This window comes from Actinopolymorpha rutila (assembly GCF_013407855.1).
Lineage (GTDB): Bacteria > Actinomycetota > Actinomycetes > Propionibacteriales > Actinopolymorphaceae > Actinopolymorpha > Actinopolymorpha rutila.
On record NZ_JACBZH010000001.1, the window covers coordinates 4,991,372 to 5,106,714 of the forward strand.

The window sequence follows — 115,343 nt, forward strand, 5'->3', positions numbered from 1 at the left end:
TTACTTGAGGATCTTGGTGACCTGACCCGCACCAACGGTGCGGCCACCCTCACGGATGGCGAAGCGCAGCTGCTCCTCCATCGCGATGGGCTGGATCAGCTCGACCCGCATCTCCGTGTTGTCGCCCGGCATGACCATCTCGGTCCCTTCCGGAAGGTGGACGACACCAGTGACGTCCGTGGTCCGGAAGTAGAACTGCGGGCGGTAGTTGTTGAAGAAGGGCTTGTGACGGCCACCCTCCTCCTTCGAGAGCACGTAGACCTGGGCCTCGAACTCCGTGTGCGGGGTGGTGGTGCCCGGCTTGGTGATGACCATGCCGCGCTCGACGTCCTCGCGCTTGATGCCGCGCAGGAGCAGACCGACGTTCTCGCCGGCACGCGCCTCGTCGAGGATCTTGCGGAACATCTCGACCGCGGTCACCGTGGTCTTGGGGGCGGTGCCCGTACGGATGCCGACGAGCGCCACCTCCTCGTTGACCTTGAGGACACCGCGCTCGACCCGGCCGGTGACGACCGTGCCGCGACCGGTGATGGTGAAGACGTCCTCCACCGGCATCAGGAACGGCCGGTCGATCTCACGCTGGGGCTCGGGCACCGACTCGTCGACGGCGGCCATGAGCTCCATGATCTTGTCGGCCCACTCCGGGTCGCCCTCGAGCGCCTTCAGCGCCGAGACCCGTACCACCGGGGCGTCGTCGCCGGGGAACTCCTGCGACGAGAGCAGCTCACGGACCTCGAGCTCGACGAGCTCCAGGATCTCCTCGTCCTCCACCATGTCGGCCTTGTTCAGGGCGACCACGATGTAGGGAACGCCGACCTGACGGGCGAGCAGCACGTGCTCACGCGTCTGCGGCATCGGGCCGTCGGTCGCCGCGACCACGAGGATCGCGCCGTCCATCTGAGCCGCACCGGTGATCATGTTCTTGATGTAGTCGGCGTGACCAGGGCAGTCGACGTGAGCGTAGTGCCGCTTCTCCGTCTGGTACTCGACGTGGGCAATCGTGATCGTGATGCCACGCTGCTTCTCTTCCGGCGCCTTGTCGATCTGGTCGAAGGCGTAGAAGGGATTGACGTCCGGCATCTTCTCGTGCAGCACCTTGGTGATCGCCGCGGTGAGAGTCGTCTTGCCGTGGTCGATGTGCCCAATGGTGCCGATGTTGACGTGCGGCTTAGTGCGCTCGAACTTCGCCTTCGCCACTTCGGGCTCCTCCTGGTTTCTTACTATCTACGCCGTTCGGACTAGGCGCGGAACTATACGGACTGATGGCGTGGGCGGGTTATTCGCCCCGTACCTTCTTCACAATCTCTTCCGCCACGGTCCTGGGAACCTCGGCGTAGGAGTGGAACTCCATGTGGGGTACGGCACGACCCTGGGTCTTGCTTCGCAGGTCGCCAACGTACCCGAAGGTCTCCGACAGCGGAACAAGCGCCGTGATGACCCGGTTACCGGCGAACTCGTCCATCTTCTGGACGTGCCCGCGACGGCTGTTGATGTCGCCGATCACTTCACCGAGGTAGTCGTCCGGTGTCGTGACCTCGACCTTGAAGATCGGCTCGAGCAAGGTGGGCTTGGCGCGCCGCGCCGCCTCCTTGAACGCCATCGAGCCGGCGATCTTGAAGGCCAGCTCGGAGGAGTCGACGTCGTGGTAGGCGCCGTCCTGCAGGGTGACCTTGATGTCGACCATGGGATAGCCGGCGAGCACGCCGAACTCCATGGCCTCCTGGATGCCCTCGTCGACCGCGGGGATGTACTCCCGCGGGATCCGGCCACCGCTGACCGCGTTGACGAACTCGTAGCCGCCGTCGCCTTCACCGCCGGTGGGCTCCAGGTCAATGATGACCCGGCCGAACTGACCCGAGCCACCCGTCTGCTTCTTGTGGGTGTACTCGACCTTCTCGACCTTGTTGCGGATCGTCTCGCGGTAGGCCACCTGCGGCTTGCCGACGTTGGCCTCGACGCGGAACTCGCGCTTCATCCGGTCGACCAGGATGTCCAGGTGCAGCTCACCCATCCCGGAGATGATCGTCTGACCGGTCTCCTGGTCGGTGCGCACCTGGAAGGTCGGGTCCTCCTCGGCCAGCCGCTGGATGGCGCCCGACAGCTTCTCCTGGTCGCTCTTGGTCTTCGGCTCGATCGCGACCGAGATCACCGGAGCCGGGAAGTTCATCGACTCCAGGATGACCGGGGCCTCCGGGCCGCAGAGCGTCTCACCGGTGGTGGTCTGCTTCAGACCCATCACCGCGACGATCTGGCCGGCGGACGCCTTCTCGATCTCCTCACGCTTGTTGGCGTGCATGCGGTAGATCTTGCCGATCCGCTCCTTGCGGTCCTTGGTGCTGTTCAGCACCTGGGTGCCGGCGGTGAGCGTGCCGGAGTAGATGCGCAGGTAGGTCAGCTTGCCGAGGTGCGGGTCGCTCATGATCTTGAACGCCAGCGCGGCCAGCGGGCCGTCCTCGTCGGGCTCGCGCTCGATGATCTCGGACTCGTCCCGGAGCGAGTGCCCCTGGACGGCGCCGACGTCGAGCGGCGACGGGAGGTAGTCGATCACGGCGTCGAGCAGGGGCTGCACGCCCTTGTTCTTGAACGCCGTACCGCAGAGCACCGGGGTGATCTTGTCGGCGATGGTCGCCCGGCGGATCGCCGCCTTGAGCTGCGGCACCGAGGGCTCCTCGCCCTCGAGGTAGAGCTCCATGATCTCGTCGTCGGCCTCGGCGACGGTCTCGATCAGCCGGTCGCGCCACGCGGCCGCGGCCTCCTTGTGGGACGCCGGGATCTCCTCGATCGCGTAGTCCTCGCCCTTCTGCGTCTCACCGCGCCAGGTGAGGGCACGCTGCTCCACGAGGTCGATGACCCCGATGAAGTCGGCCTCGGCACCCAGCGGGAGCTGCAGCACAGCGGGGACGGCGTTGAGCCGGCTGACGATCATGTCGACGCAGCGGTGGAACTCCGCGCCCACGCGGTCCAGCTTGTTGACGAAACACATCCGCGGGACCTTGTACCGGTCGGCCTGCCGCCACACCGTCTCCGACTGTGGCTCGACGCCGGCAACGCCGTCGAACACCGCGACCGCGCCGTCGAGCACCCGGAGGTTGCGCTCCACCTCGACGGTGAAGTCGACGTGACCCGGGGTGTCGATGATCGTGATCGTGTTGTCTTTCCAGTGACAGGTCGTCGCGGCGGACGTGATCGTGATGCCGCGCTCCTGCTCCTGCTCCATCCAGTCCATGACGGCAGCGCCCTCGTGGACTTCACCGATCTTGTACGTGATACCGGTGTAGAACAGGATCCGTTCGGTGGTGGTGGTCTTGCCCGCGTCGATGTGGGCCATGATTCCGATGTTGCGGACCTTGGCCAGATCAACGGTGCGAAGGTTGGTCGCCATCAGGCAGTCGGTTCTCTCGGGTCTCGGCAGTTCAGTCGGCAGATGGGAGCAGGAGCGGCCGGTGTCGGCGTGTCCTGCCCGTAGCAGGCGCCTGGTCTACCAGCGGTAGTGCGCGAACGCCTTGTTGGACTCCGCCATCTTGTGGGTGTCCTCGCGACGCTTGACACTCGCGCCGAGCCCGTTGGAGGCGTCCAGGATCTCGTTCATCAGCCGCTCGGACATGGCCTTCTCGCGGCGGGACTGGGAGTAGCTCACCAGCCAGCGCAGCGCCAGCGTCGTCGAGCGGCCCGGGCGGACCTCGATCGGCACCTGGTAGGTCGCGCCACCAACGCGGCGGCTCTTCACCTCGAGCGCCGGCTTCACGTTGTCGAGCGCGCGCTTGAGAGTGATCACCGGGTCGGTGCCGGTCTTCTCGCGGCAGCCCTCGAGCGCGGTGTAGACGATGCGCTGAGCGAGCTGCTTCTTGCCGCTCCGGAGGATCTTGTTGATCAGCTGACTCACCAGCGGCGACGCGTAGACCGGGTCGACGATCGGCTGACGCTTCGGAGCCGGACCCTTGCGCGGCATTAGCTCTTCTCCTTCTTGGCGCCGTAGAGGCTGCGGGCCTGCTTGCGACCCTTCACACCCTGGGTGTCGAGGGAGCCGCGGACGATCTTGTAACGCACACCGGGGAGGTCCGCCACCCGGCCACCGCGCACGAGCACCATCGAGTGCTCCTGCAGGTTGTGGCCCACGCCGGGGATGTAGGCCGTGACCTCGATCTGGCTGGTCAGCCGCACACGGGCGACCTTGCGCAGAGCGGAGTTGGGCTTACGAGGGGTGGTGGTGTAGACGCGCATGCACACGCCACGCCGCTGGGGCGAACCCTTGAGCGCCGGCGTCTTGTTCTTGGACACCTTGTCCTTGCGGCCCTTGCGGACCAACTGCTGGATCGTGGGCACCGCGTCGTTCCCTCTTCTGCTCGGTGGACTGTCTCTCCGGTGTGACTGTCTTCGCGGCGGCGACGTCTCCTGGGCTCACCGCGCGACCCCCGCGGTCGGGTGTGTCGCCGCGGGGCCCAGTCGCCGAGATCACCTCGAACGACGGGATCTGAAGACCTCACGCACGCCCGGCAAGGGGCACACATGAATGCCCAGCTACAGCCAGGCACGACGTCGAACATTACCCGCATGGCCCTCGAAGGTCAAAACGGATCGTTCCCGGCCCCGTCGCACACCCTACACACCCGGGGAATGCTACGCGTCAGCCGCCGCGCCGAGCCGACCGGCCCCGCCGAACCCACCGGGAGTCACCCGGACGGACCGGCTGGCGAGGCCCGCCCGGACCGGCCGGGAACCCGAGATCGGGACCTGGTTGGCCGGGCTGCCCGGCAATCGTCGCGGGCGGCCGTCCGGCCCGTCACCGAGCCCGGACGCCGCCCGCGGCGTCGTACAAAGACGGCGCTGTTGTGCGTTTGGGACCAACCCCGGTCAACGGGGTCAACTCCGACGAGAATCGACGAGAGCCGACCGATCCGTCCGACCCGACCACTTCGGCCGGGTCGGACGGATCGAACTGGTCAGCTGGTGTAGCCGCCGAAGTCGAAGTCCTCCAGGCGGACCGCTTCGCCGGAGCCCGCGCCGAACGAGTAGTCGGCGTCGTAGCCCTCGTAGCCCACCATGGAGTACATCGCGGCCTTCGCCTCCTCGGTCGGCTCCACCCGGATGTTGCGGTATCGGTCCATGCCGGTACCAGCCGGGATGAGCTTTCCGATGATGACGTTCTCCTTCAGACCCCGCAGCGAGTCGCTCTTGCCGTTGATCGCGGCCTCCGTGAGGACCTTGGTGGTCTCCTGGAAGGACGCGGCCGACAGCCACGAGTCGGTCGCCAGCGACGCCTTGGTGATGCCCATGAGCACGGGACGACCCGAGGCCGGCGTGCCGCCTTCGGCGACGACGCGACGGTTCTCCTCCTCGAACCGGATCCGCTCGGCCAGCTCGCCGGGAAGGAGGTCGGAGTCGCCCGACTCGATCACGGTGACCCGCCGCAGCATCTGCCGGACGATCGTCTCGATGTGCTTGTCGTGGATTGCCACACCCTGCGAGCGGTAGACCTCCTGGACCTCGTCCACGAGGTGCTGCTGGACGGCGCGCATACCCAGGACGCGGAGCACGTCCTGCGGGTCGGGCGTACCGTGCGTGAGCTGCTGGCCCACCTCGACGTGGGTGCCTTCCTCGACGAGCAGACGGGACCGCTTGGAGACGGGGTAGGCCTTCTCCTCGCTGCCGTCGTCGGGAATGACCACGAGCTTGCGGCTCTTCTCGGAGTCCTCGATCCGAACCCGGCCCGAGACCTCCGCGATGGGCGCCTTCCCCTTGGGCTGGCGCGCCTCGAACAGCTCGACCACACGCGGCAGACCGTGCGTGATGTCCTCACCGGCGACACCGCCGGTGTGGAACGTACGCATGGTCAGCTGGGTACCCGGCTCACCGATCGACTGGGCGGCGATGATGCCGACCGCCTCGCCGATGTCGACGAGCTTGCCGCTCGCCAGCGACCGGCCGTAGCAGGCCGCACAGGCACCGACCCGCGAGTCGCAGGTGAGCACGCTGCGTACCCGCAGCTGCTCGACCCCGGCCTTGACCAGCTGGTCGATGACCTGGTCGCCCAGGTCGGTACCGGCCGGAGCCGCCACCTGGCCGTCGCCGCCGATCGCTTCCTCGGCCAGCACCCGCGCGTAGACCGAAGTCTCGACGTTCTCCTCCTTGCGGAGGGTCCCGTCGGGCTGGCGGGTGGCGATCCGCTTGATCAGGCCGCGCTCGCTGCCGCAGTCGTCCTCGCGGACGATCACGTCCTGGCTCACGTCGACCAGTCGCCGGGTGAGGTAACCCGAGTCCGCGGTCCGCAGCGCCGTGTCGGCCAGACCCTTGCGGGCGCCGTGCGTGGCGATGAAGAACTCCACCACAGACAGGCCTTCACGGTAGTTGGACTTGATCGGACGCGGGATGATCTCGCCCTTGGGGTTGGCCACCAGACCACGCATCGCCGCGATCTGCCGGACCTGCATCATGTTTCCGCGGGCGCCGGAGTGCACCATCATGTAGATGGGGTTGATCTTGTCGAACCCCTCCTCCATCTCGCGGTGCACCTCGTTGGTGGCCTGGGTCCAGATCTCGATGAGCTCCTGGCGACGCTCGTCGTCGGTGATCAGGCCGCGCTCGAACTGCTTCTGGACCCGGGCGTCCTTCTCCTCGTAGCCCGCGAGGATCTCCGGCTTGCGTGCCGGTGTGATGACGTCCCCGATGGAGATCGTCACGCCGGAACGGGTCGCCCAGCGGAACCCGACGTCCTTCAGGCCGTCCAGGCACGCCGCCACGTCGACCTTGGAGTACCGCTCGGCGAGGTCGTTGACGATCACTCCGAGCTGCTTCTTGCCGACCTCGTAGTCGACGTACGGGTAGTCGGCGGGCAGCACCTCGTTGAACAGCGCCAGGCCGAGGGTGGTGTCGAGGATGATCGGCTGACCAGGCTCCCAGCCCTCGGGCACGGTCACACTGGGCGGCGGAACGATGTCCTTGAGCCGGATCTTGATCCGGCTCTGGATCTGGATCTCGCCCCGCTCGAACGCCATCATCGCCTCGGCCACCGAGCCGAACGCACGTCCCTCACCGGACATGTTGTCCCGGGCCATGGTGAGGAAGAAGATGCCGATGATCATGTCCTGCGTCGGCATCGTCACCGGCCGGCCGTCGGCCGGCTTGAGGATGTTGTTGGTCGAGAGCATCAGGATCCGGGCCTCGGCCTGCGCCTCGGCCGACAGCGGCAGGTGCACCGCCATCTGGTCACCGTCGAAGTCGGCGTTGAACGCCGAACACACGAGGGGGTGGATCTGGATGGCCTTGCCCTCGATCAGCTGCGGCTCGAACGCCTGGATGCCGAGCCGGTGCAGCGTCGGCGCCCGGTTGAGCAGGACCGGGTGCTCGGCGATGACCTCCTCGAGCACGTCCCACACCACAGGACGGGCGCGCTCGACCATCCGCTTGGCGCTCTTGATGTTCTGGGCGTGGTTGAGGTCGACCAGCCGCTTCATCACGAACGGCTTGAAGAGCTCGATCGCCATGCCCTTCGGCAGGCCGCACTGGTGCAGCTTCAGCTGCGGGCCGACCACGATGACCGAACGGCCGGAGTAGTCGACACGCTTACCGAGGAGGTTCTGGCGGAACCGGCCCTGCTTGCCCTTGAGCATGTCGGACAGCGACTTCAGCGGACGGTTGCCCGGCCCGGTGACCGGACGGCCGCGGCGGCCGTTGTCGAACAGCGCGTCGACGGCCTCCTGCAGCATCCGCTTCTCGTTGTTGACGATGATCTCGGGCGCGCCGAGGTCGAGCAGCCGCTTGAGGCGGTTGTTCCGGTTGATCACCCGGCGGTAGAGGTCGTTCAGGTCGCTCGTCGCGAACCGCCCACCGTCGAGCTGCACCATCGGGCGCAGGTCCGGCGGGATGACCGGCACGCAGTCGAGCACCATGCCGAGCGGGTTGTTGTTGGTGGTCAGGAACGCCGAGACGACCTTCAGCCGCTTCAGGGCGCGGGTCTTCTTCTGCCCCTTGCCGCTGCGGATGATCTCGCGGAGGTTGATCGCCTCGGCCTGGAGGTCGAACGACTCCAGGCGCTCCTTGATCGCCGCGGCGCCCATGTTGCCGGAGAAGTACTTGCCGAACCGGGACCGCATCTCGCGGTAGAGGATCTCGTCGCCCTCGAGGTCTTGGACCTTGAGGTTCTTGAACCGGGTCCAGACCTCCTCGAGCCGGTCCAGCTCGCGCTGGTTCCGGTCGCGGGTCTGGCGGATCTCGCGCTCGGCGGACTCCTTGACCTTGCGGCGCGCGTCGGCCTTGGCGCCCTCGGCCTCCAGCTGGGCGAGGTCCTCTTCCAGCTTCTTCATCCGCGTCTCGACGTCGTTGTCGCGCCGCTGCTCGATCTGCTTGCGCTCGACGTCGATCCGCGCCTCCAGGGAGGGCAGGTCGCGGGACCGGGCCTCGTCGTCGACCCGGGTGATCATGTATGCCGCGAAGTAGATGACCTTCTCGAGGTCCTTCGGGGCAAGGTCCAGCAGGTAGCCGAGGCGGCTCGGCACGCCCTTGAAGTACCAGATGTGGGTGACCGGCGCGGCCAGCTCGATGTGGCCCATCCGCTCACGCCGCACCTTGGTGCGGGTGACCTCGACGCCGCAGCGCTCGCAGATGATGCCCTTGAAGCGGACACGCTTGTACTTACCGCAGTAGCACTCCCAGTCGCGGGTCGGCCCGAAGATCTTCTCGCAGAAGAGGCCGTCCTTCTCGGGCTTGAGCGTGCGGTAGTTGATGGTCTCCGGCTTCTTCACCTCTCCGTGTGACCACTGCCGGATGTCGTCGACCGTCGCAAGGCCGATTCGAAGCTCGTCGAAGAAGTTGACGTCGAGCACTGTGTTCTCGAACCCCTTAGTTGTTGAAGGCCTACTCAGATTCGGGGTGAGCGGGTGCGGCCCGAGTCACCGGACCGCACCCACTCGTCACCTCAGACTTCCTCGACGCTGCTCGGCTCCTGCCGGGTCAGGTCGATTCCGAGTTCCTCCGCGGCGCGGAAGACGTCCTCCTCGCTGTCGCGCATCTCCACGGCCATGCCGTCGCTGGAGAGCACTTCGACGTTGAGGCAGAGCGCCTGCATTTCCTTGACGAGCACCTTGAACGACTCCGGGATACCCGGTTCAGGGATGTTCTCGCCCTTGACGACTGCTTCGTAGACCTTGACCCGGCCTGTCACGTCGTCGGACTTGATGGTGAGGAGCTCCTGCAGCGCGAACGCCGCGCCGTAGGCCTCCAGTGCCCAGACCTCCATCTCACCGAAGCGCTGACCACCGAACTGCGCCTTACCACCCAGCGGCTGCTGGGTGATCATGGAGTACGGGCCGGTCGACCGCGAGTGGATCTTGTCGTCGACCAGGTGGTTGAGCTTCAGCATGTAGATGTAGCCGACCGCCACCGGCTCGGGGAACGGCTCGCCGCTGCGGCCGTCGAGCAAGGGAGCCTTGCCGTCGGCGCCGACCATGCGGACGCCGTCCCGGTTGGGGAACGTCGAGGCGAGCAGGCCGGTGATCTCCTCCTCGCGGGCACCGTCGAAGACCGGGGTCGCGACGTTGGTGCCCGGCTCCGCCTCGCCGGCACCGATGCCGGCCAGTCGGGTCTTCCACTCCTCGTCGTCGCCCTCGACCTTCCAGCCGGCCTTCGCGACCCACCCGAGGTGGGTCTCGAGGACCTGGCCGACGTTCATCCGGCCCGGTACGCCGAGCGGGTTCAGGATGATGTCGACGGGGGTGCCGTCCTCGAGGAACGGCATGTCCTCGACGGGCAGGATCTTGGCGATCACACCCTTGTTCCCGTGCCGGCCGGCGAGCTTGTCACCGTCTTGCACCTTGCGCTTCTGGGCCACGTCGACCCGGACCAGCTGGTTGACGCCCGGCGGCAGCTCGTCGCCTTCCTCGCGGTCGAAGACGCGGACACCGATGACCGTGCCGCTCTCGCCGTGCGGAACCTTCAGCGACGTGTCGCGGACCTCGCGGGCCTTCTCACCGAAGATCGCCCGGAGCAGCCGCTCCTCCGGCGTCAGCTCGGTCTCGCCCTTGGGCGTGACCTTGCCGACGATGATGTCGCCGGGGACGACCTCGGCGCCGATCCGGATGATGCCCCGCTCGTCGAGGTCGGCCAGCATCTCCTCGGAGACGTTCGGGATGTCCCGGGTGATCTCCTCCGGTCCCAGCTTGGTGTCGCGGGCGTCGACCTCGTGCCGATCGATGTGGATCGAGGTGAGGACGTCCTCCTGGACGATCCGCTGGGACAGGATGATCGCGTCCTCGTAGTTGTGGCCCTGCCACGACATGAACGCGACGAGGAGGTTGCGACCGAGCGCCATCTCGGCGTTGTCGGTGCACGGTCCGTCGGCGATCACCGAACCGACCTCCACCCGGTCTCCCTCGGAGACGAGCGGACGCTGGTTGATGTTGGTGCCCGCGTTGGACCGCCGGAACTTCGCCAGCCGGTACGTCTGGTACGTACCGTCGTCGCAGGCGACCTCCACGAAGTCGGCGCAGGCCTCGCGGACCACACCGGCCTTCTCGGCGGTCACGACGTCACCGGCGTCGACGGCGGCGCGGTATTCCATCCCGGTGCCGACGAGCGGCGACTCCGAACGGATCAGCGGCACCGCCTGGCGCTGCATGTTGGAACCCATCAGCGCGCGGTTGGCGTCGTCGTGCTCGAGGAACGGGATCATCGCCGTGGCGACCGACACCATCTGCCGGGGCGAGACGTCCATGTACTGGACCTCATCGCGTGCGATCGCGTCGACCTCACCGTGCCGCTTGCGGACCAGCACGCGGTCCTCGGCGAAGGTTCCATCGTCGTTGAGCACCGCGTTGGCCTGGGCGATGACGAAGCGGTCCTCCTCGTCGGCGGTCAGGTATTCGACCTCGTCGGTGACCCGGCCGTCGGCGACCTTGCGGTAGGGCGTCTCCACGAACCCGAACGGGTTGACCCGGCCGTAGGTGGCGAGAGACCCGATCAGACCGATGTTCGGCCCTTCCGGCGTCTCCACCGGGCACATCCGGCCGTAGTGGGAGTGGTGGACGTCGCGGACCTCCATGCCGGCCCGGTCACGGGACAGACCACCGGGGCCCAGCGCCGAGAAGCGACGCTTGTGCGTCAGCCCGGCGACCGGGTTGGTCTGGTCCATGAACTGGCTGGACTGGGAGGTGCCGAAGAACTCCTTCAGCGCCGCCACCACGGGGCGGATGTTGATCAGGGTCTGCGGCGTGATCGCCTCGACGTCCTGGGTCGTCATCCGCTCGCGGACCACCCGCTCCATCCGGGCCAGGCCGGTGCGGAGCTGGTTCTGGATCAGCTCGCCGACCGTGCGGACACGGCGGTTGCCGAAGTGGTCGATGTCGTCGTCCTCGACGACGATCTGACCCTGCGGCGCGTCGAGCTCGGTCCGGCCCTCGTGCAGCGCGACGAGGTAGCGGATCGTGGCCACGATGTCGTCGATGGTGAGCACCGACTGGTCGTGCGGCAGCGTCAACCCGAGCTTCTTGTTGATCTTGTGCCGGCCGACCTTGGCGAGGTCGTACCGCTTCGGGTTGAAGTAGTAGTTCTCCAGCAGCGCCTGCGCCGCCTCCCGCGTGGGGGGCTCGCCGGGCCGCAGCTTGCGGTAGATGTCGAGCAGTGCGTCGTCCTGGCCGGAGGTGTGGTCCTTCTCCAGCGTGAGACGCATGGACTCGTAGTCGCCGAACTCCTCCAGGATCTGCGCGTCGGTCCAGCCGAGCGCCTTGAGGAGGACGGTTACGTTCTGCTTGCGCTTACGGTCGAGCCGGACACCAACGGTGTCGCGCTTGTCGACCTCGAACTCCAGCCAGGCGCCCCGCGAGGGGATCATCTTGGCTGTGAAAACGTCCTTGTCGCTCGTCTTGTCGAGCGAGCGCTCGAAGTAGACACCTGGCGAACGCACGAGCTGGCTGACCACGACACGCTCGGTGCCGTTGATCACGAACGTTCCCTTGTCGGTCATGAGCGGGAAGTCGCCCATGAACACGGTCTGGGACTTGATCTCGCCGGTCTCGTTGTTCATGAACTCCGCGGTGACGAACAACGGGGCCGCGTAGGTGAAGTCGCGGTCCTTGCACTCGTCGACGGAGTTCTTCGGCGGCTCGAACCGGTGATCGCGGAACGAGAGGGACATCGTTCCCGAGAAGTCCTCGATCGGAGAGATCTCCTCGAAGATCTCCTCCAGACCGGAACGGTCGGGAACGTCGTGACGGCCCTCTGAGAGGGCCTTCTCCGCGCGGGCCTGCCACCGCTCGTTGCCGACCAGGGTGTCGAAGCTCTCGACCTGCAGCGCGAGCAGGTCGGGAACCTCGGCGGGTTCCTTGATCTTGGCGAACGAGACGCGGTGTGGCGCAGCGACGCGATCGGAGGTGGACGTGCGGGCGGACGTGGTGGACGCAGTGGAACGCGAAGCGGCCAAGAGGGGTCCTTCCGAGGCTTGCGGACTCGTCTCTCACATGCCGGACCGACCTCAGGGTGAACCCAGGCACGGTCGGAAGGCAGGGCAAAGCGACAGTGTAGCCCGCTGGCGCACTGCTGTCTAGTACCTCGGATTACGCGGAGAATTCGCCGCCGAAGCTCCATCGCCATCGGCGAGCTCTTGCCCGGCCAGCCCCCGGCACGGCCTTCCCGGAAGCATGGACCGAGCGCGGTGCCGAGTCAAGGAGGCAACGGCCGGATTGGCGATCTTTCCCGGGACGAACCGGCAGATCACAGGCCTTTCATCCCACTGACCAGCCACCGGTCGCCCACCCGGCGCATGGTCATCCGGACGCGGTTGAGGTCGGTGCGGGGCTCGGCCGTCCGGTTGCTGGTGGTGGTCTGGTTGACGAACAGCAGCATGACCACCTGGTCGGGGGTCGCGGACACCACCGACACCGACCGGACCTCCGCGACCACGACCGCGTGTGTCTGGGCCGCGGTCGGCCTGACCAGGGTCGTTGCGGTCTGGGTGTACTTGTCACGGAAATCACCGGTCAGCAACGCCCGGGACCGGCCGAAGTCCGCGTCGAGGTGGCGGTAGTCGTAGCCGAGTACGACCCGGGCCGCGGTACGGGCGGCGCTCGAAGCCCCGGTCCGGGCGGACTCCACCTCCCCCGCAGCCTTCACCCGGTAGCCGAGGACCGCGGTCGCGGCCAGCACGACGGCCACGGCGCCGGCGAGGACGGCCACCGGCCAGGTGCGCCGGCGGGGCTTCGCCGTGGTGCCGTTCGGGTCGGCCGCGTTCGGGACGGCCGCGTTCGGGCCGGTCGCGTTCGGGCCGGTCGCGTTCGGGTCGGCCGGGTGGGTCTCGCCGGCATTCGTGTCGGTGGCACTCATCGTTCGGTACTCCTGCTCTCCCCGTCCCCTGACAACTCGCCTGGTCTCGGCCGGCCTCGTCCTGCTCCCCCGCTGTCCCGGTCCCCGGGTGTCACTCAGCCGACGAACTGCAGCTCGACCACCCGCCAGCCCGCCTTCTCCCGGCTGAGGTCGAGCTGGAGCCGGTACGTGCGAAGCTCGGGCTTGTCGGCACCGACGTGCTTCACCTGGGCGTCGGCGACGACCAGCACGCGGGCGGAGTCCTGGTCGAAGCTGGCGATTCCGGCCTCGAGGATCTGCCCGCGCGAGACGGTCCTGTTCTGGGTGACCAGGGTCCGCAGCTGCTTCGCCGCGTGGGAGTACTGGCTGCGGAAGTCGCCCGAGGCGAGGTTCAGCACGTCCCCCGACTGCCGGTCGAACTTCCGGTAGTCGACGGTGGTGAAGTCGGCCACCAGCTGGCGCGCCGCGTGCAGCGCCTGCGCGCGTGAGCGGTCCTCCTTCTGCGCGGCGAGGACCCGGGAGCCGAGGAAGCCGGCGGCCACCAGCCCGGCGAGGAGCAACGCCGCCAGTACGGCGACGGCCGGGGCGAGCGACCGCGGCCGGGCCGGGTCGTGTGCCGGGTCGTCGTCGACGGTGTGCTCGACGGTGTGCTCGATGGCGTCCGGTGGCTCGTCCAGCACGTTCGTCATCGCGTCATCGGTCCGATCAACAGCCACTTCCACGACTCCTTTCCGAAGGCACGTTGCTCTCCCCCCAGTGAGCCGATCCGGGCCGGCTCTCCCCCTGGGAGCCGGACCACTCCGGTCGACGGGTCGTACGCCGCCGGCCGTACCCCTGACTGCGGAGCGCCCGATCCCGTTCGCGGCTCACCGGCACCGGCGCTGGCTCCAGGAGCGTTCTGGGCCCCGCGCTCGGTGGTCGTACGGTCGGTGCACCGCGCGTCGTGGTTCACCGGTGCCGGCTTCAGGTCCTGCGGGCTTCGCCGTTTCGTCCCCTGGTAGCCCTCCCGGCAGGCCCCGGGCGAGGTCGCGAGCTGGAGCCCGAAGTGCGCGGTGTAGTGGCCGGTGCCGGGGTCGCGGGCGACCACGGTGTAGCCGCCGCGGACGACGTACGGGTAGAGGATCAGCGCCTGCTGGACGCCCCGAAGCCGGACCCGGACGAGCTGTCCGGTGCTCGCGAGGTTGGCCAGGAGTACGGGCACGTCGCCGGCGTTCTCGTCCACCAGGCCCTGCACCTGCTCGGCGGTCAGGACGCCGGACGCCAGCACCTCGCGTACGTCCGGGTCCGCCTGCACCAGCGTGTCGGACAGGTCGGCGAGGTCGCCGGCGAAACTCCTGATCGCGCTGCCCGAGTCCCGCTGCGTGTCCAGAACGGTCCCGCCGCGGTCGATCAGGTCGACGGTCTGGGCGAGGTTGGCGTCAGCGGTCTCGACCAGGGAGTTCCCGGCGTCGACCAGCCGGCCGAGGTCCGGGCCGGTGCCGGCGAACGCGGTCCCGAGCTCGTCCAGGACGGTGACCAGGTCCTTCTTGGGCACCGACGACGCGAGCCGGTCAAGGTCGAGCAGCAGGGTCGTCGTGGGCAGCGGCGTCCGGGTGTCGGCGCGGGCGATCCGGGTGCCGTCGCGCAGGTACGGTCCCGCGCGCCGCCTGGGCTGCAGGTCGACGTACTGCTCGCCGATCGCCGAGCGGTTGGCGACCACGGCGAGGGTGTCGGCGGGTACGCGGGTGCCGGCGTCGAGGGTGAGCGCCACGTCGACGCCGGACCTGGTGGGGCGCAGCCGGTCGACCCGGCCGACGGCGACACCTCGGTAGGTGACCTCCGCACCGGTGAAGATCCCGCCGGCGTCGGCGAAGTCGGCGTGCACGACGTACGTACCGCCGACCAGCGCCCGGCCGAGTCCGGCGTACCTGATCCCGGCGACGGCGGTGCCCACCAGCGTCAGCGCCAGGAACACCACCAGCTGGACCCGGACGGTGCGGGTGATCACAGCACACCTCCGACGAGCAGCCGGCCGAGGTTCGGGTCGTAGGTGGGTGCGACGTACGCGGCGCCGTTCGCGCAGTTCAGCGGCGGCAGGCAGCCCGGCGCCGGGCTCTTCGGGTGCGGCACCGGCAGCGTCGGCTTCGAGGTCGGCAGAGTGGGCAACGCCGTCGGCAGGGGGACCGTGGGCAGCGCCGTCGGGACCGGGACGGTCGGCAGGGCGGTCGGGGCCTTCGTGGGAAGCGGCACCTTCGGCAACGGCGGCACAGGCGGCAGCGGAGCAGGCGTACGACCGGACAGCAGATCCTGCAGGTCGACGTCCAGGGAGAGCTGGAGGTTGGTGTAGTCCCCGGCGACCGCGTTCGCCGTCGCGTCCGAGAACGGATAGGTGAACAGCAGCTGCAGTGACTTCGGCAGGCTGTCCCCCGCGCGGGCCAGTTCGGTGAGGATCGGGTCCAGCGCCCGCAGGTTCGCCAGCAGGTCCTCACGTGAGGCGACGATCACCCGGGCGCCCACGTCGCCGAGCCGGGACAGCTCCACCAGCATCCGGGTGAGGTCGCGGCGCTGGTCGGCGAGGACCTTCAGGGCCGCCGGCAGCTGGTCCACCGCCGCGGCCAGGGTGGTCTTCTGCGCGGCGAGTGACGCGGACAGCCGGTCCAGTTCGTCGATGGCCCGGGTGATCTCCTGCTTGTGGGCGTCGAGCTGGCCGAGGAAGGTGCTCAGCCGGGCCAGCAGCCGGCGTACGTCCGGTTCGCGCCCCGACATCGCCTTGTTCAGCTCGACCTCGATGGTCTTCAGCTGCGCGACGCCCCCGCCGTTGAGCAGCAGCGACAGCGCCGAGAGCACCTCCTCGACCTCGACGTCGCGGCCGGTGCGGGCGAGCGGGATCACGTCGCCGTCGCCGAGCCGTCCGTAGCCGGCCTGGTCGGTGGGCGGCGACAGGGAGACGAACTTCTCCCCGAGCAGGCTCGTCTGCCGGATCCGCGCGGTCGCGTTGTCGGGCAGCCGCACCGTCCGGGCGAGCCGGAGTACGACGTCGGCGGTGTAGCCGTCCAGGCGGATCTTCTCCACCTCGCCGACGGTGACGTCGTCGACCTTCACCGCGGAGCGGGGCACCAGGTCGAGCACGTCCCGGAACCGCACCGTCACCTGGTAGGCGTCGCCTCCGGCTCCCCCGCCGCCGGGGAGGGGGAGGTCGTAGACGGTGAACCCGCAGCCGGTGAGCAGGACGCCGACGAGGAGGAGTACGGCGGTCCGGCGTACGGTCGCGAACGCTCCGGCGCTCATGGGCTGCGCGCTCATCGGAGGATCCCGCCGAGCGTGCGGTCACTGGTCGCCGCGGGCCGTCCGGCGGCCGTACCGCCTCCACCAGCGGCACCCCCCGGTCCGGCCGTGCCGTTGACCGCCGGACCGCCCGGCACCTGCGGCAACGGCAGGTCGTCGAGCACCTTGGTGAGGTCGTCGCACACCGACTTCGGCTGCCCGGACTGGCGCAGCAGCGCGCACAGGTAGGCGCCCGGGTCGTCGGTCTGGGCGAAGTTGTTCCGCGTGTCCAACGTGCCCGTACCCGGGTTGTAGGTGTGGTCAAGGTTCGACAGGGCGACCGGCGCGGTGTCCAGCACCTCGCGCAGGGCATCCTGCTGGCGTACGAGCGTCTTCGACAGCTCGGTGAGCCCGTGCACGTTGGCGCGCACCTCGGCGCGGTTGTCCCGGACGAACGCCGCCACGTCGGTGAGGGCGGCCGCGAGCTGGGCGAGGGCGGCCCGCAGGTCGCCCCGCTCCCCCGCGAGCTGGTCCGCGACGCCGGCCAGGTCGGTGTTGAACGCGCGTACCTGCGTGTCGCTGGCGGCCAGCGCGCCGGTGAACTCCTGCAGCTGCCGTACCGTCGCGAACAGGTCCTCCCGCCCACCGGACAGCGTCTGCGTCGCGTCGGCGAGGTCGCCGACCGTGGTGTGCAGCTTCCCGCCCTGCCCCCGCAGGTTGTCCGCGCCCACGGTGAGCAGCCGGGACAGCGAGCCCTTCCGGTTCGCGCCGTTCGGGCCGAGGGCCACCACCAGGTCGTCCAGGCTCTGGTAGATGCGGTCGAGCTCGACCGGAACGGCGGTGCGCGGCAGGGCGATCTCGGCGCCGTCGGCGAGTACGGGCCCGCCGCGGTAGACCGGGGTGAGCTGGACGTACCGGTCGCTGACCAACGACGGCGAGATCACCACCGCCCGGGCGTTCGCGGGCACCTTCTGCTTCGCGTCGTACGACATCTCCACCCGCACCGCGGTGCCCTCCGGGCGGACCTGGTCCACCCGGCCCACCGGTACGCCGAGGATGCGTACGTCGGAGCCGGCGTAGAGGCCGACGGTGCGCGGGAAGTGCGCCACCAGGTGCCTGCGCGGAGCCTCCGGCCACACGGCGTAGGTGACTCCGGCCACGGCGGCAAGGGCGAGGACGACGGCCACGGCCCGCCCGCGCGCCCGGGCCCACTCCCACCCGTTCGACGGCACTTTCGCCGTACGCGCCGTCGATCGCACCTTCCTGCGCAGCCTGGTGAGCACACGGGTCATCGGCCACCTCCGGGTAGCCGGGGCGCGGCGGGAAGCGGCACCAGGTTGGGAATGTAGGTGTCGAACCACGGCCCGGTGCCGAGGGTGTTGGTGAACACCCGCAGGAACGGCGCCAGCAGCCGGATGCTCTGGTCCAGGCTGTCCTGGTTGGCGCGGAGCATGCCGACCACGGAGGCCAGCCGCTTCAGCGCCGGCTCCAGCCGGGCCTGGTTGTCCGCCACCAGGCCGCTGATCTGCGCGGACAGCTCCTGCGCGGTGACCAGCAGCTGGTGGATCAGTGCCCGCCGGGCGCGCACCTCCCGCAGCACCAGGTCGCCGTCGCGGACCAGCGCGACGAGTTCGGTGTCGCGGTCGGCGAGGACCCGGGACACCTGGTTGGCGTGCGCGAGCAGCCGGTGCAGCTCCTCGTCGCGTGAGGCGATGGTGCGCGACAGCCGGGACAGTCCGTCGAGGGAGCCGCGGACCTCCGCCGGCGTACCCGCGAACGTCGTGCTCAGCGTGTCCAGCGCGGTGGCGAGCTGGGCGGTGTCGATCCGGCCGGTGGTGGTGGCCAGGTCGCTGAACGCCTCGACCACGTCGTACGGCGAGACCGTGCGCGACTGCGGGATCTCCCTGGCCGGGTCCAGCCGGCCAGGCCCCGCCGGCACCAGGGAGAGGTACTTGCGGCCGAGCAACGTGCGGATCCGGATCGCCGCACCGGTCTCGCGCCCGAGCCGGACCCGGTCGTCGGTGATCCGGAACTCCACCCGGACGTGCGACCCGGCGAGCTCCACCGCGCGGACGTGCCCGACCTTCACGCCCGCGACGCGTACCTCGTCGTCGGCCCGGAGCCCGCCGGCCTCGCCGAACCGCGCGGCGTACGTCGTACCGCCGCCGATCAGCGGCAGGTCGGCGGCGTGGAACGCGCCATAGACCAGCGCGGCGAGCACGACCAGGCCCACCACGCCGACGGTGATGTAGTAGCGCGGCGTCCGCGACCTCATCGTTGGCACCTCGCGTCGGTGACGTGCAGGCCCGCGCGGGGCAGCTCCTGGCCGGTCGGCAGCACGATCCGCCCGTCGAAGTCGCACAGGTAGAAGTTGAACCACGAACCGTACGTCGCGGTCCTGGTGAGCCGGTCGAGCTTGGTGGGCATCCGCCGCAGCGTGCGCTCCACGAGGGCGGAGTTGTCGTCCAGGGTTCCGGCCACCTGGCCGAGCTGGGTGACGTCGGTACGCAGGTCCGGGCGGGCGTCGCGGAGGAGTCCCGCGGTCTGCCGGTTGAGTGCGACGATCGAGTCCAGCGAGCCGCCGATGGCCTTCCGGTCCTCGGCCAGGCCGGACACGAACCGCTGCAGCTGGACGACAAGATCGGACAGCTTCCGGTCGCGTTCGGCGACGGTGGCCAGCACGGTGTCGAGATGGTCGATCAGGTCGCCGATCACCTTGTCCCGGTCGGCGAGGGTGCTGGTGAGGGACGCGGTGTGCGCGAGCAGGCTCTCCACCGTGCCGCCCTCGCCCTGCAGCACCTGGATGATCTCGTACGCCAGCTGGTTGACGTCCTGGGGCGACAGTGCCGCGAAGAGCGGCTTGAACCCGTCGAAGAGCACGGTCAGGTCGAGCGCCGGGCGGGTCTGGGCGACCGGGATGGTGCCGCCCGCGGGCAGCGGCGCGGCGCCGCCCGCTCCCTCCGACAAAGCGATGTAGCGCTGCCCGACGAGGTTGCGGAACCTGATCGTCGCCAGGACGCTGCGGGCGAGCACCTGGTCCGCGGCGACGGTGAACGTCAACCGGGCCAGCGCGCCGTCGCCGCCGGGTTTGGGCAGCACGTCCACGGCGCGTACCTCGCCGACCCGGACACCGGCGATGCGTACGTCGTCGCCCTTCTCCACGCCGGTCACGTCGGTGAACACTGCGTGGTACTCCCGGGAGGCGCCGAGCCCGACGTTGGCGATGGTGACCGCGAGCAGCGCCGTGGCCAGGGTCGTCACGGCGACGAACACGGCGAGCTTGGCCGCCGCGGCCGCCGTCGTACGGTCCGAGATCCGCGCGCGGCGAAGGAACGAACGGCTCATCCGACGCTCACCTGGGTCCCACGGACCAGCGGGCCGAACAGCAGCGTGGCGACGTCGGGCACGTCGCCCGGCGGGGTACGCAGGACCGGTGCCACCAGGGCGTCGACCACCCGCTGCTCCTGGGCGGTGCCGGCGTACCCGCTGGACAGGTCGAACACCGGAGCCCGCGACCCCGCACCGGTCGCCGCCACGCCGGAACCAGACCCGGAACCGGAACCGGAACCGGATCCGGAGTCGGACCCGCCGACCCCCTCCCGTACGCCGCTGCCCGGCGCCGGGTGTGCCTGGGAGTACGGCGGGTCCGGCAGCGAACGGCAGCCCGGCCCGCGGTCGTCGTCGTACGCCGGCCGGTCCTGCGGTCCGTACCCGCGGTGCTGGTCGACGATCTCCAGCGTGATGTGCAACGAGGGCGCGCTGCCCGGGTAGTGCTCGCCGCCGCCGAACGCGTCGTCGATGCGGGGCACCCAGTTGGCCAAGCCCTCCAGCAGGCAGGAGTACTCCGGGGAGTACGTCGCCAGCAGGTCCAGCGTGGGCCGGCTCACTTCGCCGACCCGGATCAGGCCGGCCTCGTTGTCGGCCAGGAACCTCCGGGTGGACGCGCTGGTGCCGGCGAGGTCGGTGAGGAAGTCCTCCAGCACCCGCTGCTTGACCACGACGGTGTTCCCGGTCTTCGTGGCGTTGCGCAGCAGCCGCACCAGGTCGGGGGTGGCGTCGGCGTAGATGTCGGCGACGTCGGCCAGGGCGGACACGTCGTGGGTGAGCTGCGGCAGGTGCGGGTCGAGCTTGCCGAGGTAGGCGTTCAACCGGGTGAGGTTGCCGCCGATCCGGTCACCGCGCCCCTCCAGCGCGGTGGCGAGCGCGGCCAGCGTCGCGTTCAGCTGGGCCGGGCGGAGCGTGCGCAGCAGCGGGTAGACGTCCTCGAGCACGGCGGCGAGTTCGATCGCCACGCTCGACCGGTCCGGCCCGATCACGTCGCCGGCCGCGAGCCTGCGCGCGGACTGCCTGGGCGGCAGGACGAGTTCGACGTACTTCTCCCCGAACAACGTCTTGGGCACGATCCGGGCGGTCACGTTGGCGGGGATCGCGGCCAGGCTGTCCGGCGTCAGCGCGAGGTCGACCCGGGCCCGGCGGCCGTCGGAGGAGACGTGGCGTACCTCCCCCACGATCAGGCCGCGGACCTTCACGTCGGCCTGCCGGTTGAGCTCCAGCCCCACGTGGTTAGTCTCCAGGGTCACCTCGGCGGTGTCGGTGAACGCCTGGGTGAAGAACGCGTACGTCAGACCGCCGAAACCCACCAGCAGCGCCAGGAAGACGATCCCCAGCGCCCGCGGCCCGAGCCGCCCCGAGCGCCTCGCCTGCCGCGACCGCCGGGTCGGCTTCCCGACCTTCGCGACCTTCGCGACCTCCGCGAGCTGCGTCCGACCGGTCATCGCCTACCCCGCCAGCCGCACGGTCGTGCTCGCGCCCCAGATCGCCATCGACAGCGCCAGGTCGACGACGTTGATGGCCACGATGGAGGTACGCACCGCCCGGCCGACCGCCACGCCGACTCCCGCGGGGCCGCCGGTGGCGTGGTAGCCGTGGTAGCAGTGGATCGAGATGATCACCACCGCGAAGACCAGCACCTTGCCGAACGACCAGAGCACGTCGTGCGGCGGCAGGAAGAGATGGAAGTAGTGGTCGTAGGTACCGGAACTTTGGCCGTAGCCCGCGGTGACGACGAGGCGGGTCGCGAAGTACGACGAGAACAACCCGACGACGTACAACGGAACGACCGCGAGCAGCCCGGCGACGATCCGGGTGGTCACCAGGAACGGCAGCGACGGGACCGCCATCACCTCCAGGGCGTCCACCTCCTCGCTGACCCGCATCGCGCCGAGCTGGGCGGTGAAGCCGCAGCCGACCGTCGCGGCCAGGGCGATGCCGGCGATCAGCGGCGCGATCTCGCGGGTGTTGAAGTACGCCGAGACGAAGCCCGCGTAGGCGGAGGTGCCCAGCTGGTTGAGCGCGGCGTACCCCTGCAGGCCGACCTCGGTGCCGGTGAAGAACGCCAGGAACGCGATCACCCCGACGGTGCCGCCGACGACCGCCAGCGCGCCGGTGCCGAAGCTCACCTCGGCCAGCAACCGCAGTACCTCGCGCCGGTAGCGGCGTACGGTCGCCGGCATCCACCCGGCCGCCCGCAGGTAGAACGCGAGCTGGTCGCCGAGGGTGTCCAGGCCACGCAACGGAGCGCGCACCTCAGGCACCCTTCGGCGGAACGAGCTGGAAGTAGATCGCCTGCATCACGAAGTTCGCGAAGAACAGCAGCATGAACGTGATCACCACGGTCTGGTTGACCGCGTCGCCGACGCCCTTCGGCCCGCCGCCGGCGTTCAGGCCCTTGTACGACGCGACCACCGCGGCGACCAGTCCGAACACCAGCGCCTTGACCTCACCGGCCCACAGGTCCGGCAGCTGCGCCAGGGCGGTGAACGACGCGATGTAGGAGCCGGGCGTACCGCCCTGCAGCACGACGTTGAAGACGTAGCCGCCGATCACACCGACCACGCTCACCAGGCCGTTGAGGAACACGGCGACGAACATCGCGGCGAGCACCCGGGGGACGACCAGCCGGTGCAGCGGGTCGATACCGAGGACCCGCATCGCGTCGATCTCCTCCCGGATCGTGCGCGAGCCGAGGTCGGCACAGATCGCCGAACCGCCCGCCCCGGCGATCAGCAGCGCGGTCGCGATCGGCGACGCCTCCCGCACCACGGCGAGCACCATCGCCGCACCGGCGAACGACTGGGCGCCGAACTGCCTGATCAGGCCGCCCACCTGCAAGGCGATGACGGCACCGAACGGGATCGCCACCAGCGCCGTCGGCACGATCGTGACTCCGGCCAGGAACCACGCCTGGCGGACGAACTCCTGCCACTGGAACGGCCGTCGCGGCAGCCCGCGTACGACGTCGAGTCCGAACGCGAACAGCCGGCCGCTCGCCTGCAGTGGCGCCGTCGGCTGCCAGCTCACGATTCGTCTCCCGCCGCCATGCCCGCCGCGGCCGGGACGGCCGGCGCGGCCGGGACCGCCGGCGCCGCGCCCGGGTCGCACCCCTCGAACGACCCGGGCGGCGGCGTCACGTCGTTGTCGGCACACCACTGCCCCGGCGGACGCTGGCTGGGCCGAGGTTCACCGTCGGACGGCCCGAGCTGGAGCGGGATCGGCGGCAGCGGCGCCAGCTCGGCACCGGCGGCCGCCTCGGCCGCGAGCTCGTCGGCGTCCTTCTCCTCCGACATGCCGATCGGGCCCACCCGCTGCGCGTTGAGGAACTGCCGTACGACGGGTTCCTGCGAGCACAGGCACATCTCCCGCGGACCGAACATCGCGAGGTGCCGGTGGTAGAGCAGGCCGATGTTGTCGGGCACCGTGCGGGCGGTGTTGATGTCGTGGGTGACGATGAGGAACGTCGCGCCGGTCTGCTGGTTGAGGTCGACGATCAGCTGGTTGAGGTACGCGGTCCGCACCGGGTCCAGGCCCGAGTCGGGCTCGTCGAACAGGATGATCTCGGGATCGAGTACGAGCGCCCTGGCCAGCCCGGCCCGCTTGCGCATCCCGCCGGAGATCTCACCGGGCAGCTTGCGCTCGGCGCCGAGCAGCCCGACCATGTCGATCTTCGACATCACGATCGAACGGATCTCGTTCTCGGACTTGCGGGTGTGTTCACGCAGCGGGAACGCCACGTTGTCGTAGAGGTTCATCGAGCCGAACAACGCGCCGTCCTGGAAGAGGACGCCGAACAGCCTGCGGACGCGGTACAGCTCGCGCTCCCGGCAGGTGGCGATGTCGTGGCCCTCGATGAGGATGTGGCCCTGGTCGGGCTTGAGCAGACCGACCAGGCACTTCAGGAAGACCGACTTGCCCGTGCCGGAAGGCCCCAGCAGGACGCTGATCTCACCGGACGGAAGCGTCAGGCTGACGTCGCGCCAGACCGGCTGACCCCCGAAGGACTTGGTGAGTCCGTCCACTCGGATCTCGACGCCCACCAGAACTCCTCACAGCCGGTCTGGGTGCGTACCGGCCGCCGCAGACCCCCCGGTGGCGGCGACCGATACGCACGCCCCCTCAACGAGCAGAACTTCGGGAGGTTACGGGCGCGCGGACGACAAAGTTTCCGGCCCGCGGACGCGAAAGAGGGCGGCCACCCCCGGTGGGGTGACCGCCCTCTTCGCAGCCGGCCGACCGCGGTCGGGTCGCGGCTCGGGAGTGCGGTGTGCGTACTTCCCGGCCGCGCGGACCGCGTGCGACGCGTCGCTTACTTCAGGGTGACCTTGGCGCCAACAGCCTCGAGGGACTCCTTGGCCTTCTCCGCGGTCTCCTTGTTGGCCTTCTCCAGGACGGGCTTCGGCGCGCCCTCGACCAGGTCCTTGGCCTCCTTCAGGCCGAGGCTGGTGAGCGTGCGCACCTCCTTGATGACCTGGATCTTCTTGTCGCCGGCAGCCTCGAGGATGACGTCGAACTCGTCCTTCTCCTCCTCGGCCTCGGGCGCGGCACCGCCGGCCGCGGGGCCCGCCGCGACGGCGACCGGAGCGGCCGCGGTCACGCCGAAGGTGTCCTCGAACTGCTTGACGAACTCGCTGAGCTCGAGAAGCGTCATCTCCTTGAACGCGTCGAGCAGCTCGTCGTTGCTGAGCTTAGCCATGAGTGGCGTACCTTCCGTGTGTCGTGCAGTGGTGACGGTCAGTCCTGGTCAGGTCAGGACTCGCTGGACTCGCCGGCGTCCGACGCGTCGGAGCTGGCTTCCGGTGCGGCCTCGGCGTCGGCCTCGGGGGTGGCGTCGGCAGCACCAGCGGCCGGGCCCTCCTCCTCGACCTTCTGACGCAGCGCCTCGGCGAGCCGGGCGGCCTGCGACAGCGGGGCCTGGAACAGCGAGGCGGCGCCCGAAAGCGACGCCAGCATCGCGCCCGCGAGCTTCGCGAGCAGGACCTCGCGGGACTCGAGGTCAGCGAGCTTGGTGATCTCGTCGACGGCGAGGGACCGGCCCTCGAGCACGCCGCCCTTGATGACGAGATTGGGGTTGGCCTTGGCGAAGTCACGCAGACCCTTGGCGACCTCGACCGGGTCACCGCTGATGAACGCGATGGCCGAGGGACCGACGAGCAGCTCGTCGGCGATCTCGACTCCCGCCTCCTTCGCCGCGATCTTGGTCAGCGTGTTCTTCACCACGGCGTAACTGGCGTTGTCACCGATGGAGCGCCGCAGTTCCTGCAGCTGCTTCACGGTGAGTCCGCGATACTCGGTCAGGACCGCGCCGGCGGAGTCGCGGAACTGGTCCGTGAGCTCTGCGACGGCGGTTGCCTTGTCCGGCTTCGCCATGGGTCTCCTTCTCCTCTGGGTGGCCTGCGACCGCGGCCTGGAAGGAACACACACACAATGCGAAAAGCCCCGTACGCATGCGTACGGGGCGAACACGAACTCGAGGGCCAGGACTCCGCTCGCGGTGGACCCGCGACCCAGAAACCTGATCTTGACTTCGCTACCACGTGACGCCTGCGCGGGCCGCCCGACGTGCGGGACCTTCAACCACCCCGGAGGGAGGCAAACCAGCGGTCTTCGGCAGCCGCCAGAATACGGGACGCCTCCCCCGGCCGCCAAATCGCCCCCGGCCTCCTCCCGCGGCCGGCCGGAGATCTCAGCAGAAGGAGCGTTCCCTGCGATTCTTCAGCGGAAGAATCGCAGGGAACGCTCCGGCTATCGTCCGAGCACCGGGTGGGACTCGACCACCTGCACGTTGGCGTCGACGCCGAAGGTGACCGGCACGATCGGCTGCGGCGGGACGGAGTCCACGACGACCGTCCCCGTCCAACGCACCTGCAGATGGACCTTGCCCTCGCCGGCCGTGCCGAAGGTGTTCGTCACGTAGTAGCCCGGGTGCCCGTCCGGCAGCGTGCCGTCGAACTCCCGACCTGCCCCCTCGACGGTGTGGGTTCTTCCGTTGGCGTCGGAGAAGGTCCAGGTGTACTCCGGAGTTGCGGTGATCTGCCCGTGCAACTCGAAGTGGCGTCCCTGCGACGGGGGCACCGTGATGTCGAAGGTCTGCGTGCCCGGGTCGTCGACCGAAACGATGGTCGGCAGGTTGACCAACGTCTTGGGCGCCGGATGCAGCGAGATCTTCGGCCTGGGCAGGTTGCGCTGGATCTCGTACTTGAAGTCGTAGCTGAGCTGCTCGATCGGGACCCACTCCGGGGTGGGGTAGCACTCTGCCGTCCCGTGCCACTTCGCGCGGTCGCCACGGTCCTTCCACTGATAGCGGAGGACCGAACGAACGTAGATCGGCTCACGCGGATTCGGTGACAGGTCCGGGTTGCACCAGATGGCCAGCGGGGAGCAGTCGCCGATCCCGGCGCCCTGGCAGTCCCACTCCGGCTGGTTGATCAGGACCTCCTCCACCCAGTCGTTCGGACCGGGTGGCTGGGAGGGAACAGGCGTGCCCTTGGGCGGCTGGTAGTAGCCCCGGCCGGACTCGCTGTACTGCCATCCGACGTCCCCTCGCGGGATGTCGGCGTACGCGTCCGGGACCACCACCCCGAACGCCATCAGGAGAAAACCGCCCAGCGCGATGCCGATGCCTCTGCTCGTTGCCCTCATTGCGACTTCCCCCCGGCTGTCAACTGCCAGTTGCCGCTGATCTTCCGAACGCCGTACGAGTAGGTCACTCGCTCCGCCGGCCCCTGGTTGGTCACCGTGCCGGAGGAGTTGTACTGCTTCCAGGCGGTGGACAGCGACCGTACGCGGACCATGTAGGTCCCGCCGGACTCGGAGAACACCTCGACGTGGTTCTGGGTGTAGAGGCCGCCGACGAACTTCCCGCCACCGCTGTACGTGGACCTGATGCTGGCGACGAGTTGTACGCAGTCCAGGCATCCGCTGGTGTACATCGGGCGAAGCCTGGAGACGTCGCCGTTCTCGATCGCCTTGTTGACCGTGCTGACGTACCTCGTCACGAACGCCCTCACGGCCGCGGCCTCCGGTCCGGTGGGCGCCGGACCGAACGTCTCGACCCTGCCGGACTTCGCCGGGCTGGCCGACGGGCTCGGAGTCGGGGTTGGTGTGGCCGACTTCGTGGGGGTGGACTTGGCAGTCGGGGTGTCCATCGTCGTCGGCTGCGGAGAGTCCCCGCCACACGCCGTCAGCGACAGCCCGAGAACGACACCCGCGACGACCGCGACCGCCCTGGTCGCCGATCGTCTGTTGGTCAGCCCAGCTGCGCACCGCACGACCGCGTACCCCCATGTGTGCCCGTCGCCTCGTCACCCGTCCGCGACAAAGCGCCCACATCATAACCGCGTGTGATCGGCGCCCGGAAGCGTCGAACGATGGTCCGACGCACAAATGTCACCGGGCGTTGCCCCGGAAAGGCGACGACTTCCGCGAGTCGAGGTGGACTCTCGCCTGCCGGACACAGCAGAACGCCCCCGCACCGAGTGGTGCGGGGGCGTTCTGGACGGATCGCGGATCGCGTCAGGCCGAGGCCTCGGCGGTCGAGACGGTCTTGGCCGGGTCGATCGGAACGCCCGGGCCCATCGTCGTCGACATCGTGACCTTGCGGATGTAGCGGCCCTTCGAAGCGGACGGCTTCAGCCGGAGCACCTCGTCGAGAGCGGCGCCGTAGTTCTCCGCGAGCTGGTCCTCGCTGAAGGAGGCCTTGCCGACGATGAAGTGCAGGTTGGCGTGCCGGTCGACGCGGAACTCGATCTTTCCGCCCTTGATGTCGGTAACGGCCTTGGTGACGTCGGGGGTGACGGTGCCGGTCTTGGGGTTCGGCATCAGACCGCGGGGGCCGAGCACCCGGCCGAGGCGGCCGACCTTGCCCATCAGGTCCGGCGTGGCGACGACGGCGTCGAAGTCGAGCCAGCCGCCCTGGATCCGCTCGATCAGGTCGTCCGAGCCCACGTAGTCGGCGCCGGCGGCGGTGGCGTCCTCAGCCTTCTGACCGGTGGCGAAGACCAGGACCCGAGCGGTCTTGCCGGTGCCGTGCGGAAGGTTGACGGTGCCGCGCACCATCTGGTCGGCCTTGCGGGGGTCGACACCGAGACGCATCGCGACGTCCACGGTCTCGTCGAACTTCTTGCTGGCGTTCTGCTTGGCCAGCGCCACCGCGTCGCGGGGGTCGTGCAGAGCGGCCTGGTCGACCTTCTCGGCCGCGGCGCGGTAGGACTTGCTGCGCTTCATGATCACTCCTGGAATCGAAGGGTGGAGTCGTGGTGCGGGCCAGCGCGGGCCCTCCCACCAGGACGCCGGACCGAAGCCCGGCGGGTCGTACGTCGTGCTCGTGCGTACGGACTACTCGGAGACCGTGACGCCCATCGACCGCGCGGTGCCCTCGACGACCTTCATCGCGGCCTCGATGTCGTTGGCGTTCAGGTCGGGCATCTTCATCTCGGCGATATCCCGCACCTGGGCGCGCGAGATGGTGCCGACCTTCGCGGTGTGCGGAGTCGGCGAGCCCTTGTCGAGGCTGATCGCCTTCTTGATCAGCTCCACGGCCGGAGGGGTCCGGGTGACGAAGGTGAACGTCCGGTCCTCGTAGATCGTGATCTCGGCGGGGATGACGTTGCCCCGCTGGGACTCGGTCGCGGCGTTGTAGGCCTTCGTGAACTCCATGATGTTGATGCCGGTCGGGCCGAGCACCGTACCCACCGGCGGGGCGGGGGTGGCGGCGCCAGCCTGCAGCTGGAGCTTGAGTACGGAGGCGATCTTCTTCTTCGGAGGCATGGTGTTCGGGTCCTCTTGGGTGGTGAAAAGGGGCGAGAGTCCGGCCGGGCCGTCAGACCTTCTGGATCTGCGTGAAGGACAGCTCCACCGGGGTCTCCCGGCCGAAGATCTCGACGAGGGCCTTGACCCTCTGTGCGTCGGGGTTGAGCTCGGTGATCGTCGCGTGCAGGGTCGCGAACGGCCCGTCGACCACCATGACCGAGTCGCCCACGGCGAAGTCGACGACCTCGGCCTTCTTCTTCTTGTCCGGCTCCTTGGTTTCCTCGACCGCCGGGGCCAGCATCTTCTCAACCTCGTCGAGGCCGAGCGGCACCGGCTGGTGGGCGTGGCCGACGAAGCCGGTCACCGAAGGAGTGTGCCGGACAGCTGCCCACGACTCGTCGGTGAGGTCCATCCGGACCAGCACGTAGCCGGGGAGGACGGTGCGCCGCACCATCCGCCGCTGGCCGTTCTTGATCTCCGCGCGCTCCTCCTGGGGGACGACCACCTCGTAGATGTAGTCCTCCATGTTGAGGGACTGGATGCGGTTCTCGAGGTTGGTCTTGACGCGGTTCTCCATGCCCGAATAGGTGTGGATCACGAACCAGTCGCCGGGCTTGGACCGCAGGGCCGCCTGGAACTCCGCGAGCGCGTCCTCCGCGGTGGGCTCGGCGTCCTCGTCGGCCTCCTCGGCCGCGGTGTCGCCGGACTCGCCGGCGCCGGCCTCGGCCGCGCTCGGCTGCTCCTCGGCGCCGGACCCGCTCTCGTCGGAGCCGGGCTCGGAGTTGGTCTCGGAGCTCGCTTCGGGGCTGGTCTGCTCGGAGTCGGCGGAGGCCTCGTCGGCAGGCTGGCCGGCCGAGGCGTCGGCGGCGGCTGCTGCCTGCTCCGAATCCGCGCGCTGCAGGTCGCGGATCTCGTCGTCGAGGTCGGACACTCTTGGTACTCCGTCTTCTTCAGCGATTTCTTGATCGTCCGGCGGTGTTGCGGGGGTCTCGGGCGGCGTACTCGCCGTCAGCCGAAGATCTTGAACATCAGCTGGCCGATGCCCAGGTCGAGCAGCGAGACGATCGCGATCACCACGAGCACGAAGACCAGCACCACCGACCAGTAGGTCGTCAGCTGGTCACGCGTGGGCCAGATGACCTTGCGAAGCTCAGCCACCACCTGGCGGTAGAACAGGCCGACGCGCGCGACGCGACTGCCGCCGCCTTCGCCCTTCTTGTCCGGGCGAGCACGCTCCGGGGTCGCGGTGGATCCGCGGGTCTCCGTCACTTTCGTCCTCACCGGTCCTCTGGCCCGGCCGGACATTCCGTCCGGGCTGGGAGGTCGCACTACATGGGGAACGAACGAACGTCCCCGTTAGTGCTACCACCCACGCATCGTCCGCCGGGGGCGACGCGCGCGACTTCGGCCAGCCGGCCGAGGCCTGCAGGGCAGGAGGGACTCGAACCCCCAACCGCCGGTTTTGGAGACCGGTGCTCTACCAATTGAGCCACTGCCCTACGGAGATCGGAAAGCCTCCACGTGGCGCGCTCGGGACCGAGTCGCCCCGGGCACACTTCGGAGAGGTCCTCAGACCACCGATGGAAGAGTGTACGGGGTCACGCCGCCGAAGGTCGAACCGACCCGGGCGGTTTGTACCGCCCTCGACTTGCCAACACCCTCGCCCCGCCACCGCGCGTACGCACGCGAGGTGCCACGATAACTCTCATGACCAGCCCTGAGAGCGGCCCGCCCATGCCGGCCGCAGACGAGTCCCTCGCAGCGCCCGCGAGCGACCGGGCAAGGATCGCCGCCCGGGTCGCCGCCATCGCCGAATCGGCCACGTTGGCGGTCGACGGCAAGGCGAAGGCGTTGAAGGCGGCCGGGCGCCCCGTGATCGGTTTCGGCGCCGGCGAGCCCGACTTCCCCACCCCCGACTACATCGTCGACGCGGCCGCGCAGGCCTGCCGCGATCCGCGCAACCACCGCTACACCCCGGCCGGTGGGCTGCCCGAGCTGCGCAAGGCGATCGCCGCGAAGACCGAACGCGATTCCGGGTACGAGGTGACGCCGGCCCAGGTGCTCGTCACCAACGGCGGCAAGCAGGCGGTCTACGAGGCGTTCGCCCTGCTGCTGGACCCGGGCGACGAGGTGCTGCTGCCCGCGCCGTACTGGACGACCTACCCCGAGTCGATCGGCCTGGCCGGCGGTGTGACGGTGCCGGTGCTCGCCGACGAGACCCAGGACTACCTCGTCACGGTCGAGCAGTTGGAGGCCGCCCGCACTCCGCGGACCAAGGTCCTGCTGATGTGCTCGCCGTCCAACCCCAGCGGTGCGGTCTACCCCGTGGAGCGGCTGCGCGAGATCGGCAGCTGGGCCGCCGACAACGGCCTGTGGGTGATCACCGACGAGATCTACGAGCACCTCACCTACGACGACGTGAAGTCCGCGTCGCTTCCGGTGCTGGTGCCCGAGCTCGCCGACCGCTGCATCGTGGTCAACGGCGTCGCCAAGACGTACGCCATGACCGGCTGGCGGGTCGGCTGGCTGATCGGGCCCACCGACGTGGTGAAGGCCGGCACCAACCTGCAGTCCCACGCCACCGGCAACGTCAGCAACGTCGCGCAGCGGGCCGCACTGGCCGCGGTGTCGGGCGACCTGTCCGCGGCGGCGAAGATGCGGGAGGCGTTCGACCGGCGCCGGCGCACGATGGTCGAGCTGCTCTCGGAGGTGCCCGGCTTCACCTGCCCCACGCCGAAGGGCGCGTTCTACGCCTACCCCTCGGTGAAGGGCGCGCTGGGCAAGCTGATCCGCGGCCGGCGGCCGACCACCTCGGCCGAGCTGGCCGAGCTCATCCTGGAGGAGGTCGAGGTCGCGGCCGTACCGGGCGAGGCGTTCGGCACGCCTGGCTACCTGCGGTTCTCGTACGCGCTCGGCGACGACGACCTGGTCGAGGGCGTCACCCGGATCCAGAAGCTGCTCTCCGAGGCGCAGAGCTGAGGTGAGCGGAGCCCGGCTCGGGGTGCGCCCGCTCGACACGCTGCCGAAGGCGCACCTGCACCTGCACTTCACCGGGTCGATGCGTCACGAGACGCTGGTCGAGCTGGCCGAGCAGCACGGCCTGCACCTGCCGGAGGCCCTGCGGGACGACTGGCCGCCGCAACTGCTGGCCACCGACGAGAAGGGCTGGTTCCGCTTCCAGCGGCTGTACGACATCGCCAGGTCGGTGCTGGTCACCCCCGACGACGTACGCCGGCTGGTGCGGGAGACCGTCGAGGACGAGGCGCGCGAGGGGTCGGGCTGGCTGGAGATCCAGGTCGACCCCTCCGGCTACGCGAACCGGTTCGGCGGCATCACCGCGTTCACCGAGCTCGTCCTGGACGCCGTACGCCAGGCCGCCGACCGGACCGGGGTGGGCGTCGGGCTGGTGATCGCCGCCAACCGCACCCGGCACCCGCTGGACGCGCGCACGCTCGCCCGGCTGGCCGCGCAGTACGCCGGGCACGGCGTGGTCGGGTTCGGGCTGTCCAACGACGAGCGCAGGGGGCGACCGGAGGAGTTCGCCCGGGCGTTCGCCATCGCTACCGGGGCCGGGCTCGGCTCGATGCCGCACGGCGGCGAGCTGTGCGGCCCGGACAGCGTGCGCGGCTGCCTGGACCGGCTCGGCGCGACCCGGGTGGGCCACGGCGTGCGCACGGTGGAGGATCCCGCGCTGCTGGACCGGGTCGCCGCGGCCGGGGTGCCGCTGGAGGTCTGCCCGGCGTCCAACGTGGCGCTGGGCGTCTACCCCGAGGCCGACGTCGTGCCGCTGCGGAAGCTGTTCGACGCCGGGGCCCGGATCGCACTGGGTGCCGACGACCCGCTGCTGTTCGGGGTGCGGCTGGTCGGGCAGTACGAACTGGCCAGGGGGCTCGGCTTCACCGATGCCGAACTCGCGGAGCTGGCCCGGATGTCGGTGCGTGCCTCGACGGCGCCGGTGCCCGTGCGGGACCGGTTGCTGGACGGGGTGGACCGCTGGCTGGCCGAGCCGGAGGACGGGAACGCCCGCCCGGAGCAGCCGGAGGGTTCGGAGCGGGCCGAACGCGAGCGGATCCGGGCGGGCGCGCCTTCGGCGGACGCGAGCGGGCCGGAGTGGTGGGTGGACCGGCTGAAGGCGCTCGGCCTCCCGGTCGACGAGCCCCTCGGCGCCGGGATGGACGGCGTCGTCTACGCCGTGGACGACGACACGGTGGCGAAGGTCTGGTTCCGGCACTCGCCGGGGGCTCTGCACCGGCTGCGGGACTTCCACGCCGACCTGGACGCCGCCGGCCTGCCGTTCGCCACGCCGTGCATCCACGCCGTCCGGGTCGTCGACGGTACGCCGGTCACGATCGAACGCCGGCTGCACGGGCGGCCGTTGTCGGAGTTCGTCTCCGCGCACGGCCCGACCGAGCCGGCGCTGCGTACGTTCCTCGACGTGCTCGAGGCCCTGCGGGACACCAAGGGCGGGCCGTCGGCCCGGGCGTTGCCGGTGATGGCCGAGCCGGACGCCTTCTACCGCGACGCCGGCTCGTCCTGGCCCACCGCGCTGCGCGCGCTGGTCGACCGCAGGGCCGAGGCGTACGGCGACGTGCTGCGGTCGGCGGTGCCCGCGTTCGACACCCTGCTGGAGCAGGTCAGGGCGGGTCTGCGTGCGCTGCCGGACGGCGAGGCCGCGGTCGTGCACGGTGACCTGTGCCCACCGAACGTCCTGGTCGAGCAGGTGGGCGACGGCGGCGACCTGCGGGTGACCGCCGTACTGGACTGGGCCTTCCTGACCACGGCCGGCGACCCGGCGTTCGACGCCAGTCTGGCCGCGGGATTCTTCGACATGTACGGCCCGAAGGCCCGGGAGATCGACCAGACGCTGAGCGGGTGGATCGTCGCGGAGTTCGGCTACCCGCCGCCGCTGCTGCACCTCTACCGCGCCTGTTACGCGATCACCGGCGCGAACGCCTACGACCCGGCCGGCGGCGACGGGCACTTCGCCTGGTGCGCGGACCAGTTGCGCCGGCCGGACCTGCGGGCCGCCCTCGGCATCTGACCGGGGCCGGGATCGCGAGGTCTACAGCTCGCAGCCGACCAGGACGGGCTCGTTCACGAGGTCGACGCCGAACCTGCCCAGGACGCCCGCCCGGATCTCCCGGGCCAGCGCCAGCAGGTCGGCGGTGGTGGCGGTGCCGGTGTTGGTGAGCGCCAGCGTGTGCTTGCTCGACAGGCGGGCAGGCCCGGTGCCGTATCCCTTGCCGAACCCGGCGTGCTCGATCAGCCAGGCGGCGCTGGTCTTGACCAGCCCGTCGCCGGCCGGCCAGCGGGGCGCCTTCGCGGGCAGCCCGGCCGCCGCCTCCGCCGGGATCACCGGGTTGGTGAAGAACGACCCGGCGCTCCAGGTGTCGTGGTCGCCGGCGTCGAGCACCATGCCCTTGCCCGCCCGCAGGCCCAGCACCGCGGCCCGCACGTCGGCCGACGGTGCCCGCGCGCCGAGCTCGACCCCGAGGGTGCGGGAGAGTTCGGCGTACTGCACCGTCGCGCCCAGCTCCCCGAGCCGGAGCTGGAACACCACCTCGAGGACGACGTACCGCTGGGGTGAGCGCTTGAACCTGCTGCTGCGGTAGCCGAAGCCGCACTCCTCCGCCGCGAACGTGCGTACGGCCGAGTCCTCCCGGTCCCACACCCGCACCTGCGCGAGGGTCTGGGCCACCTCCTGGCCGTAGGCGCCGACGTTCTGGATCGGTGCGGCGCCGACCAGCCCGGGGATGCCCGACAGCGCCTCGACACCGACCCAGCCCTCGGCGACGGCGCGGGCGACCAGGGCGTCCCAGTTCTCCCCCGCCGCGACCCGCACGACGGCACCGCCGCAGGCGTCCTGCGACTCCACTCGTACGCCCCGGGTACACACGTGCAGGGCGGTCCCAGGGAAGCCCTCGTCGGCGACCACGACGTTGCTGCCGCCGCCAAGGACCAGCAGCGGCTCGCCGGCCGCGTCGGCGCCGCGCACCACCTCGAGCAGGGCGGCCTCGTCGTCGACCTCGACCAGCCGCTTGGCCGGGCCGCCGAGGCGGAGCGTGGTGAGCTCGGCGAGCGGGATGTTCGTGCGTTCGGGCACCGTCAGTCCAACCGGACCATGGCCCGGGCGGCGCCGAAGACCTTCGCGCCGTCGGCAACCGCTGTGAGGTCGACCCGCACCACGCGGTCGGGCAGCTTGTCGGCGACCTTTCCGCCGAACGTCACCGCCACTCCCTCGTCGTCGTCGGGCACCGTCACCGGACGGGTGAACCGCACGGAGTACTCCACCACCCGGGCCGGGTCGACCGCCCACTCGGTGAGCACCCGGGCACCGGCACCCATCGTGAGCATCCCGTGCGCGATCACGTCGGGCAGGCCGACCTCGCGGGCCACCCGGGCGTTCCAGTGGATGCGGTTGAAGTCTCCGGAGGCACCGGCGTAGCGGACGAGGTCCTCCCGGCGCACCTGGACGGTGACCGAGGGCAGCTCGGTGCCCTTCTCCACGTCGTCGTACGCCGGAACGCCGCCGGCGCGCACGGCGGACCCGGTGTGTTCGGCGTTCATGCGGCCTCCTCGCGGTGGACCACGCTCGCGCGCGCCGTGCAGACAGGTGCGCCGTCGGCGGTCGCGATGTCGGTGCGGGTGAGGATCAGGTCGGTGCCGGCGACCTGGCGCACGCTCTCGATCGTGAGCGTGGCCACCAGCTCGTCGCCGGGGTGGATGGGCCGGTCGGCGGCGAACTTCTGGTCGGCGTGCACGACCCGGTGCAGCGCGAGCCCGGTGGTGGGATCGGCGAACAGCTCGTTCAGCAGCTGGAACGCCACCACGATCGGGAACGTCGGCGGGGCCACCACGTCGGGGTGGCCGAGCGCGCGGGCGGCGTCGGGGTCGCGGTAGGCGGGGTTGGGGTCGCCGACGGCATCGGCGAACTCGCGGATCTTCTCGCGGCCGACTTCGTACGGCGTCTTCGTCGCGTAGGTTCGGCCGACCAGCGTGGAGGCGACGGGCATGTACGCGACCGTACCGGAGCCGACCGGCCGGAGTCCGCGCGCCCGGTCAGGTGTCCGAGTGCACTCCGGACGCACTCCGGACGCACTCCGGACACGCGAAAAGGGCCGCTCCCACCAGTCGGCGGGGCGGCCCTTTCGACGATGCGTCGAGAACCTATCGAGTCTCGCGGTGCGCCCGGTGGGTCCGGCAGCGCGGGCAGAACTTCTTGATCTCGAGCCGGTCGGGGTCGTTACGACGGTTCTTGCGCGTGATGTAGTTGCGCTCCCGGCACTCAGTGCACGCCAAGGTGATCTTGGGGCGGACGTCGGAACTCTTGCTAGCCACGGGATGCCTCTTGTGATCCGTCGGGACAGTCGGTCCTGCAATGGTACGCAGTCATGCAAGAACGGCCACGCCGGTGGTCTCCCACCGGCTGGCCGCGGTCGTAGCGGTGGCCGGACTCGAACCGGCGACACAGCGATTATGAGCCGCTTGCTCTACCGTCTGAGCTACACCGCCGCCGGACCGGTTGGCCGCCCGAGTGGGCGGCTCCGGCCACAGAGCCCCAATACGGAATCGAACCGTAGACCTTCTCCTTACCATGGAGACGCTCTACCGACTGAGCTATTGGGGCGAGCGACAACCGAGGATACAAGAGCCCCGAACCCCCTCGACACCGGGATACCGCCGAAGCGGTGTCCTTGGTGCGAGCCGCCCGATCCGGGCAGGACCTGACCTTTCGGTCACATCCTGCTCAGACCGCGCGGACCGTGCCGACGACAGGCGTCGCCGACCCGCCGGGCTTCGATCTCCCTCGGCAGCCGGAGATACTTTACGCGGTCGGCTCGTCGACCGCGACGTCGACCACCACCCCGTCGGGCCGGTGCAGGGCCACACTGTTGCGGCCGTGGGCGAAACCGGCCCCGGACGGCTCGGCGAAGTAACGGGCGGAACCGCCCGGGCGTCCTCCCTGCCGGCCGTCCTGGGCGCCGTCGTGCGCGCCGCCGCGGCCGGGACCCGAGTGCACCTCGAGCGTTTCGCGCGCCGGGATCGTCACCCCCGGGGCGATCGGCAGCCGTACGCCGGGGTCGTCGCGTACGTACCATCCGCCCAGATCCACCGGCTCGGCGGTCAGGTTGCGCAGAACGGCGTACCGGCCGCTGTCCGCGGCCTCGGCGGGGCCGTCCACGGGGGCGTCCGCGACGCGTTCGACGACCACCGTCTGCGCCGGGAAGGCCGGCTGGCCGTCGAGCACCGCCCGGGCCACCCCGGGGTAGTTCTGGATCACCGCGGTCGCGCCCTGCGCGGCCAGCGAGGCCACCGCCGCCGGGTGGTTCGGGCACCAGAACGCCGGCCGCATCCCCGCCGCCCGGATGCGCACCAGGTCGCCGGGACGCAGCCGCCGGAAGTTGGGGATGAAGTAGTCCATCCAGCCGCCGACCTGGCGCAGGGTCTCGTCGTCGGGGACCGACTCGACGATGCCGCCCAGCGGGACCGCGTGGTCGATCTCGGCGGCGAACTTCGCCAGCGGGTCGAAGTAGAACGACGTGGCGACGAACCGCCGATGCCGGTCGGGTGCGGTCAGCCAGCCGCCCGGAGTGTTGCGCAGCACCTCGGTGACCGCCGGCACGAAGTCCGGATGCCGGTTGGCGCCCTTGAGCTCGGCCCACAGCCCGATGCCGTACTCGTCGAACGCCGCCAGCGCCTCGGCCAGCGTCGGGATGCGTTCACCGGCGAAGCTGTCCGCGAACCACGAGCCCGCGTCGAGGCGGCGCAGTTCGGCGAGGGTGAAGTCGCCGGGGTGCCAGGGCGCCCGGTCGGGGAAGACCGTGGCGGCGTCGGTGGTGCGTACCAACGTGTTGTCGTGGAACAGGACCGGCACGCCGTCCCTGGTGAGCACCACGTCGACCTCGGCGAAGTCCGCGCCCTCCCGTGCCGCCGCCCGGATCGCCGCGACGGTGTTCTCCGGCGCCACCCCCGACGCGCCGCGGTGGGCGACGACGAGGACGGGCGGCGACTCGTGGCCGCTGCCTGCGCCGGCGTTGTCGTCGTGGGAAGGAGCGGGCGTACGCATCGAGGGAATCCTCCTGGCGGTGCACCGGTGCCGGACATGGCGAAGCGGGCCCGGACGAGCGGGGCCCGCTGGTCTCCTGCTGATTTCGGCCGATCGCTTGATGATCGTTGCCGATCCCTGCGCATCAAGATTGTCCGACACCCACCGGGAACGTCCAGTCAGGTGCCCAGGTGTCGGCGACCGAACCAGGCGCCGAAGGTCCCGAACCACTGGCGGGGTCGGCGACTGGCGCCCTCGGTGAATCACGGAGTCGCGAGTCGGACGCCCGCTCATCCCCCGCCGATCATCCCCGCCGATCACCGGATCCGCTCGGCCCGGCGCGCCGAGGCGGATCCGGTGGGCGGCGGCTCACGCCGGGTTCAGTGCTTCGAGCGGCGCGCCATCGCCGCGGTGGCGGCGGCAACGCAGATCAGACCGGCCACAACGCCCATGGCCTTCAGGGCGCGACGCGGACGGCGAGCGCCGCCGCGCATGTCCTTCATCCGGGACCTGGACCCCATCGTGCACCTCTCTTCGAGAAACCACGGCACACCCGTGGACTTCGGCCGACAGTCCCTTTACCCGGTCAACGGCACATCCCCCACCGAGGGTGAATATTTCGTGTCACCGGGCCGGTCGGCGATCGGGCCACCGGATGCCTCACCGTTCCCGGCCGGCAGGTCGTGCAGCCACCGCACCGCCGCCACCGGATCGCCGGCCCCGAAGACCAGCGAGCCCGGCACCACGCCGTCGGCACCGGCCCGCGCCAGGGCCGGGACGGTGTGCGTACGAATGCCGCCGTCGACCACGATCCGCGGCGTCGAGCCGTGAGGTCCGCCCTCCGGACGGGCGGCGACCAGGTCCTCGACCCGGGCCGCCGTCGCCGGGTCCTGGTCGCACCCCTTCACCCCGACCACGGTGCCCATCACCAGCACCCGGTCGGTGTCGTCGAAGTGTGCGACGGCGTGCCCGGTGGGTTCGTGTGTCTCCAGTCCGAGCCCGGCCCGTACGCCGCGGGACCGAATGTTCCGCAGGGTCGTCCGAACGTCGGGGCAGGCGCCGGTGTGCACCGTGATCAGGTCCGCACCGGCGTCGGCGAACCGGTCGATCCAGTCGTCGGGGCGGGCGACCATCAGGTGCACGTCGAGCAGTGCGTCGGTGCGGGCACGCAGCGCGGCCACCAGGTCGGGGCCGAAGAGCAGGTCCGGCACGGCGTGCCCGTCGAACACGTCGAGGTGGAACCCGTCGGCGACGCCGGTGAGCCGGTCGACGGCGGTACCGAGGTCGAGCAGATCGGCGGACCAGAGCGAGACGTAGGCCTCCACGGGAGCTCCTTCGGCGAGTGGCGAGTAGTGGAGCGAGGGAAGAGGGTCGGCTTCACCTCGTACGGCAGGGTCGTCATCGCCGGTGGTGGTCTTCGATTAGACTCGTTTCGAGTACGCAAACGAAGCCGACCGAAGCGACCCGAACCGAAGGGTACCCGGATGACGAGCCCCGCCGCACCGCCGCCTCCACCCACGCCCGCATCCCCCTCCACCCCGCCGCTGCGGCTCGGGGTGATCGGCTGCGGCCGGATCAGCCAGGCCGTCCACCTGCCCGCGATCGCCAAGACCGACGCGTTCACCCTGGTCGGCGTCGGCGACACCAGCCCGCGCCTGGCGCAGGGGGTGGCGGCGAAGTACGCCGTGCCCGCCTTCGCCACCGTCGAGGACCTGCTCGACCAGGCGCGCCCGGACGCGGTGCTGGTCGCCGTACCCGACCGGTTCCACCAGCCCGTCGTCACCGCCGCGCTGAACGCCGGCGCGCACGTCCTGGTGGAGAAGCCCGCGGCGGCCACCAGTGCCCAGGCCGCGGAGCTCGCCGACCTGGCCGACACCAGGGGGCTCAAGCTGCAGGTCGGCGCGATGCGGCGGCACGACCCGGGGATCGCGTACGCCCGAGCGGCCGTACCCCGGCTCGGCACCCTGCTCAGCGTCAGCAGCTGGTACCGCATCCAGTCCCGGCTGCGTCCCCCGACGGAGGCGGCGTTGTTCCCCGCCATGGTCGTGGACGAGGACGTACGCCGGACCGAGGCGGGGTTCAAGTCCGACCGGGCGCACTACCTGCTGAACACCCACGGGGCACACGTCTTCGACGCCCTCGCCAACCTCGTCGGGGCGCCGTCCACGGTGCGGGCGCAGTTCGCCGGCCACGGGCGCGACTGCAGCTGGCACGGGACCGGACGGCTGCCCGACGGCGGGCTGGCGTCGTTCGAGATCAGCGCCGACATCCACGCGGACTACGCCGAGGGCATGGACATCCACGGCGAGTACGGCCAGGTCAGCATCCGGTCGACGTTCCCGTTCTTCCGCCGGGCCAGCACCGTCCGGGTCCACCTGGAACGCGACGGCGAGACCCGCAGCCCGGTGTTCGGGGCCGCCGATCCGTACCAGCTGCAGCTGGAGGCGTTCGCCGCGGCGATCGCGACGGACGGACCGGCCAACCCCTCCGGCGCGGACGGCGTGACCGCGCTGCGGCTGATCGAGGCGGTCCGGGACAGCGCCGCTGCCGACGGCAAGGAGGTGGCCCCATGAGCGACCCCGGGAGCAAACCCGTGGCCACTCCCGCGAACGAGCCGGCCGAGCTGGGCATCTTCGCGCGGATCTTCCCGCGGCCGACCGCGGCCGAGGTCGCCGCCGCCGTCGCCGCGAACGGCTTCACCGCGACCCAGCTCAACCTCTCCGCGGTCGGCCGGCCGACCATCCCCGACCCGCCGACCGACCCCACGCATCCGGACGGCCCGCTCGACCACCCGCGGGTCGGGACCGACTTCGCCGCCGCGGGCGTCCGGATCTGGGGCGTGTCCGCGACGTACAACACGATCCATCCCGACCTCGCCCTCCGGCGCCGGCAGACCGCCGCCGCGGCCGCGTTCATTCCGTACGCCGCCCAACTCGGCGCGGAGGTGGTGACCCTGTGCACCGGCACCCGCGACCCCGGCGACATCTGGAGGCAGCACCCGGGCAACGACGAGCCGGCGGCCTGGCACGACCTGCGGGAGACGCTCGACGTGCTGCTGCCCGCCGCGGAGCAGGCCGGCGTCCGGCTCGGTGTGGAACCCGAACCCGGCAACGTCGTCACCGACGCCGCCCGGGCCCGTCGGCTGCTCACCGAGCTCGACTCCGACGCCCACCTCGTCGGCATCGTGCTCGACCCGGCGAACCTCCTCGACCCGGTCACGGCCGGTGACCAGAAGCGCATCCTCACCGCCGCGTTCGGCACCCTCGGCGACTCGATGGTGTGCCTGCACGCCAAGGACGTGGTGACCGCGGGCTACGCCGCCGCGGGCTCCGGGCTGCTCGACTACGACCTGGTGCTCGCGCTGCACGCGGCCCTCCCCCACCGGGTGCCGGTCATCGTCCAGGACGCCACCGAGGACGACGTGCCGCGGGTACGCGACTTCCTGCGCGCCCACGAGCCGGTTCGATGACCGGTACCGGCAGCAGGGCGTTCACCGAGGAACGCCGCACCCGGATCCTGGAGCTGGTCGAGTCGCGCGGCCGGGTGCGGGTCGCCGAGCTCGCCGAGCTCCTCGGGGTCGCCGAACCCACCGTCCGCAAGGACATCGCCGACCTGGACCGCCAGCACCTGCTCCGGCGTACGCACGGCGGCGCGCTCGCGATCCGCCCGACGTACGACCCGGAGCTGGCCACCAGAGCTCGGCACAACGTCGAGGGCAAGCGGGCCATCGCGAAGGCGTGCCTGGCCCGGATCGCCGACGGCGACGCGGTCTACCTCGACAGCGGCACCACGATCCTGGCACTCACCGAGGAGCTGCGGCTGGCGCTCACCGGACCGGCCGGCGGGCGGGGCGAGCCGGCCGAGGGCCGCCATCCGCGGCAGGTGAACGTGCTCACCAACGCGGTCGGCGTGGCGCAGGTGCTGGCCGACGTACCCACCGTCCGGCACACCGTGCTCGGTGGGCAGTACCGCACGCTCGGCGGCTGCTTCGTCGGCCCGCTCGCTCTGGAGGCGGTGCGGCAGTTCACCGTCAACACCGCGTTCGTCGGGGTCACCGGGCTGTCCACGGTCGGGTTCACCGTGTCCGACGTCGCCGAGGCCGAGCTGAAGAACGCGGTGATGGACCAGGCCCGCCGGGTGGTCGTGGTGATGGACCACACCAAGGTCGGCGCGCACGACTTCCGGAAGGTCTGCGACCTGGACCGGGTGGACGCGATCGTCACCGACCGGCACCACGACGACCTCGCCCGGCAGTGCGCCGACGCCGGCGTCGAGCTCGTCGTCGCCTGACGGAGCGCTCGCTCGCCGGTCACGTCGGTTGCCGGCACGCCGGTCGCCGGTTGTCGGCAAGTCGCCGACAACCCATCGACGTAAGGTCCCGACGGGGCTAGCATCATTTTCGAGCCGGACGCTTAGTTCGGCTCACCAAACTACCGGCGCGGCCGCCCGTACTCCTTCCGGGCCGGCCGCGCCGATCGTCGTGGCGACAGAGCCGCTGATGCGGTCCACGAGCGCGGTCACGGGTGCCACGTGGGCGTACAACCCGGCGAACGTCACCACCACCATCGCCAACGCGAGCAGGTGCTCGTACCACCGGCCGGTGGTCAGCAGACCTCTCCCCATCCGGTTGGGCCGTCCGTCCAGCCAGCTGAACGGCTTGGGGATCGACCCGACGGTGAGCGCGTCCGCCCCGATGTGCACCAGCACACCGACCATGGCGGCGAACGGCAGCCAGCTCGCGTCGGCCGCCGCTCCGTTGCGCACCAGCCACCAGCCGGCCCCGGCGGAGACCAGCAGGTTGATCGGCCAGGACTTCTCGTACTGACCGGGAATCACGAAGTGGCACGCCCGCAGTGCCAACCCGACGGCCAGGGCGAGTACTGCCATCAGGGCCCACTGGTTCAGTCCGGCGAGGAAGACCAGCAGCGCCCAGAACAGCGGCGCGACGACGAAGTCGTGGGTCCCGCCGCGATGTCCGCGGCCGAGCCAGCAGACGACGACACCGAGGGCGCGGGACAACGGGCCCCACATCCGGGTCACGGTCGAGGAGTGGTGGTCCAGGTCGGGAAGAAGTGCCATGCCACCGCAGCAGGCGACCCAGGCGAGCTGACCGGCCATCCGGTCGAGGGGTACCAGCGGCAGGGCCACGGCACCGACGGCCATCCCACAGACGGCGTGCGTATGTCCCATCACCGCCGAAACGATCTCACTGCCGCAGCGACGCACCCGCACTGGGTCGAGGCCGAAGATCGTCCACGGAGTCCACCGCGTCCACGGCGTCCACCGCCGAGCCCGCCGCGGGCGCCACCGTGGGCGACACCGTCCGCGGACCGCCCGCACGGCCCCGGTGACCGGGGCCGCCCAACGCGACGACGTTGCCCGCGGCGGGTGCCTGCTGGGCCGCGGGGACATGCTCCGCGGGCGCCTGCTGGGCCGCGGGTGCGTGCTCACGTACGACGACGGAGCCGGGGTCCAGCGCGGCCGGCCGTTCTTGGTCGGCCGGGCGTTCGTGGTCGGCCGGGCGGTCGCCGTCGGGAGCGTGGATGGCGTCGGTGCCGGGTGCGTCGACGCCGCCGTAGGTGTGCAGCAGCTTCACGCGGTACATCGCCTGGTCGGCCGTACGCAGCAGCTCGTCCACGCTGGCCGTCCCTGCCGTGGCCGCGCCGAGCCCGATGCTGACCGCGACCTGGACCTCGCGCTGGCCGAACCGGACCGGGCGGCGGACGTCCGCGGCCAGCCGGCGGGCCAGAACGGCCGCCTCCTCCTCGGTCGTGTCGCGCAGGGCGAGGACGAACTCGTCGCCGCCGATCCGTGCCACCACGTCGTGCTTGCGGACGAGCGCCCGCAACCGCCGCGCCACCTCGACCAGCACCACGTCGCCGACCTCGTGCCCGTGCTGGTCGTTGATGTGCTTGAACCGGTCGATGTCGCAGAACAGCACGCACACGTCGCGGCGCTCGGCGACCAGCTGGTGCAGCCGGGACCGCAGCTCGACGCGGTTGGACAGCCCGGTCAGCGGGTCGTGGGCGGCGAGGTGGGCCAGCTGTTCCTCACGGTCGTGGCGCTCACTGACGTCCTCCAGGTGGACGAGCTTGAAGTCGGGTACGCCGGTGGGGTCGACCACCACCGAGCAGTTGGTGGACACCCAGACCACCCGGCCGTCGCGCCGCACCATCCGCAGGTCGCCGCGGTAGGTGCGGCGGGCGTTGGACCACAGGTGCCGGTCCTTCGGATGGGTGACCTCGGCCAGCCCGCGCCGGCGCAGCTCCTCGTCGGAGTAGTCGAGCATGTGGCACAGCGCGGTGTTCACCCGGCGCAGCACGCCCTCGTCCGCGGGGGCCAGGCTGACCACGGCCATCCCGCTCGGAGCGCTCTCGAAGACCTGCCGGAAGCTCTCCTCGCTGGCCTGCAGCGCCCGGTGCTCCTGCTCCAGCCGCTCCATCGTGGTCAACACCTCGGAGTGCAGCCGGGCGTTGTCGACAGCGACGGCGGCCTGGGCGGCGAACATCTCCAGCAGCTCCCGCTGCAGCTCACCGGGGACCCGGCCGTCCGTGGGCAGGTCGACGCTGAGGACGCCGACCAGCTCACCGTCCGGCGCGTACAGCGGGGCGACGAGAGCGTCCTCGGGGTGCCAGGCACCGGGCGTCTCCTCCGCGCCGGCTCCGTCGGAGACCCAGACCGGCACCTCCGACGGCACCTCGACGCCGTGGGGGACGAATCGCAGGGTGCCCCACGGCACGGCCGAGGCGAGCAGGTCCTCCCACGCGTCGCGCGGGCCGCTCTGACCCTCCAGCGCCGCGCGGACGTCGGGCGGCCCGGCCACCGCCGCGACCCGCAGGCTGTCGTCGTGGACGACGTTGATGGCGGCCACCCCGAAACCGAGGCTGCTCACCACGCTGTCCACCAGGAACTGCAGGGTCGCGGACAGGTCACGGGCCGAGCTGAGCTCCCGGCTGACCCGATGCAGCATCCTGAACGCGTCGAGTCGTTGCCGCAGGCCGTGCTCCTCGTCCACAGCGCCCCCACGCGGTCGTTCGATCACTGGAGGGAGCCTAGCCTGATCCGATCACGTCGGCTCGGACGCAGTGTCCGGGATTGGGCCGCCTCCGTCCCGGCCCAATCCCGGACCCGCTTGCTCCCCGCGCTGGTGCATGTCCGGGGACGTCCCGGCCGACTCCGGCCTTCCCCTGCGTCCCCGGACCGCGGGACCCCAGGCGTCCGCACGTGTGTCGCGCGCACGCGCGGGCCGAACCCCTCAACCGGCCCGCGCGCCGCGCGGTCGCCCCCCGACGGCTGCCCCGCTACAGGTGGTTCGGGGCGGGCGCGGGCACGGATTGGGCGGAATCAGGAGAAGTACGAAAAACTTCGGTCGCGCTTCCTAGGAACCGAGTTGGCCGCGCAGCACCGACCGGCCGGAGTGAGCCGGATTGCCGTCGTACGGCTCGGCGGAGACGTCGATCCCCGCGAACCTGCTGACGTCCATTCCCTCTCCTACGTCCACAGGAGCGACGGCGGATGCAGTTCGGCCCGACAATCGAGCCGACAATCGGCGTCAGTCGTTCCAGCGCGCGGGCTCGGGCTCGCGGGTTCGCGCCCGCGAGCCGGCCACGCTGGCGACGCTGGTCACGGTGAGCGTGGCCGCGATGAACGCCAGCGACGCCACGATCCCGATGTGCGGCAAGTGGACCGGGCCGATGTCGTTCAGCCCCTCGCTCTCCATCGCCTCCAGGATGAGCTTCACGCCGATGAAGCCGAGGACGACGGCCAGGCCGTAGCTCAGGTAGATCAGCCGGTCGAGCAGGCCGCCGAGCAGGAAGTACAGCTGGCGCAGCCCCATCAGCGCGAACGCGTTGGCGGTGAAGACCAGGAACCCGGCCTGGGTCAGCCCGAAGATGGCGGGGATGGAGTCGAGGGCGAACACGACGTTGGCGGCGCCGATGGCGAGGACGACCACCACCATCGGGGTGAACATCCGGCGGCCGTCGACCCGGGTGGTCAGCTTCGACCCGTCGTACTCACCGGACGTGGGCACCACCCGCCGCATCATCCGGACGAGCCGGCCGTTGTGGAAGTCGGCCTCCTCCTCCTCCTCGCCCTGCACGGCCAGCTTGATCGCGGTGTAGATGAGCAGCGCGCCGAAGATGTAGAAGACCCACTCGAACGCGTTCACGGCGGCGGTGCCGGCGGCGATGAACGCCGCGCGCAGGACCAGTGAGATCGCGATGCCGATGAGCAGGACCTTGTGCTGGCTGACGGCGGGTACGGCGAAGCGCGACAGCAGGATGACGAAGACGAACAGGTTGTCCACGCTGAGGCTGTACTCGGTGATGTAGCCGGCGAGGAACTCTCCGGCCGGCCGGGACCCGGCGGTGAGCAGCAGGCCCAGGCAGAACGCGCCGGCGAGACCGACGTAGAGCAGGACCCACGCTGTCGCCTCGCGCATGCTCACCGTGTGCGGCCGGCGGTCGGCCCACACCAGGTCGGCGACGATGATCGCGGTGATCCCGAGAACGGTGATCACCCAGACCCACAACGGCACGTGCACGCAACACCTCCGGCGATGGACGGACGTCTACGCCGGAGGTCTCCTCCGCCCGGGCGCGCCGCGTCCGGACCGGTGGTCCCGGGCCGTCGTGGACGAGCCGTGATGACGACACCACCGCGTGGGAGTACTCCCCTCCAACTCAGCGAGAAGTGTAGTGGCGACGCAGCGAACCCGGACGAGCCCGAATGAGTGAGGTCTCCCCGAGGCGCGCTTGACGACTCTCGGGACGCGCGCTAAATAGGGAGCTAGTTGAGTCGAGCAGACTCAAGGTAGTTGTAGTGAGACACATCAGAAAGATCAGGATCGTAGGTTTCTGAACCGTTTTCCGGGAGTCACGATGTTGATGCGCACCGACCCGTTCCGGGAGATCGACCGTCTCAGCCAGCAGTTGCTGACCTCCGCGGCCCGGCCGACAGCCGTTCCCATCGACGCCTACCGCAAGGGCGACACGTTCTACGTCCACTTCGACCTTCCCGGCGTACGCGTCGAGGACATCGATCTGACCGTGGAACGCAACATCCTCACCGTGCGCGCCGAGCGGCACGGTCCGCGAGACGACGAGGTGGAGACGCTGGTGGCCGAGCGCCCGCAGGGCACCTTCACCAGGCAGCTGTTCCTCGGCGACACACTGGACACCGACCGGATGGAAGCCGACTACGAAGCCGGCGTGTTGACCGTGAAGCTGCCGGTCGCCGAGCAGGCCAAGCCGCGCAAGGTGCAGATCACCGGCGCCACCGAGCGCCAGAAGATCGGCGCCTGACGCCTACTTCGACACGGGTCCCTTGGGCGGGTCGGCCGAGGTCGCCGCCCCGCCCCTGGGACTATCTGCGGTATGCCCGTCGGTACGGTCGAGCCCGCTCCCGCCACCTCCCGCCGACTCGACGCACTCGCCCACGCTGCCGTCGGCGCCGGCGTGGTCCCCGGTCTGAGCGTCGCGCTCGCCAACCACACCGGCCCCACGTGGAGTTCGGCGTACGGCGTCACCGACCTCTCGGCCCCCTCACCGGTCGGTACGGACACGGTGTTCGAGTGCGCGTCGCTGACCAAACCGGTCGTCGCGTACGGCGTCCTGCTCCTCGTCCAGGAGGGCCGCCTGGACCTCGACCGCCCGCTGGACTCCTACCTCCCCGCCCCGTACCTCCCCGACGAGCCGGCCGCGGCCGGCATCACCGCCCGGATGGTGCTCGGGCACACGACCGGCTACCCGAACTGGCGGCCGGCCGGAGGTCCGCTCACCCTGACGCACTCCCCCGGCAGCCGGTTCGGCTACTCCGGCGAGGGCTACGTCCAGGTGGGACGGGTGGTGGAGCACGTCACCGGCCAGCCGCTGGCCGCCTTCCTGGCCGATCGGGTCCTCGCGCCGCTGGGAATGACCGACAGCGCACTCACCTGGCCCGGCGACCTCGGGGACGGCGACCTGCGGGGCGGTGACCTCGGAGACAAGGTCGCCCTCGGCCACACGGCGGCCCGCGAGGTCCTCGCCAAGGAGCGGCCGGAGGAGGCGATCGCTCCCTCGTCCCTGCACACCACCGCTACCGACCTCGCCCGCTTCCTCGCCTGCTTCCTCTCCCCCGTCGCCTCTCCCGCCACGTCTCCGGCCGATGCCTCAGCCGCTTCGCCGGCGGCTCCTGCAGCGGTTCCTCCGGCGGGGCCGCTGCGGCCCGAAGGTGTGGAGTCGATGCTGACGCCGCACGTACGACTGGACCGACCGCTCGCCTGGGGACTGGGCTGGGGCCTGAGCCTCGAGGGCGGCCCCGGCAAGGAGTGGGCGTTCTGGCAGTGGGGCGACAACCCCGGCTACAAGGCGTTCGCCGCCGGCTCGCCGGGCGCGGACCTCGGCGTCGTGGTGCTGACCAATGGCGACCAGGGACTCGACGTCGCCGCCGGATTGGTGCGCGAAGTGCTCCCGTCCACCGCGCCGGCCTACGTCCGGGTCGCGACCAACCGGCTCACGCCCGGTCCAGGATGAGGTCCGCCGCCCGCCAGGCCATCGCCATCACCGGGCCGTTCAGGTTGCCCGAGACCATGGCCGGCAGCACCGAGGCGTCCATGACCCGGAGGTTGTCCACGCCACGGACCCGGAGGTGGGAGTCGACGACGTCTACGTCGTTCGGGCCCATCGCGCAGGTGCCGATGGCGTGGTAGCCGCAGTAGCCGGAGTCCAGCATCGTGTCGACGACCTCCTCGTCGGTGCGTACGTCCGGACCGGGGAACGTCTCGGTCGACAGCCGCGCCGCGATCGGGTCGTGCGCGAAGAACTCCCGCATCCGGGCCAGGACGTCCACGGCGATCCGGCGGTCGTGCCCCGACCCGAGGTAGTTGGGCTCGACGTCCAGCGGCGCGTCCGGGTCGGCCGAGGTGATCCGTACGCTCCCCTCCGCGGTGGGGCGCAGGATCTCGGCCACGGCGGACAGCCCGGGCTCGCGCTCGACCGTGACCGCCTCCCCCGCCTGGTAGGTCGCGACGGACCACGGTCCCATCAGCACCTGCGCGTCCGGACGGTTCAGGCCGGGCCGGCTCTTGACGAACGCGAGCACGTCGTACGCCGGTGTGGCCAGCGGGCCGTCCCGGCGGACCAGGTACCTCAGCGCGGTGAGCCCCTGCCGGGCCGGTGAGGACAGCATCCGGTTGGTGCCGAGGTTCTCCCGGAGCCGGAACTTCAGCGGCAGGCAACGATGCTCGCGCATCCGTGCGCCGACCAGTTCCCGGTCCAGTCGTACGCCGACACCGGCCGCGCGCAGCACCTCGGCAGGGCCGATCCCGGACTGCTGCAGCAGTTTGGGCGTACCCAGACTGCCCAGGGACAGCACCACCTCGCGCGCCGCGGAGAACTCGACCGTCGCCCCTTCGGCGTCGCGGGCACGCACCCCGACCACCTTGTCGCCGCCGAACACCAGCCCGGTGACCGTCGTGCCGGTGCGCACGGTGAGGTTCGGCCGGTGGCGTACGGGGCGAAGGAACGCGGTGGCCGCGCTGACCCGGCGGCCGGCGCGGATGGTGGCCATGGTGTGCCCGATGCGTTCGCCGTCGGACTCGTCGACGTCGTTGACGTCCCGCACCGGCGTGAGCCCGACCGAGCGGCCGGTCTCGACCATCTCCACCGAGAGGGGGTCGGGCCTCCGCGGCGGTGAGACCCCGAGCGGCCCGCCCGCGCCCCGGCTGTCCGACGGGCCGAAGACATTGTCCTCGAACCCCGTGAAGATCGGCAGCATCGTGTCCCATCCCCAGCCGGGGTTGCCGAGCCGGACGAGGTCGTCCCAGTCGTCGCGGCCGCCCCGGTTGTAGACCAGGCCGTTGATCGAGCTCGACCCGCCGAGGACCTTCCCCCGGGGCCACACCTCCGGTCTCGCTCGCGGGCCGAAGGGCCTGGTCCGGTAGTGCCAGGCCTTGCCGGGGTCGTCCATCAGCTTCCCGAAACCCTTCGGCACCCGGAACAGCGGATGGCGGTCGGGCCCGCCCGCCTCGACCAGCAGCACCCGCACGCCCGGGTCGGCCGACAGCCGATTTGCCAGTACGCAGCCCGCGGACCCGGCACCGACGATGACGTAATCGAACACGGCGGCCCTCCTCCTGCTCCTCGTCGACTCCTCGCGAATGCCCCGAGGACGGTCCGCTCGGCGCTTCGGCAACGAAGGTAGCGGGCGCGTGCCGGAACCTGCGCTAGTCCGCGGCGATGTTCGCGGCCTCCTTCGCCAGGTGGTCGACCTGGGCCGGGGTCACCTCGTCGGTGACGTCGACGAAGCCGACCCGGGTGCCCACGGAGAAGACGATGTACCCACCGGCGGGCGCGTCGGAGTCGTACGCGGGGAAATAGGTGACGTTCAGTTTCGACTCCACGGTGACCGCGGCCCCGTATCCGAAGTCGCCCCCGGTGATGCCGGCGCATTCGTCGACCAGCGTCACGATCCTGTCCGCGGTGGCTCTCGCCTCGCCTGCGGTCCGCGTCTGGGCCACCTGTTCGACGACCTGGTGACCAGGCGTGAAGTCGTCGACGAGCTTCGAGCCGATCCTCGTCACGCCTCGGCTCGGCAGGACGTCGGCGAATGTCGTGTCACCCGTGCACGGGCCCAGGGTCTGCGCGGGGTCCGGGTCGGCCCGGGTGAACGAGTGGTCGGTCACGTCGAAGTAGAGACGTTCGCGGATGACGTTCTCCTCGGAGAGAGGGTCGCGCGGTTTCTGCGCGGCGGTCGTCTTCTGCGCGGTCGGCTTCTGCGTCTTCGGTGCGGGTGTGGCCGGTGCCTGCGTGGCCGGTGTACGTGCCGTCGACGGCGGCGACTGGGCGGCCGTCTGGTCGCGGACATTCGCGAGATGAGCAGCGCCGGCACCTCCACCGACGCCGGTGACCACAGCGGCGACGATGGCCAGTGCCGCGTTGGCGAGCTTCATGTCGTTCCCCCGTACGGAATGGGCGGTCTGTTTCCGCCGTTCACTCCCTCAGATGCACGAACAGCACAGTTCGTTGGCTGCCGGTCAGGATGAGGACGTGACGAGGATGTGCGGGTGAGGGGTCACAGCCTGGTCCTCAGCGCGGACCGCATGAACTTCCGTGCGACGTGGATGCGGTCGCGGACCGTGGCGAGCGAGGTGCCGGTGATCGCGGCGATCTCCTCGTACGGCAGCGAGCCGAGGTCCCGCAGCACGAAGGGCTCCACGACCTGAGGCTTGCTCCGTTCCAGTTCCGAAAGCGCCTCCATCACGTCGAGCCGGGTTCCGGCCATCACGCTCGTGGTGCGCGGGTCGGCCGTCTCGGGAAGCTCGGCGGCGCCGTTCTCGGCCGCACGCCGGCGCAGCCGCCGGTAGGTCATCCGGGCACTGTTCGAGGCGATCACGGTGATCCATCCCTCGAACGACCCGCTGCCGGTGAAGTCGCCGATGTTCCGCGCGATCGCGACCAGCGCGTCCTGGGCGGCCTCCTCCGCGTCGTCGAGGTGCGGCAGGAAGCGTGAGCAGCGCCGGACGAGCAGAGGACGGATGACGCCGAGCAGTTCCTCGAGCGCGTCGCGGTCGCCCGAACGCGCGCGCTCCACCAACTCAGAGAGCGGCACCGGGTCCGCGAAGGAACTCATAGGACAATCTTGTCCCCATGAGACAGGTCGGGCGATACCGCATGCGGCGCGTGCTCGGCTCCGGCGCGTTCGCGACGGTGTGGCTGGGCGAGGATCCGGCCCTCGAAGCGGACGTCGCGATCAAGGTGCTCGCCGAGAACTGGGCGAACAACGCGGACGTGCGGGAGCGCTTCCTTGCGGAGGCGCGGCTGCTGCGCCGCGTGGACGACCCCCGCCTCGTGCGGGTCTTCGACGTCGGGCTGAGCGACGACGACGAAGCCCGGCCCTACTTCGTGATGGAGTACATCCCCGGCGGCACCCTCGCCGACCGGATGGGCTCGCTGAGCACGCGGGAGGCGCTGGCGTACGCCGTGGCGGCCGCCGACGCCGTCCAGGTGCTCCACGACGCCGGCATCGTCCACCGCGACGTGAAACCGAGCAACCTGCTGATCGACGACCGCAGCACGCCGCCTCGGCTCGTGGTCTCCGATCTGGGTAGTGCGAAGGTGCTCGCCGAGGCCACCGGTTTCACCGTCACGACCGGCACCCCGAGCTACATGGCCCCCGAGCAGGCGCACCAGTCCGACGGCTTCGACGGCCGGGCCGACGTCTACGCCGTGGCCGCCGTCACCTACCACCTGCTCAACGGGCAGCCGGCCTTCGCCGACCGCACCGCGGCGGCGGTCCTGGACCGCCGGGCCGACAGCAGGCCGCCACCCCTGGCGGCGCGCCTGGGCCAGCCCGCGGCGCTCGACCGGCTCCTCACCCGCTCGCTGAGCTGGGACCCGGCGAAACGTCCGGGCACCGCTGCGGAGTTCGCCCGGGACCTCGAGCGCCTTCTCACCGACGACCCGCACCCCCTGCACCGGCCGGGGCGCGAGGTGCCGACCGTGCCGACGCTGGTCTTCTGTGCCGTCCTCGCGGTGGTGCTGTTCGCCGTCACGTACCAGTTGCTGGCCCGATGATCGCCGGCTCGATGATTGCCGGCCCGGTGATTTCGGTGCGGCCAGGTCCGGTCGGCGCTGGTCCATGTAGGTCGCGGGGGTTGCGGGCGGCGACGGGACCGGACGACGCTGCTCGGGACCCGACGCGTTGCCCGGCGGGCCTGACAAGGCAGGGTTGACAGACAGAGGTCGACAGACAGAGGTCGACATACGGCGTCGACCGCGAGGAGGCAAGTGGTGCTTGACATCGGGGTGGTTGGTGCCGGTATCCGTGGCCGGATGTTCGCCCGGGCGCTCGGCCAGCTGCCGGACGTACGCGTGGTGGGGGTCGCCGACCCGACGCCCGCCGGAGCGGCGCTGGCGGCAGAGCTCGGCGCCGATGCCCACGCGGACCACGAGGACCTGCTCGCCGCGCACGACCTCGCCGGCGTCGTGGTGGCCACCCCGGACTTCGCCCACCGGGACGCGGCGGTCGCCGTCGCCCGGGCGGGGATCGGCCTGCTGGTGGAGAAGCCGGTGGCCACCGACGTCGGGCAGGCACGGGAGATCGAGGCCGCGGTGCAATCCGGGGGCAGCCCGGCGATGGTGGCGTTCGAGAACCGCTGGAACCCGCGCTTCGTCGCCGTACGGCAGCAGATCACCGACGGCGCCGTCGGTGACGTGCTCTTCCAGTGCGCCCACCTCAACGACACCAGGTTCGTGCCGGAACGGATGCTGTCGTGGGCCGCACGGACCACCCCGGCGTGGTTCCTCATGCCGCACACGGTCGACCTGGCGCTGTGGCTGTCCGGGCGTACTCCCCGCTCCGTCTACGCGACCGGCCTGCGACGCGAGCTGGCCCGGGACGGCATCGACACCTACGACGGCGTACACGCGCTGGTGACCTTCGACGACGGGACCACCCTCGCGCTGCAGTCGCACTGGGTGCTGCCCGAGTCCTATCCCAGCGTGTTCGACTTCCGGTACGAACTCGTCGGCAGCCGGGCCGCGGTGCGGGTGGACGGATCCGACGAGGGCGTCCACTTCGCCGGGCCGTCCCTGCAGTGGCTGCACCACTCGACGGTGGAACGCGACGGCCGGCTGGTCGGCGTGGCCGCGGAGATCGCCCGCGACTTCGCCGGCCTGCTGCGTGGCGAGCCGGTGAGCGTACCCAGCGTCGCCGAGGGTGTCGCGGTCACCGCCGTCGTGGCCGCCGTGCACGAGAGCGTCACCTCCGGCCGGGTCGTCGGCCTCTGACCCGCGGCCGACCCACCGAGCGGCTGGCTCACCGACCTGCCGGCTCACCGCCCGGTGGGCCAGCCGTCCGGGCGGGCCGTGTCGAGGATCCGCTGAACGAGGTCCACGTCGGCGCGAAGATGGTCCCGCACCGGTGCCGGCCCGTCCACGCCGGCCACCGCGTGCCGCACCACGGCGAGGTGACGAGCGGCCACCGGCAACTGGTGGGCGGTGAGGTCACGGCGCAGCTGGGTGAGGGTCGCGACGAGCCGATCCTGGTCACCCTGGAGCGCGGCGGCGTAGACCCCGTCGACCCGGCGCAGCATGTCCGCGACCTCCGCCGCGGCACCTCCCACCGGATCGGCCTGCGGGTCGAACGCCTTCCGCCGGTAGACCGACCGGGCCAGCGCGGCCTGGTGCTCGGCGTCCAGGGAGTGCCAGACGAAGTGGGCCTGCCCGGTCGCACCCGCCTCCCGGGCGGCGACCACCTGCCAGACACTTGCTTCCGCGGGCGCGGCCAGGAACGACGGCGCGATCCCGATCGAGGTGAAGGCGTTGGTACCGACCTGCGTCACGAAGTCGGCAGACCTGTCGTGTACGTCGCCGGTGCCTACGGAGTACACCTCCGGTACGACGACGTCCAGCAACCTCGCCCGCACCCAGGACGCGAAGTCCTGGTGGAACTTCGCGACGTCGGCGGCGTTGTCGGTCGTCTCCAGCGCCGAGGAGAGGATGGTGCCCTTCGGCAGCGCGGCCCGCGCTTCCCGGACGAAGGTCGTGACCTGCTCTGTCTGCCAGTCCAGCCAGGTCTGGTAGAGCGTGTCACCAGGGTGCAGCTGTGCCGGGTCGGCGCCGTAGCGCTCCTCGAACCGGGCGCGGGCCAGGTCGTTGTAGGACGACACCTGGTCGGAGGTCGAGCCCTGGGAGGGATAGCGGATGTAGTCCAGTTGGACGCCCGGCACGTCGTACCTGCTCGCAGCCTCGGTGAACACCCGCAACAGCCACGCCCGCGCGGCCGGGATCGCCGGGTCGAGGAAGTAGTAGCCCGGCTCGGTGGTACTGACCACTCGGCCCGCCCGGTCCTTCACCAGCCACTCGGGATGGTCGCGCACGACCGGACCGGCCCCCGCGTCGCCACCGGAGAAGCCGATGAAGAAGCTGTGCACCCACAGGTGAAGGTGGACGCCGTGGCGGTCCGCTGCCGCGACGTAGGCCACCAGCGGGTCCCAGCCCGCGAACGCGGGATTCTGGTCCGTGAAGGCGCTCGGGTAGATCGTCTGGCCGCCCCAGAAGGTCTCCAGATACAGCTGGTTGAAGCCGGCCGAAGCCATCGCCGCGACGGTCGCGTCGACGGCTGCCGGACTGGTCTCGGTCGGCCGGTGCCAGACGGCCCTCGCCTCCACCGCGTCGGACTCCGCGGTGAGCTCTCCGGCCTGTACGGCGGTCGTCGCGGCCTGGTCCGCGGTCTCGATCGCGCCCCGGTCGTCACCGGCCTCGTGCTTGTCGCCGGCCTGGGTGAGCTGACCGCGCGCCTGCGCCAGCGTGCCGGTGGCCCGGTCGAGCGGTGCGTCGGCGAAGGATGCCCGCGCGGCGTCGATCCGGTCCTGGGCGGCGTCGACGGCGAGTTGCCCGGCGTAGAGGTACGACATGGCGTCGATGGTCGCCGACAGGGTGGCACCCGCGGTGTCGTCCGACAGCGTGAGCAGCGTTCCCGGAATGACGTTCTGCTGGATCCAGGCGAGCATCGTGCCGTGCCCGGACAGGACGATCCCGTTGGCGGGGATGGTGGAGTTGTTGCCACCGACGGCGGTGACGCGGTAGCCGGAGCCCGCGCGTTCGGCAACCGCCTCGACGCCGTACTGGTTGGTTCCGGTGGTCGCCTCGGAGTACGCCGGGGTGTAGACCACCAGCTCGTCGGGCCCGCGCCCGCCTGGGAACTCCCACGGCGGCGCGGGGTCGACCTTGGTGACCGTGGTGGTGTCCGTGTGGCTGGTGGCCATGATGGCGTCCTTGCGGAGCTCGATCCGCATGCCGACGCGCAGGTGGGCACCCATCCAGGTCGCGGCCTGCCCGTGGCCTGACAGGGTGTCCCCGCCGGCAGGGACCGGGGCGTCTCCGCCGATGCCGGGGGCGGTGAGCTTGGTGATGACGCCGCCGTCGACCACCGCTTCGGCACCCCACTGGTTCTGCCGGGTCGACTCGCCCCACGCCGGCGTGTAGACGAGGAGCTGGTCGGCCCCGCGGGTGCGGTCGTATCCCGACACTGCGAGATAGCTGCCGTCCGGTGTCACCACGAAGTCGCCACGCAGCCCACTCGCGTACGCCGGTGACGCCGGCCCCGCGGCGAGCCCGGTGAACAGGCACACCACCGCGAGCAGGGCCACGAGCAACGCTGTTCGGGAATGCCGCGTGAGCCACATAGGGCAGGCGGGGAACATCGGTCGTGGCCACATGCGGGGCTCCTCGAGGCGTACGAACCCGATGAATGGTGAGTACCAATGCGTGTTCGCGATCAGGATGGACGCTCCACCCACGGCGGCCAAGCCCGATGTCCGGCTTCAGCCCGTAGAGGTGGCGGATGGCTGGTTGACCGCGACGATCCCCTGGCACCATCGTTGGCACGGTGCCCGCACAACCCAACGACCACCACGCGCCGCACTTCCACGTGCGCTCGGTGGATGGCTACGTCAACGACCCGAACGGCCCGGTCCACTACCGGGGCGCCTTCCACCTCTACTTCCAGCAGGTCTTCGACACTCCCCGCACCGGGCCCGTGCACTGGGGCCATGCGACCAGCACCGACCTGGTGACCTGGACGCTGCACCAGCCCGCGCTCGCGCCCTCCCCCGGCACGCCGGACGAGGACGGGTGCTGGTCGGGCAACACCGTGGCGGCGGACGACCGGCTGTACGCGTTCTACTCCGCGTTCGACCCGGCGAACCCGTTCCAGCCCGTACGACGGGCCGAGTCGGCGGACGGGTTCGAGTTCACCGGTTCGGTCCCGATGGTCGATCCGCCGGACGCCTCGGAGTCGCCGGTGCAGTTCCGGGACCCGTTCGTGTGGTGGCACCACGGCCGGTGGTGCATGATCGTCGGCGCCGGGCTCGCCGGAGCTGGCGCAGACGGTGCTGACGGTGCTGACGGCGGCGCGCTCGGCCAGGCGCGGCTGTACGAGTCGAGTGACCTGGCGCGGTGGACCTACGTCGGGCCGTTCGCGAGCCGGCGGCGTACCGACGAGGGCACCGGCCACGACACCGGGATGATGTGGGAGTGCCCGCAGTACGCCGCGCTCGGCGAGTGGGGCGTACTCCTCGTCGGCGCGTACGACCATTCGATGGGCATCACCCACGTGCTCTCGCTCACCGGCCGCGACCAGGCCGACCGGCTCGCCGACCCGGGGCCGGCGGGGCGCGCCGACCAGGGCCCGAACTTCTACGCGCCGTCGGTGATGCGCGACCCGAGTGGCCGGGTGCTGGTGTGGGGCTGGGTCACCGAGGGCCGCGAGACCGCCGCCTCGGTCGAGGCCGACTGGTCCGGGATGCTCACCCTGCCCCGGGTCCTCACTGTCACCGACGCGGGTGAACCCCGCTGGCATCCGCCGGCCGAGCTCGCCGCGCTCCGCGACGGCGCGATCGCCTCCGTCGAGGGCCCACTGGAAGCCGGGTCCTCCGTGGACGTGGCGGACGTGCCCGCGCAGTTCGAGCTGGACCTCGCGCTCACCGCTTCCGGCGCCGACCGCGAACCCACACGGGTGCGACTGTTCGCCTCCGGCGCGGAGGACACGGGCGAGGCCGAGCACCTGGACCTGCTCGTCGACTGGCGGGCCGGAACGCTGGCCGTCGACCGGGACGCGGCGAGCCGGGACCCGAGGTCGCACCGGGGCACCTTCACCATCACCGATGCGGTGACCAGCGCGACCAGCGCGACCAGCGCGACCGGCGGGGACGCTGGGGACGCCGAGGACCGGGTGAGCGTGCAGCTTCGCCTGCTGGTGGACGGGTCGGTGGCCGAACTGTTCGCGGCCGGCCAGGTGCTCACCTGCCGCCTGTACCCGCAGTCGCCGCCGCCGTGGACACTGCGGGTCACGCCTGGGGCGGGCGGTCCGGTCGACGGACGCGTCACGGTGTGGCGCCTGCGCAGAGCGGTGCGGTGACGTACGCAGAGCTGCTGGCCGAGGCAGGCACGCTTGCCTCCCCCGGCCGGCGGCGCGTCCTCGGCATCGTCGGGGCGCCCGGCGCCGGGAAGTCCACCCTGGCCGAACGCCTGGTCGCAGACCTCGCACCGGCCGCGGTGTACGTACCCATGGACGGCTTCCACCTCGCCCAGGCCGAACTCGAGCGGCTCGGACGCGCCGACCGCAAGGGCGCGCCGGACACCTTCGACGCCGCGGGGTACCTCGCCCTGCTGCGGCGGCTGCGGGACCCGGGCGAAGGCACGGTCTACGCACCGGCGTTCTCCCGCGTCCTGGAGGAACCGGTGGCCGGCTCGCTGCCGGTGGCTCCGGACACCCCGTTGGTCGTGACCGAGGGCAACTACCTCTTGCTCGCCGACGAGCCCTGGCGACAGGTGCGCGTGCTGCTGGACACGTGCTGGTTCGTGGTCACCGAGCACGACGTCCGGATGGACCGGCTGCTCCGCCGGCACCAGGAGTTCGGCAGATCGCCGGCGATGGCGCAGGCGTTCGCGACCGGCTCCGACCAGCGCAACGCCGACCTGGTGGCGGCCGGGATCGCCCGCGCGGACCGGGTGGTCGACGTCACCGCGTGGGACCTTCGCCCGCGCGTTGCCGGCGGCTCGGCCTGACCCGTCCCGGGTCGCACGTCCGCCGCCCGCGTACGACATCCGCCGTCACGTACGCCGCGCACAACGCCACCAGGAGACCGTCGGCGACGAACAGCCAGCCCATCGGCAGCCACACCGAGCCGACTCCGAACGCGGCGAACACCGCCAGCGCGGCTCCCTCGGACAGCACGCCGGACAGCGACGTCACGGTGGCCCGGGCCGGCCCGCTGATCGCGTGCTGGAGCCGCGCGTCGAGCAGCAGCCTGGCCAGGTGGAAGGCGCCGATGCCGACCCCGATCGCGACCACGCCGATCGTGGACGTGGCGGCCGCCCCGGCACCGACGAGGAAGCCCGCGACGGCCAGCGCGACGGGCGCGACAGCGTACCGCCACCGCCGGGCGGCGACCAGCAGCGCCGCCACCACCATGGCCAGCCCGGGCACCACCATCAGCAGCGGGACGTACGGGTCGGGGACGCCGACCGCCCGGGCCAGCAGCGGGAGGTACTCGTCGAAGGCGACCAGCCCGGGCAGCAGACCGGTCAGCAACGTGAGCCGGCGTACGGTCGGGTCGCGGACCGCCTCGGCCACGCCCGCCCGCAACGTCGTGACGTACGCGCGTAACCCGGTCGGCTCGGACTCGGCGCCGGTACGGGGTACGTCGGGGAACGCCAGCGCCACCGGCACCTGCGCCAGCCCCATCGCCACCGAGGCCCACCCCACCACCTGGTAGCCGCCGAGCGCGAAGATCGGGGCGGCCAGCGCGGTCGCGACCAGTCCGGCAGTCCCCTCGGCGGCCGCGGCCCGGCCGAGCAACCGGTCGTAGGTGGACGCGGCGCCGACCGCGGCGAGTTCGTCGTACACCAGTGCCTGCAGCGTGCCGGACTTGAGCGCGCCCTGCGCGGACCACAGCACGAAGCCGACCGCGAAGGCCGGAAACGACGGCAGACAGACCCACAGGACGAACCCGGCGGCCCGCAGCACCGCTCCGACGGCGAGCAGGTGGCGTCGCGACAGCCGGTCGGCGAGGACGCCGGAGGGCACCTCGAGGACGAACGCGGCACCTGCCCACAGGCTGAGCAGGACAGATATCTCGCTGGTGGACAGCCCGCTGTCGGCGAACAGCAGGGTGTACAGCGGGTACAGGAAGATCGCGTCGTCCAGCCCGGAGAAGACGACGAACAGCCGGCCGATCCGGCGAGCGCGATCGGCCGGCAGGTCAGCGTGCCCCGCCGCGCGGCGGCGGGACCGGCTGGAAGCTCAACGAGGCCAGTTCATGGGGAGATCCTAGGCTCGGTCACGCGTTGACGGGGCTGGGCGGCGCCGGAGTGGTCACGTACGCCGGGTCTGCTCACCGCCGGTGCCAGGCGGCGAGGACGTCGGCCTCCTCCGCCGCGGTCAGCCCGGCGTGCAGGTCGGCCGGGTCGGTCTTGTCGCGGCCGCTCTCCCGGGCCCAGGCCAGAGTGTCGCGTGCGGTCTGGGCGAGGTCGCGGACCGCCAGCCCGGCGGCCAGCGTCGCGCTGACGTCGTGGTCGAGCATTCCGGCGTACTCCGGGAGCGGCAGCCAGGCCGGCAGTGACCGCGGCCCCGCCCACGGGTTGACCTCCTGCGCCTCGAGGAACTCCTGGTCCACCCAGGTCAGCTTCGGCTCGGCGCCCACCCCGGCCGCGACCCGGTCCAGGAGCTCACCGCGCCCCACGGCCGGCCCGGTGGCGTCGAAGACGCCCACCACACCGGTCTCCGCGGACCGGACGATCCAGGCCGCGAGGTCGCGTACGTCGACGACCTGCACCGGCTCCTCGGGGGCACCAGGTGCGAGCACCTCGCCGCCGCGCGCCAGCCGAACCGGCCAGTAGGTGAACCGGTCGCTGCCGTCACCCGGACCGACGATCAGCCCGGCGCGCACCACGTTGGCCCGGTCGCCGAGCGCGGCGAGCACCGCCTGCTCGCAGGAGACCTTCGCCGGTCCGTAGTTCTCCACGTCGCGCTCGTCGGCGTCCGCGGACAGCGGGGCGTGCACGGGCCCGGTGTGCGGGTTCTGCCCCGGCGTGGAGTTGTCGCTGTAGACGCTGATCGAGGAGACGAACGTCCAGTGGCGTACGCCGTCTGCGAGCGTGTCCACCGCCTGGCGGACCTGACTGGGCAGGCGGGCGACGTCGACCACCGCGTCGAACTCTCTGCCGGCCAGCGGGGCCAGCCCGTCCGGGTCGTCGCGGTCGACGCGGACGAACGTCGTTCCGGCCGGCGGCTCACCGCTGCTGCCGCGGGCCGCGCAGGTGACCTCGTGGCCACGCTCCACCGCCTCGGCGGCCACCGCTGCGGACAGGAACACCGTTCCGCCCAGGACCAGGATCCGCATCGGGCCACCTCCTCGTCGCTCCGCGTCATCCGGTCGGGCCGGTCCCAGCGCCGGTCCGCACAGCCGCGGATCCGGGAAGCCTGGCCGACACCACGGTGGGAGCGCCAGCCGATTCCGCCGACGGCGATCGCGCTACGCCGTCGGCGGAACCAGTTGCGATATCGGTTGCGGATCGGTTGCGAACCCTCGCGGAGCCGTTCCGCCCCCGAACCGGGCTACTTCCGCAGCGGCACCCTCGACGCGAGCGTGCCGGCACCCGACTTCGCCTCCCAGCCGGCCAGCACCCGCGGGTGCCCGGCCAACGCGCGGTCCAGCGGCACCTTCACCGCGGTGCGCCCGGGGCCGTCGACGGAGACGACCGCGCTGCCCGCCGTGCCCTTGTCGTCCACGACGAACACGTGCGCCTCGCCGGCACCGGTGCTGCTCAGGTCGGCGGTCAGGACGTCCCTGCTCCACCGGGCGCCGACCAGCCAGCCGCTGTCACCGAGGGGTGCGGCCGTACCGCCCGACAGCGGCACGTTGACCCGCACCGACTGCTCGACCGTCTGCGGCGACTCCACGCTGCGCAGCGCGGTGTTGGGCACCACCGGGTCGGCTGTCGGCCGGTCCGCGGGCGGCTGGTAGCCGGCCAGCCGGGCGAGTCCCCAGCGGTAGGGGTCGCCTTGCACGCCACCCCAGGTGGACCAGCCGATCCGCGTCTGGCCCGTCTTGTCCTGGGTGTCGGAGTCGTAGACGAGGATGTTCAGGCCGAGCTTGTCCGGGTCGACCGAGGCGGGGAGTTCGGCCAGCGGGATCGCGGCCTCCACGGTGTATCCGGTGTACGGCGAGCTGACCGTACTCGCGAACTTCACCCCCGGTGCGGTCTGCGCGATCGGGCCCTGGTGGTTGTCGGCGTCGCGCAGCGCGCACGCCGGCCCCTCCGCGGTGAACGGCAGCACGCCCAGCTTGAACGTCGAGGCGGTGTTCTCGCTGGTGCCGCGCGGGTCCAGGGCGATCTCGACGCTGTCGGTACGCCAGTGCCGCTTGCAGTCGCTGGTCGCCAGCGGCGTACCGGCGGTGTCGTCGCGTACCTCCACGGCCACGTAGATCGTGTCGCCCGCACGGGTCACGTGCGCCGTGCCCGAGCAGTCGGCCGCGGAGTCACACGGCGAGCCCTCCCACAGCCGGGAGATGTCCAGCGCCTCACCGGGGTACTCGCCGTCGCTCACCTTGCCGTCCACGGTGGGTGCGGCCGCGGCCTGATCGACCGTGGTCGCCGGCACGAGCTCCAGGGCCGGGTTGCTCACCGAGGTGGCGCCGTCGGCCGTGGTCGTGGTGACGGTGTACGCGTAGTCGCCGGGCGCCGCTCCCTTGGTGCCGCCCGCGTTGGAGGTGGGCAGCGAGGCGTCGGTGTTGCGCACCGTGAACGTCACCTTCGTGGTGGCGCCCGCGGCCAGGTCGGTGAACGGCTTCTCGGCCGCGTTCGCGGCGAACCCGTCCGGCAAGGTCAGCTTGACGGTGCCGGACCGGGTGGTGTCGGAGTTGTTCGTGACCGTGTAGTCGATCGCCCGCTCGCCGCCGGACGGGATGGTGAGGACCGGAACGACGAAGCCGCGCAGTTGCGGTGCGCCGACCTGCCGGGCCCACGTCTCGAACGAGGAGACCTGCGGCAGGAGCTGCTGCTGGGTCGCGACGTCCGGGGTCAGCTGGACCTGTGCCGCCGCGTACCCGCTGCCTGCACCGGTGGTGAGGAACGCCTCCAGCCGGGACCGCTCACTGACCGGGTCACCCTTGGGCTGGGTCGCCGGCGGGGTCACCGTGAACGTCGCGGTGGCCGAGCCGCCGGGCCGTACCCGGCCGAGCGCGCCGTCACCCGCGACCTGCCAGCCGTCCGGGGCGCGCAGCGTCACCGACGACTGGCCGAGGTTCGCACCGCCCGGTGCCGTCACGTGCACCCGCACGGTGGTGGGCTTGCCCGGGCGTACGTCGAAGTCGCTGTTCACCTTCAGCTGCGTGCCCAGCGGGACGGTGCCGTCGGGCCGGGTCAGCGCGCCGTCCAGGATCGCGTCCGGCTCGGCGGCGGCTTCCGTACCCACCTTCGGGTACGGAACCCGCGAGGCCACCTGGGTGAACCGGTCGCAGCCCAGCTGCGCCGGGTCGGAGGGGGCGTCGGGGAAGCCCGCCCAGCCCTGCGAGGCGTACTCGCGCTGGGCTTCGCGCTCGATCTGTGCCCAGGTCTTCCCCTGCTCACGCGAGACGTTGCCGGAGAAGACGCCGTAGATGTCCTGGGACGGGTCGACCGGGGTGAACGTGTTCACGCAGGACGGCCCGGACGGTCCGGTACCGCGCGCCCGGCTCAGCAGCACCTTCGACGGCGCGAACGGCTTCAGCTTCTCCTTGGTGATCTGGTCGGGGAACGCCTTGGGGTCGGCGGCGGCGTAGTAGGCGGCGATCGCCAGCCGGGCCGCCTCCTGGTGGTTGCCGTGGTTGCCGGGTGAGGGCGCGGGGTCCATCGTGACCAGGATCTCCGGCCGGGTCTGGCGGACGATCCGGACCACCTTCGCCAGCGTGTCCTGCTGGTCCCACAACTGCTCGGTCAGCGGCGCGGACACGGTGTAGAAGAAGTCGACCTTGTCCAGGTTGAACACGTCGGTGACGTCGGCCTTGCCGACCGCGCGGCGTTCCTCCGCCTCACGGATCAGGCCCAGCGCGGGGCCCTCCTCCGGGCCGACCGCGTTGCCGCCGCCCTCGCCCCGGGTGACGGTGATGACCCCGGTGCGTACGTCGTGGTCCTCACCCCACTGACCGAAGGTGGACAGGGCGCCGGACTCGTCGTCGGGGTGCGCACCGACGAACAGCGCACCGAGGTCGACCGGAGTCCCCCGCGAGGTGTCCGCGGTTGCGTCGGCGGCTGTGGCGGCGGTGCGGGCGTGCGCGACCTTGGTCACCGCCTTGGTGGCCGCGACCGGCGCGGTGGCCGCGGTGGCAGTCGTCGCCGATGCGGTGGCCGGCGCGACGGCGGCGGTGGCCGGCCCCGCGGCCGTCACCAGCCCGGCGACGACCAAGCTCGCGACCGCGCTCAACGCCGTTCGCGTTCGAACGGGTGGAAACCCCATGCTGTCCTCCTCATGCCGTGCCGACGACCGGCACGACGCGTGACCGGCGACGTACGTCCGCGCCGAAGCGCCGGCGACGGGCACACTCCCCCGCCACGGTGCTCGCGTGATCGTCTCGCGTCACTCGTGATCTTGGAAAGAGTGCGAACGGGACGGTCTTCCGCTCGTACCGCTGAGCAAGCGCGGCGGAGCCGGATGTGGCCAATGCGCACGCGCTCGGCGTCATGAACTCAGCCGCGTGGGTAGCGTGCGGAGTCAGCCGTAGCCGTGCAAGCCCATCGCAGGAGGCACGCGTGCCGAGGAGACTGTCCGCAACCGTCGCGCTCGTGTGCGGCCTGGCCCTGCTACCCGCCCTGCCCGCGTTCGCGTCGTCGACCACCACGTCATCCGGCTCCTCCTCGCCGTCCGCGGCCACTCGCGCCGCAGGCTCCGGCGAAGGGCACCGCACCGAGCGGACCTACGCGCCGAGCACCGAGAACATCGCCAACCCCGAGCGTGGCTTCTACCACCACACCGAGACGCACTTCCGCGCCGACGGTTCGGGGTACGAGCCGCTGGACCTGGCCACCCTGCGCGGCTGGCGCGAACGCGAGCACGTCTCCCAGATCCTGCGGGTCTTCTACCTGGAGAAGTTCGCGAGCACCGACACGATCGACCCCGCGTACCTGGCGCGGGTCCGGGCCGACTTCGCCACCGCCCGTTCGGCCGGGGTCAAGGTGATCGTGAGGTTCGCGTACGCGCAGCCGAAGGACGACTGGCCCTACCAGCCGCCGTACGGTGACGCGCCGAAGGAACGCGTCCTGCGCCACATCGCCCAGCTCGCGCCGGTCCTGCGGGCGAACGCGGACGTGATCGCCACCGTGCAGGCCGGCTTCATCGGGCTGTGGGGCGAGGGCTACTACACCGACTACTTCGTCGCCGACCCCCTCCACCCGGAGAACGTCACGCCGCAGGACTGGGCCAACCGGCGCGAGGTGTTCCTCGCCCTGCTGCGCGCGTTGCCGACCACCCGCACCATCCAGGTGCGCACGATGCTGATGAAGCAGCAGACGGTTGGGCGGCCCACCGGCAAGGAGGGTGCGCTCACCCCAGCGGAGGCGTACTCGGGTACGCCCGTCGCCCGCATCGGGCACCACAACGACTGCTTCCTCGCCAGCCCGGACGACTTCGGCACCTTCCTGTCCGACCCGATCACGCTGGACCAGGAGTACCTCGCCCAGGACTCGAGGTTCGTCCCGGTCGGCGGTGAGACGTGCAACGTCGACCCGCCGCGTTCGGAATGGCCGAGCGCGGTGGCGGAGATGGAGCGTTACCACTACAGCTACCTCAACTCCGACTACAACCAGGACGTGCTGGGCAGCTGGGGCGCGAACATCGAGGAGGCCAGGCGGCGGCTGGGGTACCGGCTGCGGCTGACCACGGGTGACTTCGCGGACGGCGTACGGCCGGGTCGTTCGTTCGCTGTCAACCTGGGCCTGCGCAACGACGGTTTCGCCGCGCCGTACAACCCGCGTTCGGTCCGGCTGGTGCTCACCGGTGCACACCGGTCGTACGAGGTGCCGCTGCCGGTCGACCCGCGCCGCTGGGAGCCAGGCACGCCGATCGCGGTGAACGCCCGGGTCTGCGCCAGCCTCCCGCCGGGTAGGTACGCCCTGTCCCTCGACCTGCCCGCTCCCGAACCCCGGCTGCGGTCCCAGGCTCTGCTCCCCGGCACCGACACCAGCTACCACGCGGCGTACGCGATCCAGCTCGCCAACACCGGCGTGTGGGACTCGCGCACCGGCTACAACGACCTCGGGCAGTCCGTCGTCGTCGGCCGCGACCAGGCTTCCTCCGCGTCGTGCGCGGGCGGGATGCGGCCACGGCCCCTGCCGAAGCCGTAATGGGTTCCCAGGCATGTCCGGCCGGGGCATGTCCCGGGGCATGTCCGGCCCTGGGGAGGTGGTGTGCCGAGGTGGTGCGCCCGCGCCGGATGACACGCGCCCGTGAGGTCCTTGACTTGCCTCCGTCGGCCGGTGGCTGGATAGCCTTGCGGGATGCGTGAACCTGCCTGCGTCGGCGCCCTCATCCGCGACTCCCAGCATCGGGTCTACGCCCAACGCCGGAGCCCGGACCGTCGGCTGCTGCCCGGGATCTGGGACGTCGTGGGTGGGCACGTCGAGGCCGGCGAGACGCCGGAGGAGGCGCTGGCCCGGGAAGTCGAGGAAGAAACCGGCTGGCGGCTGCGCAGCATCGAGGCGGTGGTCGCCGACTGGGAGTGGTCCCACGAGGGTGTCGTACGCCGGGAGCTGGACTATCTCGTCGAGGTGGACGGCGACCTCACCGCGCCCCGGCTGGAGGAGGGCAAGCACGACGCGTACGCCTGGGTGGGACCGGCGGACCTCGATCTGATGATGGTCGACCGCTTCGACGGCGACCGGCGGCTGCGTGATGTGGTGGCGAAGGCGATCCGTACCAGGTTCACCGACCGGCTCCGGCTCGAACCGGTCGGGCCCGAGCACGCCGAGGATCTGTGGACGATGCACCAAGACGCGGCGGTGGCGGAGTGGCACGCGGGCCGGTGGTCCATGGAGGCCGCGCGGACCAACGCGGCCGAGTGGGGCGCGGCGTGGGAACGCGACGGAGTGCACAAGTGGGTCGCCTACGCCCGGGCCGACAGCAAGCTGGCCAGGCGCGACGAGCTGATCGGGCGGGGCGGGCTGTCCCGCGCCGTCGTCGACGGGTCGCAGTGCCTTGAGCTTGGCTGGAATCTGCGGGACCGCTTCTGGGGACAGGGGTACGCGAGCGAGATGGGCCGGGCGGGGCTGGCGTTCGCGTTCGACCACCTCGGTGCCGACGAGGTGGTGGCGTTCACCGAACGGCACAACCGGCGCTCGCGTGCGGTGATGGAACGCATCGGCATGGGGTTCGTCCGGGAGTTCACCTCGCCCGGCCTGGTGGAAGGCCGCGAGGACGTACATAACGACGCGGTCTTCGCGTTGTACGCGGCGGACCGCGCGACGCATCGTTCCACTGCGTAGGGCTCCAGGGCATACCGCTGCCAGGTCGTCAAGACCTTGTTGACGGTCGGAACCACTTCTCGCGGGACTCACGGGCGCCGCACTTTCTGCTGCGGGTCCACCCACTCCGGTGGAATGTATTCGGGGTGTCCGTGTGCACCCATACGGACCGTCCAGCCTCTGTGGTGGACGAACGTGTGATGCGACTTGCACAACAGCACACCGTTGGCGAGATCCGTCGGTCCGAAGTCGTCCCAGGCCGTCATGTGGTGGGCGACACAGCGCCGCTCGGGAACCTGGCAGTCGGGGAAGTGACAGTGGGACCCGTCCCGGATCGCCAATGCGCGGCGCTGCGCCTCGGTGAAGAACCGGTCGGCCTCTCCGACGTCGAGGACTTCGCCGTTGCCGCCGAGCACCACGGGGATGATGTTGGCGTCGCACGCCATCCGGCGGATGGTGGCGACCGAGAGCGGTTCGCCGCGCAGGCCGAGGATGCTGGCCGATCCACCACTACCGCACTTCTGGCAGCCGTCGTGGGGGTCTATGGGATCGTCGGGGTCGATGGCAGCCTCCGGCACCACCGCACCCTGCTCGACTTCAGGATCGGCGTCGGTTGCCGGATCCGTTTCACCTGTTGGATCCGCCCCGGTTGCGGTATGTGGTTGTGGGTGTTGGCCAGGGTCTCTCGGTTCGGGTATCCGATCAGCGGCTCCAGCTGGATCGCCCGGTGGTTTCTCCTTGTCTGGTTGACCTTCCCGCGTAGCCGCTGTGCACTCGACACCGGCCGTACTTAGGTCACCGGTCGGGGCTGGCGCGGTGGTCTCGCCGGGGTCCGTCCTTGCTTCCGGGTCGATGACACCGCCACCAGTCCCGGCTTCGCACTCGGTGTCCCCGGTGCCGTCGGTGCCATTGCTGCGAGCGGGCTTCTTGGGCTTGGCGCCTGTGGCACCGCCGGTGTTCGTGTTCTGCTGTCGGGCCTTGCGCTGGGTCTTGCGCTGGGCTTGGCGTTTGGCGTCGGGGGTTTGGCAGTTGCAGGGCATGAGGCGCACGGGGTTGAGGTCGTCGATGGTGCCGAACCCGGTTCCGTTCATCAGCTGCTGCAGTCCGATCAGCACGGTGACGCAGTCGCGTCCGCGGCCGCGGTTGGGCGATGCCTGCTGCTGCGCCCACTGGGCGAGGAGTTCGGCGAAGGCATCTCCACGCCGTTGGTCGAGGGGGCGGTCGTCGGGGTCGGGCCGGGTGTCGGAGGCGATCAGCGCCTCGATCATCTTCCGCAGGGCTTCCATCTCCACCGCCGGCAGTTTGATCACCACGGTCTCCGACCCCGGAATCCCGTTCGCCAGGTAGCGCAGGGACCGTTTACGTTCCGCGGCACGCTCGGCGTCGCCGAGCTCCTTCCCGAGCCGGCGCTCCCACTCCTCTGGTGCGAGGTACTGCAGCAACGCCCGCCCCAGCAGGCGCACGTCGTCGGGGTTACGCCGCTTCGACCAGGTGATCAGGTACTCCTCGGCCTTCAGGCGTTGTTCGGGTCCGATCCAGGTGGGCAGGTCCTTGACCGCGAACGCGATCACCTGCGCATGCTTGAACGACAGCTCTCCACGGGCGAGAGCGGCGGCGGTCAATGTGACCGTGCGGTCCAGGTCCCGGGCCAGGCCGACGGTGGCGGAGGCCTCGGTCTTCGACATCCGCTGCGCGGTGCGCAGCCATGCCGCGGTGGTCGCAGCACCCGTGGTTTTGCCGACGTCGCGGGCTTCGGCCTCGCGTACCCAGGTCAGGGTGAGCGCGTCCGCGCGCGCCTTCTCCACGGCCAGTTCGCTGATCAGTTCGCCGAGTTCGCGCGCTTCCAGGCAGGCGGTGGGGGTGGACAGTGCCTCGTCCATCCCGGCGCGGAACATACCCAGCGCAGCCCTCAAGCGGGCGACGGCGCCGCTGCCGCCTGCGCCGGGAAGGTCCTGCGTCGTCGAATGCATGTTCGAAGTCTAGAGGCCACCGCCGACACGAGATCCGTTGTCCACAAGGAGACCCGATGCACAACCCGATCCGCTACCTGTGGACAAAAACCTGGCACCGCACTACTCACGGGAGGTACTCCCGGCTCGGAGACGCCCAACCGGAGAAGGCGCCGACGGCACGGCAGGCCCACGCATGCCGGTCAGCAATGGCCGACCCTGATCAGCGGTCGGTCGACACCTGAAGCCGGCTGAGGAGTTGCGGAGTGACGGATACGCCGACGGACTGCAACGCCATCAGTGCCGCCCCACTGAGCGGATCGAGTGCGGCACTGGCGACGCTGATTGCGGGTGCCGATCCGACGGTCAGAAGCCGCCCGAGCCGCTCGGCGAACCCGGGCGCGGTCGCCAGCGCACCCGCGAGCGCCACCGGCACGGAGGCGCCGCTGACCAACGGTGCCAGCAGGCGTACCCCGGCCGCGGTCTTCTCGGCCAGGCGGGTCACCGCGGCGTCGGCGAGCGGAGAGGAGTCGACGGCAGCGGTGATCGCCGGCGCCAGACTGCCGTACCGACGCTTCACGTCGTTGTAGTCCAGGCCGCCGAGCCCGAGGACGATCCGCCGAAGGTCCGCGACGTCGCGGGCTCCCCACCAGGCCAGCACCGTCTCGATCAGCTTCCGATCGGCGTCAACGTGGTCGCCGAGCAGGACGCGATGCATCACGTCGTAGACGAGGTGCCGTGCCCCGCCGGCATAGTGCTGGAACCGGCCGCTCTCGAGCACCGTTCCGTCCGCGGTGATGGCCGCGATCATCGAACCGGTACCGCCGACGACGATGATTCCCGGCACTCCGGCGAGGGCGCCTCGATGCGCGATCACCGCGTCGTTGACGACCTGCCGCGGGCAGGTTACTACACAGCTGTCGAAGAAGGCGTCGATCCAGTCAACTTCGCCGTCGATGGGGTACCCCGCCACGCCCGCCGTCATCGCGACCGCGTCCTCGACCGCGAGTCCGCCACCGGTCACCGCCCCGGCGATCGTGGAGCAGACGTTCTCGGCCGCGGTGTGGTTGTGGGAGGGCGACCCACCTGCTCCGAAACCCCGCGCCAGCAGCGCACCGTCGAGGCCGAAACAGCCAACCCTGGTTTGGGTTCCGCCCGCGTCGACCGCGACGACATAAGGTCCGGATGTCGGCATGATCTGCAGGCTAGTCGATGCCGGGTTCTTCGACACCCTCGACGAAGACTCAGACGCCGGCGAGCTCGGGCTGGAGGACCGCCTCGACGTCCACGGTGACGTCGACCAGGTCGCTCACCACCACACCGCCCCGGTCCACCGAGTCGTTCCAGCTGACCCCGAAGTCGTGCCGGTTGATGCTCGTACGCCCCACGAACCCGGCCCTGCGACGCGGGCCGAGGTCACGCCCTTCCTCCCACCACGGCGTGTCCCACTGACCGAGGTAGGTCACGTGCAACGTGACCGGGCGCGTCACGCCGCGGATCGTGAGGTCGCCGGTCACCTCGAATGCCGAAGCGCCGATCCGCTCCACCGTGCCGCCGACGAACGTCCAGGTCGGGTGGTTCTCGACGTCGAAGAAGTCCGCGCTGCGCAGGTGCGCGTCCCTCGCCGGCTCACCGGTGTAGACCTTGGTGGCGTCGATCGTCGCCTCGATCCGCGTACGGTCGAGGTGGTCCGGGTCGACGACGACCGACCCGTGCACGTCCTTGAACTGTCCCCGCACGTAGGCGACCATCATGTGCCTCGCGGTGAACTCCGCGCCGGTGTGCCCCGGCTCGAACTCCCAGTGGCTTGCCCCCATGACTCCCCCTCGACACGGTGTTGTTCGTCGTTGTACGTGGTTGTACGCACTCGTACGTCATCCGGCGCGGACCCGGCATCCGGAGCAAATCACCCGATCGGCGGCGCGGGCAGGCGGCCGGCCTCCTTCAATCGTGTCACGCCGAAAAGTCACCCAGCGGAGGCCGCGACAGCCGGAGGCTCGCTCGGGTCGGCCGCGGCGATCACGCCGTCCAGCACGCGCAGCGACGCGGCCAACTCCTCGATCTGGCGCAGGATGCGGGTGCGCTCCACCTGCAGGTCGCCCACCAGGCCCGCGGAGGGGATCACGCGTTCGCCGTCGGACCGGATGCACGGCAGCAGCTCGACGATCTTCGCGCTGCACAGGCCCGCGGAGTACAGCAACTGGATCTGGCCGACCCGGGCGACTGCCGACTGGTCGTACTCGCGGTAGCCGTTGGGGCAGCGCCGCGACGCCAGCAGGCCCTGCTCCTCGTAGTAGCGCAGCGCGCGCACGCTGACCCCGCTCCGCCTGGACAACTCTCCGATGCGCATGCGGTGGAGCGTAACCCTGATCGTGTCTTGACCCTCACGCCGACGTCACGGTTTAGCGTCTGGGCTCATGACGACGACACCGGTCTCCCCGGACCACCCCGATGGCCGGCCCCAGGACGGGGCCGACGACGACCTGCTCCCCTACCTGCGCCAGGCGCTCACCCTGGCCACGGCGAACGCGGACGCGGGCCAACTGCCGTTCGCCGCCGTCGTGGTCCGCGACGGCCAGGTGCTCGGAACCGGCGTCAACACCGCCGGCCGCGACTCCGACCCGATCGCGCACGCCGAGGTCGAGGCGGTACGCGACGCCTGCCGAAAGCTCGGCGGCGGCGACCTCACGGGAGCGGTCGTGGTGTCCACCTGCGAGCCGTGCGCGATGTGCCACACCGCGACGCTGGTGGCCGGAGCGGCCCGGATCGTGTACGCCGCGCCGAAGGAGTACGTCCCGGACTTCGGCGGTACGCCGCGACCGGACCTCACCCGGCTGCAGGGGATCCTGCGCGAGGCCGCACCGGAGACCGTCACCCACCAGCCCACCGACGGAGCGCGGGAACCGTTCGACCGCTACCTGGCAGTGCTCGCGGCGGGAGGTGCGGGCCGGTGAAGCTCGGCGTCAACGTCATCAACTTCGGTGCGGGCACGAGCCCGGACGCGCTGCTCGGCTGGGCGAGGTTCGCCGAACGGTCGGGCTTCTCCCTGGCGATGATCTCCGACCACGCGGCGGTCACCCAGGACGTCGCCGACCTCTACCCCGAGCCGTTCTACGAGCCGTTCACCGCGATGGCCTGGCTGGCCGGTGTCACCGAGCACCTCGAGCTCGGCACCTCCGTGGCGATCGCGCCCTACCGCAACCCGCTGTTGACAGCGCGGATGACGACCGCCATCGACCAGTTCAGCAAAGGGCGGGTCGTGCTCGGGGTCGGCGTGGGCTGGTCGGAGTCGGAGTTCGCCGCACTGAACGCACCACCGTTCAGGCGACGGGGCGACGTCACCGACGAGTACCTCGCCACTGTCAAGGCGCTCTGGACATCCGAACGCGCGACCTACGAGGGCGAGTTCGTGTCGTTCCGCGACGTCTACAGCGGCCCCCCGCCGGTACGCCGGCCGCACCCGCCGATCTGGGTGGGCGGTTCCAGCCGGGCCGGCCTACGACGGGCGGTGACCTACGGCGACGCGTGGCACCCGATCAACCCGCGTCCGGGCTGGCTGCGTACGAAGGGAATGCCCGGCCTGCGGGAAGAGGCCGACGCCGCCGGCCGCGACGTGCCGGTGCTGAGCCCGCGGATCCGCGCAAACCCGGGCGACACCCGGCGCGACGACGCCGAACGGCTGACTGGCGAGGGCACCATGTCGCAGATCCTGGACGACGTGGCGGACCTCGCGGACCTCGGTGCGGAGTACGTCACCCTGGACACCGTTCTCGAGAACCCCTCGCTGCGGCGTCCGCTCCAGGAGGACTGGCGGCTGCTGGAGAAGGTCGCGAACGCGCTCTTCGATGCCGGGATCGCCAAGCCTGCGGTCGGTTCCGCGACCTGACCGACCGAAGGCAGGGGAAGGCGAGCCGGAGCCCTCACATCGACTCCAGCTCCCTGCCCTTGGTCTCCCGCACGCCGCGCGCGACGAACAGGAACGACAGGACGGCGAAGAACGTGTAGAGCCCGTACGCGAATCCCAGCCCGATCTGCTGCAGCACCGGGAAGGTCGTCGACACGGTGAAGTTCGCCAGCCACTGCGCGGCCGCCGCCACCGCCAGCGCCTGCGCACGGATGCGGTTGTTGAACATCTCGCCGAGCAGCACCCACACCACCGGTCCCCAGCTCAGGCCGAAGAACACGACGTAGACGTTCGCCGCGATCAGGGCCAGCGGCGACATCACCCCTTCCAGCGCGGGCTTGCCGTGCACGAGGGGCGCGGTCCCGAACGCGTACGCCAACGTCCCCAGCGTGATGACCATGCCCGCCGAGCCGATCAGCAGCAGCGGCTTGCGGCCAATCCGGTCGATGGTGGCGATCGCGATCAGGGTGGTGACGATGTTCGTCACCGAGGTGATGACCGTGATGACGAGCGAGTTCTGCTCGCTGAAGCCGACGGCCTGCCACAGCACCGAGGAGTAGTAGAAGATCACGTTGATGCCGACGAACTGCTGGAACACCGACAGCAGGATCCCGACCCACACGATCGGCAGCAGGCCGAGTCGCGGACCACGCAGGTCACCCAGCCGGGAGCGCCGGTCCGTGCCGAGCGTGCGCTGGATGTCCACGATCTTCACGTCGACGTCGCCGCCGACGTACTGCACCAGGACCTCCCGCGCCTCGACCAGCCGTTTGCGGGCGACGAGGTAGCGCGGCGACTCCGGGATCTGCAGCGCCAGGATGCCGTACGCCAGCGCGGGGATCATCAGGGACAGGAACATCCAGCGCCAGGCGTCCAGCCCCAACCACAGCTCCCTGGTCGCACCACCAGCGGCCGCGACCAGGCCGAAGTCGACCAGCAACGCCATGAAGATGCCGGTCACGATCGCCAACTGCTGCAGAGAACCGAGCCGGCCGCGTATCCGGGCGGGCGAGATCTCCGCGATGTACGCCGGTGCGATCACCGACGCCGCGCCCACGCCCATGCCGCCGATGAACCGCCAGACCGCGAGATCCCAGATCGAGAACGCGAACCCGGACCCCAGCGCGCTCACCATGAACAACGCGGCTGCGATGACCATCACCCGGATCCGGCCCATCCGACCGGCCAGCGGCCCGGCGAACCACGCGCCGAGGGCCGATCCGAGCAGTGCGGCGGCCACCGCGAACCCCAGCACTCCGGGCGAGGCGTGGAACGTGTCCCGAACCGCGGCGACCGCGCCGTTGATGACCGCGGTGTCGTAGCCGAAGAGGAAACCACCGAGGGCGGCGACCATGGCCACCAGCACAGTGTGGCCCGAACCCGCGGCGCTGGAGGCACCCGATACGTCGGGATCTGGTCGGCTCATCCCGGTCTCCTCACCCGGCGGGGTGGCGAGCCGGGCCGGATCACCTCAGCTCACGACTCACCGTAACCGAGCGATCCGGCTGCGTCCTCGCGCCGCGACGAAGCGGCGCGAGGACACGTGCGGCCGGCAGCGGTCCGGGACCGCTGCCGGCCCGCGACCTCAGGCGGGCTGGTCGGGGTGCGGTGCCCGCTGTTCCCGATGGCGGCCGTCGGAGTCGACGTCGCCTGCCTGGTCGTACGTCCGCTCGTCGGGGTTCTGGCCGAACGCCTGCTCCTCGCCCGGCTGGGCGGCGGGGCGCTCGGCGGTCGGCTGGTCGTGACCACCCTGGTCGTACGCCCGCTGGTCGCGGCCGGCCTGCTCGTGACCCGCCTGGTCGTAGCCGGCCTGGTCGTGACCCGCCTGGTCGTGACCCGCCTGGTCGTGACCCGCCTGGTCGTGACCCGCCTGGTCGTGACCCGCCTGGTCGTGACCGGGCTGCGCGTAGTCGCTGCCCCGCATGTGCTCCACGGAACCCCGCGGACCCCGGTGACGCTCCTCGCCCGTCACCGGCTGGTCGCCTTCGTCGACGGGCCCGCCGGCCAGGTGTTCGCCGTGCGGATGGTGCTCACCGTCGGCCCGGTCGGCGGCGAGGTCGTCGGTCCGGTCGTCAGCGCGTACGTCCCCGCGGCCATCGGCGCGTACGTCCCCGCGGCCATCGGCGCGTACGTCCCCGCGGTCGCCGGCGCGTACGTCCTCGCGGTCGTCCGTGCGCACGTCCGCCGGCTCGTCGGCGCCGTCGTCCACCCGGCCGTCCCTACGGTCCTCGTCGCGCAGGTCGGGGTCGAGCTCGTCGGCCCGGCGCAGGTGCTCCTCGGCCTCGGCGCGGGTGGAGTGCGCGCGCTCCCCACGTGCCCGGGCCTCCTCCTCCAGCCGCTGGGCCTCGGCCAGCTGCTGCTCCGCGGCGGTGCGCACCTCCTGCGCACGGTTACCCAGTTGTCCGGCCTCACGGTCGTGCACCGCGGCCTGCCGGCTGATCTCCACCGCACGGTCGCGGGCCTCCTGCGCCGCGATCCGGCGTTCCTCCTGCTTCTTTGCCCGCTGTCGCAACGCGACGGCCACGCCGACGATGATCAGCGCGACCACCACGATCACGGCGATGATGATCCCTGTGCCCATCTGGACCTCCGGTGTTCGGACACTCGGCCCGATCTGCCCGCGCACCGTTGCCGATCGGCCCGCAGGAGTGCGTCGTTCGGTCACCGGCAGGACACAGCCATCTGTGACCGCGCCGATGCGGCCATCGGACGCTAGCACCGGTGAGACCGCTTCGCAGGGACGCTCAGGACAGGCCTAGTCGGCGGCCCGGTCTCCCCAGGTGGCACTTTCGTTCAGGTGCGGGTACGGCTCCGCGGGCACCGGCTGGTCGAGGAAGGCGCACAACGGCTCCCAGCCGTCGCCGACGTGGTGGACGAGCAGCCGGTCCGCCGGGACCGTTGCCCGGACCTCGGCGTTGTGGCGTTCGAACGCCGCTACCAGGTGTTCGCGGTCGTGCGGCTCGCCGTCCAACAGGCGCCGGACGACCACCTCCTGCACCATGGCGTTCCACCTCTCGGCGCTCGGGTCGTCCCAGCCGAGCGCGATCGGGCGGTAGACGGTGGCGTGGTAACTGGCGAACCACCGCTCCGGGTCGCGCACCGTCAGCAGGACCCTCGCCTCGGGATAGGCGGCGAGGAGCTCTCGCCAGAACACGCTGCCCGGCCAGTCGACGGTCGCCGCGTAGCCGGCGTAGATCCGTTCCCAGTCGAACTCCGGCGCGCCCCTCGCCGCCTCGAGGAAGAGATCGGCCTGCTCGGGGTGCTCGAACACCTCGTGCATGTGATGGCAGGGCAGTCCGAGTAGTTCCAGCGCACGCTTCATGGAGGTGGTGCCCGTACGTGCCCAGCCGGCGCCGATCACCCGCAGCGTCATCGCCGCACCCCCGCCCTATGCCGCGTGGCCGTGGCCGGCCGGGTCGATGAGGTTGGCGAGGTCGGTGACCGCGCCCTCCATCCGGCAGAAGTAGGGCCGCCGGTGCCAGGGCATGAGTTCCCCGTCGAGGACGTCGCCGACCACGCAGGTGACGTTGTCGCGACCACCGGCGACCAGTGCCGCCCGGACGAGGTTGTCGGTGGCCTCCTCCGGCGTCGCGTCCAGCAGGAGCGAGCGGATCTCGCCCTCGTCCACGAAGTCGGTGAGCCCGTCGCTGCACAGCAGCAACCGGTCGCGCGGCCGCAGGTCGAGCAGCACGATGTCGGCGTCCGGGCGGTCGCCCCCGTCGACGAACCGCGTGACGGCCGAGCGGTAGGGATGGACCCTGGCCTGCGCCGGGGTGATCCTTCCCTGGTCGAGCAGCGCCTGGACCAGCGTGTGGTCGACGGACACCTGCCGCAGACCTCCGTCACGCAGGACGTACGCCCGGGAGTCGCCGGCATGGCACATCGCGAAGGTGTGGCCGTCGGTCAGGACGGCGGTGAGGGTCGTGGCCATGCCCGCGCGGGTCGGGTCGGCCGCGACGCCCTCGACCAGGAGCCGGTGGGCGCGGTCGACCCACTCCCGAAGGACTACGGGAAGGTCCTCATCCGGAGTCGAGGATTCGCCGGATGCCGGCTTGGGCAACAGCGACATCGCACCGAGCAGATGCGCCACACTCGCCGAGGCGACCTCACCCGCGGCGTGCCCGCCGACCCCGTCCGCGACCAGCAACATGTGTGGCCCCGCGAACGCGGAGTCCTCGTTGTTGCCGCGGACCAGACCGACGTGAGTACGCACCGAAGAGGTGAAGCGCATAAGACATCCTGCCACGCGCGGTCGGAGCAGCCCACCCCCGAGGGCACACTCGTCAGACGAATCGGCCAGGCGACATCGGCCACGCGCGAATCAACCGCCGTCGAGCAGGCGCCCCAGTGCGGCGTCCAACTGGTCGAGCCGTCCGGCGACCCAGGGCAGCGCCACCGGATCGGCAGCGGTCAGCGCCTTCTCCCGCTGCTCACCCTCGCCGTACAGCATGCTCGTCGCGACCCGCAGGCTCAGTCGCTCGTCCTGGTCACCGAACGCCGCGCCGGGCAGGGTCGCCACGTCGAAGGAGTCCAGCAGCAGGGTCGCGAGGTCGGTGCCGGTGCGGACCGACCACCGGTCGGCGAGCAGTTCGGCGTATGCGGAGAAGTCCGGGTAGAGGTAGAACGCCGCGGACGGCGGGTGCACGGCCGCGCCCGCCGCGGCGAACCGGTCGGCGACCGCGGTGGCCACCCGCGCGTGCAGCGAACGACTGGCGGCGATGCGTTCGGTGAGCTGCTCCGGCTCCTCGAACGCCCAGGCGGCGGCCTGCTGCACCGGGTTCGCCGGGCTGGACCACACCTCGCTGGCGATGGCGGCGACCTCGGCTCCGAGCCGGTTGCCGAGCGGGCCCTCAGGCATCCGGGCCACACCGATCCGCCAGCCGCCGAGGGCGAGGTTCTTGCTCAGGCCGGTGGTCACGACGGTGCGTTCGGGTGCCAACTCGGCCGGGCTGAGGAACTCACGAATCGGGTCGTGTACGAGGTCGCGGTAGATCTCGTCGGAGACGATCAGCAGGTCGTGCCGGCGGGCGACGTCGGCGACGGCCCGGATCGTGCCGCTGCCCGCCAGGGTCCCCGTCGGGTTGTCGGGCAGGGTGAGCACGACCAGCCCGATCGGGCGGCCGGCGGCCCTCGCGGAGGCGGCGGCCGCGTCGAGCAGGTCGGGATCGGGTACGCCACCCTGCCCGTCGGGCGTCGGCACGTGGTGCACCTCGCGACCGAGGAGCTGGGCCTGTGCGGCGTAGCTCACCCAGCTCGGCCGGGGCAGCGCGACCCCGCCGACGCTCGCCCGCAGCACGGCGTACAGCAGTGGCTTGCTGCCCGGGCCCGCGACCACCTGAGCGGCCGTCGTCGGCAGGCATCGCCGTCGCCAGTAACCGGCGGCGGCCTCGCGCAGCGCGGGAAATCCCACGACCGGCCCGTAGCCGCCGGACGACCCGGTCGCCGCGGCCGCACTCAGCGCCGCCACCAGGTCGGGATGGACCGGTAGTCCCGCCTCGCCGAATCCGAGGGGCAGGACGGGCCGCCCGGCCGCCAGCCGGTCCGCGGTGAGCTGGTTGATGGCGAGGGTCGCAGAGACGGCCATGGGCGTCACTTCATCACACGTACCGCTCGTGCAGCGCGGTTAGGTCGATCCTGCCGGCGAGGTCGTCGGCGACGGCGAGGTTGGCGCGTACGACGTCCGGGTCCCGCATCCCCACCAACGCCACGTCGACGTGCGGGTTCGACAGCACGAACTGCACCAGCGCGCTCGAGTAGTCGAAGGTGTCGGCGGGGTTCACCGTCGCCAGCCAGCGCTGGAACGTCCCCGAGGTGGTGGTGCGCATCGTCAGCGTGCCGAGCCCGTGCCGGCGGGCCTCGAGCAGGCTGCCGAACGGCCGGGTGGGGTCGTACGGGTGCTGAAAGAGGAGGTTGTAACAGACCTGCACGGTGTCGAACCGGCCGCTGCGGATCAGCCGGTAGACCGAGTCGTTGTTGTCCTCGGTGGTGAAGCCGACATGCTTGGTCAAGCCCTCAGCCTTGACGGAATGTAACTGTTCGGCTACACCACCGGGTGCGAGGATGGCGTCGGTCTGCTCGGTGGTGAACGAGTCGCCGTGGATCTGCAGCAGGTCGACGTGCGGCCGGCCGAGGCGTTCCAGGCTGGCCTGCAGCGACGTCCGCACGTCCACCCCGTATGGCACCTTGGTGGCCACGAACAACGGGCACTCGCCGCTCGCCTCCACCCCGCGCAACGCCTGGCCGAGCACCCGTTCGCCGGCTCCGGCGCCGTAACCGGGCGCGGTGTCGTAGTAGTTGATGCCGCCTTCCAGCGCCACCTCGATCGCCGCGAACATCGCCGCCCGGTCGCCCGCGTCGTCAGGGTCGAACCGCCCGAGGTAGTTCGTCAGGCCGAGCGTCGCCCCGCCGAACCCGATCCGGCTGACCTTCGCTCCGGTCCCGCCGAGAGTGGTGTACTCCATCGCCGCCTCCGTTTCCCCGTCCGCCAGTTCGCCCGTTCGTGATCATGTGCCATTCTGGTCGCCGACGACAGGGAGGAACCCGGTGCGAGTCCGGGGCGGTCCCGCCACTGTCACCAGGAAGCGACCTCTCCACGCGAGGGCCACTGCCGCGCCGCGAGCGCGCGGTGGGAAGGCCGGAGCGGAAGCCACGATCTGGGAGCCAGGACACTCCGGTCGTCGGTACGACCATCCAGGGCGCGGACTCCTGTGGAGGGACAACTCGTGGCTGCCGTGAACTCTGCCGACTCGTCGAACCCCGACGACCCGATCGGCTCTGCCAGCTCTGACAGCTCTGCGAACCCCGGCGGCACTGCCGGCTCGCTGCTGAGCCGTACGCTGCGCGCCGTCCGCCCGCCGGACGCCGACGCCGTGGCCAGGGCCCGCGCCCGGCAGGACGCGCTGGCCAAGCCGCGCGGCGCGCTCGGTGCCGTGGAGGACCTCGGCGCGCAACTCGCCGGGCTCGCCGGAACCTGCCCGCCACCGTTGCCCGAACCCGCCGGGCTGGCCGTCTTCGCCGGTGACCACGGCGTTCACCGGCAGGGCGTCTCGCCGTGGCCGCAGGAGATCACCGCCGCGATGGTGTCGACGTTCCTGTCCGGCGGCGCGGTCGTCAACGCTCTCGCCCGGCAGGCGGGTGCTTGGGTGCTGGTGGTCGACGTCGGGGTCGAGGCCGACCTTCCGCCGGCGCCGGGTCTGCTGGACCGCAAGGTACGCGCGGGCACCGACGACCTCAGCGAGCGGCCCGCGATGAGCCGGGACGAGGCGGTGGCGGCGGTCGAGGTCGGCATCGAGGTCGCCGCGGACCTGGTGGCTCGCGGCTGCCGGTGCCTGCTGACCGGCGACATGGGCATCGCCAACACGACTCCCGCGGCGGCCCTGGTCGCGGCGTTCACCGGGGGTACGCCGGAGCAGGTGACCGGACGCGGCACCGGGATCGACGACGCCACCTGGGCCACCAAGGTCGCCGTCGTCGGCCGGGCACTCGAACTCCACCGCCCCGACCCGGCCGACCCGCTCGGCGTCCTCGCCGCGCTCGGCGGCCTCGAACACGCGGCGACGGTCGGCTTCCTGCTGGGTGCGGCCGCCGCCCGGGTGCCGGTGGTCCTGGACGGCATCGCCGCCGGCGCGGCAGCCCTGGTGGCCCGTGCACTCGCCCCCGAGGCGGTGGGTGCGTTCGTCGCCGGGCACGTGTCCGCCGAACCGGCCGCGCGGCGGGCGCTGACGGCGCTGGGCCTGCGTCCTGTCCTCGACCTGGACCTGCGGCTCGGTGAGGGGTCCGGCGCGGTGCTCGCGCTGCCTGTCGTACGGGCCGCGGCCGTGGTCCTGACCGAGGTCGCCACGCTGGACGAGGTCGCCGCGGGCGGAGCGGCCGGCCAGGGCGCCCGGCGACCGCGGCGGATCCTGGTGCTGGGCGGCGCGCGCTCGGGCAAGTCCACGACCGCCGAACGGCTGGCCGGACAGGCCGCGCAGGTCGGCCCGGACGGGCAGGCCGGACCGGTCACCTACCTCGCCACCGGCCCGCGGCCCACCGCCGACGACCCGGAGTGGGCCGAGCGCGTACGCACGCACCGCGAACGCCGCCCGCCGTACTGGACCACCGTGGAGACCGCCGACCTGGTGGCCCACCTGAAGGCCGACGATCCGGGGCGTACGGAAGGCACGGAGAGCACGGAGAGCCCCGACAGCACCGAGCCGTTGCTGATCGACTGCCTGTCCACCTGGCTGACCCGGGTGATGGACGAGGCGGGGTGCTTCGGCACCGAGCACCACTCCCCCGGCGCCCCGCCCGGTGGCACCGACAACGTGCGGGACCCGGCCGCCGTGCTGGCGGCGGAGGTCGACGCGCTGGTCGCGGCCTGGGAGTCGACGAACCGTACGGTCGTCGCGGTCAGCAACGAGGTCGGCGGCGGGGTCGTGCCCGCGACCACCTCCGGACGGCTCTTCCGCGACGAACTCGGCGTACTCAACGCCCGGATCGCCGCCGCGTCCGACGAGGTGTGGCTGCTCACCGCCGGCATCCCCCAGCGGCTGCGGTGAGAAGCGCGACGAGCGCCGCCCCGGGTGAGCAGGCGGCGGAAGGACGCGGCCTGGTGCTGGCGGTGACGATGTTCACCGGCGTGCCCGTGCCGGGCCGGTGGGCCGGCACTCCGGTGGACCGCGGCACCGCCGGCCGGGCGGTGTGCTGGCTGCCGTTCGTCGGCGCGCTCCTCGGTGCGGTCGCCGGACTCCCCCTGCTCGCCGCCAGCACGCTCGTACCGGACGGCACCGGCGCGCTGCTGGGCGCCGCGCTCGCCGTCGCCACGCTGGCGCTCGCCACCCGCGGCCTGCACCTGGACGGACTGGCCGACACCGTGGACGGGCTGGGGAGTTCCGCTCCGGCCGAACGCGCGCTGGCGATCATGCGGCAGCCGGACATCGGGCCGTTCGGAGTGGTGACCGTCGTACTCCTGCTGCTGGTGAAGGTGGCCGCCCTGGCTGCACTGGCGAACCACGCACCGGTCGCCGCCCTGCTCGCGCTCGCGGCGGCCGAGTGCGCGGGACGCCTGGGCGTGGTGTGGGCGACCGGTGCGGGCGTGGCGTCCGCCCGGCCCGGCGGGTTCGGAGCGCTGGTGGCCGGTACGACGACCCGGCCCGCCCACCTCCTGCTGACCTCGGCCGTCGCCGCCGGCTGCCTGCTGCCGCTCGGCTGGCACGAGCCGCGGCTCGCCGGAGCGCTCCTGGCCACGCTGGCCGTCGGGCTCGGCACCGCCGTGGCCTGGCGCCGCCACGTCGTCCGCCGGCTCGGCGGGGTCACCGGGGACGTGTTCGGGTCGGTCGTGGAACTCGGCGCCGCCGCGGGCCTGCTCGCCGCCGTACTCCTGCGCTGAGGGCAGGACACCCGCCGACCAACCCTCCACCGCCGTACGCCACACCGACAAACGCCACACCGACCAACGCAGGACCCACCCCGGGAGCCGACATGTCAGCCAGCACCTCCTTCGCCCCGGTCCGGCTGCGGCCCAGGAGCACCCTGGTCCTGCTGCTGGCCTCCGCGGTCGGCCTGGCCGGCTTCGGCTGGCCGTTCCTGGTGGCGACGCCCGCGGGGACCGGCGCGAGCCACGGGCAGGACGCGGCGTACCTGTTCGTCGCCCTGCTGCCGTTGCTGCTCGGCCTGGTGTGGGCCGAGCTCGGCGACGGAGGCATGGACGTCAAGGCGGTGGCGATGCTCGGCGTGCTCGCCGCCGCGGGCGCCGGGCTGCAGACCCTCAGCCCGGGCACCGGAGGGTTCGACCCGGCGTTCTTCCTGCTGGTCGTGGCCGGGCGGGTGTTCGGGCCGGGGTTCGGCTTCGCGCTCGGCGTGGTCGCCATGCTCGCCACCTCCCTGCTCACCGGCGGAGCGGGCCCGTGGCTGCCGTTCCAGATGATCGGGCTGGCCTGGGTGGGGCTGCTCGCCGGCTGCCTGCCGGCCGCCTCCGGCTGGGCCGAACGTGGGCTGCTCGCGGCGTACGCGGGGCTGAGCGGCTTCGGCTACGGCGCGCTGCTCAACCTGTGGTTCTGGCCGGCCGCGGCGTATCTGCCGAACGGGGCGGCGTACGTCCCGGGGGCTTCACTCGGCACCAACCTGCACCACTACGCCGTCTTCTACGCCACCACTTCCCTCGGCTGGGACACCGCGCGGGCGTTGCTGGGCGGGGTGCTGGTCCTGGTCGCCGGGCGGCCGGTGCTGGCGACCCTGCGCCGGGCCGGCCGGCGGGCCGCCTTCACCGCAGGACGGGACAGCGGGACCGAACCGGGCTGACGTGCGGCGCTGACGTGCGGGGCTGACGTGCGGGGCTGACGTGCGGGGCTGACGTGCGGGGCTGACGTGCGGGGCTGACCTGCGGGCTGACAGTGATCTGTGCGGGCTCTCTCAGCGGCCGGGGTCATCCTCGATGACGCCGGGGTGGACGGCGGCGGGCCGCACTGTGCCAACGCTCGGGAATCGTCTCGACTGGCGGTCCGGGACCACCTAGATTGCCGTCGGCGGTACCGACCGTGACCGGTCGCACCCGCCGCCGATCCCGCCCGGCACCCGAGACCCACGACCGCCCGACCCGCCCCTCGACCTCAGGAAGGCCCGCGTGCTCATCCGTCTCCTGCGCGCCCACCTGCGCCCCTACACCAGGCCGATCGCCCTGGTCGTGGTGCTGCAGCTCGTGCAGACCCTCGCCACCTTGTACCTACCAAGCCTGAACGCCGACATCATCGACAACGGCGTGGTCAAGGGCGACACCGGCTACATCATGTCCACCGGTGGCGTCATGCTCGCGGTCACCCTGGTGCAGATCCTGTGCGCCGCCGCCGCGGTCTACTTCGGTGCACGCACGGCGATGGCGCTCGGCCGCGACGTACGGGCCGCGATCTTCGACCGGGTCCAGGAGTTCTCCGTCCGCGAGGTCGGGCAGTTCGGGGCGCCGTCGCTGATCACCCGGACGACCAACGACGTCCAGCAGGTGCAGATGCTGGTCCTGATGACGCTCACGCTGATGGTGTCCGCACCCATCATGTGCGTGGGCGGCGTGCTGATGGCGCTGAACCAGGACGTTCCGCTGTCGGCGCTGCTGCTGGTGATCGTGCCGGTGCTGATCCTCGCGGTGAGCATGATCATCCGCCGGATGCACCCGCTGTTCCGCCAGATGCAAGAACGCATTGACACCGTGAACCGCGTCATGCGCGAGCAGATCACCGGCATCCGCGTGATCCGGGCGTTCGTCCGTGACACTCACGAGCAGGCGCGGTTCGCCGCCGCCAACAACTCGCTGATGGACGTCTCCCTCGGCGTCGGCCGGCTGATGGCGTTCATGTTCCCGATCGTCATGGTCGTGATGAACCTCTCCAGCGTGGCCGTCATGTGGTTCGGCGCGCAGCGCATCGACAGCGGCTCGATGCAGATCGGCGCGCTGACCGCGTTCCTCAGCTACCTGATGCAGATCCTCATGTCGGTGATGATGGCGACGTTCATGTTCGTCATGGTGCCGCGGGCGTCGGTGTGTGCCGAGCGGATCAGTGAGGTGCTCGACACCGAGACCAGCGTGCGCCCGGCCGCCTCGCCGGTACGCCAACTGCACGGGCACGGTCAGCTCGACCTGCGCGGTGTCGACTTCCGTTACCCCGGCGCGGAGGCGCTGGTCCTCGGCGGTGTCGACCTGACCGCCCGGCCGGGCCAGACCACCGCGATCATCGGGAGCACGGGCGCGGGCAAGACCACCTTGCTCAACCTCGTCCCCCGGCTGTTCGACGCCGACGGCGGCCAGGTGCTGGTCGACGGTGTGGACGTCCGCGAGTTCGACCCGGCACTGCTGTCGCGCACCGTCGGGCTGGTTCCGCAGAAGCCGTACCTCTTCTCCGGCACCGTCGCGTCCAACCTCCGTTACGGAAACCCGGACGCGACCGACGAGGAGCTGTGGAACGCCCTGGAGATCGCGCAGGCGCGCGACTTCGTGGAGACGATGGAGGGTCAGCTCGAGGCGTCGATCGGCCAGGGCGGAAGCAACGTGTCCGGCGGGCAGCGGCAGCGCCTGGCGATCGCCCGGCTGCTGGTGGCCCGCCCGGAGATCTACCTCTTCGACGACTCGTTCTCCGCTCTCGACTACGCCACCGACGCCGCCCTGCGGGCCGCGCTGCACCGCGAGATCGGCGACGCCACGATCGTCATCGTCGCCCAGCGGGTGTCCACCATCCGCGACGCCGACCGGATCGTCGTCCTCGACGAGGGCCGCGTCGTCGGGACCGGAACGCACAACGAACTGATGGACACCAACCAGACCTACCGGGAGATCGTGCTCTCCCAGCTCACCGAGCAGGAGGCCGCATGAGCACGCAGGTGAAGCCGGCCAGCCCGCCCAAACGCGGGATGGGGCCGGACCGTCGCCACGGCCCGATGATGGGCGGCGGGATGTCCACCGAGAAGGCGATGAACTTCCGCGGCTCCAGCAGGCGGCTGATCGCCATGATGCGTCCCGAGCGCCCGGTGGTCGTCACCGTCCTCGTCCTCGGCGCGATCAGCGTCGGGCTGTCGGTGCTCGGGCCGAAGATCCTCGGCCACGCCACCAACCTGATCTTCGCCGGGGTGGCGGGGCGCCAACTCCCGCCCGGGATCACCAAGGAGCAGGCGATCGAGGGCCTGCGGGCACGCGGGCAGGGCGGCATCGCCGACCTGCTCCGCACGGTGGACGTCGTACCCGGACAGGGCATCGACTTCCACGCGGTGGCCATGGTCCTGATGGCCGCGCTCGGCGTCTTCGTGGTCGCGTCGCTGTTCGCCCTTGTCCAGGGCAGGTTGACAGCGGTCGTCGTACAGAAGCTGGCGTTCCGGCTGCGCGAGCAGGCCGAGACCAAGCTCGCCCGGCTGCCGCTCGGCTACTTCGACCGGCAGCCGCGCGGCGAGGTCCTGTCGCGTACGACGAACGACATCGACAACATCGCCCAGACGCTGCAGCAGGCGCTCAGCCAGATCGTCACCTCCGTGCTCACCATCATCGGCGTGCTGGCGATGATGATCTGGATCTCGCCGCTCCTCGCGGTCATCGCGCTGGTGACCGTGCCGGTGTCGGTGCTCGTCGTCGCGGTGATCGGCAAGCGCGCCCAGCCGCAGTTCATCAAGCAGTGGGCGACCACGGGAACGCTGAACGCCCACATCGAGGAGATGTACACCGGGCACGCCCTGGTGAAGGTGTTCGGGCGCCAGCGGGAGGCCGCGCAGACCTTCGCCAAGGAGAACGACGCGCTGTTCGACTCCAGCTTCCGGGCGCAGTTCATCTCCGGCACGATCCAGCCGGCGATGATGTTCATCGGCAACCTGAACTACGTGCTGGTAGCGGTGATCGGCGGGCTGCGGGTCGCGTCCGGGACGCTGTCGCTGGGCGACGTGCAGGCGTTCATCCAGTACTCCCGGCAGTTCAGCCAGCCGATCACGCAGGTCGCCTCGATGGCCAACCTGCTGCAGTCCGGCGTCGCCTCGGCCGAGCGGGTCTTCGACCTGCTGGACGCCGAGGAGCAGCAGGCCGACCCGTCGCCGTCGCGGCGGCCGCAGCAGGTGACCGGAAAGGTGGCGTTCGAACACGTGTCCTTCCGGTACGACCCGGACAAGCCGTTGATCGAGGACCTCTCCCTGGCGGTCGAACCCGGCCACACCGTGGCCATCGTCGGGCCGACCGGCGCGGGCAAGACGACGCTCGTCAACCTCCTCCTGCGGTTCTACGAGGTGACCGGCGGGCGGATCACCCTCGACGGAGTGGACGTCACCGAGATGACCCGGGAGGACCTGCGCGCCCGGATCGGCATGGTCCTGCAGGACACCTGGTTGTTCGGCGGCACGATCGCGGAGAACATCGCCTACGGTGCCGGCGACGTGCCGCGGGACAGGATCGTGGCGGCGGCGCAGGCCACGCACGCCGACCGGTTCATCCGTACCCTGCCGGACGGCTACGACACGGTGATGGACGAGGAGGGCGCGAACGTCAGTGCCGGTGAGAAGCAGCTGATCACCATCGCCCGCGCGTTCCTCACCGAGCCGTCGATCCTGGTGCTGGACGAGGCAACCTCGTCGGTGGACACCCGTACCGAGGTGCTCATCCAGCACGCGATGACCTCGCTGCGCGCCGGGCGTACCAGCTTCGTCATCGCCCACCGGCTGTCCACCATCCGCGACGCCGACGTGATCCTGGTGATGGAGAACGGCCGGATCGTCGAGCAGGGCAACCACGAGAAGCTGCTGGCCGCCGACGGCGCGTACGCCCGGCTCTACGCGGCGCAGTTCGCCCAGGCGGTGGCCGAGGTCGACTGACCGGCGCAGAGGTGAGCTGAGGAAGGGCGGCCGGGCCGACATGGTCCGGCCGCCCTTGCGTTGGTGGCCACCGACTGCCGTACGTCAGCCGCCGGCCGGCCGTCGTCAGCCGAGGCCGCGCAGGTACGCCGCGGTCTCCTCCTCACCGGAGTGCTCGGCCCAGCCGAGCGGCGTCGCGTCGAAGGAGGCTTCGCGCAGCTCGGGATCCGCGCCCTGCTCCACCAGGAACCGGGTGAGCGGGAGGTTTCCGGCCAGTGCGGCCTCGTGCAGCGCCGTGCGCCGCAGCGGTGGGCCGAGCACACCCCCGCGTACGCCGGCGTTCACGTCGAAGCCCTGCTCCAGCAGGAGCCTCATGGCCTCGACCCGGCCGGTGCGGGCCACCAGAACTCCGGCGTCCGGGAACCGTTCCCGCACGTGCGCGGGCAAGCCGGGGTTGACAGCGGTCAGTCGTTCCACCCCGGTCCGGTCACCGGCCACGCACGCGCCGACGAACTCCTGCACCGCGTCCACCCGGCCGCGGTCGGCGCCGGCGTCGACGAGCATCCGGGCGATCTCGCGTTCGCCCGCCAGCGTGGCCAGTTGCAGGGCGGTGAGGTCGCCGTAGTTCGGGTGGTAGCCACGGCCGTCGGCGGCGACACCGTGGTCAAGCAGCAACCTGACCCGGGCGGTCATCCCGTGATCTGCCGCCCACCGAAGCTGCTCCTCCACCATCGCGGTGGTCGAGGGGTAGGTGTGGCTCAGCCGGCGGCGCCACGGACTGTCGAGCTCCTTGCCGAGCCCGAACTCGAACAGCACCTCCAGGTGGTCGTTCGCGGAGGTGAACTGCCTGTTGTACAAGGCCTGGTTGTCGTTCGGGTCCGCGCCGGCCCGCAGCAGCGCACGGGCCAGCGCCACCGCCTGCCGATTCGGTGACTGAGCCTGCTCGCCGCCGCCGAACGCTCCGGTGAGCGCGGTGAACGCCGACGTCATCCCCTGCCACAGGCGCCCGGCGTTGGGGTCGGCACCGGCGGCCAGCAAGGCCTCCACCGCCTCGACAGGTTCGCCCGCGCCGAGGCGCGAGTACGCGAGGTACATCAGCGGCGGCCAGCCGTACGGGCCACCGGCCTGGTCGACCTGGGAACGATCCCGCTCCAGCGCCTCACGGAGTCCGGCCGCGTCACCGGCCGCCGCCATCGTGTGCAGGGAGAACGCCGCGACCTCCGGGTGGGCACGCAGGAGCTCGCGGGCCCGGACCGGCCGGTGCGGGGTGTCGCGGGTGTAGTTCAGGCAGGCGAGGTCGAGGAAGCGGTCGGCGAGAGCGGGCAGGTCCTGGCTGTTGGAGAAATCGGCGTCGGCGTCGGCGTCGTCCACCGGCCGCGGCCAGTAGGAGTACTCCGCGACCACCTCGACGTGGGCCCGAAGCCGTTGCCAGCTGGGGAATCCGTAGCCGCGCGCGACCACGAGCTGCGCGTCGCTGAGGGAACATCCGCCGGTGAGGTCACGGCGGGAGTCGAACTCCTCGAACGCCGCGAGCGCCTCGGCGTCACCGGCCTGCGCCCTGCGCTGCAGCGACCTGGCCTGGTTCCTGAGATGCTCGAGACTGGGATTGTCGGGGAGCGGACGAGTCGGCACGGCGGCCTCCTTCTCTCACGCCCGATGTCCGCATGATCAGGCCGAAAAGGAGGAACCTCGGCTGGGAGACCAACTCAGGTGGGCTGTGCCCTTCCCGCGGACCGGATGCGCCCCGACGCGCGACCACACCGTACACACGGCCGGCTCCGCCGCGCCAGTCCCTCAAGTCGAGACCACGAGACGATGACCCCGATGACCCCGATGACCCCGACCACCCCGACCACCCCGCCGACCCGGATCACGACCTTCGGCCATGGCACCGCCACCGCTGACGCCACCGTCGAGCTGCTGCGTGGCGCCGGAATCACCACGGTGGTGGACGTTCGGACCGCACCGGGCAGCCGCCGCCACCCGCAGTTCTCCCGGGCAGAGCTCGAACGCTGGCTGCCCGAGCACGGGATCGGCTACCGCTGGGAACGCCGGCTCGGCGGCTTCCGCAAGGTCGCACCGGACTCGCCGGACTCGGCCTGGCGAAACGACGCCTTCCGGGGGTACGCCGGGCACATGCGCACTGCGGAGTTCCTGGCCGGCATCGACGACCTGCTCGCCGGAGTAGCCGAGGACAGCTCCGGCGCGACGGCGATCATGTGCAGCGAGAGCCTGTGGTGGCGGTGCCACCGGCGGATGATCGCCGACTTCCTCGAACTGGTGCGCGGGGTCGAGGTGCGGCACCTGTTCCCGGACGGTTCGGAGGCCGCGCACCAGCCCGGCCCGGGGGTGCGGGTGCGTTCGGATGGCCTGCTCGTCTACGACGGTGGGCAGGCCAGCGTGTTCGACGACCCGGAGTAGGCCAGGAATCTTCGCGTACGCAGGGGTCCGGTTCGCCGCGTTCGCCCCGGATGCGCCACCGGACGAGTCCGGACAACAACGCGTTCGGCGGCTCTGAGTTTTTGTCACGTGTAACGAGCGACGCGGCCGGTTCGGGCTTTGTGTGCAACGGAAAATAGCCCTCCGACGCCTCGGCGTGCGACTAGCGTCACCAGTCGTGAGCACACAGTTGCCTCTGCGGGCCAGGCTCGCAGCCACGGCCACGCGTGGTGTGGCCGCCTTCTCCCGGGCGACCGGGCGCGGCGACGGATCGGTGATCGGCGGCCGCGTCGGGCTCGGCATCGATCCCCGGCTTCTCCGCCGGCTCGCGGCCAACCGGCAGGTGGCGTTGGTGTCCGGCACCAACGGCAAGACCACCACCACCCGGCTCACCGCGGCGGCCATCGGGGTGCTCGGCCCGGTGGCCAGCAACCCCTTCGGCGCCAACCTGCCGAACGGCCACGTGTCCGCGCTGGCGCTGGCCCCCGACACCGACCACGCCGTCCTGGAAGTGGACGAGCACTATCTCCCGCACGCCTGTGACGCCGCACAGCCGCGGGTGATCGCGATGCTCAACCTCACCCGCGACCAGCTGGACCGGGCCATGGAAGTCGCGATGATCGCGAAGCTGTGGCGGGACACGGTTCGCGGTCGCCACCTGCACGTCGTGGCCAACGCCGACGACCCGATGGTGGTGTGGGCGGCGGACGCGGCCGAGGAGGTCAGCTGGGTGGCCGCCGGCCAACGCTGGCACGACGACTCCGCGGTCTGCCCGGAGTGCGGCAGTGCCATCGAACGCGTCCCGCACGCGAACGGTACGGCTATCCACTGGCGGTGCACCGGCTGTGCGCTGGCCCGGCCGAAGGCGCAATGGACGCTTGACGACGAGGCCGTGATCGATCCCGACGGAAACCGCCACGATGTCAAGCTGAACTTGCCTGGCCGGGTCAACCGGGCGAACGCCGCGATGGCGCTGGCGGTCGCGGCGCGGTTCGGTGTACGCCCGAACGACGCACTGCCGCGGCTGGCGGAGGTCACCTCGGTCGCCGGGCGCTACGCGGTCGTGGAGCGCGACGGCAAGGCGATCCGGCTGCTGCTGGCGAAGAACCCGGCCGGCTGGCTGGAGGCGTTCGACATGGCCGAACAGGCGCCGACCCTGCTGTGCATCAACGCCCGCGACCCCGACGGCCTGGACACCTCATGGCTGTTCGACGTGGACTTCGCGCCGCTGCGCGGGCGCCGGGTGCTGATCAGCGGCGACCGCGCGTACGACCTCGGGGTCCGGCTGGCCGTGAACGGCGTCGACTTCGTCCACGTCCGATCCTTCACCGACGCGCTGGCGGCGATGCCGGACGGGCGGGTGGAGGCGATCGCCAACTACACGGCCTTCCAGCAGATCAGAGCGGAGCTGAATCGTGTCGACTGACAGTGCACTGCGCATCGTGTGGGTGTACCCCGATCTGTTGTCGACGTACGGCGACCGGGGGAACCTGCTGATCCTCGCCCAACGGGCCCGCCTGCGCGGAATTCCCGTGCAGAGCGAGGAGATTCGTACCGACGAACCGATCCCCAGCGACGCCGACGTCTACCTGCTCGCCGGCGGGGAGGACGCCCCGCAGACCCTGGCCGCCGAGCGCATGCTCGCCGACGGCGGACTGCGGCGGGCGGTCGAGCACGGGGCGATCGTCTTCGCGGTGTGCGCGGGCTACCAACTGGTGGGCTCGTCGTTCGCCGCACGGGGCCGGCAGTACGCCGGGCTGGACCTGTACGACCTGAGCTCGGACCGCGGGCCGAGCCGGGCCGTCGGCGAACTCGCCGGACCGGTCGACCCGGCCCTGACCCTGCCGCTGCTCACCGGGTTCGAGAACCACGGCGGGCGTACCCATCTCGGTCCGGGTGTGCGCCCGCTGGCCACCGTCTCGGTCGGCGTCGGCAACGACGGACACACCGAAGGCGCCTGGACGAAGGGCTTCATCGGGACGTACGCCCACGGACCGGCGCTGTCCCGCAACCCGGCCCTGGCCGACCTGGTGCTCCGGTGGGCGACCGGCCGGGACTCCCTCGAACCACTGGACGACACCTGGCACGACAAGCTGCGCAACGAACGCCTGGCCGCGCTCGCCGCGCGCGGCAAGGACCTCCGCCACGTCGCCTGACCTGACGGCTCAGGGGCGGGGACGCTGCTTGCGGCCCTCCTTCAACCACCCGACGGTGCGCTCGATCCGGGTCTCCCGCTCCTGCGGCCGGCGCTTGGTCGCCTCGATCCAGGTCAGGTAGCCCTTGCGGTAGAACTGCGCGAGCGAGTCGAAGAAGGCCCCCGCCTCCGGGTCGGACTCCAACGCGGCGGCGACGTCGGCCGGCAGATCGGCGCGCTGCGGGCCCTCCGCCGTCACGACGACCCTGACGGTGCTGCCGATCTCGACCGGGTGGTCGCGCCGCCACGCCGGGGTGAGAACGATGCCAGGTCCGTCGTCGAGCCGCTCGACGACCGCGCGAACCTTGCAGCCGTCGACCGTCCCGGTGACGTGGTGGCGCGGCTTGACGCCCCACACCTCGTCCGGGTCGAACGGCAGCGGGACCGTCACCCGGTGCCGGCTCCCCTCGGCGACGGTCGCGGTGAAGCTTCTGGTCTCGGCCATGTCAGATGGTTGCACGGCCCGGGCCGGACGACGAGGGACCGGCTGACCCGGACCGACCTCAACGCTGACGACGCCCCGGTCTTGACAGCGGTGGCCGGCCTGGGCAATAACAGCGGCACATGGACCGAACGAGGTCCGCGACGGGCACGTCGGCATCCGGTCCATGGGCCGCCTGACCCGGCCCCGCTCCCGGCGGGATCGGGTCAGCGCAGGAAGGGCGCCGCGATGAGCTACTCGCCGATGACCCCCGAGGATTCCCTCGCCATCGCCAGGCTGGTGGTCGCCGTCTTGTGGGTGCTCGGCTCGCTCTATGCCTGGGCCCGAACGGGCTTTGCGCACGATGATCCCTGGCTGTTGCTCGTGGTCCCCGCCACCGGGGTCTGGTGGGGACTCGTAGCGGGATTCGTCCTGGGCATTCTGGGGCTGATCTTCGAGAGCCGGTTGCTGACCGCGTACTGGTGGTGGAAGAACAGGCCCGGAAAGAAGGCATGAGAGAAACCCACCGGCATCGGCCCGGCGCGGTCGATCTCGACGGTCACAGTCCCCGTACACGCAGCCAGCGCAGGCACGCCAGGCCCTGCGCGCGCTGGAACGCCCGCACCGTCGGGATGCCCGGCGGCGGTGGCTGCAGGGACTTCGACACGAAGTAGCCCGCCAACGCGACGATCACGGCGGTGATCGCATCCTTGTCCGCTGACCGGGCCAGCGGATGGGTGCGCAGCAGCTCCTCGGGTTCACCCGCGCCCTGCATGGTCATGCTCGGCAGCGCCAGCACCAGGTCGACCCAGGCGGCGCCGACCATCGCGGCCGGCCAGTCGACGAAGTACACCCCGTCGCCGGTGAGGAGAACGTTGTCCGCGCGGATGTCCCCGTGCAGGAGCGTCTCTCCCCGGGCGGCCGTCAGCCAGTGCGTCTCCCACGTCGCCAGGTCGGCGAGGCGCTCCGCGGCCCAGGGGTCGACCTCGGCCAGCCGCGGATCGGGCCGGTCCAGCAGACCGCGCCAGCCGGAGAACTCCTCGTCCAGGACGTCGATCGGACGTACGTCCAGCCCGGGCGGTGCCGGGGTCATCGCGGCACCGAGGTCGGTGAGTGCGGCGAGTACTCGGTCGCGCTCGGCCGGGACCCACGGCAGCGTGGGCGAGTCGCCGGTCAGCGCCTCGAACACCAGCACCACCCAGTCGCCGTCGTCGTGTGACCACAACAGCTTCGGGACGGGGGCGGACGCGGGGAGCTGAGCCGCGATCGCGGCCTCGCGCCGGTGTATGCCAGGTGACACCGGGTTCGGAGCCGAGCTGACCGCCTTGGCGAACACCTGCCGTCCGTCGGCGAGCCGGAGCACCGAGGCCAGTCCGGGCGAGAAGCCGCCCGCCCTGCTGGCCGCCGCGACGACCGAACTCCCAAGCCGGCTTTCGATCTCGGCGCGAAGCCCGTGCGGAAGATCCGGCCACAGCAGGCGGTTGCCGCCTCGTCCGTGCAACGTGTCGACGTGCGGCTCTTCCTGCTCGGCGGTCATCCCCCGATGATGGCAGCGCCTCTCGCCGTGCGCGACCAGGTTTCGCTCCGCCCCGCTACTTCGTACGCCCGGCTACTCCCTGCGGCCGGCCCAGGTGCCGCGGACATGGCCGAGATGCCGGTGCATCAACGCCCGTACGGCTTCGCCGTCGCCGGCTGCCAACAGGTCGAGCAGCGCGAGGTGTTCCCGGGCAGACGCCACCAGCACACCGCGCTCGGCCAGATGGCCCAGCCCGAACAGGCGGGTACGTTCCCGGAGTTCGGCCACGGTGTCCACGAGGGTGGCGTTCCCGGCCAGTCGCAGCAGGTCGAGGTGGAACCGCCGGTCCGCCTCGACGTAGCCGATCAGGTCACTCGCCCGGGCGGCGTCCACGATCGTCTGGGCGAGCGGCCGAAGCTCCGCGTACGCCTCGGCCGGGACCTCGCCCGCGAGCCCGGTCACGGTCGGCACCTCGATCAGCCGGCGGAGCTCGGTGATGTCGTCCAGCTCGGCCTCGGACACCTCGGTGACCCGAAACCCCTTGTTTCGTACGACTTCCACCAGCCCGGTCCGGGCCAGGTCGAGCATCGCCTCCCGCACCGGCGTCGCGGATACCCCGAACCGCGCGGCCAGTGTGGGTGCGGAGTACACCACGCCCGGGCGCATCTGACCTGACACCAGCGCAGCCCGCAGGGCAGCGGACACCTCGTCCCGCAGGCTTCGAAATCCCCGCAGGGGCGGGAAATCCGGGGTGCTCTGGCCGGTTTCGTCCACGGCGTCCACGGGGCTCACGGGGCTCACGGGGCTCACAGGGAGAATCCGTGCGGGAACGGGTCCTCCGGGTCGAGGAAGTACTGCGCGGTGCCGGTGAGCCAGGCCCGCCCGGTCACCGTCGGCACCACGGCGGGGAGGCCACCGACGGTCGTCTCGGCCAGCAGCCGGCCGACGAACGTCGTACCGATGAAGGACTCGTTGACGAAGTCGCGGTCCAGTTCGAGCAGGCCACGGGCATGTAGCTGTGCCATCCGCGCACACGTCCCGGTGCCGCAGGGCGAACGGTCGAACCAGCCCGGGTGGATCGCCATCGCGTGCCGGGAACGGTGCGCGTCCGAGCCCGGTGCGGCGAGGTAGACGTGGTGGCACCCGGAGATCTCGGGGTTCTCCGGGTGGCGGGGCGGCGCGGCCTCGTTGATCGCCGCCATGATCGCCAGCCCGGCGTCAAGCAGCGCTTGCTTGTTCGAACGGTCGAAGGTGAGCCCGACGCGTTCGGTCTCCACGACGGCGTAGAAGTTGCCGCCGTACGCGAGGTCGTACGGCACCTCACCCAGCCCCGGTACCTTGACCGACAGGTCCAGCCCGGCGGCGAACGCGGGAACGTTCCGCAACGTCACCCCGCGGGCCACCCCGTCGGCCACCGCGACCTCGGCCACCACCAGCCCGGCCGGGGTGTCAAGGCGAACCTGCGTGACCGGCTCCACCACCGGGACCATGCCGGTCTCCACCAGAACGGTGGCCACCCCGATGGTCCCGTGCCCGCACATGGGCAGGCAGCCGGACACCTCGATGAAGAGCACGCCGAAGTCGGCGTCCGGGCGCGTGGGCGGCTGCAGGATCGCCCCGCTCATCGCGCTGTGGCCGCGCGGCTCGTACATCAGCAACGTACGCAGATGGTCCAGGTGCTCGACGAAGTGCTGCCTGCGTTCGAACATCGTCGCGCCGGGAATCACGCCCACGCCGCCGGTGATCACGCGCGTCGGCATCCCCTCGGTGTGGGAGTCGACGGCGTGGAAGACGTGCCGGGTCCTCATCGGCCGGCCCGGCCGGACGGCGCCACCTCGAAGGCCGCGACCACCTGCTCGGTCGCCGCCCGTACGACCGCCTCGTGCTCGGCCGTCAGCGCCAGCCGCGGGTGCCGGCACGGGCCGCCGCGACGGCCCACGATGTCCATGGACAGCTTGATCGCCTGCACGAACTCCGTCCTGGAATCCCAGCGCAGCAAGGGATGCAGCGTGCGGTACAGCGGCAGAGCGGTGGCCAGGTCGCCGGCCCGTGCGGCGTCGTACATCCGCACACACTCGGCAGGGAAGGCGTTCGGGAATCCCGCGATCCAGCCGACCGCGCCGGCGACGGCGAGTTCGAGCGCCACGTCGTCGGCGCCGATGATCAGGTCCAGGCCGGGTGCGAGCTCGGCGATCCGGTAGGCCCGGCGCACGTCGCCGCTGAACTCCTTCACCGCGACGATGTGGCCCTCACCGTGCAGCCGGGCAAGGAGTTCCGGGGTGAGGTCGACCCTGGTGTCGTACGGATTGTTGTACGCCACGACCGGCAGCCCCACCTTGGCCACCTCGGCGAAGTGCGCCAGCACGATCCGGTCGTCCGCGCGGTAGGCGTTCGGCGGCAGGCACAGCACGGCCGGGGCTCCGGCCTCCGCGGCGTCCTCGGCCCAGCGCCGGGCGGCCTGCGCACTGTAGGCGGACACCCCGGGTACCACCGCCGCCTCGGGCACCGCCTTGAGCGCGGTACGAAGGACCGCCGAACGCTCCTCGTCGGTGAGCGAGGCGTACTCCCCCAGCGAACCGTTCGGGATCACCCCGGCGCAGCCGTTGTCGACCAGCCAGCGCACGTGCTCGGCGTACCGGTCGTGGTCCACGGTCAGGTCGTCGTGGTACGGCAGCGCGGTCGCCACCAGGACGCCGTGCCAGGGCCTGGTCGGCGGGGTGGGCTGGATCGTGCTCGTCATCGGATTGTTCCTCCGGGGGATCCGTCGGTGGTTGCCGAGTCGTCGGTGGGCATGGCGGCAGTGGGCATGGCGGCAGTGGGCGCGGAGTCGGTGAGGGAGGCGAGTACGCCGAGCGGCACCGGCTGGGCGATCGGCCTGCGGGCCAGCGCTGCCGCGTCGGTGACGTCCGGCGGCGAACCCGTCAGCCGGCCGACCAACGCCGCGGTGGCCACCGCGCACGTACGCCCCTGGCACCAGCCCATCCCGGCCCGGGTGAGCAGCTTCGCCGAGCGGGGGTCGCCGGCCCCGAGGTCGCGGATCGCCGCCCGGACCGCCCCGACCGGCACGTCCTCGCACCGGCACAGCACCGTCTCGTCGGGCACGTCGTCCAGCCAGTCGGCGGGCAACGGATGTACGGCGTCGAGCACGTCGGCGAAGGCGCGCAACCTGGCCTTGCGCCGCCGCAACCGGTCCTTGCGCGTCTCCTCCACCGGCCCGCCGGCCGCGGTCGCCACCGCGAGACCGGCGAGCTCGCCCTCCACCAGGGCCAGGGCCGCGCCGCCGACACCGGTCGTCTCACCGGCGGAGTACAGCCCCGCGCAGGTCGTTCGCTGGTCGGCGTCCGCCACCACCGCCGGCGTGCCGTTCGTGTCCGTTCGTACGTCGCAACCGGCCTCGACCAGCAGGTCGAGCTGCGGGGTGAAGCCGTACCCGACCGCGAGCGTGTCGCAGGCGACATGCCGTTCGCTGCCCGGGAGCGGGCGACGCCGCGCGTCCAGCCGGGCGACCGTGACACCGGTGAGCCGTTCGTCCCCGTGCGCGGCGACGACCGCACGGCCGGTGCGGTACGGAACCCGGTGCAAGGCAAGCTTGCGGGCGTACCCGGCGGCTTCGGCGAACCGGCCCGGCTGCCCCGCCAGCGTCCGCGCGTGCCGCAGGTAGTTCCGCGGCCTGCTCGCCTCGTACACGCCCGCGACTCGTACACCCGCCTCCGCCAGCCCGGTGGCCACCGGCAACAGGAACGGTCCGCTGCCCGCAACCACCACCCGACCGCCCGGGCCGCCGGGCGCGACACCACTTCCCTTGAGCAACGCCTGGGCGCCACCTGCCGCGACGACGCCGGGTAGATCCCAACCAGGGAAGGGAAGCTGACGGTCGTACGCGCCGGTCGCCACCACCACGGCGGGTGCGACCACCTGGAAGGCTGCGGATTCGGGACCCTCCGCCAGCGCGTGCACCGTCCACACCGGGTCGGCTGGTTGCGCCGCCGCGGGTGCGGGAACCGGTGGCGGCGTGCGTTCCAGCGTCCACACCTGGTAGCGGGGCCGGTAGTCGATCCGGCCGGCGACCACGTGCCGGTCCAGGTCGGCCCGCAGCGTCCGGAAGTGGGGGCTCGCGGCCTCGGCCGACTCGGCTCGGACGGAGTGCCGGTAGTACTGCCCGCCCGGCCGCTCCCCGGCGTCCAGCAGGACGACCGACAGTCCGTGCTCGGCCATCGCGTTCGCGGCGGTGAGGCCGGCCGGTCCCGCGCCGACGACCACGGCGTCGCACCTGGTGGGCGGCACCGGGCTGGACATGTGGCTCGCCTCGTGCGGCACCTCGAGCACCTCAGGACTTACCGGCCCGGTGGTCACCACGTCACCGCCGCGGGCGGGTTCCAGGCAGGCGCGCACCCGGCGGCCGTTCGTGGTGACCAGGCAGTCGAAGCAGACCCCGATGCCGCAGAAGATCCCGCGCGGGCGGCCGGCGCGGGTCGTACGCCACGAGGTCCGGTGCGCCGCGAGCAGCGCCGCCGCGATGGTCTGCCCGTGAGCGAACGCCACCGGCTGCCCGTCGACGACCAGGTGCTCGGCGGGCCCGTCGGATGCCGGAGCACCGGCTTCGGTGGTCATGTGCTTACCTCCCCCTGCTGTTCTGCGTACGTCGGCGAGGCGTCGAACCGGTCCGCGCGGAACGCCCGGAGATCCACCGCGGGCTCGGTCCCGGTGAGCACCGAAGCGACCAGCGACCCCGTGATCGGCGCCAGGCCCACGCCCGCACCCTCGTGCCCACAGGCGTGGAAAAGCCCTGCCACGCGCGGATCCGGGCCGATGACCGGCAGGTGGTCGGGCAGGTAGGGCCGGAACCCGCGGTACGCCCGGATGGTGGAAACCCCTTCCAGGAAAGGGAAAAGTCTTACTGCCTGGGCGGCGAGCCGGGCCAGCACCGGCACCGACAGGGTACGGTCGAAGCCGACGCGCTCGCGGCTGGCTCCGATCAGGATGGTGCCGCCGCGCGTTCCTTCCACGACCGTGGACGTCTCCAGTCCTGGCGAACTGCTGGCGACATTGGCCACGTAGTCGGCGTCGTAGACCTTGTGGCGTACGAGCGGCGGCAGTGGCTCGGTGACCAGGATGAACCCACGGCGCGGCTGGATCGGAAGCATGACACCGGCGAGGGCGGCCACCTCACCGCTCCACGTGCCGGCGGCGTTGACGACCGCACCTGCGGCCAGCCGCCCGGCCGAGGTGACGACGCCGGTGATCCGGCCGTCCGCACCCTCGCCCGCACCCCGATCGATGCCGACGACCCGGACTCCGGTGTGCACCTGGGCGCCGCGTTCACGCGCCCGGCGCAGCAGGCAGGCGGCCGCCAGCATCGGCTGCACCTGGGCGTCCTGCGGGTAGTGCACGCCGCCCGCGAGGCCGGGTGCGAGGTTGGGTTCGAGCTCGGCCAGGCCCGCACCGTCGGCCGGCTCGGCGACGACGCCTGACGCGCGTTGGACATCGGCCAGTTTCGTCAACGCCGCAAGGCCTTCCGGCGTCTCGGCCACCACGACCCCGCCCTTGGGTTCGTACTCGACGTCGGCCGGTGCGAGGTCCTCGGCGAGCTCACCCCACACCTTCAACGACGCCAGCGCGAGGTCGAGTTCGGGACCCGGCTCCTTGTCCGAGACCAGCAGGTTGCCTTCTCCCGACCCGGTGGTGCCGCCCGCGATCGTGCCGGCCTCGACCACCGCCACCCGCAGCCCTGCCCGCGCGGCGTAGTAGGCACAGGCAGCGCCCACCACGCCGGCGCCGACGATCACCACGTCGGCGGGCCGTCCAAGATCAGCCACCGCAGTACCATGTCACATCACAGTGGCGGCACACCCGGCCGGACGGCCGAGCTGACAGGATCCGGCCGCGAACCCCACCGCTCAGCCGGGCCGGTCAGCGGGTCGCCTGCACGGTCACCCGGTCGATGTCCGGCCCGTAGTCACCGACATGGCTGAACGTCAGCGTGTTCGAACCAGCCTTCAGGTTCAGCCGCAGCGTCTCGCTCTGCGGCCGGTCCCAGCGGTCGTCGTCCGCGCCGCCGAGCACGACCCGCCGCACCTCGCCGCCGTTCACCGCGATCCCGATCGGCCGCCCCGCCGAGCCGTCGACGTAGGACACGGTGACGTCGTAGCTGCCGGCACGCGGGGCCTCCACGCCGGTGATGGTGAGGCTCGCGCCGTCGTTGAGGTTGCCGACCTTGAGGCCGCCCGCGCATCCGTCGCACTCGTTGATGCTCGCGCCGCCCGTACGGACGTTCCCGGCAGCTTCGGCCTCGAACGACTCCGCCGGCCGGACCGGGGTGACGCGCAGCAGCCGGGAGCCGTGGCCGGGGAGCATCGCCGCGTACCCATCGGCCTGCCGGCCCAGTTCGCGCCCAGCCCACACGTCCCGGACGGCGGCCGGGCCCGCGAAGCCCACGTCGGTCCACCGCGCGCCGACGACGGCGGGCTTGCGGTCCAGGTTGAACAACGCGACGGTGTAGCTGCCGTCGGTGTTCTGCACCCGCCACACCTGCTGCAACGCGTCCGGGACCACCGGGCTGGCCGGTCGGCCCTGCGTGTTGATCGCCAGCACCTCGCGGTTCGTCAACAGCCGCTTGCCCAGCCCGTCGAGCCGGGTGAGGTCGTCGCCGGTGTAGAGCGGAGCGGCCGAGATCGCCCACAAGGTCATGTACGAATAGCGTTCGGCGTCGGTGAGCCCGTCCATCTCGCCGTTGCCGACGTCGAGGGAGTCCAGGTTGTTCGAGCCCTCGGGGCCGGCGTGCTGCACCCAGGGGGGCACGTCGTGAAAGCGGTTGTCGACGGAGTTGGCCCAGGTGACGAGGGTGTCGCAGTAGCACTCCACGTCGGTGTCGATCCGCCATCCGTCGGCGTACTTCTGCCAGTCGGCGATCGCTGCGCGGTCCAGCGACCAGGACAGCTCGAGCCTGATCTCGCGTCCGGTCCTGCCGATCGCCTCGTGCCAGGCCCTGATGTCGGGCCGGTTGTCGTAGTTGGGGCCGGACTTGAACGACCCCGGTCCCACACCGTCGATCTTCAGCAGGTCGTAGCCCCAGTCCGCGATCATCGCCGCCTGGGAGTCGACGTACGCCTGGGCACAGGGCTTGGAGAAGTCGATCTTGTACGCGCTGTCCCACCCGTTGGTGGTGCGCAGGTCCGGGTAGACGATGTCGTGCGTGCCACAGCCGGGCGCGCCCGCGATCGGCAGGTCGCCGCGGTCGTACGCGGCCTTGTCCAGGCCCACCGCGAGATAGATGCCGGCCCTCAGTCCGAGCCGGTGGATCTGTTCGGCGACGTACTTCATGCCGTGCGGGAACCGCTCCGCGTTCGCCTTCTGCCGGCCGTGCTCGTCGACGTCAGCCTGCCAGTCCCAGCTCGCGGTCCAGCCCGAGTCGATGTTGACGTACTCGTAGCCGTAGGGCTTGAGGTATCTCGCCATCGCCCGCGCCTGGGTGAGCACGTTCTCCTCGTGCAGCCAGCTCGCGCCACCGCGCGGGTTGAGACCGGGATATTTGGTGGACTGCAGACTCCAACTGCTCCAGCCGCGGTACGGCGGATCGCCGGCCTCCTGGGTGGACCGCGTGGTCGGCGGAGTCACCACCTCCTTGCTCACCGCCCGGGCGTGACCCGCCGGCTTCGAACCCGGATCCGCCGGTGCGGCCGGAGCCCTCGCACCGGACGGGGCGCCGAACACACCGGCCACCAGCAGGGCCAGCGCACCGACGCCAACTCGAACACCCGTCTGCAGGAGCCGGCCGTTGCGCATGGGACCTCCATCGAGTTCCGGGACCGGGCACTGCCCCGTATCGTGGTCGCGCAGCCGCCCGAGTCAACGCCCTCGAGGTGGCCGGATTTGCCCAGCGCTTCGCCGACGCTGCGTCCGGCCGGTCGATCGTGGGAGGATCCCCGACCGTGCCCCCTTTGGTCGACCAGCTCGAACGCCTGTTGTCGCGCACGGCCGGCACGCCCGTGCGCGTCGTCTCCTGCGAGCCCCATCTGGACCGCGACGTCGCCGGCAGATGGACGGAGTCGCATCCGTGGGTACTGCGGTGCAGGGTGGACAGTAGGCTCGGCGACGCGGGGGCCGCGCTTCCCCGACAGCTCATCGTGAAGACGCTCAGGCCGGCCGGCGACTGGCGAGCGGATCCGGCGTACCTGCGAACCGAACACGCTGCCCTTCGGTTCCTCACCTCGATCGGCAGCACTGCCGCGCCGCGGTTCGTCGCCGCGGACGCGGATGCCGGGCTCCTCGTGATGGAGGACCTCGGTCCCGGGCCGTCACTGGACCGGCTGCTTCTGGGCGAAGATCCGAACGCGGCCAGGGACGGCCTCGTGCGGTACGCCACCGCGCTCGGCCGGCTGCACGCCACAACCGTCGGGCGGGCGGAGGAGTTCTACGCGATCGCGTCCGCACTCGGACCCATCGACCCGGCGCTGGACCTGGTGAGCTGCAACGGGTTCCCGCTCGCCGGGCCGCGGGATCGGCTCCTCGCCTACGCCGCGACAGCGCCCGATCTTCCCGACCCGGTGGGCATCGACGACGACATCGACCAGGTGTTCGCCACGTTGTCGGATCCCGGCGACTATCTCGTGTTCGTCGGCGGCGACAGCTGCCCGCAGAACTGCCGACTGGTCGACGACGGCGGTAGCGGCGTGCGGTTCTTCGACTTCGAGAGCGCCTGCTTCCAGCACGCGCTGCTGGACGCGGTGTGCCTGCGGTTCCCGTTCCCGGGCTGCCCCTGCTGGTCGCTGCTTCCGGAGGAGATCTGCGACGAACTGGAGACTGCCTACCGGAAGGAGCTCGCGGTCCGGTGCCCGGTGGCTGCCGACGACGCCGGTTTCGCCACCGCCTTCACCGCCGTCGCCGCGGCGAAGACCATCCAGCTGGTCAGCCATTCGGAGAAGTACGACGGCACCTACCCGCCGCACGGCGGAGGTTTCTCCAAGCGGGCAAGATCACTCGCCACGGTCGACACGTTCCTCACCTGTGCGCGGCGCTCCGGTACCCTCACGTCGCTGGCCGGGTGGTTCGAGGAGTTCGCCACCGCGCTGCGCAGACGATGGCCGGACGCCGCCGCGGTGCCGGTCTACCCGGCCTTCCGCGACCGGATCGTCGTCAAGGTTCGACACTGAGGCGACCGCAGCGGCGCTTCGGTAGCCACATCGGTGCCGTACCCACCACAATGGTCGCGCAGATGGCGCGAGGAGGCCGCACATGACCACGGGAAACCTGTCCAAGGCACGACTGGCCCGCATGCACGACACGATGGCCGGGCACGTCGCGCGCGGCACCGCACCTGGTGTGGTGACGTTGGTCAGCAGGCGCGGTGAGACCCACGTCGACGCGATCGGGCTCACCGAGGTGGACGGCCGCACCCCGATGGCACGGGACACGATCTTCCGGATCTCGTCCATGACCAAGCCGGTCACCGCGGTGGCGGCGATGATCCTGGTCGAGGAGTGCCAACTCCGCCTTGACGATCCGGTCGACACGTTGCTGCCCGAGCTCGCCGACCGCCAGGTGATGAAGCGGTTCGACGGGTCGGTGACCGACACGGAGCCGGCGAACCGGCCGATCAGTGTGCGCGACCTGCTCACGTTCCAGCTCGGTTTCGGGGTGTTCTTCGCACCGCCGGGCAGCTACCCGATCCAGGACGCGATCGCCGAGGCGGGCATTGGCAACGGCCCGCCCCGGCCGGCCGAGCTGCCCGGGCCGAACGAGTGGATCCGCCGGTTCGGCACCCTGCCGCTGATGCACCAGCCCGGCGAGCGGTGGATGTACAACACCGGCTCGGACGTTCTCGGCGTACTGATCGAACGCGCCTCAGGCCAGTCCCTGGAGACGTTCTGCCGCCGCCGGATCTTCGAACCCCTCGGCATGAGGGACACCGCGTTCAGCGTTCCGGCGGGCAAGCTGGGCCGGTTCGCCACCAGCTACGAACCCGACCCCGACACCGGTGCGCTGCGGGTGTACGACCCGGCCGCCGGTGGCCAGTGGGCGAGCCCGCCGGCGTTCCACTCCGGCAGCGGCGGACTCGTCTCCACCGTCGACGACTTCGCGGCGTTCGGTCAGATGATGCTGGCCGGCGGGCGGTACGGCGACGAACGCATCCTGTCCCGCACCACGGTCCAGGCGATGGTCACCGACCACCTCACGCCGCGGGTGAAGGAGGAGTCCGGCTTCTATCCGGGGTACTTCGACAGCAGGAGCTGGGGACTCGGCCTGGCCGTGGTGACCCGCCGCGACTCGACGTCGGCCGTGCCCGGGCAGTTCGGCTGGGACGGCGGCCTCGGCACGTCGTGGTACTCCGACCCGCGCGAGGACCTCACCGCGATCCTGATGACCCAGCGGTCGGGGTTCCCGCAGCTGTCGGAGATCTACCTCGACTTCTGGACCTCGGTCTACCAGGCCCTCGACGACTGAGGGCCTGGTAGACCTGACAGACCGAGTAGGCCCGCGTCAGCCCTGGTTGGAGCCGCGGCCCCACAGAGGCGCGATCTGCGCTTCGGTTGCGCTCTGCTGGGTGGCCGCGCTGATCGCCTCGATCGGCCCGGCCCAGTGCACGCCGTACTGGTCGAAGCGGTTCCGGTCGCGCAGGTATGACACGGTCGCCTGTCGCTGCAGGTAACGCTGGTAGGGCCGGCCGCGCAGCATCGCGTTCAGCTCGCCGAGGTTGCGGACGTAGACGCCCTTGAACGTCGGCCCGTCCGCGCCGCAGCCGTTCGGCTCGCACGGCTCGGTCAGCACGCCGTCGGGGTTGAGGTACTCGCTACCGGTCGAGGCGTCGGCGAGCTCGCGCGCCTGGGTGAGGTAGGAGCTGTCCTTGGTCGCCGCGGCCAGCTCGGTCAGCGCGCCGAGGACGATGCCCTGGTTGTAGGTCCAGGTGGTCTGGCCGTTGTTCTGGCAGGTCGTACCGTTGAGGCCGTCGTTGATCAGGTTGTCCGAGTTGATCATTCCGCTGGCCCGGAACCACTGCCAGATGTTCAGCGCCCGGCCGAGGTACTCGCTGTCGCCCGGGATGCGGTTGTGCAGGCTCGCCGCAGCCTTGATGAACAGCTCGTTGGTGACCGCGTTCTTGTAACGCTGGTTGACGTTCCACACCACACCGCCGCCGCAGACGTCGTCGTGGGTGCTCCACATGTAGTCGACGTCGTACTTCGCCGTCTCCAGGTAGCGCTGCTGTCCGGTCAGGTCGTACGCCCTGATCCAGGCCAGCGCCCACCAGCCGGTGTCGTCGATGTAGTCGTTGGTGAAGTTGCCGCCCTGGGCGTGCAGGTTCTTGTCGTAGGTGTTGGCGATGATCCAGTCGTAGGACCGGTCGCCGGTGGCCAGCTCGTAGTCGAGCACGGCGGTCAGCGCGTTCGCGGAGTTCCACCAGCCGGTGGTGTTCCACAGCCCGGTGTCCCGGTTGTACAGCTTGACCAGGGCCTCCACCGCACGCTTGGTGGGTGTTCCCTGAGTGTTCGGGCGTTCGACGCCGGTCCAGGCGGTGCACCGCACGTCGTCGCGGTTGCCGGCCTTGCCGCAGGCGCGGAGTACGCCGGTGCGCTGGTGGTCCGGGTCGTTCACGTTGAACATCGCGGTGGTGGTGCCGCGCTTGCCCGCGGGGATGGTCGCGTCACCGAGCTTGGTGTCGGCGACCGTCTTCCCGCCGTCGTAGGACCGGTCCAGCCACACCTCGTCGGTGGGGTCGCCGTTGTTGATGCTCGCCCAGCCCATCGCGTCCCGGTCGGACAGATGCAACTCGATCGAGCGTCCGTAGATGGTCGTTCCGTCGGCCAGCCGGTCCTCGCGTGCATCGGTCACCGGAGCACCGTCGCACAGCGTCCCGCAGACGGGGGCGCCGAGGGTCAAGGTGGATGGCCTGGTCGCTGTGGTCGCGGTGGCGGGCTTGGCACCGGTGGCAGCTGTTGCCACCTTGACCGCCGGGTGCGCGGGCGTGCCGCGGACCGGCTGGGGTGCTGCCGCCGCGGTTCCGGTCAGTACGCCGAAGCCGAGCGCGAGCGTGCCGGCCGCCGCCAGCACCCGCGGCACCAGGTGCGAAGACCGGGACGGTGTTCTGGACACGGAGCCTCCTGGGCGGGAGTTGGACAGTCCCGGGGAATCTAGGCGTGTCCGCGTACGCCCACAAGATCATCGCGGCCAGGTGACCGGACTCGGATACGCGCCACGCCCGGCGAGCGCGAGAGGTCGAGCGCGCTCGCACCGGCCGGTGGCGACAATGGGGCATGACTGATCACAACCGGTTCGAGGCCGACCCCGCCCGCGTCGCGATCGTTCTGCCCGGCGGGTACTACACGCCGGCCCGCCCGCTGCTGCACTTCACCGGCGCGGTGCTGCTCGCCCGAGGCTGGACGGTGCAGGAGGTGTGGTGGGAGCCCCCGGCCCTGTCCGACCGCGCGGCGATCGCCGGCTGGGTGTGCGACCAGGCGGTCGCGGCGCTGGACCGGGAGAAGGCCGAACGCCTGCTGCTGGTGGGCAAGTCGCTCGGTACGTTCGCCGCACCTGTCGCGGTCGAGCGGAACATCCCGGCGATCTGGCTGACCCCACTCTGCGGCGAGCAGCACGTGACCGGCGCGCTGACGTCGGCCACGGCGCCGACGCTGCTGGTCGGCGGCACCGGCGACCCGACCTGGAACGGCGACCTCGCCCGCTCCACCAAGGCGGAGGTGCTGGAGATCCCCGGTGCCGACCACGGCCTGGAAACCGCCGCCGATCCGGTCAATTCGGCCGACATCCTTCGCGAGGTGGTGGCGACGACGGACGGTTTCGTGGCGAGGTTGTGACGCCCGGGCTCGGTGCACCGATACTGGTCGGGTGCGGTACGGGGGAAGGCGCGCGGTGGCGGTCTGGATCGTTCTCGCCGCCCTTGCCGGGAGTCTCGCGGCCTGCGCGTCCGGCGGCCACGGGCGCAACTGCCCCCGCGCCCAGGCCGGTCCCGATTTGTCGGACAGAACGCTGTCCGGCTCCTCGCTCAGCCGCCGGACGATGCGCTGCGCGAACCTCGAAGGCGCCACCCTCGACGACCAGCAGGTGAGCCGGGCCACCCTCAGCCGGGCCAACCTGCACCGGGCGAGCCTGGCAGCGGCGAGGCTGAGCCACGTCGACCTGTCCGGCGCCGACCTCACCGACGCCGTCCTGGAGACCGCGACACTGCGAGGCGTCGACCTGGGCAGCGCGGACCTGCGCCGGGCCGGCCTGCACGGCGCCTACCTGTCCGCGGTGGGACTGATCCGGGCGCGCCTGAACGCCGCGGACCTGAGCCAGGTGACGCTCAGCCGCGCGGACGCGACGGGTGCGGACCTGCGCGACGCCGACCTGTCCGGCGCCCGGATGGTCGACTCCGACCTCACCGGCGCCCGGTTGGAGGACGCCGACCTCACCGACGCGGTGTGGTCGGACGTGGTGTGCCCGGACGGCTCACGGTCGTCCGGGCAACCACAGACCTGTGTCGGCCACCTCGAGCCCGCCGGCTGAGTCCGGCCCGCTACCTGGACAGCGAGACGCCGAAGAACGCCCGGGTCGGCACCGGGAACGCCAGCACCTGCGGCGTCAGCACCGGGAACACGCCGGGGCCGCCCACCCCGCTTGCCGTTCCGGTCAGCACCATCGCCAGACCCTGGTTGGCGTTCGTACCCACCGCCGTGATGGCAAGGTCCGCGCGGCGGTCCCGGTTGAAGTCCCGGAACACCAGCGCCCAGCCGAACTCGTTGCCCGACGCGACAGTGCCCGGGACACCACCGGATCCCTGCTGGTACGCCTTGGACGACGCGAGGTTGAGCCCGGAGGCAGCACCGAGGATCACGGTCGCGAAACCGGCGTCGACGACCGTGCCGATGTCCTCGAACGGCACCCCGATCGCGAGGTCGGCCTTCCCGTCGCCGGTGGCGTCGCCGAGAGCGACGCTGAAGCCGAAGTAGTCGCCCGCCTCCGGGCCGCCTGGCACCCCGGGTGAGTTCTGGTTGATCACCGTGACCCCGCGGCTGAGGAGCAGGCCGGCCGCACCGCCGAACCAGACGCGTACCTGCCCGGCGAGATCGATCGAGCCCACGCTGTCGGAAGGGCTGCCCACCGCGAGGTCGCCGAACCCGTCCGCGTTGATGTCCCCGATCGAGGCCGAGGTGGACAGTGACGTGGCGATCTGCTGGGAGAAGTTCGTGCCGAGGCCACCGGCGCCGCCGAGGTAGACCTGCAGCACCACACCGCGCGTGCGGGAGGCGGTGTAGACGACGTCGGAGAAGCCGTCGTGGTTGAGGTCACCGGCCGCGAGGGCTGCCCGCGCGAACAGGTCGGAGTTGACGACCCCGAAGTTGCGCAGCACGATGCCGCCCGGGTTGCTCAGGGTCGCGCTGCCGTACACCACGTGGGGCTGGTCACCGAGAACCGCGAGGTCGGCGAACCCGTCCCCGTTGAACCTTCCGGCCGCCACCTCGTCGCAGTTGGAGAGGACCCGCGAAGCACGCGTCAACCCCGCGGAAGTGCCGAACAGGATGTAGAGCGCTCCGACTCCACTGAATCCGTCCTCTGTCTCGGTGGGCGCACACACCGCCAGGTCGGCGAACCCGTCGGCGTTGAAGTCCGCCGAGGCCAGCGTCGACCCGAACCCCTCGTCCTGTTGCGGAACACCCGGTACCCAGGCCAGCGACTCGTCGATCCGCTGCCGCTTCGCCGGGTTCAGCGTGGTGCCGTTGCCGTAGACGATGGGCACCATGCCGGCGAACGGGAACCCGGCGACGGTCGCCTGCGAGCCGAGGGCGAGATCGATGAACCCGTCCCCGTTGAAGTCGTTCGGCGTGGCCGTCTTCGCCGCACGCGGCCTCGGCGTGGACGTGGGTGTCGCCGCCGGCGTCGGGGAGGAAGTCGTCGCCGCGGCCGGAGGGGCGATCGTCGTCGCCACGAGTATCACCGCGGGAAGGCAGGCCACGATTGACAGTGCCCGCACTCGCCTGGAGACCGGACGCATTCTGGGCATCTCACCTTCAACAAGGTCTTTACGACAGAGGCGCGTCCGAGTGTCTCAGCCGGAATTCGTCGTACGCCGCGGATGACGAAACTCTCCTGCCGGCCTCCTCCCCGTCGAAAGGACACGTCCCGGCCGTCATGGCCTCGCGTACGTCCGCGACCGAACGCAAGGCCGACTTGACAATCGGCTCGGGGTAACCGAGCACGCGGCGATGCTCCTGGAACTCGTCCTCGTCCAGGACCTCGACGGCTCCGTCCCACGTACGTACGACGTCGAGGTCCAGGTCGACCAGGTGCACTCCGTGCTCGTCCAACCGCGCCGGCGTGGTGATGTCGACGTAGCAGGAGTAGCGCGAGGCTCGCCCGGCGGCCGCCTGCCTGGCGTACCACCGCGCCGCCCAGCCCCGTCCGTACGGCAGGAACGAAACCCAGTCCTCCGAGACGACGTTCGGGCGCCGTCCCGCCCCGCGGTCCACCGGGCGGCCCTTCATGGAGCCGACCCAGGCACCGAACTCGTCCGCCCCGAGGAACACGGCCGTCACCCGGTAGTGCAGGGTCGCGGGCCACTTGCGGAACTCGACGAGCAGATCGTCGCCGGTGGTGAACGACGCGTACGAGGCACGGGAGGCGGATGGCATCGCGCAAGTATGGCCCGTGATCCGAGGCCCGCGGGCCGCCACACCTCGTCAGGTTTTCGGCACGACGCCACGCCTGCGTCCGCCTACGCCTCCGCCCGCCAGACGTGGTGAGCGGGACCGTCGCCGGGCAAGGCCTCGCCGGCCCGGACGTCGGGTGCGCCCGCCAGACCGGTGGCCGTGAACGGTGCGGGCAGCGGTCGGTGGGCGGCGCGGGAGACCTGGACCAGCAGCCGTTCGTCCAGGCACTCGCGTTCGAACAGCACGACGTCGCCTGCCGCGTGCAGCCAGCGCAGTCCGCCGTGGCGCAACGCCCGGTGCGCGCGCCGCAGCGCGATCAGCTCGCGGTAGGTGGCGTACGTCCGGGTGTCCCACTGGGAACGATCCCATGGGAACGGCACCCGCCCGGACTCCAGGTGGTCGCCCTCCACGCCCACCTCGTCACCGGCGAACACCATCGGTATGCCCGGCAACGTCATCGTCAGCGCTGCCGCCACGAGCTGACGATCCGGCCCGGCGAAGGACCGGAAACGTCCGGTGTCGTGGCAGTCGATCAGAGTCAGGTTGTGGCGCACGCTACGCCAGGGCTGCACCGCGTGGAACGTGTCCATGACCGCCGCGAGGTCGCCCGCGTCGTAGTCCGGCACCGGTCCGGGCGTACCCCAGAACGTCTCCTCGCCGATGTCGTCGACCAGCCAGGACCACACCGGCCGGGTGAACCCGGCGTAGTCCATCGTCCCGTGCCACCCCGGCCCCTGCAGCGCGGCCGAGGCGTCGAACTGGTCCTCGGCCAGCAGCAGGCCGTCGGGCCGGGCGGCCTCGACGGTCGCCCGCGTCGTCCGGCTCACCAGCTCCCCCAGGTCGGTGGGACCGTGCTTGCCGGCCGAGTGCGCGACGTCGACCCGCCAGCCGTCCAGCCCGAACGGCTCACGCAGGTAGCGGTCGACCACCGAACCCCGGCCGGCGTAGAGACGGTTCCGGAGCTCGGCGCTGGTGTGGTCGAGCTTGGGCAGGGACGCGACTCCGGCGAAGGTGGCGTAGCTGCCGGTGGCTCGGTCGATGTGGAAGAAGCCGTCCTCGACGCTTGCCGGGTCGGCCGTCGCGGCCCGGAACCACGGATGGGTGGCGCCCACGTGGTTGAGCGTGATGTCGCCGATCACCCTGATTCCCCGTCGATGCGCGGCCTCGGTGAGCCGGGCCAGCGCCGCGTCGCCGCCGAGCAGCGGGTCCACGTGGTCGAAGCCGGCCGCGTCGTAACGGTGGTTGGAGCGAGCCGGGAAGAACGGCGTCAGGTAGATCAGGTTCACCCCGAGCGTGCTGAGGTGGTCGAGGCGTTCGGCGATGCCGTCGAGGTCCCCGCCGTACACCTGCCGAACGGCATCCGGGTGCCGGGCGAGGACGGGCGTGTCCCAGGTCGCCGGTACGGCCCAGTCCGGCAGTTCCCGGCCGTCCGCGGCGGCCGACCGCGCGAACCGGTCGGGAAAGATCTGGTACGCCACCGAGTCCGCGGCCCACGAAGGCGGCTCCGACGCGGTGCTCAGCCGGAAGTCGGCACTGTCATCCACGTCGCGCTCATTGGTGCCGCGGCCGTTGAGCCAGCGGTCGCGGCCGCGCGAGCTGTCCAGCAGGAAGCGATACCGCAAGGTCTCGTTGACAACGGGGAGGTCCGCGCGCCACCAGGTCGCGCCGTCGGCGCGTCGGTCCACCGTGGCCTGGACGTACGCCGGTTCGCCGTCGCGGATCATCCGCGCGTGCACCCGATCGGCCGGGCCGTCCGGATCGTCGTCGGCCGTGCGGACGAACACCGTCACCGTGTCGCCGACGCTCGGCGCCTCGTCGCTCACGTAGCGTTCGGAACCGTCGTGGTGGGGCCGGCGGCCGGCGGCGTACGACATGTTGCTCCTCGACGCACTGCGATCAGTGGTTGGCGTCACCTCGGTGTGGCACGCGTTCGGCGCGCCCTGACGCCGCCGAACGGTACGCCGCGTCCAGGAACGCCACGGTGGCGGCCGCCAGATCTCCGGGCGCGCGGTTGGTGCCACGGCCGGCGAGCAGCTCAGCGAACGCGCGCACCGGGGCGCCCACCGGGTACGCCGGACCCTCGCTGGGCGGCGGGCACTCGACCCGCTGCCCGCCCGCCCGCACCAGGGTGGCAGCTCCGGTGGCGAGGTCGTGGAACACCGTGCCGCGGGTGCCGTCGTAATGGATGCGGTGCCGGGGCGGCTGGCCGTCCACGGCGGTCCCGGTCGAGGTGACGGTCCCGAGGCCGCCCCCGGCGAACCTGAACGCCATCACGTCCACCAGGTCGACGGGCAGCCCGCGGTCGTCCTGGTAGCAGAACACCTCCTCGACCTCCCGGCCCGTCGTCCAGATGACCGCACCCATCAGGTGCGTCACCTGGGTGTGGCCCTGTCCGCCGCCTGACCTGGCCGGGTCGGCGTACGTCATCGGGTGCGGAACGTCCGGCTCGCCGGGGTCGTCGCCGCCGCCGAACAGCGTCTGGGTGGCGGAGTTGAACTGCGCGGCGACGCAGACGAGGTCGCCGATCTCCTCGCGGACCGCGTCGCGCACGAACGCGGCGGCCGGAGTGTGATGGTAGGTGTAGCCCACGGTCAGCTGCAGCCCGCGGGACTCCGCGAGGTCGACGAGGTCGAACGCCTCGGCAGCGCTGGTGGTGAGCGGCTTCTCCACCAGCACGTGCACCCCGGCCTCCAGCGCGGCCCGGGCGAGGGCGTGGTGGGTGGTGTGCGGGGTGGCGATCACCAGGCCGTCGACGACCTCGGCGGCGAGCAGGTCGGCGAGGTCGACGAAGACGTGGCGTACGCCGAACCGCGCGGCCACCTCACGGGCACGGTCGGCCTTCGGCTCGCAGATCGCCGTCAGATCGGCACCGGGGTGCGCGGCCAACGCGGGAAGGTGCGCGGTGCCGGCCCACCAGCCGGTGCCGACCACACCTACGCGCGGCTTCGTCATCGCGCCACTCCGGACAGGTCGGGTACGGCCGGCACCAGTTCCACGTCGGGGTTCAGCGCCAGCCCGAAGCCGGGGTTCTCGCCCACTGTCAACCAGCCCTTGTCAGGGATGTCCTCGCCGAGCAGCAGCGGGGCGTGCTGGGGCGCCAACTGCTCACCGTCGGCGGACAGCACCGGAAACTCCGCCAGGTCACCGCCCGGTTGGGTCACCACGAAGTGGTAGTTCGGCATGCCGCACGTGTGCGGGATCACCCGTACGCCGTACACACGGGCGACCGCGGCGATCCGCAGCACCTCCGTCATCCCGCCGCACCAGCCGAGGTCGGGCTGGATGACGTCCACCCCTGCCTCGCAGAGCAGCCGGAAACCGTTCGCGGTGTACTCGTGCTCGCCGGTGTTCAACGTCATCGTCGGCGGCATCCGGTCCCGGATCCGGCGCAGGCCCGCGTAGTCGTCGGGCGGCAGCGGCTCCTCGATCCAGGTGAAGCCCAGCGGCTCGACCGCGTGCGCGAGGCGGACGGCGTAGTCGACGTCCAGCGCCATCCAGCAGTCGTACATCAACGGGAAGTCGGCGGGCACCGCCTCGCGTGCCTCCCGGGCCAGAGCGACGTTGTTCCGGAAGCCCGCCTCGCCCTCCGACGGGCCCCACACCAACGGCAGCTTGGCGCCCGCGAACCCCAACCGGGCAGCGGTTTCCGGCCGCGGACCGGTCGCGTAGACCTGCACCGCGTCCCGGATCCGGCCACCGAGCAACGCGTGCACGGGCTCGCCCACGACCTTGCCGTGCAGGTCCCAGATCGCCAGGTCGACCGCCGAGATCGCGTGCAGCACAAGGCCTTTCCGGCCGTACCGCAACGTGCTGGAGAACATCCGGTCCCACGTACGCGAGTGCGCGCTCGCGCGTTCGCCGACGACCAGCCGGGCGAGGTGCTGCTGAATGACCGCCGCCGTCGCCAGTCCGGCCGTCGTGGAGACACCGACCGCGCCGGACTCCGACTCGACCTCCACCACGACCGTGCCACCGTCGGCGGCGCCGATCCCCGCGTCGCGGTTGTCGCGGAACTCCGCGTACTTCGTCATCGGGTTGGCGACCTTGCCGCCCAGCCAGTGGTCGCGCCGGACCGGTTCCCGGTCACCACCGTCGCGGCGGTCCGGCTCGGGCTTGTCGGCGTGGACAAAGGACGTACGGACGTCGACGATGCGGTCAGCTGTCACGGTGCCACTGTTCGTTGGCCGCTCTCACCGTGTCCAGGGTGGTGGCCGTAGCTGGACCGGCGTCGGCAACAGGTGGCCGAGCAGGAGCCGCTGTCGGTCGTGCCCGCTACCTTTCGCGCATGCGATTCTCGGTGACGACCGGAGCGGCCGGGCCCGGACTCGACCCGGCCGGACTGGCACGCCTGGCGGCACAGGCCGAGCAGGCCGGCTGGGACGCGTTCTTCCTCGAGGACTACCTCGTCTACCAGGGCCGGACGGACCTGCCGACCTACGACCCGTGGGTCTGCCTGGCCGCGATGGCGACGGCCACGAGCCGGATCCGGATCGGCACCACCGTCACTCCGCTCCCCCGCCGCCGGCCGTGGAAGCTCGCCAGTGAGGCGGTGTCGGTGGACGTGTTGTCCGGCGGGCGGCTGATCCTCGGAGTCGGCAGCGGCGACGGCCACGAGCCCGGCTTCGGCGCGGTCGGTGAGCCGGCACACCCGCGCGAGCGAGCCGAGCGCGTCGACGAGGGGCTGGCGATCATCGCGGCGTTGTGGACCGGCCGGCCCGTTCACCTCGACGGTACGCACTACCGCGTCGACGGGCTGCGCTACGCCGCCACCCCGGTCCAACGGCCGCGGATCCCGATCTGGATCGGTGGCGACCTGCTGGCTCCGGGCGTTCGCCGCCGGATCGCCCGCTGGGACGGCTGTTGTGCCTACAAAGGACCGCCGCAGGCGAGCGAGGGACCGATCACTCCCGCCGACGTCCGAGAGCTCCTCGCGTTCGTCGCCCGCGAACGCGGAACCTGTGACGGTTTCGACATGAAGGTCAGCGGCATCGACGATCCGGACGGAATCGCCGCTCTCGCCGACGCCGGCGCCACCTGGTGGGGACGTTGGCTGGCGCCCGGTGACCCCGCCAGGATCGAGGACGCGATCCTGGCGGGCCCGCCGCGCGGTTGAACGGGACTGATCCGATCTGCTCCGACCCCTCAGCCGGCGAAGTCCGGGGCATCCTGGTGGAGCATCCACACGTGGCCGAACGGGTCACGCAGGCGGCCCATCCGCCCGTACGGCGAGTCGCCGACCGGGAAGACCACGGTGGCACCCGCGCCCACCAGTTGCGCGGACACCGCGTCGGCGTCGGACACATACAACGTGAGGATCACCGGCGAGCCGTCCAGTGCGGCCGGGCCCATGTCGGGGGTGCCGGGGTCCTCGTCCTTCAGGGTGATCGCCACCGGCCCGAACCGGAGTTCGGCGTGCACGACCTTCCCGTCGTCGTCGGCGAACCGGGCGACCTCCTCGGCGCCGAACGCCTTGCGGTAGAAGTCGATGGCCGCGTTCGCGTCGGAAACGATCAGCCTGGGCAGCAGGTTCTGGTAGGTCATGCCCCCATTCTCGACCGCCGGCCCGGAGCGACGATTGTAAAAAACCGCATCCCTTCCGCAACCGCGCCTTGACGCGGCGCCGAGAGGCCGAGCAAGCCGAGCAACTGCTCAGCCTGGCACGGCCGAGCGTTCGGACTCGATCTGTTCCAGCGACTTCCCGGACGTGTTGGGCATGAAGAAGTACCCCACCGCGGCGCTGACCAACAAGAACAGCGCCAGCAACGCCGCGACCGGCCGGATCCCCGCACTGGCGAGCGTGGGCACGAACAGGCTCCACACCCCCAGGCAGGTCCGCGCCACACCGAACGTGAAGCCCTGCGCCGTACCCCGCAACATGGTCGGGAACAGCTCCTGGCTGAACACCTTGTAGAACGCCTCGCCCGCCAGCGCGCCACCCACGGCGAAGAGCACGATGTTGAGAATGATCACCGGGACGGTGAACGGGAACACCAGATACGCGCCGTACGCCACCACCTGCATGACGCCGCCGACACCCCACATGATGCGCCGCACCCGGTGGGAGTGGTCGGCGTACTTCATGAACAGCAACGGCGTGGCGATCATCCCGATGGCGAAACCCACGGCGGACAACGCGACGCTGGCCGCCTGGCTGCCCGCGTGCAGCGTCTTGATGATGTACGGCGTGAAGATCCCGCCCGTACCCGCGGCGATGTTCCAGAACACGTAGATCGTCGCGGTCCACACCAGCGCCCGCAGGTTGGCACCGCTGAACAACGCCCGCACCCGGTGGTGCGGCTGCACCTGCTTGCCGCCGTCGGCGGCAGACTGCCAGCGCGGCGATTCGGTGAGCCGCCGGCG

At 71.2% G+C, this 115,343-nt stretch carries 98 protein-coding genes, 3 tRNA genes and 1 riboswitch (1 of these 102 cut by a window edge); of the genes, 29 read left to right on the forward strand and 72 right to left on the reverse strand.

Annotated elements, in window-relative coordinates; all coding sequences use genetic code 11:
- From tuf to F4554_RS22420, 26 genes are all read right to left on the reverse strand, one after another.
- Entirely contained in the window at window positions 1-1,197 is a 1,197-nt protein-coding gene (tuf, locus tag F4554_RS22295) for an elongation factor Tu (protein WP_179789362.1), read from the reverse strand.
- Between the two features lie 79 nt (window positions 1,198-1,276).
- Window positions 1,277-3,382 carry an elongation factor G gene (gene fusA, locus F4554_RS22300; protein WP_179789363.1) on the reverse strand — a complete coding sequence of 702 codons (2,106 nt, stop codon included), beginning with the start codon at window positions 3,380-3,382 and terminating at the stop codon, window positions 1,277-1,279.
- A 96-nt stretch (window positions 3,383-3,478) separates the two neighbouring features.
- Window positions 3,479-3,949 (reverse strand): 30S ribosomal protein S7, encoded by a 471-nt coding sequence (gene rpsG, locus F4554_RS22305; protein WP_092653797.1) that lies wholly within the window; start codon window positions 3,947-3,949, stop codon window positions 3,479-3,481.
- Window positions 3,949-4,323: a 30S ribosomal protein S12 gene (gene rpsL, locus F4554_RS22310; protein ID WP_092653795.1), complete on the reverse strand. Its 375-nt coding sequence runs from the start codon at window positions 4,321-4,323 to the stop codon at window positions 3,949-3,951. Before rpsL ends, rpsG begins: the two co-directional genes overlap by 1 nt.
- Before the next feature lie 617 nt (window positions 4,324-4,940).
- Window positions 4,941-8,819, reverse strand: a complete 3,879-nt coding sequence (locus tag F4554_RS22315) for a DNA-directed RNA polymerase subunit beta' (RefSeq protein ID WP_179789364.1) — start codon at window positions 8,817-8,819, stop codon at window positions 4,941-4,943.
- 92 nt (window positions 8,820-8,911) lie between these two features.
- Entirely contained in the window at window positions 8,912-12,409 is a 3,498-nt protein-coding gene (gene rpoB / locus F4554_RS22320) for a DNA-directed RNA polymerase subunit beta (protein ID WP_179789365.1), read from the reverse strand.
- A gap of 290 nt (window positions 12,410-12,699) precedes the next feature.
- A complete protein-coding gene (locus F4554_RS22325) occupies window positions 12,700-13,308 on the reverse strand; it encodes a hypothetical protein (RefSeq protein WP_179789366.1) in 609 nt (202 codons plus the stop codon).
- Between the two features lie 95 nt (window positions 13,309-13,403).
- Entirely contained in the window at window positions 13,404-14,003 is a 600-nt protein-coding gene (locus F4554_RS22330; RefSeq protein ID WP_179789367.1) for a hypothetical protein, read from the reverse strand.
- Window positions 13,973-15,274, reverse strand: coding sequence for an MCE family protein (locus tag F4554_RS22335; RefSeq protein ID WP_179789368.1), 1,302 nt, complete (start codon window positions 15,272-15,274; stop codon window positions 13,973-13,975). Before F4554_RS22335 ends, F4554_RS22330 begins: the two co-directional genes overlap by 31 nt.
- Entirely contained in the window at window positions 15,271-16,569 is a 1,299-nt protein-coding gene (locus tag F4554_RS22340; RefSeq protein WP_202889420.1) for an MCE family protein, read from the reverse strand. The genes F4554_RS22335 and F4554_RS22340 overlap by 4 nt, the downstream gene beginning before the upstream one ends.
- Window positions 16,566-17,822: an MCE family protein gene (locus F4554_RS22345; protein WP_179789369.1), complete on the reverse strand. Its 1,257-nt coding sequence runs from the start codon at window positions 17,820-17,822 to the stop codon at window positions 16,566-16,568. Before F4554_RS22345 ends, F4554_RS22340 begins: the two co-directional genes overlap by 4 nt.
- Window positions 17,819-18,805 carry an MCE family protein gene (locus F4554_RS22350; RefSeq protein ID WP_179789370.1) on the reverse strand — a complete coding sequence of 329 codons (987 nt, stop codon included), beginning with the start codon at window positions 18,803-18,805 and terminating at the stop codon, window positions 17,819-17,821. The genes F4554_RS22345 and F4554_RS22350 overlap by 4 nt, the downstream gene beginning before the upstream one ends.
- Entirely contained in the window at window positions 18,802-19,875 is a 1,074-nt protein-coding gene (locus F4554_RS22355) for an MCE family protein (RefSeq protein WP_179789371.1), read from the reverse strand. The genes F4554_RS22350 and F4554_RS22355 overlap by 4 nt, the downstream gene beginning before the upstream one ends.
- Window positions 19,872-21,305 (reverse strand): MCE family protein, encoded by a 1,434-nt coding sequence (locus F4554_RS22360; protein ID WP_179789372.1) that lies wholly within the window; start codon window positions 21,303-21,305, stop codon window positions 19,872-19,874. The genes F4554_RS22355 and F4554_RS22360 overlap by 4 nt, the downstream gene beginning before the upstream one ends.
- Window positions 21,306-21,308: 3 nt before the next feature.
- Window positions 21,309-22,115 carry an MlaE family ABC transporter permease gene (locus tag F4554_RS22365; RefSeq protein WP_337796160.1) on the reverse strand — a complete coding sequence of 269 codons (807 nt, stop codon included), beginning with the start codon at window positions 22,113-22,115 and terminating at the stop codon, window positions 21,309-21,311.
- A 1-nt stretch (window position 22,116) separates the two neighbouring features.
- Window positions 22,117-22,890, reverse strand: a complete 774-nt coding sequence (locus F4554_RS22370; RefSeq protein WP_179789374.1) for an ABC transporter permease — start codon at window positions 22,888-22,890, stop codon at window positions 22,117-22,119.
- Window positions 22,887-23,903 (reverse strand): ATP-binding cassette domain-containing protein, encoded by a 1,017-nt coding sequence (locus tag F4554_RS22375; protein ID WP_179789375.1) that lies wholly within the window; start codon window positions 23,901-23,903, stop codon window positions 22,887-22,889. The genes F4554_RS22370 and F4554_RS22375 overlap by 4 nt, the downstream gene beginning before the upstream one ends.
- 269 nt (window positions 23,904-24,172) lie before the next feature.
- Complete coding sequence (gene rplL / locus F4554_RS22380) at window positions 24,173-24,559, reverse strand: 50S ribosomal protein L7/L12 (protein ID WP_092653770.1); 387 nt, start codon at window positions 24,557-24,559, stop codon at window positions 24,173-24,175.
- 53 nt (window positions 24,560-24,612) lie between these two features.
- On the reverse strand, window positions 24,613-25,233 hold the full coding sequence (gene rplJ, locus F4554_RS22385) for a 50S ribosomal protein L10 (protein WP_179789376.1): 621 nt from the start codon (window positions 25,231-25,233) through the stop codon (window positions 24,613-24,615).
- 375 nt (window positions 25,234-25,608) lie between these two features.
- Window positions 25,609-26,505: a hypothetical protein gene (locus F4554_RS22390; RefSeq protein WP_179789377.1), complete on the reverse strand. Its 897-nt coding sequence runs from the start codon at window positions 26,503-26,505 to the stop codon at window positions 25,609-25,611.
- Window positions 26,502-27,134 (reverse strand): hypothetical protein, encoded by a 633-nt coding sequence (locus F4554_RS22395; RefSeq protein ID WP_179789378.1) that lies wholly within the window; start codon window positions 27,132-27,134, stop codon window positions 26,502-26,504. Before F4554_RS22395 ends, F4554_RS22390 begins: the two co-directional genes overlap by 4 nt.
- 244 nt (window positions 27,135-27,378) lie before the next feature.
- On the reverse strand, window positions 27,379-28,089 hold the full coding sequence (gene rplA / locus F4554_RS22400) for a 50S ribosomal protein L1 (RefSeq protein ID WP_179789379.1): 711 nt from the start codon (window positions 28,087-28,089) through the stop codon (window positions 27,379-27,381).
- A 111-nt stretch (window positions 28,090-28,200) separates the two neighbouring features.
- Window positions 28,201-28,632, reverse strand: coding sequence for a 50S ribosomal protein L11 (rplK, locus tag F4554_RS22405; RefSeq protein WP_179789380.1), 432 nt, complete (start codon window positions 28,630-28,632; stop codon window positions 28,201-28,203).
- A 52-nt stretch (window positions 28,633-28,684) separates the two neighbouring features.
- Window positions 28,685-29,545 (reverse strand): transcription termination/antitermination protein NusG, encoded by an 861-nt coding sequence (gene nusG, locus F4554_RS22410; protein WP_179789381.1) that lies wholly within the window; start codon window positions 29,543-29,545, stop codon window positions 28,685-28,687.
- A 77-nt stretch (window positions 29,546-29,622) separates the two neighbouring features.
- On the reverse strand, window positions 29,623-29,883 hold the full coding sequence (gene secE, locus F4554_RS32485; RefSeq protein WP_179789382.1) for a preprotein translocase subunit SecE: 261 nt from the start codon (window positions 29,881-29,883) through the stop codon (window positions 29,623-29,625).
- A 157-nt stretch (window positions 29,884-30,040) separates the two neighbouring features.
- A tRNA-Trp gene (locus F4554_RS22420) sits at window positions 30,041-30,113 on the reverse strand.
- Window positions 30,114-30,321: 208 nt separating this feature from the next.
- Here F4554_RS22420 and F4554_RS22425 point away from each other — a divergent pair.
- Both F4554_RS22425 and F4554_RS32490 read left to right on the forward strand, forming a co-directional pair.
- Window positions 30,322-31,593, forward strand: a complete 1,272-nt coding sequence (locus F4554_RS22425) for a pyridoxal phosphate-dependent aminotransferase (protein WP_179789383.1) — start codon at window positions 30,322-30,324, stop codon at window positions 31,591-31,593.
- A gap of 1 nt (window position 31,594) precedes the next feature.
- Window positions 31,595-33,655 (forward strand): adenosine deaminase, encoded by a 2,061-nt coding sequence (locus tag F4554_RS32490; protein ID WP_179789384.1) that lies wholly within the window; start codon window positions 31,595-31,597, stop codon window positions 33,653-33,655.
- A 21-nt stretch (window positions 33,656-33,676) separates the two neighbouring features.
- Here the strand turns inward: F4554_RS32490 and F4554_RS22435 are convergent, their stop codons facing one another.
- The 9 genes from F4554_RS22435 to F4554_RS22470 form a co-directional block, all read right to left on the reverse strand.
- Window positions 33,677-34,717, reverse strand: coding sequence for a UDP-N-acetylmuramate dehydrogenase (locus F4554_RS22435; RefSeq protein WP_337796161.1), 1,041 nt, complete (start codon window positions 34,715-34,717; stop codon window positions 33,677-33,679).
- Window positions 34,718-34,719: 2 nt separating this feature from the next.
- Window positions 34,720-35,181: a MaoC/PaaZ C-terminal domain-containing protein gene (locus F4554_RS22440; RefSeq protein ID WP_179789385.1), complete on the reverse strand. Its 462-nt coding sequence runs from the start codon at window positions 35,179-35,181 to the stop codon at window positions 34,720-34,722.
- Window positions 35,178-35,627: an FAS1-like dehydratase domain-containing protein gene (locus F4554_RS22445; protein WP_179789386.1), complete on the reverse strand. Its 450-nt coding sequence runs from the start codon at window positions 35,625-35,627 to the stop codon at window positions 35,178-35,180. Before F4554_RS22445 ends, F4554_RS22440 begins: the two co-directional genes overlap by 4 nt.
- A gap of 154 nt (window positions 35,628-35,781) precedes the next feature.
- The gene (rpmG, locus tag F4554_RS32495) at window positions 35,782-35,952 is read right to left on the reverse strand and encodes a 50S ribosomal protein L33 (protein WP_092653746.1); all 171 of its coding nucleotides are present in this window, start codon (window positions 35,950-35,952) and stop codon (window positions 35,782-35,784) included.
- 101 nt (window positions 35,953-36,053) lie between these two features.
- Window positions 36,054-36,126: transfer RNA gene (locus tag F4554_RS22455), tRNA-Met, on the reverse strand.
- Window positions 36,127-36,168: 42 nt separating this feature from the next.
- Window positions 36,169-36,241, reverse strand: a tRNA-Thr gene (locus F4554_RS22460).
- Window positions 36,242-36,439: 198 nt separating this feature from the next.
- Complete coding sequence (locus tag F4554_RS22465; protein WP_179789387.1) at window positions 36,440-37,681, reverse strand: glycerophosphodiester phosphodiesterase family protein; 1,242 nt, start codon at window positions 37,679-37,681, stop codon at window positions 36,440-36,442.
- A 359-nt stretch (window positions 37,682-38,040) separates the two neighbouring features.
- A complete protein-coding gene (locus F4554_RS33200) occupies window positions 38,041-38,163 on the reverse strand; it encodes a hypothetical protein (protein WP_272955902.1) in 123 nt (40 codons plus the stop codon).
- Window positions 38,164-38,238: 75 nt separating this feature from the next.
- The gene (locus F4554_RS22470; protein WP_179789388.1) at window positions 38,239-38,985 is read right to left on the reverse strand and encodes a ribulose-phosphate 3-epimerase; all 747 of its coding nucleotides are present in this window, start codon (window positions 38,983-38,985) and stop codon (window positions 38,239-38,241) included.
- A 159-nt stretch (window positions 38,986-39,144) separates the two neighbouring features.
- Here F4554_RS22470 and F4554_RS22475 point away from each other — a divergent pair, with 159 nt between their 5' ends.
- From F4554_RS22475 to F4554_RS22485, 3 genes are read left to right on the forward strand one after another with little or no spacing between them, the layout of a single operon-like run.
- The gene (locus F4554_RS22475; RefSeq protein ID WP_179789389.1) at window positions 39,145-40,233 is read left to right on the forward strand and encodes a Gfo/Idh/MocA family protein; all 1,089 of its coding nucleotides are present in this window, start codon (window positions 39,145-39,147) and stop codon (window positions 40,231-40,233) included.
- Window positions 40,230-41,129, forward strand: a complete 900-nt coding sequence (locus F4554_RS22480; protein WP_179789390.1) for a sugar phosphate isomerase/epimerase family protein — start codon at window positions 40,230-40,232, stop codon at window positions 41,127-41,129. Before F4554_RS22475 ends, F4554_RS22480 begins: the two co-directional genes overlap by 4 nt.
- Window positions 41,126-41,950 carry a DeoR/GlpR family DNA-binding transcription regulator gene (locus F4554_RS22485; protein WP_179789391.1) on the forward strand — a complete coding sequence of 275 codons (825 nt, stop codon included), beginning with the start codon at window positions 41,126-41,128 and terminating at the stop codon, window positions 41,948-41,950. The genes F4554_RS22480 and F4554_RS22485 overlap by 4 nt, the downstream gene beginning before the upstream one ends.
- A gap of 132 nt (window positions 41,951-42,082) precedes the next feature.
- Here the strand turns inward: F4554_RS22485 and F4554_RS22490 are convergent, their stop codons facing one another.
- From F4554_RS22490 to F4554_RS22500, 3 genes are all read right to left on the reverse strand, one after another.
- Window positions 42,083-42,850 (reverse strand): metal-dependent hydrolase, encoded by a 768-nt coding sequence (locus tag F4554_RS22490; protein WP_272956129.1) that lies wholly within the window; start codon window positions 42,848-42,850, stop codon window positions 42,083-42,085.
- Between the two features lie 16 nt (window positions 42,851-42,866).
- Window positions 42,867-44,702: a diguanylate cyclase domain-containing protein gene (locus tag F4554_RS22495; protein WP_179789393.1), complete on the reverse strand. Its 1,836-nt coding sequence runs from the start codon at window positions 44,700-44,702 to the stop codon at window positions 42,867-42,869.
- 510 nt (window positions 44,703-45,212) lie between these two features.
- A complete protein-coding gene (locus tag F4554_RS22500; protein ID WP_337796162.1) occupies window positions 45,213-46,205 on the reverse strand; it encodes a TerC/Alx family metal homeostasis membrane protein in 993 nt (330 codons plus the stop codon).
- Window positions 46,206-46,542: 337 nt separating this feature from the next.
- On the opposite strand from F4554_RS22500, the gene F4554_RS22505 reads away from it, so the two are divergent.
- Both F4554_RS22505 and F4554_RS22510 read left to right on the forward strand, forming a co-directional pair.
- The gene (locus F4554_RS22505; RefSeq protein WP_179789394.1) at window positions 46,543-46,965 is read left to right on the forward strand and encodes an Hsp20/alpha crystallin family protein; all 423 of its coding nucleotides are present in this window, start codon (window positions 46,543-46,545) and stop codon (window positions 46,963-46,965) included.
- A gap of 72 nt (window positions 46,966-47,037) precedes the next feature.
- On the forward strand, window positions 47,038-48,174 hold the full coding sequence (locus tag F4554_RS22510; RefSeq protein WP_179789395.1) for a serine hydrolase domain-containing protein: 1,137 nt from the start codon (window positions 47,038-47,040) through the stop codon (window positions 48,172-48,174).
- On the opposite strand, the gene F4554_RS22515 is transcribed toward F4554_RS22510, so the two are convergent.
- The 3 genes from F4554_RS22515 to F4554_RS22525 all read right to left on the reverse strand — a co-directional run bounded on the left by F4554_RS22515 (window position 48,155) and on the right by F4554_RS22525 (window position 51,271).
- Complete coding sequence (locus F4554_RS22515) at window positions 48,155-49,762, reverse strand: GMC family oxidoreductase N-terminal domain-containing protein (protein ID WP_202889422.1); 1,608 nt, start codon at window positions 49,760-49,762, stop codon at window positions 48,155-48,157. The two genes, F4554_RS22510 and F4554_RS22515, sit on opposite strands and share 20 nt — an antisense overlap.
- Window positions 49,763-49,865: 103 nt before the next feature.
- Window positions 49,866-50,591 (reverse strand): hypothetical protein, encoded by a 726-nt coding sequence (locus F4554_RS22520; protein ID WP_179789396.1) that lies wholly within the window; start codon window positions 50,589-50,591, stop codon window positions 49,866-49,868.
- Window positions 50,592-50,713: 122 nt separating this feature from the next.
- A complete protein-coding gene (locus tag F4554_RS22525) occupies window positions 50,714-51,271 on the reverse strand; it encodes an RNA polymerase sigma factor (RefSeq protein WP_179789397.1) in 558 nt (185 codons plus the stop codon).
- Between the two features lie 17 nt (window positions 51,272-51,288).
- Between F4554_RS22525 and F4554_RS22530 the strand changes: the two genes are divergently transcribed.
- Window positions 51,289-52,215 (forward strand): serine/threonine-protein kinase, encoded by a 927-nt coding sequence (locus F4554_RS22530; RefSeq protein ID WP_179789398.1) that lies wholly within the window; start codon window positions 51,289-51,291, stop codon window positions 52,213-52,215.
- Between the two features lie 216 nt (window positions 52,216-52,431).
- Window positions 52,432-53,430 carry a Gfo/Idh/MocA family oxidoreductase gene (locus tag F4554_RS22535; RefSeq protein ID WP_179789399.1) on the forward strand — a complete coding sequence of 333 codons (999 nt, stop codon included), beginning with the start codon at window positions 52,432-52,434 and terminating at the stop codon, window positions 53,428-53,430.
- A gap of 44 nt (window positions 53,431-53,474) precedes the next feature.
- Here F4554_RS22535 and F4554_RS22540 read toward each other — a convergent pair whose 3' ends face one another.
- Complete coding sequence (locus F4554_RS22540) at window positions 53,475-55,862, reverse strand: family 10 glycosylhydrolase (RefSeq protein ID WP_179789400.1); 2,388 nt, start codon at window positions 55,860-55,862, stop codon at window positions 53,475-53,477.
- Between the two features lie 170 nt (window positions 55,863-56,032).
- On the opposite strand from F4554_RS22540, the gene F4554_RS33750 reads away from it, so the two are divergent.
- Both F4554_RS33750 and F4554_RS22550 read left to right on the forward strand, forming a co-directional pair.
- The gene (locus F4554_RS33750) at window positions 56,033-57,562 is read left to right on the forward strand and encodes a GH32 C-terminal domain-containing protein (RefSeq protein ID WP_179789401.1); all 1,530 of its coding nucleotides are present in this window, start codon (window positions 56,033-56,035) and stop codon (window positions 57,560-57,562) included.
- A complete protein-coding gene (locus tag F4554_RS22550; protein WP_179789402.1) occupies window positions 57,559-58,212 on the forward strand; it encodes a nucleoside/nucleotide kinase family protein in 654 nt (217 codons plus the stop codon). Before F4554_RS33750 ends, F4554_RS22550 begins: the two co-directional genes overlap by 4 nt.
- Here F4554_RS22550 and F4554_RS22555 read toward each other — a convergent pair.
- The 3 genes from F4554_RS22555 to F4554_RS22565 all read right to left on the reverse strand — a co-directional run bounded on the left by F4554_RS22555 (window position 58,166) and on the right by F4554_RS22565 (window position 63,643).
- Window positions 58,166-59,407 carry an MFS transporter gene (locus tag F4554_RS22555; protein WP_179791717.1) on the reverse strand — a complete coding sequence of 414 codons (1,242 nt, stop codon included), beginning with the start codon at window positions 59,405-59,407 and terminating at the stop codon, window positions 58,166-58,168. The genes F4554_RS22550 and F4554_RS22555 overlap by 47 nt on opposite strands.
- Window positions 59,408-59,540: 133 nt before the next feature.
- Window positions 59,541-60,548: an NAD-dependent epimerase/dehydratase family protein gene (locus F4554_RS22560; RefSeq protein ID WP_179789403.1), complete on the reverse strand. Its 1,008-nt coding sequence runs from the start codon at window positions 60,546-60,548 to the stop codon at window positions 59,541-59,543.
- A gap of 215 nt (window positions 60,549-60,763) precedes the next feature.
- Complete coding sequence (locus F4554_RS22565; protein WP_179789404.1) at window positions 60,764-63,643, reverse strand: sugar-binding protein; 2,880 nt, start codon at window positions 63,641-63,643, stop codon at window positions 60,764-60,766.
- 293 nt (window positions 63,644-63,936) lie between these two features.
- Between F4554_RS22565 and F4554_RS22570 the strand changes: the two genes are divergently transcribed.
- Complete coding sequence (locus F4554_RS22570) at window positions 63,937-65,526, forward strand: DUF4832 domain-containing protein (RefSeq protein ID WP_337796163.1); 1,590 nt, start codon at window positions 63,937-63,939, stop codon at window positions 65,524-65,526.
- A 153-nt stretch (window positions 65,527-65,679) separates the two neighbouring features.
- Window positions 65,680-66,663 carry a GNAT family N-acetyltransferase gene (locus F4554_RS22575; RefSeq protein ID WP_179789405.1) on the forward strand — a complete coding sequence of 328 codons (984 nt, stop codon included), beginning with the start codon at window positions 65,680-65,682 and terminating at the stop codon, window positions 66,661-66,663.
- Between the two features lie 68 nt (window positions 66,664-66,731).
- On the opposite strand, the gene F4554_RS22580 is transcribed toward F4554_RS22575, so the two are convergent.
- From F4554_RS22580 to F4554_RS22595, 4 genes are all read right to left on the reverse strand, one after another.
- Window positions 66,732-68,612: an HNH endonuclease signature motif containing protein gene (locus tag F4554_RS22580; RefSeq protein WP_179789406.1), complete on the reverse strand. Its 1,881-nt coding sequence runs from the start codon at window positions 68,610-68,612 to the stop codon at window positions 66,732-66,734.
- A 202-nt stretch (window positions 68,613-68,814) separates the two neighbouring features.
- The gene (locus F4554_RS22585) at window positions 68,815-69,786 is read right to left on the reverse strand and encodes a hypothetical protein (RefSeq protein ID WP_179789407.1); all 972 of its coding nucleotides are present in this window, start codon (window positions 69,784-69,786) and stop codon (window positions 68,815-68,817) included.
- 49 nt (window positions 69,787-69,835) lie between these two features.
- Window positions 69,836-70,408, reverse strand: a complete 573-nt coding sequence (locus F4554_RS22590) for a YceI family protein (protein ID WP_179789408.1) — start codon at window positions 70,406-70,408, stop codon at window positions 69,836-69,838.
- Between the two features lie 149 nt (window positions 70,409-70,557).
- On the reverse strand, window positions 70,558-70,941 hold the full coding sequence (locus tag F4554_RS22595; RefSeq protein WP_179789409.1) for a MerR family transcriptional regulator: 384 nt from the start codon (window positions 70,939-70,941) through the stop codon (window positions 70,558-70,560).
- A gap of 67 nt (window positions 70,942-71,008) precedes the next feature.
- Between F4554_RS22595 and F4554_RS22600 the strand changes: the two genes are divergently transcribed.
- Window positions 71,009-71,545, forward strand: coding sequence for a nucleoside deaminase (locus F4554_RS22600; RefSeq protein ID WP_179789410.1), 537 nt, complete (start codon window positions 71,009-71,011; stop codon window positions 71,543-71,545).
- On the forward strand, window positions 71,542-72,477 hold the full coding sequence (locus F4554_RS22605) for a TIGR03619 family F420-dependent LLM class oxidoreductase (RefSeq protein WP_179789411.1): 936 nt from the start codon (window positions 71,542-71,544) through the stop codon (window positions 72,475-72,477). The genes F4554_RS22600 and F4554_RS22605 overlap by 4 nt, the downstream gene beginning before the upstream one ends.
- Window positions 72,478-72,511: 34 nt before the next feature.
- Here F4554_RS22605 and F4554_RS22610 read toward each other — a convergent pair whose 3' ends face one another.
- From F4554_RS22610 to F4554_RS22635, 6 genes are all read right to left on the reverse strand, one after another.
- Complete coding sequence (locus tag F4554_RS22610; protein WP_179789412.1) at window positions 72,512-73,921, reverse strand: sugar porter family MFS transporter; 1,410 nt, start codon at window positions 73,919-73,921, stop codon at window positions 72,512-72,514.
- 159 nt (window positions 73,922-74,080) lie between these two features.
- The gene (locus F4554_RS22615) at window positions 74,081-75,076 is read right to left on the reverse strand and encodes a hypothetical protein (RefSeq protein ID WP_179789413.1); all 996 of its coding nucleotides are present in this window, start codon (window positions 75,074-75,076) and stop codon (window positions 74,081-74,083) included.
- 174 nt (window positions 75,077-75,250) lie between these two features.
- A complete protein-coding gene (locus tag F4554_RS22620; protein WP_179789414.1) occupies window positions 75,251-75,868 on the reverse strand; it encodes a sulfotransferase family protein in 618 nt (205 codons plus the stop codon).
- 15 nt (window positions 75,869-75,883) lie between these two features.
- Window positions 75,884-76,726: a PP2C family protein-serine/threonine phosphatase gene (locus F4554_RS22625; RefSeq protein WP_179789415.1), complete on the reverse strand. Its 843-nt coding sequence runs from the start codon at window positions 76,724-76,726 to the stop codon at window positions 75,884-75,886.
- 90 nt (window positions 76,727-76,816) lie between these two features.
- Window positions 76,817-78,079 carry a pyridoxal phosphate-dependent aminotransferase gene (locus F4554_RS22630; protein WP_179789416.1) on the reverse strand — a complete coding sequence of 421 codons (1,263 nt, stop codon included), beginning with the start codon at window positions 78,077-78,079 and terminating at the stop codon, window positions 76,817-76,819.
- Window positions 78,080-78,092: 13 nt separating this feature from the next.
- A complete protein-coding gene (locus tag F4554_RS22635) occupies window positions 78,093-78,956 on the reverse strand; it encodes an aldo/keto reductase (protein WP_179789417.1) in 864 nt (287 codons plus the stop codon).
- A gap of 39 nt (window positions 78,957-78,995) precedes the next feature.
- A riboswitch (cobalamin riboswitch) is annotated at window positions 78,996-79,185 on the forward strand.
- A 77-nt stretch (window positions 79,186-79,262) separates the two neighbouring features.
- On the opposite strand from F4554_RS22635, the gene cobT reads away from it, so the two are divergent.
- The 5 genes from cobT to F4554_RS22660 all read left to right on the forward strand — a co-directional run bounded on the left by cobT (window position 79,263) and on the right by F4554_RS22660 (window position 86,799).
- Window positions 79,263-81,032, forward strand: a complete 1,770-nt coding sequence (gene cobT, locus F4554_RS22640) for a nicotinate-nucleotide--dimethylbenzimidazole phosphoribosyltransferase (RefSeq protein ID WP_179791719.1) — start codon at window positions 79,263-79,265, stop codon at window positions 81,030-81,032.
- Window positions 81,029-81,862, forward strand: coding sequence for an adenosylcobinamide-GDP ribazoletransferase (locus F4554_RS22645; protein WP_202889423.1), 834 nt, complete (start codon window positions 81,029-81,031; stop codon window positions 81,860-81,862). The genes cobT and F4554_RS22645 overlap by 4 nt, the downstream gene beginning before the upstream one ends.
- A 92-nt stretch (window positions 81,863-81,954) precedes the next feature.
- Complete coding sequence (locus tag F4554_RS22650) at window positions 81,955-82,773, forward strand: ECF transporter S component (protein WP_179789418.1); 819 nt, start codon at window positions 81,955-81,957, stop codon at window positions 82,771-82,773.
- Between the two features lie 322 nt (window positions 82,774-83,095).
- On the forward strand, window positions 83,096-84,829 hold the full coding sequence (locus F4554_RS22655; protein WP_179789419.1) for an ABC transporter transmembrane domain-containing protein: 1,734 nt from the start codon (window positions 83,096-83,098) through the stop codon (window positions 84,827-84,829).
- Window positions 84,826-86,799: an ABC transporter ATP-binding protein gene (locus F4554_RS22660; protein ID WP_420360732.1), complete on the forward strand. Its 1,974-nt coding sequence runs from the start codon at window positions 84,826-84,828 to the stop codon at window positions 86,797-86,799. The genes F4554_RS22655 and F4554_RS22660 overlap by 4 nt, the downstream gene beginning before the upstream one ends.
- Window positions 86,800-86,904: 105 nt before the next feature.
- Here the strand turns inward: F4554_RS22660 and F4554_RS33755 are convergent, their stop codons facing one another.
- Window positions 86,905-88,410, reverse strand: a complete 1,506-nt coding sequence (locus F4554_RS33755; protein WP_179789420.1) for an ankyrin repeat domain-containing protein — start codon at window positions 88,408-88,410, stop codon at window positions 86,905-86,907.
- Window positions 88,411-88,602: 192 nt separating this feature from the next.
- Here F4554_RS33755 and F4554_RS22670 point away from each other — a divergent pair, with 192 nt between their 5' ends.
- The 3 genes from F4554_RS22670 (at window position 88,603) to F4554_RS22680 (ending at window position 91,373) form a co-directional block, all read left to right on the forward strand.
- On the forward strand, window positions 88,603-89,199 hold the full coding sequence (locus F4554_RS22670) for a DUF488 domain-containing protein (protein WP_238341382.1): 597 nt from the start codon (window positions 88,603-88,605) through the stop codon (window positions 89,197-89,199).
- 196 nt (window positions 89,200-89,395) lie between these two features.
- Window positions 89,396-90,643 carry a Mur ligase family protein gene (locus tag F4554_RS22675; RefSeq protein WP_337796164.1) on the forward strand — a complete coding sequence of 416 codons (1,248 nt, stop codon included), beginning with the start codon at window positions 89,396-89,398 and terminating at the stop codon, window positions 90,641-90,643.
- Complete coding sequence (locus F4554_RS22680) at window positions 90,633-91,373, forward strand: glutamine amidotransferase (protein ID WP_179789421.1); 741 nt, start codon at window positions 90,633-90,635, stop codon at window positions 91,371-91,373. The genes F4554_RS22675 and F4554_RS22680 overlap by 11 nt, the downstream gene beginning before the upstream one ends.
- 9 nt (window positions 91,374-91,382) lie before the next feature.
- On the opposite strand, the gene F4554_RS22685 is transcribed toward F4554_RS22680, so the two are convergent.
- Entirely contained in the window at window positions 91,383-91,856 is a 474-nt protein-coding gene (locus tag F4554_RS22685; protein ID WP_179789422.1) for a YdeI/OmpD-associated family protein, read from the reverse strand.
- Between the two features lie 225 nt (window positions 91,857-92,081).
- On the opposite strand from F4554_RS22685, the gene F4554_RS22690 reads away from it, so the two are divergent.
- Entirely contained in the window at window positions 92,082-92,348 is a 267-nt protein-coding gene (locus F4554_RS22690) for a hypothetical protein (protein ID WP_179789423.1), read from the forward strand.
- A gap of 43 nt (window positions 92,349-92,391) precedes the next feature.
- On the opposite strand, the gene F4554_RS22695 is transcribed toward F4554_RS22690, so the two are convergent.
- From F4554_RS22695 to F4554_RS22725, 7 genes are all read right to left on the reverse strand, one after another.
- On the reverse strand, window positions 92,392-93,369 hold the full coding sequence (locus tag F4554_RS22695; RefSeq protein WP_179789424.1) for a phosphotransferase family protein: 978 nt from the start codon (window positions 93,367-93,369) through the stop codon (window positions 92,392-92,394).
- Between the two features lie 72 nt (window positions 93,370-93,441).
- Window positions 93,442-94,140, reverse strand: a complete 699-nt coding sequence (locus tag F4554_RS22700) for a GntR family transcriptional regulator (RefSeq protein ID WP_337796165.1) — start codon at window positions 94,138-94,140, stop codon at window positions 93,442-93,444.
- A gap of 14 nt (window positions 94,141-94,154) precedes the next feature.
- Window positions 94,155-95,156 carry a proline racemase family protein gene (locus tag F4554_RS22705; protein ID WP_179789425.1) on the reverse strand — a complete coding sequence of 334 codons (1,002 nt, stop codon included), beginning with the start codon at window positions 95,154-95,156 and terminating at the stop codon, window positions 94,155-94,157.
- Window positions 95,153-96,088: a dihydrodipicolinate synthase family protein gene (locus tag F4554_RS22710; RefSeq protein WP_179789426.1), complete on the reverse strand. Its 936-nt coding sequence runs from the start codon at window positions 96,086-96,088 to the stop codon at window positions 95,153-95,155. The genes F4554_RS22705 and F4554_RS22710 overlap by 4 nt, the downstream gene beginning before the upstream one ends.
- Entirely contained in the window at window positions 96,085-97,959 is a 1,875-nt protein-coding gene (locus tag F4554_RS32515; RefSeq protein ID WP_179789427.1) for an FAD-dependent oxidoreductase, read from the reverse strand. The genes F4554_RS22710 and F4554_RS32515 overlap by 4 nt, the downstream gene beginning before the upstream one ends.
- Window positions 97,956-99,164, reverse strand: a complete 1,209-nt coding sequence (locus F4554_RS22720) for an FAD-dependent oxidoreductase (RefSeq protein ID WP_179789428.1) — start codon at window positions 99,162-99,164, stop codon at window positions 97,956-97,958. Before F4554_RS22720 ends, F4554_RS32515 begins: the two co-directional genes overlap by 4 nt.
- 94 nt (window positions 99,165-99,258) lie before the next feature.
- Window positions 99,259-101,130, reverse strand: coding sequence for an alpha-galactosidase D (locus tag F4554_RS22725; RefSeq protein WP_179789429.1), 1,872 nt, complete (start codon window positions 101,128-101,130; stop codon window positions 99,259-99,261).
- 146 nt (window positions 101,131-101,276) lie between these two features.
- Between F4554_RS22725 and F4554_RS22730 the strand changes: the two genes are divergently transcribed.
- Window positions 101,277-102,497: a phosphotransferase gene (locus tag F4554_RS22730; RefSeq protein WP_179789430.1), complete on the forward strand. Its 1,221-nt coding sequence runs from the start codon at window positions 101,277-101,279 to the stop codon at window positions 102,495-102,497.
- Window positions 102,498-102,579: 82 nt separating this feature from the next.
- A complete protein-coding gene (locus tag F4554_RS22735; protein ID WP_179789431.1) occupies window positions 102,580-103,788 on the forward strand; it encodes a serine hydrolase domain-containing protein in 1,209 nt (402 codons plus the stop codon).
- Between the two features lie 36 nt (window positions 103,789-103,824).
- Here F4554_RS22735 and F4554_RS22740 read toward each other — a convergent pair whose 3' ends face one another.
- Window positions 103,825-105,432: a glycoside hydrolase family 76 protein gene (locus F4554_RS22740; protein WP_337796166.1), complete on the reverse strand. Its 1,608-nt coding sequence runs from the start codon at window positions 105,430-105,432 to the stop codon at window positions 103,825-103,827.
- A 161-nt stretch (window positions 105,433-105,593) separates the two neighbouring features.
- On the opposite strand from F4554_RS22740, the gene F4554_RS22745 reads away from it, so the two are divergent.
- Together F4554_RS22745 and F4554_RS22750 are read left to right on the forward strand one after the other, a co-directional pair.
- Complete coding sequence (locus tag F4554_RS22745; protein WP_179789432.1) at window positions 105,594-106,151, forward strand: alpha/beta fold hydrolase; 558 nt, start codon at window positions 105,594-105,596, stop codon at window positions 106,149-106,151.
- Between the two features lie 31 nt (window positions 106,152-106,182).
- Window positions 106,183-106,842 (forward strand): pentapeptide repeat-containing protein, encoded by a 660-nt coding sequence (locus F4554_RS22750; protein ID WP_179789433.1) that lies wholly within the window; start codon window positions 106,183-106,185, stop codon window positions 106,840-106,842.
- A gap of 10 nt (window positions 106,843-106,852) precedes the next feature.
- Here F4554_RS22750 and F4554_RS22755 read toward each other — a convergent pair whose 3' ends face one another.
- The 5 genes from F4554_RS22755 to rhmD all read right to left on the reverse strand — a co-directional run bounded on the left by F4554_RS22755 (window position 106,853) and on the right by rhmD (window position 113,149).
- Window positions 106,853-108,262: an FG-GAP-like repeat-containing protein gene (locus F4554_RS22755; protein ID WP_179789434.1), complete on the reverse strand. Its 1,410-nt coding sequence runs from the start codon at window positions 108,260-108,262 to the stop codon at window positions 106,853-106,855.
- 94 nt (window positions 108,263-108,356) lie between these two features.
- Window positions 108,357-108,965 carry a ribonuclease FAU-1 family protein gene (locus F4554_RS22760; protein WP_179789435.1) on the reverse strand — a complete coding sequence of 203 codons (609 nt, stop codon included), beginning with the start codon at window positions 108,963-108,965 and terminating at the stop codon, window positions 108,357-108,359.
- An 83-nt stretch (window positions 108,966-109,048) separates the two neighbouring features.
- A complete protein-coding gene (locus tag F4554_RS22765; protein ID WP_179789436.1) occupies window positions 109,049-110,857 on the reverse strand; it encodes a glycoside hydrolase family 13 protein in 1,809 nt (602 codons plus the stop codon).
- Window positions 110,858-110,879: 22 nt separating this feature from the next.
- Window positions 110,880-111,935 carry a Gfo/Idh/MocA family protein gene (locus F4554_RS22770; RefSeq protein ID WP_179789437.1) on the reverse strand — a complete coding sequence of 352 codons (1,056 nt, stop codon included), beginning with the start codon at window positions 111,933-111,935 and terminating at the stop codon, window positions 110,880-110,882.
- Window positions 111,932-113,149: an L-rhamnonate dehydratase gene (gene rhmD / locus F4554_RS22775; protein ID WP_179789438.1), complete on the reverse strand. Its 1,218-nt coding sequence runs from the start codon at window positions 113,147-113,149 to the stop codon at window positions 111,932-111,934. Before rhmD ends, F4554_RS22770 begins: the two co-directional genes overlap by 4 nt.
- Window positions 113,150-113,268: 119 nt before the next feature.
- Between rhmD and F4554_RS22780 the strand changes: the two genes are divergently transcribed.
- On the forward strand, window positions 113,269-114,096 hold the full coding sequence (locus tag F4554_RS22780; RefSeq protein ID WP_179789439.1) for an LLM class flavin-dependent oxidoreductase: 828 nt from the start codon (window positions 113,269-113,271) through the stop codon (window positions 114,094-114,096).
- A gap of 29 nt (window positions 114,097-114,125) precedes the next feature.
- On the opposite strand, the gene F4554_RS22785 is transcribed toward F4554_RS22780, so the two are convergent.
- A complete protein-coding gene (locus tag F4554_RS22785; protein ID WP_179789440.1) occupies window positions 114,126-114,524 on the reverse strand; it encodes a VOC family protein in 399 nt (132 codons plus the stop codon).
- Window positions 114,525-114,632: 108 nt separating this feature from the next.
- Window positions 114,633-115,343: the 3' portion of an MFS transporter gene (locus tag F4554_RS22790; protein WP_202889424.1), read on the reverse strand. The gene runs 612 nt beyond the window's last position; 711 of the gene's 1,323 nt are visible here — the last part of the coding sequence; the start codon falls outside the window, past its right edge — the gene reads right to left on this strand; its stop codon occupies window positions 114,633-114,635.

Coding starts and splice junctions, on each gene's coding strand:
- fusA (WP_179789363.1), bottom strand. CDS start 3,382: ATGGCGACCAACCTTCGCACCGTTGATCTGGCCAAGGTCCGCAACATC.
- rpsG (WP_092653797.1), bottom strand. CDS start 3,949: ATGCCGCGCAAGGGTCCGGCTCCGAAGCGTCAGCCGATCGTCGACCCG.
- F4554_RS22325 (WP_179789366.1), bottom strand. CDS start 13,308: ATGAGTGCCACCGACACGAATGCCGGCGAGACCCACCCGGCCGACCCG.
- F4554_RS22340 (WP_202889420.1), bottom strand. CDS start 16,569: ATGAGCGCGCAGCCCATGAGCGCCGGAGCGTTCGCGACCGTACGCCGG.
- F4554_RS22345 (WP_179789369.1), bottom strand. CDS start 17,822: ATGACCCGTGTGCTCACCAGGCTGCGCAGGAAGGTGCGATCGACGGCG.
- F4554_RS22350 (WP_179789370.1), bottom strand. CDS start 18,805: ATGAGGTCGCGGACGCCGCGCTACTACATCACCGTCGGCGTGGTGGGC.
- F4554_RS22355 (WP_179789371.1), bottom strand. CDS start 19,875: ATGAGCCGTTCGTTCCTTCGCCGCGCGCGGATCTCGGACCGTACGACG.
- F4554_RS22360 (WP_179789372.1), bottom strand. CDS start 21,305: ATGACCGGTCGGACGCAGCTCGCGGAGGTCGCGAAGGTCGCGAAGGTC.
- rplL (WP_092653770.1), bottom strand. CDS start 24,559: ATGGCTAAGCTCAGCAACGACGAGCTGCTCGACGCGTTCAAGGAGATG.
- rplJ (WP_179789376.1), bottom strand. CDS start 25,233: ATGGCGAAGCCGGACAAGGCAACCGCCGTCGCAGAGCTCACGGACCAG.
- F4554_RS22390 (WP_179789377.1), bottom strand. CDS start 26,505: ATGAGGGCAACGAGCAGAGGCATCGGCATCGCGCTGGGCGGTTTTCTC.
- rplA (WP_179789379.1), bottom strand. CDS start 28,089: ATGAAGCGCAGCAAGTCCTACCGCGCCGCGGCCGAGAAGGTCGACCAG.
- rplK (WP_179789380.1), bottom strand. CDS start 28,632: ATGCCTCCGAAGAAGAAGATCGCCTCCGTACTCAAGCTCCAGCTGCAG.
- F4554_RS22425 (WP_179789383.1), top strand. CDS start 30,322: ATGACCAGCCCTGAGAGCGGCCCGCCCATGCCGGCCGCAGACGAGTCC.
- F4554_RS22440 (WP_179789385.1), bottom strand. CDS start 35,181: ATGAACGCCGAACACACCGGGTCCGCCGTGCGCGCCGGCGGCGTTCCG.
- F4554_RS22445 (WP_179789386.1), bottom strand. CDS start 35,627: ATGCCCGTCGCCTCCACGCTGGTCGGCCGAACCTACGCGACGAAGACG.
- F4554_RS22465 (WP_179789387.1), bottom strand. CDS start 37,681: ATGCGTACGCCCGCTCCTTCCCACGACGACAACGCCGGCGCAGGCAGC.
- F4554_RS33200 (WP_272955902.1), bottom strand. CDS start 38,163: ATGAAGGACATGCGCGGCGGCGCTCGCCGTCCGCGTCGCGCCCTGAAG.
- F4554_RS22475 (WP_179789389.1), top strand. CDS start 39,145: ATGACGAGCCCCGCCGCACCGCCGCCTCCACCCACGCCCGCATCCCCC.
- F4554_RS22480 (WP_179789390.1), top strand. CDS start 40,230: ATGAGCGACCCCGGGAGCAAACCCGTGGCCACTCCCGCGAACGAGCCG.
- F4554_RS22485 (WP_179789391.1), top strand. CDS start 41,126: ATGACCGGTACCGGCAGCAGGGCGTTCACCGAGGAACGCCGCACCCGG.
- F4554_RS22490 (WP_272956129.1), bottom strand. CDS start 42,850: ATGGGACATACGCACGCCGTCTGTGGGATGGCCGTCGGTGCCGTGGCC.
- F4554_RS22505 (WP_179789394.1), top strand. CDS start 46,543: ATGTTGATGCGCACCGACCCGTTCCGGGAGATCGACCGTCTCAGCCAG.
- F4554_RS22510 (WP_179789395.1), top strand. CDS start 47,038: ATGCCCGTCGGTACGGTCGAGCCCGCTCCCGCCACCTCCCGCCGACTC.
- F4554_RS22520 (WP_179789396.1), bottom strand. CDS start 50,591: ATGAAGCTCGCCAACGCGGCACTGGCCATCGTCGCCGCTGTGGTCACC.
- F4554_RS22525 (WP_179789397.1), bottom strand. CDS start 51,271: ATGAGTTCCTTCGCGGACCCGGTGCCGCTCTCTGAGTTGGTGGAGCGC.
- F4554_RS22530 (WP_179789398.1), top strand. CDS start 51,289: ATGAGACAGGTCGGGCGATACCGCATGCGGCGCGTGCTCGGCTCCGGC.
- F4554_RS22540 (WP_179789400.1), bottom strand. CDS start 55,862: ATGTGGCCACGACCGATGTTCCCCGCCTGCCCTATGTGGCTCACGCGG.
- F4554_RS22560 (WP_179789403.1), bottom strand. CDS start 60,548: ATGCGGATCCTGGTCCTGGGCGGAACGGTGTTCCTGTCCGCAGCGGTG.
- F4554_RS22565 (WP_179789404.1), bottom strand. CDS start 63,643: ATGGGGTTTCCACCCGTTCGAACGCGAACGGCGTTGAGCGCGGTCGCG.
- F4554_RS22575 (WP_179789405.1), top strand. CDS start 65,680: ATGCGTGAACCTGCCTGCGTCGGCGCCCTCATCCGCGACTCCCAGCAT.
- F4554_RS22580 (WP_179789406.1), bottom strand. CDS start 68,612: ATGCATTCGACGACGCAGGACCTTCCCGGCGCAGGCGGCAGCGGCGCC.
- F4554_RS22585 (WP_179789407.1), bottom strand. CDS start 69,786: ATGCCGACATCCGGACCTTATGTCGTCGCGGTCGACGCGGGCGGAACC.
- F4554_RS22590 (WP_179789408.1), bottom strand. CDS start 70,408: ATGGGGGCAAGCCACTGGGAGTTCGAGCCGGGGCACACCGGCGCGGAG.
- F4554_RS22595 (WP_179789409.1), bottom strand. CDS start 70,941: ATGCGCATCGGAGAGTTGTCCAGGCGGAGCGGGGTCAGCGTGCGCGCG.
- F4554_RS22600 (WP_179789410.1), top strand. CDS start 71,009: ATGACGACGACACCGGTCTCCCCGGACCACCCCGATGGCCGGCCCCAG.
- F4554_RS22610 (WP_179789412.1), bottom strand. CDS start 73,921: ATGAGCCGACCAGATCCCGACGTATCGGGTGCCTCCAGCGCCGCGGGT.
- F4554_RS22615 (WP_179789413.1), bottom strand. CDS start 75,076: ATGGGCACAGGGATCATCATCGCCGTGATCGTGGTGGTCGCGCTGATC.
- F4554_RS22620 (WP_179789414.1), bottom strand. CDS start 75,868: ATGACGCTGCGGGTGATCGGCGCCGGCTGGGCACGTACGGGCACCACC.
- F4554_RS22625 (WP_179789415.1), bottom strand. CDS start 76,726: ATGCGCTTCACCTCTTCGGTGCGTACTCACGTCGGTCTGGTCCGCGGC.
- F4554_RS22630 (WP_179789416.1), bottom strand. CDS start 78,079: ATGGCCGTCTCTGCGACCCTCGCCATCAACCAGCTCACCGCGGACCGG.
- F4554_RS22635 (WP_179789417.1), bottom strand. CDS start 78,956: ATGGAGTACACCACTCTCGGCGGGACCGGAGCGAAGGTCAGCCGGATC.
- F4554_RS22650 (WP_179789418.1), top strand. CDS start 81,955: ATGTCAGCCAGCACCTCCTTCGCCCCGGTCCGGCTGCGGCCCAGGAGC.
- F4554_RS22660 (WP_420360732.1), top strand. CDS start 84,826: ATGAGCACGCAGGTGAAGCCGGCCAGCCCGCCCAAACGCGGGATGGGG.
- F4554_RS22670 (WP_238341382.1), top strand. CDS start 88,603: ATGACCCCGATGACCCCGACCACCCCGACCACCCCGCCGACCCGGATC.
- F4554_RS22685 (WP_179789422.1), bottom strand. CDS start 91,856: ATGGCCGAGACCAGAAGCTTCACCGCGACCGTCGCCGAGGGGAGCCGG.
- F4554_RS22690 (WP_179789423.1), top strand. CDS start 92,082: ATGAGCTACTCGCCGATGACCCCCGAGGATTCCCTCGCCATCGCCAGG.
- F4554_RS22695 (WP_179789424.1), bottom strand. CDS start 93,369: ATGACCGCCGAGCAGGAAGAGCCGCACGTCGACACGTTGCACGGACGA.
- F4554_RS22705 (WP_179789425.1), bottom strand. CDS start 95,156: ATGAGGACCCGGCACGTCTTCCACGCCGTCGACTCCCACACCGAGGGG.
- F4554_RS22710 (WP_179789426.1), bottom strand. CDS start 96,088: ATGACGAGCACGATCCAGCCCACCCCGCCGACCAGGCCCTGGCACGGC.
- F4554_RS32515 (WP_179789427.1), bottom strand. CDS start 97,959: ATGACCACCGAAGCCGGTGCTCCGGCATCCGACGGGCCCGCCGAGCAC.
- F4554_RS22725 (WP_179789429.1), bottom strand. CDS start 101,130: ATGCGCAACGGCCGGCTCCTGCAGACGGGTGTTCGAGTTGGCGTCGGT.
- F4554_RS22735 (WP_179789431.1), top strand. CDS start 102,580: ATGACCACGGGAAACCTGTCCAAGGCACGACTGGCCCGCATGCACGAC.
- F4554_RS22745 (WP_179789432.1), top strand. CDS start 105,594: ATGACTGATCACAACCGGTTCGAGGCCGACCCCGCCCGCGTCGCGATC.
- F4554_RS22760 (WP_179789435.1), bottom strand. CDS start 108,965: ATGCCATCCGCCTCCCGTGCCTCGTACGCGTCGTTCACCACCGGCGAC.
- F4554_RS22765 (WP_179789436.1), bottom strand. CDS start 110,857: ATGTCGTACGCCGCCGGCCGCCGGCCCCACCACGACGGTTCCGAACGC.
- F4554_RS22770 (WP_179789437.1), bottom strand. CDS start 111,935: ATGACGAAGCCGCGCGTAGGTGTGGTCGGCACCGGCTGGTGGGCCGGC.
- F4554_RS22780 (WP_179789439.1), top strand. CDS start 113,269: ATGCGATTCTCGGTGACGACCGGAGCGGCCGGGCCCGGACTCGACCCG.
- F4554_RS22785 (WP_179789440.1), bottom strand. CDS start 114,524: ATGACCTACCAGAACCTGCTGCCCAGGCTGATCGTTTCCGACGCGAAC.